The organism is Mesobacillus zeae (genome assembly GCF_003570705.1).
In the GTDB taxonomy this organism is placed as follows: domain Bacteria; phylum Bacillota; class Bacilli; order Bacillales; family Cytobacillaceae; genus Mesobacillus_C; species Mesobacillus_C zeae.
Genome location: NZ_QWVT01000015.1, coordinates 1 through 115343, shown reverse-complemented (window position 1 = coordinate 115343; position 115343 = coordinate 1). Strand labels below are relative to the sequence as shown.

Annotated in this window: 122 protein-coding genes, 1 tRNA gene and 6 pseudogenes; 41 read left to right on the top strand and 88 right to left on the bottom strand. The window is 41.6% G+C overall.

The window, feature by feature from the left end; genetic code table 11:
- The first annotated feature begins 983 nt into the window (after positions 1-983).
- From D1970_RS08595 to D1970_RS22265, 3 genes are all read left to right on the top strand, one after another.
- Positions 984-1166: a hypothetical protein gene (locus tag D1970_RS08595; RefSeq protein WP_310648615.1), complete on the top strand. Its 183-nt coding sequence runs from the start codon at positions 984-986 to the stop codon at positions 1164-1166.
- Between the two features lie 22 nt (positions 1167-1188).
- Entirely contained in the window at positions 1189-1440 is a 252-nt protein-coding gene (locus D1970_RS08590) for a transcriptional regulator SplA domain-containing protein (protein WP_119112458.1), read from the top strand.
- A 637-nt stretch (positions 1441-2077) separates the two neighbouring features.
- Positions 2078-2215 carry a hypothetical protein gene (locus tag D1970_RS22265; protein WP_181213232.1) on the top strand — a complete coding sequence of 46 codons (138 nt, stop codon included), beginning with the start codon at positions 2078-2080 and terminating at the stop codon, positions 2213-2215.
- A 77-nt stretch (positions 2216-2292) separates the two neighbouring features.
- Here the strand turns inward: D1970_RS22265 and D1970_RS08580 are convergent, their stop codons facing one another.
- Complete coding sequence (locus tag D1970_RS08580) at positions 2293-3492, bottom strand: MFS transporter (protein ID WP_119112456.1); 1200 nt, start codon at positions 3490-3492, stop codon at positions 2293-2295.
- Between the two features lie 126 nt (positions 3493-3618).
- Complete coding sequence (locus tag D1970_RS08575; RefSeq protein WP_119112455.1) at positions 3619-4467, bottom strand: formate/nitrite transporter family protein; 849 nt, start codon at positions 4465-4467, stop codon at positions 3619-3621.
- A 323-nt stretch (positions 4468-4790) separates the two neighbouring features.
- Between D1970_RS08575 and D1970_RS08570 the strand changes: the two genes are divergently transcribed.
- Positions 4791-5462: a Crp/Fnr family transcriptional regulator gene (locus D1970_RS08570; protein WP_119112744.1), complete on the top strand. Its 672-nt coding sequence runs from the start codon at positions 4791-4793 to the stop codon at positions 5460-5462.
- Position 5463: 1 nt separating this feature from the next.
- Here the strand turns inward: D1970_RS08570 and D1970_RS08565 are convergent, their stop codons facing one another.
- Positions 5464-5838: a hypothetical protein gene (locus tag D1970_RS08565; protein ID WP_119112454.1), complete on the bottom strand. Its 375-nt coding sequence runs from the start codon at positions 5836-5838 to the stop codon at positions 5464-5466.
- A gap of 141 nt (positions 5839-5979) precedes the next feature.
- On the opposite strand from D1970_RS08565, the gene D1970_RS08560 reads away from it, so the two are divergent.
- On the top strand, positions 5980-6579 hold the full coding sequence (locus D1970_RS08560) for an SCO family protein (protein WP_119112453.1): 600 nt from the start codon (positions 5980-5982) through the stop codon (positions 6577-6579).
- Between the two features lie 40 nt (positions 6580-6619).
- Here D1970_RS08560 and D1970_RS22260 read toward each other — a convergent pair whose 3' ends face one another.
- Positions 6620-6763, bottom strand: a complete 144-nt coding sequence (locus tag D1970_RS22260) for a hypothetical protein (RefSeq protein WP_181213231.1) — start codon at positions 6761-6763, stop codon at positions 6620-6622.
- Positions 6764-7091: 328 nt separating this feature from the next.
- On the opposite strand from D1970_RS22260, the gene D1970_RS08555 reads away from it, so the two are divergent.
- On the top strand, positions 7092-8690 hold the full coding sequence (locus D1970_RS08555) for an ABC-F family ATP-binding cassette domain-containing protein (RefSeq protein ID WP_119112452.1): 1599 nt from the start codon (positions 7092-7094) through the stop codon (positions 8688-8690).
- Between the two features lie 53 nt (positions 8691-8743).
- On the opposite strand, the gene D1970_RS08550 is transcribed toward D1970_RS08555, so the two are convergent.
- The gene (locus tag D1970_RS08550; RefSeq protein WP_119112451.1) at positions 8744-8875 is read right to left on the bottom strand and encodes a YuzL family protein; all 132 of its coding nucleotides are present in this window, start codon (positions 8873-8875) and stop codon (positions 8744-8746) included.
- Positions 8876-8983: 108 nt separating this feature from the next.
- Between D1970_RS08550 and D1970_RS08545 the strand changes: the two genes are divergently transcribed.
- Positions 8984-9232: a YkuS family protein gene (locus D1970_RS08545; RefSeq protein WP_119112450.1), complete on the top strand. Its 249-nt coding sequence runs from the start codon at positions 8984-8986 to the stop codon at positions 9230-9232.
- Positions 9233-9429: 197 nt separating this feature from the next.
- Positions 9430-10083, top strand: a complete 654-nt coding sequence (gene modB / locus D1970_RS08540) for a molybdate ABC transporter permease subunit (protein WP_119112449.1) — start codon at positions 9430-9432, stop codon at positions 10081-10083.
- A gap of 40 nt (positions 10084-10123) precedes the next feature.
- Here modB and D1970_RS08535 read toward each other — a convergent pair whose 3' ends face one another.
- Positions 10124-11290, bottom strand: coding sequence for a D-alanyl-D-alanine carboxypeptidase family protein (locus tag D1970_RS08535; protein ID WP_119112448.1), 1167 nt, complete (start codon positions 11288-11290; stop codon positions 10124-10126).
- A gap of 205 nt (positions 11291-11495) precedes the next feature.
- Here D1970_RS08535 and D1970_RS08530 point away from each other — a divergent pair, with 205 nt between their 5' ends.
- From D1970_RS08530 to pflA, 3 genes are all read left to right on the top strand, one after another.
- A complete protein-coding gene (locus D1970_RS08530) occupies positions 11496-11945 on the top strand; it encodes a cupredoxin domain-containing protein (protein ID WP_119112447.1) in 450 nt (149 codons plus the stop codon).
- A gap of 383 nt (positions 11946-12328) precedes the next feature.
- Complete coding sequence (gene pflB, locus D1970_RS08525) at positions 12329-14554, top strand: formate C-acetyltransferase (RefSeq protein WP_119112446.1); 2226 nt, start codon at positions 12329-12331, stop codon at positions 14552-14554.
- Between the two features lie 77 nt (positions 14555-14631).
- Positions 14632-15372, top strand: coding sequence for a pyruvate formate-lyase-activating protein (gene pflA / locus D1970_RS08520; RefSeq protein WP_119112445.1), 741 nt, complete (start codon positions 14632-14634; stop codon positions 15370-15372).
- Between the two features lie 273 nt (positions 15373-15645).
- Here pflA and D1970_RS08510 read toward each other — a convergent pair whose 3' ends face one another.
- Both D1970_RS08510 and D1970_RS08505 read right to left on the bottom strand, forming a co-directional pair.
- Positions 15646-17226: a cation:proton antiporter gene (locus D1970_RS08510; protein WP_119112443.1), complete on the bottom strand. Its 1581-nt coding sequence runs from the start codon at positions 17224-17226 to the stop codon at positions 15646-15648.
- 294 nt (positions 17227-17520) lie between these two features.
- Positions 17521-17910 (bottom strand): hypothetical protein, encoded by a 390-nt coding sequence (locus tag D1970_RS08505; protein ID WP_119112442.1) that lies wholly within the window; start codon positions 17908-17910, stop codon positions 17521-17523.
- Between the two features lie 656 nt (positions 17911-18566).
- On the opposite strand from D1970_RS08505, the gene D1970_RS08500 reads away from it, so the two are divergent.
- Entirely contained in the window at positions 18567-19262 is a 696-nt protein-coding gene (locus tag D1970_RS08500; RefSeq protein WP_119112441.1) for a Type 1 glutamine amidotransferase-like domain-containing protein, read from the top strand.
- Positions 19263-19439: 177 nt separating this feature from the next.
- Here D1970_RS08500 and D1970_RS08495 read toward each other — a convergent pair whose 3' ends face one another.
- Both D1970_RS08495 and D1970_RS08490 read right to left on the bottom strand, forming a co-directional pair.
- A complete protein-coding gene (locus tag D1970_RS08495) occupies positions 19440-20054 on the bottom strand; it encodes a hypothetical protein (RefSeq protein WP_119112440.1) in 615 nt (204 codons plus the stop codon).
- A 102-nt stretch (positions 20055-20156) separates the two neighbouring features.
- Complete coding sequence (locus D1970_RS08490) at positions 20157-20471, bottom strand: hypothetical protein (protein ID WP_119112439.1); 315 nt, start codon at positions 20469-20471, stop codon at positions 20157-20159.
- A gap of 197 nt (positions 20472-20668) precedes the next feature.
- Here D1970_RS08490 and D1970_RS08485 point away from each other — a divergent pair, with 197 nt between their 5' ends.
- From D1970_RS08485 to abc-f, 3 genes are all read left to right on the top strand, one after another.
- Positions 20669-20950, top strand: a complete 282-nt coding sequence (locus D1970_RS08485) for a hypothetical protein (protein WP_142921005.1) — start codon at positions 20669-20671, stop codon at positions 20948-20950.
- A gap of 29 nt (positions 20951-20979) precedes the next feature.
- Entirely contained in the window at positions 20980-21753 is a 774-nt protein-coding gene (gene yidC / locus D1970_RS08480) for a membrane protein insertase YidC (protein ID WP_119112437.1), read from the top strand.
- 378 nt (positions 21754-22131) lie between these two features.
- Entirely contained in the window at positions 22132-23829 is a 1698-nt protein-coding gene (abc-f, locus tag D1970_RS08475; RefSeq protein WP_119112436.1) for a ribosomal protection-like ABC-F family protein, read from the top strand.
- Between the two features lie 91 nt (positions 23830-23920).
- On the opposite strand, the gene D1970_RS08470 is transcribed toward abc-f, so the two are convergent.
- The 8 genes from D1970_RS08470 to D1970_RS08435 all read right to left on the bottom strand — a co-directional run bounded on the left by D1970_RS08470 (position 23921) and on the right by D1970_RS08435 (position 28911).
- Positions 23921-24277, bottom strand: a complete 357-nt coding sequence (locus D1970_RS08470; protein WP_119112435.1) for a fluoride efflux transporter FluC — start codon at positions 24275-24277, stop codon at positions 23921-23923.
- Positions 24274-24654, bottom strand: coding sequence for a fluoride efflux transporter CrcB (gene crcB / locus D1970_RS08465; protein ID WP_119112434.1), 381 nt, complete (start codon positions 24652-24654; stop codon positions 24274-24276). Before crcB ends, D1970_RS08470 begins: the two co-directional genes overlap by 4 nt.
- Positions 24655-24681: 27 nt before the next feature.
- Complete coding sequence (locus D1970_RS08460; RefSeq protein ID WP_119112743.1) at positions 24682-25269, bottom strand: GNAT family N-acetyltransferase; 588 nt, start codon at positions 25267-25269, stop codon at positions 24682-24684.
- An 80-nt stretch (positions 25270-25349) separates the two neighbouring features.
- Positions 25350-25553: a DUF6501 family protein gene (locus D1970_RS08455; protein WP_119112433.1), complete on the bottom strand. Its 204-nt coding sequence runs from the start codon at positions 25551-25553 to the stop codon at positions 25350-25352.
- Positions 25554-25626: 73 nt separating this feature from the next.
- A complete protein-coding gene (locus tag D1970_RS08450) occupies positions 25627-25836 on the bottom strand; it encodes a hypothetical protein (RefSeq protein WP_119112432.1) in 210 nt (69 codons plus the stop codon).
- A 499-nt stretch (positions 25837-26335) separates the two neighbouring features.
- Positions 26336-26506, bottom strand: a complete 171-nt coding sequence (locus D1970_RS22880) for an SOS response-associated peptidase family protein (protein ID WP_246370036.1) — start codon at positions 26504-26506, stop codon at positions 26336-26338.
- Between the two features lie 317 nt (positions 26507-26823).
- Complete coding sequence (locus tag D1970_RS08440; protein WP_119112431.1) at positions 26824-27081, bottom strand: hypothetical protein; 258 nt, start codon at positions 27079-27081, stop codon at positions 26824-26826.
- A 192-nt stretch (positions 27082-27273) separates the two neighbouring features.
- A complete protein-coding gene (locus tag D1970_RS08435; protein WP_119112742.1) occupies positions 27274-28911 on the bottom strand; it encodes an AMP-binding protein in 1638 nt (545 codons plus the stop codon).
- Between the two features lie 370 nt (positions 28912-29281).
- Between D1970_RS08435 and sda the strand changes: the two genes are divergently transcribed.
- The gene (gene sda, locus D1970_RS08430; protein WP_119112430.1) at positions 29282-29416 is read left to right on the top strand and encodes a sporulation histidine kinase inhibitor Sda; all 135 of its coding nucleotides are present in this window, start codon (positions 29282-29284) and stop codon (positions 29414-29416) included.
- 133 nt (positions 29417-29549) lie between these two features.
- On the opposite strand, the gene odhB is transcribed toward sda, so the two are convergent.
- The 4 genes from odhB to mnmH form a co-directional block, all read right to left on the bottom strand.
- Positions 29550-30836, bottom strand: a complete 1287-nt coding sequence (odhB, locus tag D1970_RS08425; RefSeq protein WP_119112429.1) for a 2-oxoglutarate dehydrogenase complex dihydrolipoyllysine-residue succinyltransferase — start codon at positions 30834-30836, stop codon at positions 29550-29552.
- 45 nt (positions 30837-30881) lie between these two features.
- Positions 30882-33707: a 2-oxoglutarate dehydrogenase E1 component gene (locus D1970_RS08420; protein WP_119112428.1), complete on the bottom strand. Its 2826-nt coding sequence runs from the start codon at positions 33705-33707 to the stop codon at positions 30882-30884.
- A gap of 320 nt (positions 33708-34027) precedes the next feature.
- Positions 34028-34264 (bottom strand): hypothetical protein, encoded by a 237-nt coding sequence (locus D1970_RS08415; protein ID WP_119112427.1) that lies wholly within the window; start codon positions 34262-34264, stop codon positions 34028-34030.
- 134 nt (positions 34265-34398) lie between these two features.
- Positions 34399-35463 carry a tRNA 2-selenouridine(34) synthase MnmH gene (mnmH, locus tag D1970_RS08410; RefSeq protein WP_119112426.1) on the bottom strand — a complete coding sequence of 355 codons (1065 nt, stop codon included), beginning with the start codon at positions 35461-35463 and terminating at the stop codon, positions 34399-34401.
- Positions 35464-35708: 245 nt separating this feature from the next.
- Between mnmH and D1970_RS08405 the strand changes: the two genes are divergently transcribed.
- Positions 35709-36371, top strand: coding sequence for a class I SAM-dependent methyltransferase (locus D1970_RS08405; RefSeq protein ID WP_259339593.1), 663 nt, complete (start codon positions 35709-35711; stop codon positions 36369-36371).
- Between the two features lie 51 nt (positions 36372-36422).
- On the opposite strand, the gene D1970_RS08400 is transcribed toward D1970_RS08405, so the two are convergent.
- Positions 36423-37061 carry an MOSC domain-containing protein gene (locus D1970_RS08400; RefSeq protein WP_119112425.1) on the bottom strand — a complete coding sequence of 213 codons (639 nt, stop codon included), beginning with the start codon at positions 37059-37061 and terminating at the stop codon, positions 36423-36425.
- A gap of 137 nt (positions 37062-37198) precedes the next feature.
- Here D1970_RS08400 and D1970_RS08395 point away from each other — a divergent pair, with 137 nt between their 5' ends.
- Positions 37199-38464, top strand: coding sequence for an MFS transporter (locus tag D1970_RS08395; protein ID WP_119112424.1), 1266 nt, complete (start codon positions 37199-37201; stop codon positions 38462-38464).
- A 197-nt stretch (positions 38465-38661) separates the two neighbouring features.
- Here D1970_RS08395 and D1970_RS23380 read toward each other — a convergent pair whose 3' ends face one another.
- The 3 genes from D1970_RS23380 to cuyB all read right to left on the bottom strand — a co-directional run bounded on the left by D1970_RS23380 (position 38662) and on the right by cuyB (position 40879).
- A complete protein-coding gene (locus D1970_RS23380; protein WP_374978547.1) occupies positions 38662-38745 on the bottom strand; it encodes a putative holin-like toxin in 84 nt (27 codons plus the stop codon).
- Positions 38746-38927: 182 nt separating this feature from the next.
- Positions 38928-39803 carry a LysR family transcriptional regulator gene (locus D1970_RS08390; protein WP_119112423.1) on the bottom strand — a complete coding sequence of 292 codons (876 nt, stop codon included), beginning with the start codon at positions 39801-39803 and terminating at the stop codon, positions 38928-38930.
- A 371-nt stretch (positions 39804-40174) separates the two neighbouring features.
- Entirely contained in the window at positions 40175-40879 is a 705-nt protein-coding gene (gene cuyB, locus D1970_RS08385; RefSeq protein ID WP_119112422.1) for a cysteate racemase, read from the bottom strand.
- Between the two features lie 279 nt (positions 40880-41158).
- Between cuyB and D1970_RS08380 the strand changes: the two genes are divergently transcribed.
- Positions 41159-41440, top strand: coding sequence for a CPCC family cysteine-rich protein (locus tag D1970_RS08380; RefSeq protein WP_119112421.1), 282 nt, complete (start codon positions 41159-41161; stop codon positions 41438-41440).
- Positions 41441-41576: 136 nt separating this feature from the next.
- On the opposite strand, the pseudogene D1970_RS08375 reads toward D1970_RS08380, so the two are convergent.
- The 10 genes and pseudogenes from D1970_RS08375 to D1970_RS08335 all read right to left on the bottom strand — a co-directional run bounded on the left by D1970_RS08375 (position 41577) and on the right by D1970_RS08335 (position 50923).
- Positions 41577-41971 (bottom strand): annotated as a pseudogene (locus tag D1970_RS08375) (DsrE/DsrF/DrsH-like family protein).
- A 96-nt stretch (positions 41972-42067) separates the two neighbouring features.
- Positions 42068-42175 carry a cytochrome bd oxidase small subunit CydS family protein gene (gene cydS, locus D1970_RS23375; protein ID WP_374978546.1) on the bottom strand — a complete coding sequence of 36 codons (108 nt, stop codon included), beginning with the start codon at positions 42173-42175 and terminating at the stop codon, positions 42068-42070.
- A gap of 15 nt (positions 42176-42190) precedes the next feature.
- Positions 42191-43201 carry a cytochrome d ubiquinol oxidase subunit II gene (locus D1970_RS08370; protein WP_119112420.1) on the bottom strand — a complete coding sequence of 337 codons (1011 nt, stop codon included), beginning with the start codon at positions 43199-43201 and terminating at the stop codon, positions 42191-42193.
- Between the two features lie 17 nt (positions 43202-43218).
- Positions 43219-44547 carry a cytochrome ubiquinol oxidase subunit I gene (locus tag D1970_RS08365; protein WP_119112419.1) on the bottom strand — a complete coding sequence of 443 codons (1329 nt, stop codon included), beginning with the start codon at positions 44545-44547 and terminating at the stop codon, positions 43219-43221.
- 320 nt (positions 44548-44867) lie between these two features.
- Entirely contained in the window at positions 44868-45509 is a 642-nt protein-coding gene (locus tag D1970_RS08360) for a response regulator (protein ID WP_119112418.1), read from the bottom strand.
- Positions 45510-46550: a sensor histidine kinase gene (locus D1970_RS08355; protein WP_119112417.1), complete on the bottom strand. Its 1041-nt coding sequence runs from the start codon at positions 46548-46550 to the stop codon at positions 45510-45512.
- A gap of 180 nt (positions 46551-46730) precedes the next feature.
- Positions 46731-48140, bottom strand: coding sequence for an MBL fold metallo-hydrolase (locus D1970_RS08350; RefSeq protein ID WP_119112416.1), 1410 nt, complete (start codon positions 48138-48140; stop codon positions 46731-46733).
- Between the two features lie 18 nt (positions 48141-48158).
- The gene (locus tag D1970_RS08345; RefSeq protein WP_119112415.1) at positions 48159-48731 is read right to left on the bottom strand and encodes a helical membrane plugin domain-containing protein; all 573 of its coding nucleotides are present in this window, start codon (positions 48729-48731) and stop codon (positions 48159-48161) included.
- Positions 48732-48762: 31 nt separating this feature from the next.
- A complete protein-coding gene (locus tag D1970_RS08340; RefSeq protein WP_119112414.1) occupies positions 48763-49956 on the bottom strand; it encodes an NAD(P)/FAD-dependent oxidoreductase in 1194 nt (397 codons plus the stop codon).
- A gap of 190 nt (positions 49957-50146) precedes the next feature.
- Positions 50147-50923, bottom strand: a complete 777-nt coding sequence (locus D1970_RS08335; protein WP_119112413.1) for a sulfite exporter TauE/SafE family protein — start codon at positions 50921-50923, stop codon at positions 50147-50149.
- 755 nt (positions 50924-51678) lie between these two features.
- Between D1970_RS08335 and D1970_RS08325 the strand changes: the two are divergent.
- A pseudogene (locus tag D1970_RS08325) lies at positions 51679-52496 on the top strand (NADP-dependent oxidoreductase); the annotation flags it as partial.
- Positions 52497-52581: 85 nt separating this feature from the next.
- Here the strand turns inward: D1970_RS08325 and D1970_RS08320 are convergent.
- From D1970_RS08320 to D1970_RS08305, 4 genes and pseudogenes are all read right to left on the bottom strand, one after another.
- Complete coding sequence (locus D1970_RS08320) at positions 52582-53091, bottom strand: GNAT family N-acetyltransferase (protein ID WP_119112740.1); 510 nt, start codon at positions 53089-53091, stop codon at positions 52582-52584.
- A 71-nt stretch (positions 53092-53162) separates the two neighbouring features.
- Complete coding sequence (locus D1970_RS08315) at positions 53163-53771, bottom strand: class I SAM-dependent methyltransferase (protein ID WP_119112412.1); 609 nt, start codon at positions 53769-53771, stop codon at positions 53163-53165.
- A 215-nt stretch (positions 53772-53986) separates the two neighbouring features.
- Positions 53987-54492: pseudogene (locus tag D1970_RS08310) on the bottom strand (MBL fold metallo-hydrolase); the annotation flags it as partial.
- A 4-nt stretch (positions 54493-54496) separates the two neighbouring features.
- Positions 54497-54664, bottom strand: a pseudogene (locus tag D1970_RS08305) (SDR family NAD(P)-dependent oxidoreductase); the annotation flags it as partial.
- Positions 54665-55384: 720 nt separating this feature from the next.
- On the opposite strand from D1970_RS08305, the gene D1970_RS08300 reads away from it, so the two are divergent.
- The gene (locus tag D1970_RS08300) at positions 55385-57010 is read left to right on the top strand and encodes an alkaline phosphatase D family protein (RefSeq protein WP_119112411.1); all 1626 of its coding nucleotides are present in this window, start codon (positions 55385-55387) and stop codon (positions 57008-57010) included.
- 145 nt (positions 57011-57155) lie between these two features.
- Positions 57156-57284 (top strand): hypothetical protein, encoded by a 129-nt coding sequence (locus D1970_RS22875; RefSeq protein ID WP_259339592.1) that lies wholly within the window; start codon positions 57156-57158, stop codon positions 57282-57284.
- Between the two features lie 145 nt (positions 57285-57429).
- On the opposite strand, the gene D1970_RS08295 is transcribed toward D1970_RS22875, so the two are convergent.
- Both D1970_RS08295 and D1970_RS08290 read right to left on the bottom strand, forming a co-directional pair.
- Complete coding sequence (locus D1970_RS08295) at positions 57430-57732, bottom strand: DUF3892 domain-containing protein (protein WP_119112410.1); 303 nt, start codon at positions 57730-57732, stop codon at positions 57430-57432.
- A 314-nt stretch (positions 57733-58046) separates the two neighbouring features.
- The gene (locus tag D1970_RS08290; RefSeq protein ID WP_119112409.1) at positions 58047-58940 is read right to left on the bottom strand and encodes a superoxide dismutase; all 894 of its coding nucleotides are present in this window, start codon (positions 58938-58940) and stop codon (positions 58047-58049) included.
- Positions 58941-59118: 178 nt separating this feature from the next.
- Between D1970_RS08290 and D1970_RS08285 the strand changes: the two genes are divergently transcribed.
- From D1970_RS08285 to D1970_RS08270, 4 genes are all read left to right on the top strand, one after another.
- Entirely contained in the window at positions 59119-60168 is a 1050-nt protein-coding gene (locus D1970_RS08285; protein WP_119112408.1) for a M42 family metallopeptidase, read from the top strand.
- 483 nt (positions 60169-60651) lie between these two features.
- Entirely contained in the window at positions 60652-60849 is a 198-nt protein-coding gene (locus tag D1970_RS22870) for a GNAT family N-acetyltransferase (protein ID WP_246370033.1), read from the top strand.
- 215 nt (positions 60850-61064) lie between these two features.
- On the top strand, positions 61065-61547 hold the full coding sequence (locus D1970_RS08275; protein WP_119112407.1) for a hypothetical protein: 483 nt from the start codon (positions 61065-61067) through the stop codon (positions 61545-61547).
- A 606-nt stretch (positions 61548-62153) separates the two neighbouring features.
- Positions 62154-62741: a kinase gene (locus D1970_RS08270; RefSeq protein WP_119112738.1), complete on the top strand. Its 588-nt coding sequence runs from the start codon at positions 62154-62156 to the stop codon at positions 62739-62741.
- A gap of 36 nt (positions 62742-62777) precedes the next feature.
- On the opposite strand, the gene D1970_RS08265 is transcribed toward D1970_RS08270, so the two are convergent.
- The 11 genes and pseudogenes from D1970_RS08265 to D1970_RS08220 form a co-directional block, all read right to left on the bottom strand.
- The gene (locus D1970_RS08265) at positions 62778-63350 is read right to left on the bottom strand and encodes a GrpB family protein (protein ID WP_119112406.1); all 573 of its coding nucleotides are present in this window, start codon (positions 63348-63350) and stop codon (positions 62778-62780) included.
- Between the two features lie 569 nt (positions 63351-63919).
- Positions 63920-64210 (bottom strand): hypothetical protein, encoded by a 291-nt coding sequence (locus D1970_RS08260; RefSeq protein ID WP_142921004.1) that lies wholly within the window; start codon positions 64208-64210, stop codon positions 63920-63922.
- 130 nt (positions 64211-64340) lie between these two features.
- Positions 64341-64793: a GNAT family N-acetyltransferase gene (locus tag D1970_RS08255; protein ID WP_119112737.1), complete on the bottom strand. Its 453-nt coding sequence runs from the start codon at positions 64791-64793 to the stop codon at positions 64341-64343.
- A gap of 33 nt (positions 64794-64826) precedes the next feature.
- Positions 64827-65555: pseudogene (locus D1970_RS08250) on the bottom strand (MBL fold metallo-hydrolase); the annotation flags it as partial.
- Between the two features lie 107 nt (positions 65556-65662).
- The gene (locus D1970_RS08245; RefSeq protein ID WP_119112404.1) at positions 65663-66070 is read right to left on the bottom strand and encodes a DinB family protein; all 408 of its coding nucleotides are present in this window, start codon (positions 66068-66070) and stop codon (positions 65663-65665) included.
- Between the two features lie 120 nt (positions 66071-66190).
- A complete protein-coding gene (locus tag D1970_RS08240) occupies positions 66191-67240 on the bottom strand; it encodes a beta-carotene 15,15'-monooxygenase (RefSeq protein WP_119112403.1) in 1050 nt (349 codons plus the stop codon).
- Positions 67241-67935: 695 nt separating this feature from the next.
- Positions 67936-69402, bottom strand: a complete 1467-nt coding sequence (locus tag D1970_RS08235) for an APC family permease (protein WP_119112402.1) — start codon at positions 69400-69402, stop codon at positions 67936-67938.
- A 205-nt stretch (positions 69403-69607) separates the two neighbouring features.
- Positions 69608-70957: an aminotransferase family protein gene (locus D1970_RS08230; protein WP_119112401.1), complete on the bottom strand. Its 1350-nt coding sequence runs from the start codon at positions 70955-70957 to the stop codon at positions 69608-69610.
- 249 nt (positions 70958-71206) lie between these two features.
- Positions 71207-71335: pseudogene (locus tag D1970_RS22865) on the bottom strand (DUF2188 domain-containing protein); the annotation flags it as partial.
- Positions 71335-71487: a hypothetical protein gene (locus tag D1970_RS22860; protein WP_246370031.1), complete on the bottom strand. Its 153-nt coding sequence runs from the start codon at positions 71485-71487 to the stop codon at positions 71335-71337. The pseudogene D1970_RS22865 and the gene D1970_RS22860, both read right to left, overlap by 1 nt.
- A gap of 104 nt (positions 71488-71591) precedes the next feature.
- Positions 71592-72710: a glucose-1-phosphate adenylyltransferase gene (locus D1970_RS08220; RefSeq protein ID WP_119112400.1), complete on the bottom strand. Its 1119-nt coding sequence runs from the start codon at positions 72708-72710 to the stop codon at positions 71592-71594.
- A gap of 365 nt (positions 72711-73075) precedes the next feature.
- On the opposite strand from D1970_RS08220, the gene D1970_RS08215 reads away from it, so the two are divergent.
- Positions 73076-73159, top strand: a tRNA-Leu gene (locus tag D1970_RS08215).
- Positions 73160-73229: 70 nt separating this feature from the next.
- Here D1970_RS08215 and D1970_RS08210 read toward each other — a convergent pair.
- A complete protein-coding gene (locus tag D1970_RS08210) occupies positions 73230-73436 on the bottom strand; it encodes a cold-shock protein (protein ID WP_119112399.1) in 207 nt (68 codons plus the stop codon).
- Between the two features lie 352 nt (positions 73437-73788).
- Between D1970_RS08210 and D1970_RS08205 the strand changes: the two genes are divergently transcribed.
- On the top strand, positions 73789-74412 hold the full coding sequence (locus tag D1970_RS08205; protein WP_119112398.1) for a LysE family transporter: 624 nt from the start codon (positions 73789-73791) through the stop codon (positions 74410-74412).
- A 696-nt stretch (positions 74413-75108) separates the two neighbouring features.
- Here D1970_RS08205 and D1970_RS08200 read toward each other — a convergent pair.
- From D1970_RS08200 to D1970_RS08185, 4 genes are all read right to left on the bottom strand, one after another.
- Complete coding sequence (locus D1970_RS08200) at positions 75109-76455, bottom strand: amino acid permease (RefSeq protein WP_119112397.1); 1347 nt, start codon at positions 76453-76455, stop codon at positions 75109-75111.
- Between the two features lie 106 nt (positions 76456-76561).
- Positions 76562-77137 (bottom strand): DMSO/selenate family reductase complex B subunit, encoded by a 576-nt coding sequence (locus tag D1970_RS08195; protein WP_119112396.1) that lies wholly within the window; start codon positions 77135-77137, stop codon positions 76562-76564.
- A gap of 23 nt (positions 77138-77160) precedes the next feature.
- A complete protein-coding gene (locus D1970_RS08190) occupies positions 77161-79545 on the bottom strand; it encodes a DMSO/selenate family reductase complex A subunit (RefSeq protein ID WP_119112395.1) in 2385 nt (794 codons plus the stop codon).
- Positions 79538-80179 (bottom strand): TorD/DmsD family molecular chaperone, encoded by a 642-nt coding sequence (locus tag D1970_RS08185; protein WP_119112394.1) that lies wholly within the window; start codon positions 80177-80179, stop codon positions 79538-79540. Before D1970_RS08185 ends, D1970_RS08190 begins: the two co-directional genes overlap by 8 nt.
- A 264-nt stretch (positions 80180-80443) precedes the next feature.
- Between D1970_RS08185 and D1970_RS08180 the strand changes: the two genes are divergently transcribed.
- Together D1970_RS08180 and D1970_RS08175 are read left to right on the top strand one after the other, a co-directional pair.
- Positions 80444-80743 carry a DUF6509 family protein gene (locus tag D1970_RS08180; RefSeq protein ID WP_119112393.1) on the top strand — a complete coding sequence of 100 codons (300 nt, stop codon included), beginning with the start codon at positions 80444-80446 and terminating at the stop codon, positions 80741-80743.
- Positions 80744-80902: 159 nt separating this feature from the next.
- Positions 80903-81631, top strand: a complete 729-nt coding sequence (locus D1970_RS08175) for an MOSC domain-containing protein (protein ID WP_119112392.1) — start codon at positions 80903-80905, stop codon at positions 81629-81631.
- 116 nt (positions 81632-81747) lie between these two features.
- Here D1970_RS08175 and D1970_RS08170 read toward each other — a convergent pair whose 3' ends face one another.
- Together D1970_RS08170 and ku are read right to left on the bottom strand one after the other, a co-directional pair.
- Entirely contained in the window at positions 81748-82245 is a 498-nt protein-coding gene (locus D1970_RS08170) for a metallophosphoesterase family protein (protein ID WP_119112391.1), read from the bottom strand.
- A gap of 103 nt (positions 82246-82348) precedes the next feature.
- On the bottom strand, positions 82349-83182 hold the full coding sequence (gene ku, locus D1970_RS08165) for a non-homologous end joining protein Ku (protein ID WP_119112390.1): 834 nt from the start codon (positions 83180-83182) through the stop codon (positions 82349-82351).
- Between the two features lie 126 nt (positions 83183-83308).
- Here ku and D1970_RS08160 point away from each other — a divergent pair, with 126 nt between their 5' ends.
- Positions 83309-85141: a DNA ligase D gene (locus D1970_RS08160; protein WP_119112389.1), complete on the top strand. Its 1833-nt coding sequence runs from the start codon at positions 83309-83311 to the stop codon at positions 85139-85141.
- A 95-nt stretch (positions 85142-85236) separates the two neighbouring features.
- Here D1970_RS08160 and D1970_RS22855 read toward each other — a convergent pair whose 3' ends face one another.
- From D1970_RS22855 to D1970_RS08120, 7 genes are all read right to left on the bottom strand, one after another.
- On the bottom strand, positions 85237-85494 hold the full coding sequence (locus D1970_RS22855) for a helix-hairpin-helix domain-containing protein (RefSeq protein ID WP_246370060.1): 258 nt from the start codon (positions 85492-85494) through the stop codon (positions 85237-85239).
- A gap of 393 nt (positions 85495-85887) precedes the next feature.
- Positions 85888-86859, bottom strand: coding sequence for a diaminopimelate epimerase (gene dapF / locus D1970_RS08150; RefSeq protein ID WP_119112388.1), 972 nt, complete (start codon positions 86857-86859; stop codon positions 85888-85890).
- A gap of 375 nt (positions 86860-87234) precedes the next feature.
- Entirely contained in the window at positions 87235-87810 is a 576-nt protein-coding gene (locus tag D1970_RS08140; RefSeq protein ID WP_119112386.1) for a peroxiredoxin family protein, read from the bottom strand.
- 95 nt (positions 87811-87905) lie between these two features.
- The gene (locus D1970_RS08135; RefSeq protein ID WP_119112385.1) at positions 87906-88685 is read right to left on the bottom strand and encodes a hypothetical protein; all 780 of its coding nucleotides are present in this window, start codon (positions 88683-88685) and stop codon (positions 87906-87908) included.
- 116 nt (positions 88686-88801) lie between these two features.
- Positions 88802-90184 carry a S8 family serine peptidase gene (locus tag D1970_RS08130; protein WP_119112384.1) on the bottom strand — a complete coding sequence of 461 codons (1383 nt, stop codon included), beginning with the start codon at positions 90182-90184 and terminating at the stop codon, positions 88802-88804.
- Positions 90185-90478: 294 nt separating this feature from the next.
- Positions 90479-91324 carry a patatin-like phospholipase family protein gene (locus D1970_RS08125; protein ID WP_119112736.1) on the bottom strand — a complete coding sequence of 282 codons (846 nt, stop codon included), beginning with the start codon at positions 91322-91324 and terminating at the stop codon, positions 90479-90481.
- 143 nt (positions 91325-91467) lie between these two features.
- Positions 91468-91788 carry a DUF4870 domain-containing protein gene (locus D1970_RS08120; RefSeq protein WP_119112383.1) on the bottom strand — a complete coding sequence of 107 codons (321 nt, stop codon included), beginning with the start codon at positions 91786-91788 and terminating at the stop codon, positions 91468-91470.
- 194 nt (positions 91789-91982) lie between these two features.
- On the opposite strand from D1970_RS08120, the gene D1970_RS08115 reads away from it, so the two are divergent.
- From D1970_RS08115 to D1970_RS08105, 3 genes are all read left to right on the top strand, one after another.
- Entirely contained in the window at positions 91983-93107 is a 1125-nt protein-coding gene (locus D1970_RS08115) for an amidohydrolase (RefSeq protein WP_119112382.1), read from the top strand.
- A 284-nt stretch (positions 93108-93391) separates the two neighbouring features.
- The gene (locus tag D1970_RS08110; RefSeq protein ID WP_119112381.1) at positions 93392-93955 is read left to right on the top strand and encodes a GNAT family N-acetyltransferase; all 564 of its coding nucleotides are present in this window, start codon (positions 93392-93394) and stop codon (positions 93953-93955) included.
- 260 nt (positions 93956-94215) lie between these two features.
- Positions 94216-95583, top strand: a complete 1368-nt coding sequence (locus D1970_RS08105) for an MATE family efflux transporter (RefSeq protein ID WP_119112380.1) — start codon at positions 94216-94218, stop codon at positions 95581-95583.
- Positions 95584-95641: 58 nt separating this feature from the next.
- On the opposite strand, the gene D1970_RS08100 is transcribed toward D1970_RS08105, so the two are convergent.
- A complete protein-coding gene (locus D1970_RS08100; RefSeq protein WP_119112379.1) occupies positions 95642-96415 on the bottom strand; it encodes an SDR family oxidoreductase in 774 nt (257 codons plus the stop codon).
- A gap of 168 nt (positions 96416-96583) precedes the next feature.
- Here D1970_RS08100 and D1970_RS08095 point away from each other — a divergent pair, with 168 nt between their 5' ends.
- Genes D1970_RS08095 through D1970_RS08080 form a run of 4 tightly spaced genes read left to right on the top strand, consistent with a single transcriptional unit; the run spans position 96584 to position 98129 of the window.
- Positions 96584-96826 (top strand): spore germination protein, encoded by a 243-nt coding sequence (locus D1970_RS08095; protein ID WP_119112378.1) that lies wholly within the window; start codon positions 96584-96586, stop codon positions 96824-96826.
- 18 nt (positions 96827-96844) lie between these two features.
- On the top strand, positions 96845-97087 hold the full coding sequence (locus tag D1970_RS08090) for a spore germination protein (RefSeq protein ID WP_119112377.1): 243 nt from the start codon (positions 96845-96847) through the stop codon (positions 97085-97087).
- A gap of 33 nt (positions 97088-97120) precedes the next feature.
- Positions 97121-97597: an Hsp20/alpha crystallin family protein gene (locus D1970_RS08085; RefSeq protein WP_119112376.1), complete on the top strand. Its 477-nt coding sequence runs from the start codon at positions 97121-97123 to the stop codon at positions 97595-97597.
- A 49-nt stretch (positions 97598-97646) separates the two neighbouring features.
- Entirely contained in the window at positions 97647-98129 is a 483-nt protein-coding gene (locus D1970_RS08080) for an Hsp20/alpha crystallin family protein (protein WP_119112375.1), read from the top strand.
- Between the two features lie 204 nt (positions 98130-98333).
- On the opposite strand, the gene D1970_RS08075 is transcribed toward D1970_RS08080, so the two are convergent.
- The 6 genes from D1970_RS08075 to yoyC all read right to left on the bottom strand — a co-directional run bounded on the left by D1970_RS08075 (position 98334) and on the right by yoyC (position 102753).
- On the bottom strand, positions 98334-98834 hold the full coding sequence (locus tag D1970_RS08075) for a FixH family protein (RefSeq protein ID WP_119112374.1): 501 nt from the start codon (positions 98832-98834) through the stop codon (positions 98334-98336).
- Between the two features lie 54 nt (positions 98835-98888).
- Positions 98889-100286, bottom strand: coding sequence for a sensor histidine kinase (locus D1970_RS08070; RefSeq protein ID WP_119112373.1), 1398 nt, complete (start codon positions 100284-100286; stop codon positions 98889-98891).
- Positions 100283-100963, bottom strand: a complete 681-nt coding sequence (locus D1970_RS08065) for a response regulator transcription factor (RefSeq protein WP_119112372.1) — start codon at positions 100961-100963, stop codon at positions 100283-100285. Before D1970_RS08065 ends, D1970_RS08070 begins: the two co-directional genes overlap by 4 nt.
- Before the next feature lie 2 nt (positions 100964-100965).
- Entirely contained in the window at positions 100966-101937 is a 972-nt protein-coding gene (locus D1970_RS08060; protein ID WP_119112371.1) for a YncE family protein, read from the bottom strand.
- Positions 101938-102083: 146 nt separating this feature from the next.
- A complete protein-coding gene (locus D1970_RS08055) occupies positions 102084-102374 on the bottom strand; it encodes a hypothetical protein (RefSeq protein WP_119112370.1) in 291 nt (96 codons plus the stop codon).
- 103 nt (positions 102375-102477) lie between these two features.
- Positions 102478-102753 carry a protein YoyC gene (yoyC, locus tag D1970_RS08050; protein ID WP_119112369.1) on the bottom strand — a complete coding sequence of 92 codons (276 nt, stop codon included), beginning with the start codon at positions 102751-102753 and terminating at the stop codon, positions 102478-102480.
- 100 nt (positions 102754-102853) lie between these two features.
- Between yoyC and D1970_RS08045 the strand changes: the two genes are divergently transcribed.
- The gene (locus D1970_RS08045) at positions 102854-103096 is read left to right on the top strand and encodes a DNA alkylation repair protein (protein ID WP_119112368.1); all 243 of its coding nucleotides are present in this window, start codon (positions 102854-102856) and stop codon (positions 103094-103096) included.
- A 62-nt stretch (positions 103097-103158) separates the two neighbouring features.
- Here D1970_RS08045 and D1970_RS08040 read toward each other — a convergent pair whose 3' ends face one another.
- The 10 genes from D1970_RS08040 to D1970_RS22255 form a co-directional block, all read right to left on the bottom strand.
- A complete protein-coding gene (locus D1970_RS08040) occupies positions 103159-104052 on the bottom strand; it encodes a hypothetical protein (RefSeq protein ID WP_181213229.1) in 894 nt (297 codons plus the stop codon).
- A gap of 337 nt (positions 104053-104389) precedes the next feature.
- Entirely contained in the window at positions 104390-104569 is a 180-nt protein-coding gene (locus D1970_RS08035) for a DUF2188 domain-containing protein (protein WP_119112367.1), read from the bottom strand.
- A gap of 46 nt (positions 104570-104615) precedes the next feature.
- Positions 104616-105548 (bottom strand): CobW family GTP-binding protein, encoded by a 933-nt coding sequence (locus D1970_RS08030; protein WP_119112366.1) that lies wholly within the window; start codon positions 105546-105548, stop codon positions 104616-104618.
- Between the two features lie 81 nt (positions 105549-105629).
- Positions 105630-107132 (bottom strand): lmo1851 family serine protease, encoded by a 1503-nt coding sequence (locus tag D1970_RS08025; RefSeq protein WP_119112365.1) that lies wholly within the window; start codon positions 107130-107132, stop codon positions 105630-105632.
- 176 nt (positions 107133-107308) lie between these two features.
- On the bottom strand, positions 107309-107485 hold the full coding sequence (locus D1970_RS23370) for a heavy-metal-associated domain-containing protein (RefSeq protein ID WP_209796872.1): 177 nt from the start codon (positions 107483-107485) through the stop codon (positions 107309-107311).
- 101 nt (positions 107486-107586) lie between these two features.
- On the bottom strand, positions 107587-108390 hold the full coding sequence (locus D1970_RS08015) for a M15 family metallopeptidase (protein WP_119112364.1): 804 nt from the start codon (positions 108388-108390) through the stop codon (positions 107587-107589).
- A gap of 474 nt (positions 108391-108864) precedes the next feature.
- Positions 108865-109569, bottom strand: coding sequence for a purine-nucleoside phosphorylase (gene deoD / locus D1970_RS08010; protein ID WP_119112363.1), 705 nt, complete (start codon positions 109567-109569; stop codon positions 108865-108867).
- 147 nt (positions 109570-109716) lie between these two features.
- Positions 109717-110487 (bottom strand): sporulation protein, encoded by a 771-nt coding sequence (locus tag D1970_RS08005; RefSeq protein WP_119112362.1) that lies wholly within the window; start codon positions 110485-110487, stop codon positions 109717-109719.
- 16 nt (positions 110488-110503) lie between these two features.
- Positions 110504-111301 (bottom strand): serine/threonine protein kinase, encoded by a 798-nt coding sequence (locus D1970_RS08000; RefSeq protein ID WP_119112361.1) that lies wholly within the window; start codon positions 111299-111301, stop codon positions 110504-110506.
- 15 nt (positions 111302-111316) lie between these two features.
- Complete coding sequence (locus tag D1970_RS22255; RefSeq protein ID WP_181213270.1) at positions 111317-111484, bottom strand: hypothetical protein; 168 nt, start codon at positions 111482-111484, stop codon at positions 111317-111319.
- 74 nt (positions 111485-111558) lie between these two features.
- Here D1970_RS22255 and D1970_RS07995 point away from each other — a divergent pair, with 74 nt between their 5' ends.
- Positions 111559-112269 carry a DUF2515 family protein gene (locus D1970_RS07995; RefSeq protein WP_119112360.1) on the top strand — a complete coding sequence of 237 codons (711 nt, stop codon included), beginning with the start codon at positions 111559-111561 and terminating at the stop codon, positions 112267-112269.
- Between the two features lie 478 nt (positions 112270-112747).
- On the opposite strand, the gene D1970_RS07985 is transcribed toward D1970_RS07995, so the two are convergent.
- Positions 112748-112921, bottom strand: coding sequence for a YozD family protein (locus tag D1970_RS07985; RefSeq protein ID WP_119112358.1), 174 nt, complete (start codon positions 112919-112921; stop codon positions 112748-112750).
- A gap of 143 nt (positions 112922-113064) precedes the next feature.
- Here D1970_RS07985 and D1970_RS22245 point away from each other — a divergent pair, with 143 nt between their 5' ends.
- Entirely contained in the window at positions 113065-113235 is a 171-nt protein-coding gene (locus D1970_RS22245) for a hypothetical protein (protein ID WP_181213227.1), read from the top strand.
- On the opposite strand, the gene yodN is transcribed toward D1970_RS22245, so the two are convergent.
- The 3 genes from yodN to D1970_RS22240 all read right to left on the bottom strand — a co-directional run.
- Positions 113232-113927: a germination protein YodN gene (gene yodN, locus D1970_RS07980; RefSeq protein WP_119112357.1), complete on the bottom strand. Its 696-nt coding sequence runs from the start codon at positions 113925-113927 to the stop codon at positions 113232-113234. The two genes, D1970_RS22245 and yodN, sit on opposite strands and share 4 nt — an antisense overlap.
- Positions 113928-114076: 149 nt before the next feature.
- On the bottom strand, positions 114077-114298 hold the full coding sequence (locus D1970_RS07975; RefSeq protein WP_119112356.1) for a YozE family protein: 222 nt from the start codon (positions 114296-114298) through the stop codon (positions 114077-114079).
- Between the two features lie 580 nt (positions 114299-114878).
- On the bottom strand, positions 114879-115343 hold a 465-nt coding region (locus tag D1970_RS22240), incomplete at its 5' end, for a hypothetical protein (RefSeq protein WP_182478594.1).

Genomic DNA, 115343 nt, shown 5'->3' with positions numbered 1-115343 from the left:
TCACACCAACATCTTAGGAGACCCAACCATGGCACCAGCTTTTGGTTACTTGCGCCATCATGCTTAATTCATTAGGAAAAATTAAGCTATTGGCGGATTCAGCCGATGTGTGCTGTTCCGCAGGGAAAGTCTTTTTATTCGCTTATTAACTTTGAATAAAAATCTCCTATTCAAATCTACTTTGCGGTTTAATCACCGCGAGACTCATTAACCTCACTCTTCATCAATGCAAGCAAACATGCTTTCATCTGTAATCTGGTAATCGAACTTCGATACTGCCTAGTTAAGACACATATTGCAATACCGATTTCAATATTAAATAGTTTTGAATTTCCTCTAACATTCTGACCAGCTATGTCCCAACTAATCCGCAAGCAATTGGTTTTTTCATCTGGACGAGAATCATGAACAGATGCTGTTTCAACTGACAAACTCTTAACCTGGACTTCCCTGCATCACCACAATCAAGAACTACGCTTGGCAAGTTCCCGTTGCTCATCCAAGGAGTATCCATGTTTTTTAGGAAAAAAGTTTCTTTCCTGCGTATCTTCCTCATAGGCAGGAGATCCGTTTTTTTCTGGTGAATTTGTCCGCTTTCATTCAAACCCTGCTGCTTAAAAGATGGAAAGAATAGCTAAAATACAGTGTAGATGGAATTTTCTTAATAGCAGTAAGTTCTCGTACTGTTATCAAGACTCTTTCAAAACCACCCCTCCTACAGAATAATTGCTTGATTGCCCCACCATGGAGAGTAAAGGAATTAACGTTTTCTCGTTCACTTTACGGAACGAGCACGTATGGTTGAGCCTCCTAAAATGTCGGTTATTTCTTTGTTTATCCTTTACACCCTTATTATAGCACGATGTAAGTGCTTACAATGGCCCTGTTGTGTCTAAATGGTGACGTTTTCACAAGATTTAAATATTTTTGCTTGGATAAGTTAACGTCAAACAACAAACACTCTCTATAAGGAGTTGATAACTGTGAAAAAAAATGACCGGCTTACTAACGCACCAGAAAATACCGAAATAACCATCCATACTGGTGACACCATGCCCAACAAAAAAAACACACCAGGGGATTCTGTTGCAAAACACAAAGATCTTGAAATGGCAAACCTTATCCTTACGGGCGATGAAATCCGCCAGCAGAATGAAAATCTTTGAACATTAAAGGAGTTTATCTTCTATGGATACAATCAAACCGGACGATTTAGACTGCGGTGATGAAGTGTTCGTGATTTATCACAACCCCCATGTTCCGACAGTTGCAACCGTTAAAGCGGCAGAGGTAGTAACACATCCTAAAAATCCAGATGCCCTTGCATTATTTATAAATGAAACTTTCCATGTCATTGAAGAAGACGACGCATTTTTCGCCAGTGAACAAGCAGCCCAATCTGCTTACGACGAAACTTTGGGAGGCAGTCCGGAAAACTGATGGGCTGTCCTCCCTTTGGGAAAATATTAATTTTCAGGAGTAAGCGGCCAGATAAATGCTTTTTTTCTGGGCACAGTAGTGTAGAATCGGACTTTCTTCAAGATAGTTTTCGGGAATAAAGGCACAAGCTGCTTCTAATAGATTTCCGCATTGGCCCTCTGCAGTCTCCAGATTTTATGATGTATGTCCCCCCGGAACAGCTTATTCCCCCGCTTTGTCGACAGTAGTGTTCCGTCAGCCAGCCTTCAAGCGAATCTTGCTCAGCGGTAAAAACATTTGTTCCCGGTACATACTTTGCCTGAAAGCGCATTTCCGAGTCACCTGTGAAACGGCGGGCACCCTCCAAAATAAATTTATCACCTTTGTATGGCGATAAGTCACCTTTCTTAAATGGCAAGAAAAATAACATCTTCCCATATCTGCGTCATTAGCCACTGCATATTAGGTAAAGGAAAAGGCCTATGATGCTGAACCTTCAATTCGCTATGCATTTTATTTTTCTCCTGTCATAGTACTGCTCCTGCTATTCCCTATTCGGTCTAAGGCAAATCTAATAAGTATCCTAATAAAAGCTGGTTTAAAATCGACGTCTTCGGGAAAATTAAACAAGCTATATTGATGGGAGGACTGATCAGAAATGAAAGTCTTGACAGCTTCTTCAAAACTTGTTTATGGCTACGCATTGGAAAGAGGATTTGTCTATTTGAAAAGGGGAACTCTTTCTCCAAGCAAAATTGTTTCGTCTGGCAGGATCCCATTTAGTGAATTACAATAGGATAGTTTTTTGTTTTGAATAGTATGTAGGTAAATAACAATAGAAAAAACAGCCTGGAACTTCGCAGGCTGTTTTTTCTATTTTGAAGCAATGTGTTGTGCAAGGACTTCTTTTCCTGCTTTTACATCTTCTTTTTCTTTCTTTATTAACCATAAAGTCAATAGAACACCTGCACTTGTCATGACTGCGAAAAACAAGTAGATTGAATATATGCTGTAGACCTCGAAAATCATTCCGCCAACAAATGTGAAAAACCAGTTACCAAGGCCATTTCCGATTGCAGAGTAGATTGTTACTGCTGTTGCGGTAACCGCCACTGGAGTTACCTGTTTCACATACTGGAGCCCTGCAGGAATAAATAAACCGAGGGAAAATCCTTGAACGACAGAAGAAATATAAATAATGGAGAGATCTGGCTGTGTGAAATAAAAGCTCCACCGAAGTAACGACACCAGGCCGCCTATCGCAGCAACTTGCAGAAGACCAATTCGATTAATCAAGAAGCCCGCTGCCCGCATAAAAGGAATCTCTGACAGAACAGCAATTAAGAAGGCAATTCCAATCCCAGTATAGGTTCCTCCCCTATCTTCAAGAAAGAGCCCGAAGTAAAAGTTGTTCGCTAAATTGGGGCCGAACACCAAAAAAGTAACAAACATAAACACAACAAATTGCTTGATCCCCAGAAGCTCTTTCATTCCTCCCAGCATCTTCGTGCTTCCACTGCTGTTTTCCCTCGGGAATCTCAAGGAGATGATAGCTGCAAGGATAAGTGTTATAAAAAAAGCATAGAAAATGGCCTGAGGATTCCACTCAGAAAGCCTGCCCATGACAAACACTGCCAACCCAAACCCTAACGAACCAAAAAGCCGAATGTTTCCGTAATTGATTCTTGCTTTTCCGGAAAATTTGAGCGAAATGCTGTCTGACAATGGGATGATGGCACTTTGAAAAACACCAGTCATGACTGCGACAAAGAGAAGCCAGTAATATTGCCCAAATATAAGATATCCTAGACCGAATATACCCGCCAAAGCAGTTGTAATCGTAAGCACACGATTATGAGCATTTTTAAGATCAGCAACCATGCCCCAAAGAGGCTGGAAAAAGATCGTGATAACAGGCCCAATTGAAAGCAGTGTTCCAATTTGATAGCCATTCAGCTTTTCAACTTCACTTAAATATACACTGAGCAAGGGAGCAAGACTCCCAAACCCGAAAAAGGCAAAAAGGTAAAATCCCTGTAATAAATAGAGTGTTCTCTTATCCTGCTGTTTCATCCGGTGTCCTCCTGAGGTGGTAACATAATAGATTTATATTTTACCACCAATTTGGCAGGAAGAAGAAATATTTCCGGGTAAAAGTACCGGCAAGAGGAATATTTCCATTTTTCTGAACTAAAGACTTTAAATTCCGCTGCGTCTTGACTGTATTTTCTCCGTTCTTGGCGCACCCATAACCATGTTTGACTTCTTGAACTGTTTTACTGGCTGGCCAAGGGACGCAAGATATACATAGACTGTCCCAACGAAGAATCCTCCTCCAATTATATTGCCTGCCGTAACAGGAATGAGATTGTGGACAGCACCATATAATGTGATGGAATCAGGGTGTGCTGTAAGAAGCCCAATTGAGAATAGGACCATATTAGCTACACTATGTTCAAAACCTGAAGCAACAAAAGCAAAAACCAATAGCATTGTGACCGCTATTTTTGCTCCATCGCCTTTGACATGATAAGGAATCCACACTGCAAGGCACACAAGCCAGTTGCAGAGAATGGCCCGGAAAAAGAGCTGAATAGCAGGGGCATGCATCTTAAGTGAAGCTGTATCCATTAAATACTGGGATTTCTCCGGATCACCAAATAATCCCGATAGTGCAATCAGAGAAGCAAAAAACATGGCGCCAATTAAGTTTCCTGAATAGCAGGAAAGCCAGTTTATCAGCAATTCCTTTACTGAAGTAATCCTTTTCAAAGTACTGATTGTAAAAATCATCGTGTTTCCGGTAAATAATTCTCCCCCACCATATATGATTAAGATGAGGGCCATACCAAAAAATATGGAACTCATCAACGAGGTAGCTGGAGAGTGGACATCATAAAATCCCTCCCCAATCCTGAAAGAAACCATCGTACCAAAGCCAACGTAAATTCCTGCCAAGATTGCCCTTACCATGTACTGCGATTTGGATAAATATAAAATATTACTCTTCTTTTCTGCTGTTTCAACAGCAATTTTTATTGAATCCATCTTGTTGTTCCTCTCGTAGCAAATGTGAAGTTTTTCACATGAAATGATATACTGTTATCATAACCTCACACGATCCTCTTGTTAAGCCTGTTAAATTGAACGAAATTCGACAACTTATTAAGCGTTTTCAAGATTTATATAATTGATACCTTACGCCTAAGCTTGCCAACACTATCATGATTCTGGTTTTCTCATATATTTAATTGTTCACATTTTCTCTATTGACCTGTTGTTTACATTTCTTTTTAATGAGGATATAGGTGAAATTGCCTGAATATAGAGGTGGCTTAATTTTGGAGAACCAAGAAAATGCTGGATCACTTATGTATGAACTCGAAGAATTGTTTAAAGTATCCGACAAGATTGTAAGCTTGGAGAAAGGCACCTTTTTGTTCCATGAGGGGCAGCCTGCAAAGGAAATGTATATCCTATTATCCGGCAAAGCCCATGTATTCAAAATGAATGCGGAAGGAAAAGAACTGTACCTTCGCCTTTGCAAGAAAAACGATATTGTCGGTGAACTAACATTATTCACAGTTGACCCCCGCTATTTATTTAATGTGCGGATGATTGAAAGCGGAAAAGTAGCTGCCATTAACATCGAAGCGCTGGAGCGGGTATTGTTTAACAACGGCAGACTTGCTGCAGAGTTTATGAAATGGATGAATGATCACATCCGCAAAACAATCACTAAATTTAGAGATCTTGTTCTGAACGGTAAGAAAGGAGCCCTCTATTCCACATTGATCCGCCTTTCCAACAGCTATGGCGTACAAAACAGCGGTGGAATAATGATTGATGTTGCACTTACCAACCAGGACCTAGCAAACTTTTGCGGAACAGCACGTGAAAGCGTCAGCAGGATGCTGGGAGAGTTGCGGAATGAAGGAATCATCAGCATTTCCCGAAAGAAAATCACCATTCATGATCTTCAGTACCTGCGAACAGAAATTGACTGTGAAAACTGTCCAACTGAATTTTGCAATATTGATTAATTCATTCATTTGTCTCTTTGTAAGGAAGTGTCTTACCATTTACAATCACTGTTATCTCAGGTTCCCTGCTCTGACTGCTTTGCTCAGTTTTTCCTTTTTCCTTTTTTTCAGAAAAAGTGCTCCCGATATGAAGTGTCCCATTCAAATCCTTAATATCAAGTGATTTCAAATGATAATTCAATTCTTTCAGAACGGGCTGGTTCATTGTGATTTGCCCAATGTGAATATGCAATTCCTGACTGGAGAGTTTACTGATTTCTGCTTCCATTGAGGACACCAGTTCGGGCAACCCCTCAAGTTTAGCAAGAGCTTCAGCTATTTCAGACAACTTTGACAGGAATTCATTTGCTGCGGCGTTTTGTTCTTCACGCTCCATGCTGCACCATTCCCCTACCCTTTTTTACAAACTATGAAGTGCTGGGAGCATTTATGTTGCAGTCAAATGTCTCGTTTTTCGGCTGTCATTTAGTAAAAAAAGGATTTAATCTTAAAAATGAATAAAAAGGAGCAACGAAAAATGAAAAAAGTGTACATAATCAGTGCCATTATTGTTTTCATTGGAATCTCAGCAGGGATTTCATTCTTTTTGGCCAGGGATGCCCAAGCAAAAATACCTGACAAAATCGAGCTTGTGAACCAAGATGGTGAATATTTTAAGTTTGGGGATGCCAAGAAGAAACTGAAACTTGTGGAATTTATATATACGCATTGTCCGGACATTTGCCCAACTACCACCCAGAAAATGAACTTGCTTCGGAAGGATTTGGAGAAAGAAGGGGTTTTCGGAAAAGACATTCAATTTATCACTATTACAATTGACCCTTACAGAGATCAGCCTGACGTGCTTAAAAAATACATGCATGATTTTGAAGTAAAAAATGATGGGAATTGGCAGTTCCTCACAGGAAGACCACAGCAGATAAAAGAAGACCAGAAAAAAATCAAGGAAGTGGCCGATACCTTTAAATTCCAATATCGTGATCCTGGAAACGGCTTCTATGTACACAGTTCCTTCACTTACCTAATCGATGAAAATAATCAATTCATGAAAAAGTTCCCAATGGGTGAAGAGTTTGATAAAAATGAAGTGTTCGAAGAAGTCATGGACGAATTATAGAAAACGAAAAGAAGCGGTAAGAGTTCATTCTCTTACCGCTTTATAATGAATGTGAATTCACTGTGGTAGGATGTTTTTCACTTTGTTTCAGGGAGAAAAACTCGGATTTTGGCTTGGTGAAGCTGACTTTAATCCCTGATTCTTTTAGTCGGTTTACAAACTCAACCAGCTGCTTTTTAGCCATCTTAAAAACTCCTTTTACTACCTGTTTGTCTACCATTTTACAACATAAAAATGAAAAATGTGTGAATACAAGCAAAAAAATTGACAATTTCGAAGAAAATTCATTGCTATCCTTTTAAATTCGCGATATTTAAACAAAATGCCTCCTGCTTCGCGTTCCTGTTCCTATTTTTTTACATTTCTAAACAACCATTCTTTTCGATTGCCCTTTTCCGTCCTTCCCTCAAACAGAAACGTAATTTAGGACAAAACGGCATTTTTCTGAAAAGGTCGCGATGTTTTCACAAACATGATATAATTTTATGCATATTTCTTTATGGAGGCTATTCATGATCACAGTAAATAATGTCGGCTTAAGGTATGGCGACCGAAAGCTGTTTGAAGATGTAAATATTAAATTCACACCGGGCAATTGTTATGGCTTAATTGGAGCCAATGGTGCAGGAAAGTCAACTTTTCTCAAAATACTTTCTGGAGAAATTGAACCGCAAAGCGGAAACGTCGCCCTTTCTCCAGGTGAGCGCCTTACAGTCCTTAAACAGAACCACTTTGAATATGAAGAGGTTGAAGTGCTTAAAGTTGTTATTATGGGCCATGCAAGACTATTCAAGATCATGCAGGAAAAAGACGCTATCTACATGAAAGCGGATTTTACCGATGAGGATGGAATGAGAGCAGCCGAACTGGAAGGCGAATTCGCTGAATTGAATGGCTGGGAAGCTGAATCTGAAGCTGCGATCCTATTGAAAGGTCTGGGCATAGGTGAAGATTTGCATGACAAGAAAATGGCTGATATCAGCGGCGGAGAAAAAGTGAAGGTCTTACTTGCCCAAGCGCTGTTTGGCAAACCTGATGTTCTCCTTCTTGACGAGCCTACCAACCACCTGGACCTTAAAGCCATTCAGTGGCTCGAGGAATTCCTGATTAATTTTGAAAACACAGTAATTGTCGTTTCCCATGACCGACACTTCCTGAATAAAGTTTGTACACATATTGCGGACCTGGATTTTGGAAAAATTCAGCTTTACGTTGGAAACTATGACTTCTGGTATGAGTCAAGTCAGCTTGCCACAAAATTGGCACAAGATGCAAACCGGAAGAAAGAAGAGAAAATTAAAGAGCTTCAGGCATTCGTCGCTCGCTTTAGCGCAAATGCATCCAAGTCGAAACAGGCTACATCCCGAAAAAAACTGCTCGAAAAAATATCTCTTGATGATATTAGACCGTCATCCCGTCGCTATCCTTATGTCAATTTCTCCATGGAACGTGAAATAGGCAATGACCTCTTGCGTGTTGAGGGCTTATCAAAAACAATTGATGGCGTAAAAGTCCTGGATAATATCAGTTTTATCATGAACAAAGATGACAAGATTGCCCTAGTTGGGAAAAACGAACTTGCCAAGACAACTTTGTTTAAAATTCTTGCGGGAGAAATGGAACCTGACAGCGGTTCGTTCAAATGGGGCATAACAACTTCCCAGGCCTACTTTCCTAAGGATAACTCCCAATATTTTGAAGGATCCGAAGAGACGCTCGTTGATTGGCTCCGCCAGTTTTCACCAAAGGATGACAGCGAAAGTTTCCTTCGCGGTTTCCTAGGAAGGATGCTTTTCTCCGGTGATGAAGTAACGAAAAAGGCCAGTGTTCTTTCCGGAGGAGAGAAGGTACGGTGCATGCTTTCAAAAATGATGCTTTCCGGCTCCAATGTTCTTCTCCTTGATGAACCAACAAACCATTTGGATTTGGAATCTATCACTGCATTGAACAACGGATTGATTGCGTTTAAGGGAGCGATGATCTTCTCCTCCCATGACCATCAATTCATCCAGACAATCGCAAACAGAATTATCGAATTGACTTCAACCGGGCTTATTGATAAACAAATGAGCTATGATGAATATCTGGAAGTCCAGCAGATGCATGCATAAATAAATTGAATAAGCCAAAAAACAACAAAGCACAAGCTTTGTTGTTTTTTAGTTCAATGCTTTTTGGTTTTCTTCCGAGAAGATGCCTTTTGGCGTCCGGCGGATTCTGATTCAGTCGTTCCTTGGCCCTCGACGTTTGGAGAGCTAAGTCCGGTTGTTGATGGATCATGCTTTCGCTTTGACATGCTAACACCTCCCCGCTTACTTTTTCAATTTTGGCGTGGATTTATTCTAGGCCGGAAAGTATAAAAATGCTTTCAAAGGACAAGTTACAAAAGGAGGAGGTGTTACGGATGCCAAAAGTAGGAGTGGAACAATCCTTATCTAATATTTCTGAGGCGCTTCGACAAAAAGGATTTGATGTGATCGACCTTAGAAAGGAAGCAGATGCGAAAGACTGCGACTGCTGTGTAGTATCGGGACTTGACTCCAATGTCATGGGTATGCACGAGGTCGTGACTGCCGGTTCTGTTATCGAAGCAAATGGACTTTCTGCTGACGAAGTTTGCCAGCAGGTTGAAGAAAAAACAAGTCACCAATAATAATGAGCAGACTGCCTATGAAAGGGCAGTTTTTCTTTTTCCCCCTATTTTTAGGCTTTTTTTACATCCCGCTATATTTACAGCTCTCTTTTCGATATAATATATTCGACTATATCAGCGTGAATTTGCTTTGTAAAAGTAACTAATACTTCTGTGCGGTATTGTTAAATACGTTTTTTGCATTGGATTGATTTTTAATGAAAGATAATTTTTGGTCTCCTGTTATACTTTCCCTTCAAACCGCAAGCGTTGCACTGCCGGTCGTGTTCGTACTAGGAATTATAACTGCGAGAATTATGGCCCGAAGAAATTTCAAAGGAAAAGTGATCATTGAAACAATTTTGCTTCTCCCGCTGGTCCTCCCTCCCACGGTAGTTGGTTTTTTACTTATTATATTTTTTGGAGGGAACAGCATTGTCGGCAAAGGAATTGAAGCATTATCCGGCGCACCTGTTATGTTCACTTGGTCAGCAGCGGTTATTGCCTCTTCAGTCGTAGCTTTCCCGCTCATGTACCAGTCTGCCAAAACAGGGTTTTCATCCGTTGACAAAGGTGCCGAGGAAGCAGCCAAAGTAGACGGTGCTAGCGAACTGAAAACATTTCTTTACATAACACTCCCTCTCTCCGCCAGAGCCTTGGTGGCGGGAGTGGTATTAAGCTTTGCAAGAGCACTCGGTGAGTTCGGAGCGACGCTGATGTTCGCGGGCAATCTCCCGGGAAAAACACAAACAATACCAACGGCTATCTATATTGCTTTTGAATCAGGGAATATGGACACCGCCTGGCTGTGGGTAACAGTAATGATTGCCATTTCCTTTGTCATGCTTTTTGCGGCAAATCTTCTAAAATAAAAAACCATGGAATGTTCCATGGTTTTTTATTTCAGAGAATTTACTTGAGTCTATTCCTGGATTTCCTCAACTTTCTGTTCAGCATCCAAAGATATAGCGTTCCAATCATTACAGCCCCCGCTACACAATTGCCAGCATTGAAGATGCTGCTTTTTTTTGTTTTTTCCTCTGTAATCTGCTTTGCAGCAGTCCCCTTCTTGAGTACCTCTTCCAGTTTGACGGACTGAACGATTTGCCCCTCACGATCCTTAATCTTCAAAATGCCTTTGCCATTAAGCTTTTGTTCCGCTCCCGACAAGGGTTCGGTGATAAAAACAGATTCATCCGCAATAAACATTTGATTTTTTTTCTTAAATGAAGTTCCCGCTTCAATTTTAGATGTTCGAAAATGATGAAATCCATAGTCAAACAAAGTGATGGTATCCTCATAAATCTCTTTTTTTGTTTCTGCTTTAAGCAAAACCGCAGTCATTTTTATTCTTCCATTATCGGCTGCAGTTGCCAGCGTCTGCTTGGACTCATCGATAAAACCCGTTTTCCCTCCGGTTACATATTGATAAGGAATCTCGCCAAGAACCATTTTATGATGGCTTTTTAATACGGTGTTCCATTCTGCCCCCGTCCAGGGAAGTTCCTTTATTCCAAACAACTCTTCGAAAAAGGCGTTCTTTTCTGCATAATTAACAATTTCCCCTAGATCACGGGCGGTTGTATAATGTTCAACACTATACAGGCCGCTAGGATTTGAAAAATGCGTATTTTCCACTCCAACTTTTTCTTTTAGGTATTTGTTTATGTTCACGGAAAACTGCTCGACTGTCCCATCCAGATGCTCTGCAACCGCAATAGCCGCGTCATTCCCTGAGTTCACCATCATGCCTTGGAGGAGCTTTCTTAACTGTATTTTTTCTCCCTTAGCGAGATACACTCGCGTCCCCTCCACATTGGCCGCATTCCCAGATACTATGACAGTATCATCGAGATTACCACTTTCTATTGCGTAAATCGCAGTCGCGATTTTGGTAAGGCTTGCAGGGTTCATTCGTTTATCCGCATTTTTTTGATAAAGGACAGTCCCCGACTGAGAATCCATTAGGATTGCCCCCTCGCTAGCCACTTTAGGCTCGCCCTTTTGTCCGGCTGATGCTGATGCTGCCCCCGCAAAATAAAATAGCAATACGACGTAAATTGCCGCTTTTCTAATCAATGGCTACACTTCCATTTTCAAAATGTATTTTTAAAAATTTTATCAAATGATCATTCTTTTATTCCGCAAGACACAAAATTGTTATAAATATGAAAAAAATAATTTATAACATGCACGAAAAATAATCGACGTCCAAAATTTATAGACAAGTTCACTCCCCTTCCTTGCATATAAATAGTATTAAGATGAAAAAGGAGGAAAAACCATGCATTTCCTTGTAATAAAGAAAAAATTACTTGCAGTAGTTGCTGTCCTCGTCCTTCTCCTTTCCGCTATTACGTGGCTGCTGTCTACACCTGATTCCTCTCCTGCCACAACACAAGATAAAGGAAAGAATATCAGGGACATCCACATGGTCACAGGGGAATTTAAATCAAAGACAGCTGATGGAAAAGAAATTGAAGCTTACCGCTGGGATCCAGGGATAATTTTTCTGGATAAAGAGGAAATGGTTCGCCTAAAAGTTTATGGAGTCAATGGAGAAGAGCATCCTTTTACGATTGAAGGCACCAGCATTAAAGGTATGGTGAAAAAGGGACAGGAAACAGTCGTTCCTTTGCAATTCGAAAAGGAAGGTGTTTACAGACTGATTTGTTTGACCCATCCCAGCAAGGAAAACAGCGGGCCAATGATAGCGTATATTGTTGTTGATTGAACATTTGCAGTGCCAGGAACCTGGCGCTGCCTTTTTTATGTTCAGTTCCCCTCCCTAGTCCATACAATTAAAATCACCATCCCTTATTTTATTCACAGAAATTCCATAACAATTTTTATAAGATGGCAATAGTGTTTGATATACTTTTATTAATCCCATTTTCACCTGTTTTATATAACAGGTATTGTGTTTCTATCATCCATTATAGTACAGTTTATTTTTTCTTCTTTCTTACCTAAAATTACCAAAGTTAAAAACGTTGGTTTTACAGGATTGTTCGATCGTTCACAAATATGTAACACTAAAACTGTTATAGTCATAGTAAGATGTAATTGTAGTAACTGTTGTATATATAATAAATCAATTTTTGAGGTGAATTAATAATGGATCAGTGGAAAGGCTTTAGTGGCGGAACTTGGCAAAAGGAAATTAATGTCCGCGATTTCATCTTAAACAATTTCACACAATATAATGGGAATGACGAATTCCTAGCGGACGCAACAAAAGCAACAAACTCTCTTTGGGACAAAGTCATGGAAATGACAAAAGAGGAAAGAAATAAAGGCGGCGTCCTAGACATGGATACCGAAATTGTTTCAACAATTACTTCCCATGGCCCTGGCTATTTGGACAAGGAGAAAGAAACTGTTGTCGGAGTCCAGACAGATGCTCCGTTCAAGCGTTCCATGCAGCCGTTCGGCGGCATCAGAATGGCCAAAGCAGCCGTGGAAGCATACGGCTATGAACTAGACAAAGAAGTAGAAAAGATTTTTACGGATTTCAGGAAAACACATAACCAAGGTGTCTTTGATGCTTATACAAAAGAAATGATCATGGCGCGGAAAGCAGCTATTATTACAGGACTTCCCGATGCTTACGGACGCGGACGCATCATTGGCGATTACCGCCGGGTAGCGCTTTACGGTGTTGACTTCCTGATGGCAGAAAAGAAAAAAGATCATGAATCAACAAGCAAGATTATGGTGGAAGATACAATCAGACTGCGCGAAGAAATTTCCGAGCAGTTCCGTGCTCTTGGAGAATTGAAAAAGCTTGCCCAAAGCTACGGCTTTGACATTTCCCGTCCAGCAGCAAATGCTCAGGAAGCTTTCCAATGGGTATACTTTGCCTACCTTGCAGCCATTAAAGAACAAAATGGTGCTGCAATGAGTTTAGGAAGGGTTTCTTCTTTCCTTGACATTTATGTTGAACGTGACCTCATGAATGGTCTTTTGACTGAAGAAAAAGCCCAGGAGCTTGTTGACCACTTCGTCATGAAGCTACGCCTTGTCAAATTCGCAAGAACACCTGACTACAACGAACTATTCAGCGGAGACCCTACATGGGTGACTGAATCAATCGGTGGAATGGCTTTGGACGGACGTTCACTCGTTACAAAGAACTCTTTCCGCTTCCTGCACACTCTTGACAACCTTGGTCCTGCACCAGAACCAAACTTGACTGTACTCTGGTCAAAAGACCTACCTGAAAACTTCAAGAAATATTGCGCGAAAATGTCTATCAAGACAAGCTCCATCCAGTATGAGAATGACGATGTCATGCGTCCTGAATGGGGAGATGACTACGGAATTGCCTGCTGTGTATCAGCGATGGAAATCGGCAAACAAATGCAATTCTTCGGTGCACGCGCTAACCTTGCAAAAGCACTGCTTTATGCAATCAATGGTGGTGTCGACGAAAAGCTGAAAATCCAGGTAGCTCCTCAATACACCCCTATTACTTCTGAATATCTTGACTATGACGAAGTGATGGCTAAGTTTGACAACATTATGGAATGGCTTGCAGGTTTGTATATCAACACTCTTAACATCATTCACTTTATGCACGATAAATACAGCTATGAGCGGATTGAAATGGCGCTTCATGATACAGAGATTCTCCGCACAATGGCTACTGGCATTGCCGGCCTAAGTGTTGTGGCAGATAGCCTCAGCGCCATCAAATATGCTAAAGTTAAGGTTATCCGTGATGAAGATGGCGTTGCCGTCGACTTTGAAACAGAAGGCGACTTCCCGAAATACGGAAATAATGATGACCGCGTCGACAGCATTGCTGTTGAAATCGTGAAGACATTCATGAAGAAGCTTCGCAAGCATCCGACTTACCGTGGATCTCAACATACAATGTCTATCCTTACTATCACTTCAAACGTGGTATACGGAAAGAAAACTGGGAACACTCCAGACGGACGCCGTGCAGGTGAACCATTTGCACCGGGAGCCAACCCTATGCATGGACGTGATACAAAAGGAACATTGGCTTCCCTTTCATCAGTTGCCAAGCTTCCTTATGCATATGCGCTTGACGGAATTTCCAACACCTTCTCGATCGTACCAAAGGCACTTGGAAAAGATGATGACAGCCGTATCAATAATCTTGTTTCGATCCTTGATGGGTACTCAGTCAAAGCTGGCCACCATCTGAACGTGAACGTGTTCAACCGAGAGACATTGCTGCATGCGATGGAGCATCCAGAAGAGTACCCGCAGCTTACTATCCGCGTTTCCGGATATGCTGTAAACTTCGTCAAACTGTCTCGTGAACAACAGCTAGATGTTATTAACCGGACTTTCCACGAAACTATGTAAGAAATAAATCATTAAAATTAAACAGGGCATCCCTCTCGCTAGGCTGCCCTGTTTCTTCTTTGGAGGGAGCAAACATCATGATTGGAAACATACATTCTATCGAAACCTTTGGCACTGTTGATGGACCCGGAATCCGCTACGTGGTCTTTACACAAGGCTGCCTTCTTCGCTGCCAGTTTTGCCATAACGCAGATACTTGGGAAATCGGTGCAGGAAAACAGATGTCCGTTTCTGAGATTATTGATGATTTGAAAACCTACCTCCCTTTTATTGAATCTTCAGGCGGTGGCATTACCGTCAGCGGCGGTGAACCACTGCTCCAGATTCCGTTTTTAACGGAGCTGTTCAAGGAATGTAAAAAGCTTGGGATCCATACAACCATCGATTCTTCAGGCGGATGCTATTCATCCAATGCCCATTTCCAGGAACAACTGCAGGAGCTTTTGAAATATACTGATTTGGTATTGCTCGATTTAAAGCATATTAACCGAAAAAAACATATGAAGCTCACCGGAATGCCAAATGACCATATACTTGAATTCGCGCGTTTCCTTTCCAGCGAGAGAGTCCCTGTTTGGGTCCGCCATGTCCTTGTCCCTGGGATAACCGATGATCTTGATGATCTTTCAGGACTAGGCCAATTCATTGGAACACTGAAAAATGTCAAAAAGGTTGAAGTCCTCCCCTACCACAAGCTAGGAGTTTATAAGTGGGAAGCTTTGGGACTTGAATATCCTCTCAAAGATGTTGAACCGCCAAATGAGGAAACAGTCGAACTGGCATTGGGAATGCTTACAGCTCACGTTAACTACCTATAAAAAAAAGTGCCGAGTCTTAGCAAGTTTTGCTAGGGAAACGGCACTCTTTTTTGTTTTAGCCACGTTTTCGGATAGCTGTGTAAATTTAATTTGCTTGTTTCGGTGATTTTTTTCCAATTTAGACGTTCCATTTTCCAGTTTAGCCATTTCCTCAGTCCTACTAATCTGTTTCACCTAACGATAACCTATATACGGCATCACCTTATCAAAACCTAGCAGTCCCTATAGGAAGGCTGCAGCGGGAAGCTTATTCATTTGCTGTTTTCATTATTATTAATGCGTATCCCCTTTTTGTTTCACGAGTCCTGAAACAATTTCTTCTCTTTCATTCTCAGCTGTCCTTGCTGAAATAATCTCATCCCTTTCAAGCTTTTCAATCGCTTCATTTTCTGCATAGAGAACATGTTTTCTGAGCGTGTCCAGCTGCCGATTCTTTATCGAAGGTTCCCTCGAGAACAGTTCCTCAATTTTCTCCTTTGTATCCTTTATTTTATAATTATATTCGGCAAGTATTTCCCTCGTCGCTGGTTCTGACGCGTACAGCCTTGACTTCATTCTATTGATTTCTTCAATCGCTGTTTCATACCTGTTAAGCTTTGCAATTAATCCCTCATACTCTATATCCTCTTCTCCCCTGCTGGTAATTCCCAGTAAGCGGATGAATGGTTTAATTGTAAGACCTTGAACAACCAGGGAAAACAAGACAACGCTGAAAGCGAGGACGAGCACTTCTTCCCTTGCTGGAAAGTCCCTTGGAAGGCTCATAACTAAAGCAATGGATAAAGAACCTTTTAATCCGCCCCAGTTAAGGATGTGCAGCCACATCGGCGGAAAATTCCTGATAAATGCCATACTGATATAGACTGCAGCACTTCTGGCTGCCAAAACAATGACAATGGCTGCAAAAATCATTCCCCATTTATCATGGATATCAATTCTTGTTATTTCAAGGCCCACCATCAGGAATACAATCGAATTGGCAAGGTGGGCTGCTACATCCCAAAAATTATGGATATTGAGCTTTGTTGTCGGGCTCATCCCTATTCGAGCCCCGTAGTTTCCAAAGATAATAGCAGCAACGACTACCGCAATGACCCCTGATGCATGAAAATGCTCGGCCGCCAAAAAGGATCCATAAAACAAGATCATGCTGAAAATAATTTCGAGTGGGTAATCGTCATAGAGTCTTGTCAATTGTGAAAAAGCATATCCCAACACTCCCCCTGCTATCAGGCCGAGTGAAATCACCCTTACAAAGTCCCACAGGCCCATCCCTAAGCCCTCGAAACCAGCATCTATATACTTGATAAGCGAATATGCTGATATGTTGAAGAGGACGACTGCAAGCCCGTCATTGAACAAGCTTTCTCCTTCAATGACAATCGCAAGCTTCTTCCTGACACCCAGTGTTTTAAAAATGGATAATACACTGACTGGGTCAGTCGCACTCATCAGGGACCCAAATACAAATGCTGCTGCAAGCGGAAGATCGAGAAAATGGCGGGAAGCAAAACCTGTGACCAGAAAAGAAATAAGTGTCCCTCCAAACGCAAGTACGAGGATAGGCTTTTTATTCTCTTTTAAATGGCTGTATGGAAGTTTTAATGATGCCTCGCCCAGTAAAGCTGGCAAGAAAAGAGTAATGATGACGAAGTTGAAAATTTCCCCCTCTGTTATGAATTTTTTTACGGGTTCCAATATTGGGATATTCATCAATCCGATTAAAGCACCGACAATTACAAGCGCGATCGGATAAGGCTGTTTTAGTTTTTTCGCTATCGCGGTTACTCCTGCAGCCAACATAATCAATATAAGCACCAATTGAAAAGTATTGTGCAAATCTATTTCCTGCACAGGTATCACGCTCCGGTCTTGTTAATTATTTTACTGTTATTCCCTAAGCTTCTTCTTTTTAACTCATAGCCTGACCCTTTTTGCGCAATACAAGAGACTTTCTTTTCCAATGTACTATGTTAAATAACTCAGTTGATATTTGAAAATAAATAAAAAGACCATCAATAGACAGTCTTTTTCTCCAACTAACGCTCTCCGTTACTGCATTTATGATTCATTTTTTTATCCAGTTCTTCATATCATTATGAAGATAAGTGCTCGGTAGATCTGAATTTGTCTCTCCCTTTAGTATAATCAGTTTTTCATATACTTTATTCTTTTCCAGCCATCAGGTACACTTAGCCAAAATGCAGGTGTTAGACATTTACTATAACCTCTTGCTTTAGATAGATCATTTACATAATCCTTTATTTCATCATTTATTGTTTTAATATTACTTGGAAAATTATCGTTGTAGTTTAATTCTTGAAACTTCTCAGCAGGTATCTCAAACATTTCAAACTCATATCCCATCTCACTATACCAGCCATTATAGAAATCACTTTCTGGTCCTCCCATTCCGTGAGGGCAGCCAAATTGCTTTTCATTTCTATCTGAACAATGACACCACCAAGTCACACTTTCAATAGCTACGTTCATCTTGGTAAGATTTTCCATTATATTTATTGGGAGTAATGATATCAATGTAACCACTACCCACTGGTTCTGTCTTATACTTCTCCATTAACATTCAATTTCACTCTGTTTCCTTCCCGATTTCCTTGTAAATATTCCAAGTATTTCATTTTTGACATCATCCCTTGTTCTATTCATCTGAGTCGAAGTTTAAAGAAAAAAAACCTTTGGCAAAATTCATATCGTTATCTCCTATTATTATGTTACCAAATTACTGAATTGATTTTTATCTTCAAACTTTAATAAACGTGATATTTTAGTTCTAATCTTTTGTTTCTATTTTCTTTTAATGGGATCATTAGTTGAACTTATCATTAACTAAATGGTGTAGAATGGAATTTATTAACGTTCTTCTTAATTATATCAGTACGAAAACAAATGGATTTCCAACAATTTTCAGGTATCGTGGATATCGATGAGACCTTTTAGAGAATGTTTTGTCCTTTGAAGATAATAATTTTAATTTTAAATAAAGTTCACTCCTCTAGGAAATTTCAAAATTTTATTTACCCGATAGTTACGAGAGAGTATGAAGAGTCCACAATTTCTCATAATAAAAGCAACGTTAAAATAATCTATTAATAAGTTAGCTTTTAGCTACTTAAGGGAATTTAGTTTAAAACAAATCGACTATATTATACTTAATTCCGAAAGGATGTAGGATGATGAGACAAATAATTGCACTAGGAGGAGGAGGATTCTCTATGGAGCCTGAGAATCCTCTACTAGATAGGTATATACTTAGTCAGTCTGATAAGACAAATCCTAAAGTTTGTTTAATTCCTACTGCAAGTGGAGACTCAGATAGTTACATAACTAGATATTATCACTTCTTTAAAGAACAGAATTGTCAACCCTCCCACTTATCATTATTTAAACCACCAACCAGAGATTTAGAGAGTTTTTTATTAGAGAAAGATATTATTTATGTTGGTGGCGGAAATACCAAAAACTTATTAGCCTTATGGAAAGAATGGGGCCTAGATCTTGTTTTGAGAAAGGCTTGGGAACAAGGAATAATACTAGCTGGGATAAGTGCAGGTTCCATTTGTTGGTTCGAAGAAGGGATTACTGATTCATATGGTGATGGACTAGAACCATTAAATTGTTTGGGTTTTTTAAAGGGCAGTAATTGCCCCCATTACGATGGAGAGACAGACAGGAGACCCTCCTATCATAAATTGATAGCTTTAAACAAAATAAAACCTGGAATAGCTACTGATGATGGAGTTGCTATTCATTACATAGAGAAAGATGCATGTAAAATTGTAAGTTCTAGACCTAGTGCTAAGGCATATAAAGTTTATTTTGATAAGCAAGTTAAAGAGGTAGAACTTGAAACTGAATTTTTGGGTTCTTAATAAATAAGGATGACGTTGGTCTCGATGGATTAACGTCATTTTATTTCATCATTTTGATAGCTGAATTAATTGAACTATAGAAGTAAAATAGTACGCATTATATGAAGAAGAATGCTTGATACTTTTTTCTAAACGCTGTTTTCGTAATGTTTGTTGTTTTTGGCAAGGGAAAAACTTTTATCTAAACAATCTTAGTTGTTTTGACAGTTCTTCCCCTTTTTCTTGGATTCCAAGGCACTTATGTAAACGAATTGGTAGAATACACGTTATTCTTCCTGAGTCTACAAGAGTAAATTCTTCTTGGTTGGTATAGCCTGAGATTTCTTCCCCTATCATAGCTAATTCAAAGGGGGAATGGTTATAAATGGTTTCAGCTATTCTTATAAGTATCTCATCAACTTTAGCTAACCAGGTGTTGAGTTCTTTTGTTAACGGATATTTATAAGGATAGAACTGTTCCAGTGTAGCTTGTGGTATTGATATATCTAACCAATCTGATTCACCCTCGATTTTTATGACAGAAATCAAACACGGCAAGGTATTTCCATCAGACAGAATTAAGGTCCCATAAAATGGATTTACTCTTTCATCATCAATGTTTATAGGTAATGTAATTGAATTCAATTGGAAGTCTTGTCGTTCTTTCCAAAGCCCATTGAAGAATTTGAAATTTTGTAATGCAATAAGTGCTTGATTCAATCTCTTATTATCTCCAACTGGGTGAAACTCGATTGAAAGTTCATAGAAACCGCCAAACCAATGTTCGGGGTTAGTAAATTCACTAAAATTCAATATTTCTACCTCCATTTTTAGTAGTTCTTTAAAAATAGACTAAGCTTTCCAATAAAAAGAAGCCAGGAAAGGATTCCTTGGCCGGCAATTCTTCTTCAAAGCTTAAGCCATATCAATAGACTGGCGGTATTCAGGCTCACAGTTAATGCAAATCGGTGTTTCATAATCTTCCGTATTGACATCTGCCTCATTGTACTCTATCCCGCAAAGCGAACATGTCACCATATCATCTTCGGTAACGGCAGCTTCGGAGATGGAATCATTTACCTTTAATTCTCCAACCCAAATCCCGGTAATATGTCCCATCTCAGTATCCGCATACTCCAGGGCAGCCTCATATGTTTCCCATACTCCCTGGTCCCACAGCATCTCATCCGCTCCGCCGGAGTTAATCATCAATCCATATACTTTACTCATGTCAGGTCCCCTTTCTTAAAGCAAGATAATCTTGCTTATGTTTAGCCCTTTTTCGCCAATTCGAAACTAGCGCGGAACTTTTCCCTGCCTCATCCGTATAACAATGAATGTGATTGCTTCTTAACCGGGATTGAATTATACTCTTATCATTGGTCTTTTGAAACCAATGCTTGATGGCTCACTATGAGGTGACTTTATTGTTGGAATTTTATATTCAAAACTATGATTTTACTACTGTCTATACTTTATATATTACGTTTCTGTTAAGCGTATCGCTGAGCGTGTTCTGGCTCGTTGGAATTGAGCTTCCATTTATTCAGTCTTACCTGAAAAAATTAAGCTTCCAGCTGTCGCCTTCAGACTTCGCTTTCAAGTGTAATTCTGATTTAAATCTTGATATTCATCTCGTATTATTGAGGCGCGTACGTATGAAAATAAGTACGGAAGATGACGCAGCACATTTTTCTCCAGCTACCTAAAAAACGATCACAACACCAGGAGGAGAAAAATGAAAAAGAAACTTTATTTAGCCATGATGCTACCGGCATTCATGTTTTTATTAACGGGATGCCAATCCAATGGAAGCGACCCTTCGTTTTTCCAGCGGACTTTCGTGGAACCATTTACAAAGCTTATCCATTTCTTTGCCGAGGTTTTCGGCGGCAGCTATGGAATTTCCATTATCGTCATCACGCTTCTGATCCGCCTAATCCTAATGCCTTTAATGCTCCGCCAATACAAGGCACAGCAGAAGATGAAAGGAAAAATGGAGCTTTTCAAGCCGGAAATGGACAATATACAGAAAAAGCTGAAGCAGACAAAAGATCCAAAAGAACAGCAAAAGCTTCAGCAGGAAATGATGGCTCTTTACCAGAAGCATGGAGTGAATCCTCTGCAAATGGGATGTCTTCCTATTTTGGTCCAAATGCCAATACTCATGGGCCTCTACTATGCCATCCGAGGTTCAAAAGATATTGCTGCACATTCTTTCCTTTGGTTCAACCTGGGACAGCCTGATATCCTGATTACCATAGCAGCAGGGATTATCTATTATTTGCAATTCAAGGTGACACAAGCCAATTTGCCTGAACAGCAAAGGAAGCAAATGCGGTTTTTCGGCCTGTTATCACCGCTAATGATTTTGATGGTATCCTTCAATGCACCTGCAGCCCTCCCACTCTATTGGACGGTAGGCGGTTCATTCCTGATCTTACAAACCTTGATATCGAGAAGAATTTATAATGAGAAGCAGGAAAATGTCGAAGAAAAAGCAAAAAAATGATGCAAAGACCCGAAGGTAGCTTCGGGTTTTTTTGTCATGTGTGCCTATTGACTTATATAGTATATTGGATATATCCTTAAAGAACATAAACCGAAGGGAATGGTAAAGGGACAATGAAAAACTAATCCTGTATTCCGACGATTTTTCAATATTTGAAAAACCGAGCGCCTGAAGACAGGATTAGTCTGCCCTTTTGCCATTTTATCGAAAACGGGAAACTTGTGCCCTTCACTTATGAAAGGCTTATTTGCCTCCTTCCCGGAATCTATAGGCATATTCTTTTTGAGCAGACCCTCTTTTAGGCTTTCGCCAGGGGGTTTTTTTCATGGACAAATAACACTTCTTTTATTTTTTAAATTTTATAAAGAGGTGGTATATATGTTATTGATAAAAATAAATGAAATCAAAAAAACTTATGGAAACCGGGTTGTACTTGATCATGTCAGTTTTGACATTCAACGCGAGAGCCGAATTGGAATAGTTGGACACAATGGGTCTGGAAAAACGACTCTTGCCAACATTTTAGCCGGAATCCTTCGTGCTGATAAAGGCACCATTGACTCGCCGAGTACAGACATAAAGATAGGGTATTTAAGACAGAGTATGAGAGATAATGATCCTTGCTTGCCTGATGAAGAATCAATGTTCGAAGGAGAAGTTTTTGAGCATACAGGCAGGCTTGGTATCGGAAAGCTCGATATATGGGATGACAGCCGTCTGTCATCTCTAAGCGGCGGAGAGAAAATGAAAGTGGCCTTGGCGAATATATGGTCCTCCAGCCCAGATCTACTTATTCTCGATGAGCCGACTAACCATCTTGACGAAAAAGGAATCCACTGGCTTGTCAGCGAGCTGAACAAATATTCCGGCGCTGTTCTCATCATTTCTCATGATAGGTATTTCCTTGACCAGTCCGTTTCAAGTATTGTCGAAATTGAGGATGGCAAATCCGTAGTATGGACAGGAAATTACACACGATATCATGAAGAAAAAGCGAAAGTGCTGGAGGCAGCGAGGCAGGAATACGAAATCCAACAGCGACACAAAAAGAAAATAGAAGATCAGATGGCCAACCTCCGCAGCTGGTCGGAAAAGGCTCATAGAGATTCGACAAAGCAAGGCGGATTTAAGGAATTTTATCGTGTAAAAGCAAAAAAGCTCGATAACCAAGTGAAATCAAAACGAAAACGGCTAGAACGGGAACTTAAACAAAACACCATGCAGAAGCCTAAAGAGCAGCAAGAAATCCGTTTTCAATTTAAGGAAAGAACGCGCCATGGAAAAAGGATCCTTGAAGTAAATAACCTTGGGAAGAAATTTGGGAAAAGGATATTGTTCTCTGATAGCTCATTTTATATCACGCACGGGGAAAAGGTGGGAATTGTTGGTGATAACGGCAGCGGGAAAACGACCCTGCTGAATATTCTTCTTGGAAAGGACCAAGTTTTTAGCGGGGAAATCTGGTTGAGTGAGACATTGAAGGTTGGATATCTAAGCCAGGATGCAGATGATTTCGATGGCCAGAAGAGTGCGCTAGAACACACAGGTTTAACTGACAGGCAAAAACTTACTGATGCAAGAACCGCCTTCGCCAGTTTAGGCCTTGACGATGCGAAAATCACATGCCCGGTAGGCCAGCTTAGCCTTGGCGAACGGACACGGGTAAAGCTCCTGTGCATGATGCTGGCGAACGCAGATATATTGATTCTAGATGAGCCGACGAACCATCTTGATCTCTCCAGCCGGGAAGAACTTGAAAAAGCATTATCTTCATTCCCCGGTACAATTCTTGCTGTTTCCCATGACCTTTACTTCCTGAATAGGATAAGTGAAAAGCTTCTTGTTATCGAGAACTGCAACATTAAGCGAGTAGAAAGAGGATTTAAGGATTACAGAGGGAAACAGGAACCAGCTCCTGGAAAGAAGGAAGAAGATCTGCTCCTGCTCCAAAACGAGATCTCAGCACTGCTGGGCAAAATCAGCCTAGCCGACAAAAACAGCAAGGAGTATATTGAAATGGATAAATCCCTGGCACAATTGATGGAGCAGCAAAAACGCATCCAAAGGAATAACTGATAACAAGTAAATCTTCAAAATTATGCCTTTATAAAAAACCTTCCGCTCTTGCCGTTTGCGGAAGGTTTTTTGGTAGCTTAGAATGCTTATGCTACTTCATTATGATGGTCCCAAGCCAATACCCAAAAAATACAGCGGAAAGTCCGCCGGCATATGTAACCGCTAAATAGATCATTCCTATTTTATGCTCCCTGGAACTAAAGAGCCTTAATAGATCCACATTGAGCGTCGAAAAAGTGGTAAAGGCACCCATAAATCCAGTGCCCGCTAGAAGATACAGCGGCCCTCCGATCTTCGTGCCCGCAAGGAGTCCAAGGAGCAACGAACCAAAAAGGTTTACCGTCAAAGTCCCAACTGGAAACCGCGGCCCTCCCAGTTTGTTTTGAATCCAATACCGGCAGACTGCTCCCACACACCCGCCAAGGGAGACTAAGAGTACTGTTTTCAATACTTTCCTTCCTCCTCCTGGCGCATCTTTTTCTTACCAGCGTGATATCCCAAATAGGCTGCTGTCAGCCCTCCCACTCCGCTTATCATCATATAAGAGGCAGAAGCCATTAGCCTCCACTCCTCCAACAGCCTTAAGGAATCGAGACTGAAAGTAGAAAAGGTAGTGAATGAACCGAGAATTCCAGTACCGATGGAAACAGTAAGTACCTCTGGCAATGCTTTTCTTTCTACCACTCTCGCTGTAAACCAACCGAGAATCAGGGAGCCTGATAGATTGACGGCCAATGTCGAAAATGGTCCAGCAACTAAAAGCCCCGCACCATACCTCAGCAGGCTTCCAATGATGCCTCCTACACCAATGCCAATATAATTCATTCTTCAACCAATCCTTTACTGTTTACACTATTTTTTTATCTTAAGCCTACTGTTGAGCCTTTCTTTGACCTGCGGCCATTCGTCAGGAAGGATGCTGAAATATACCGTATTTCTCGCAAACCCATCCGCCAGTATTTTATCTTTCCGAAGGACTCCCTCTTTAACTCCGCCAATCCGTTCAATTGCCCTCTGAGACCGAATGTTTCTTTCGTCCGTCTTTAAACATACCCGATTCATCTTCAACTTTTCGAAAACATGCTCCAGGAGCAGCAGTTTGCACTCAGTATTTACCCTTGTCCTCCAGAACGCTGGATTATACCATGTCCAGCCAATTTCAAGGCTGCGATTTTGAGTCGAGATATCCAGATATCTTGTGCTGCCAATGATTCTACCCGTTGAGCGTTCCACCACTACAAATGGAAACTGGAGCCCTTTTTCCTTTTCTGCCAACGCCTGTTCCACTGCAGATTCCATCTCACTATAACTGCTGATTTTAGTCGCCATATGAGTCCAAATTTGGTCAGGTTTTGCAGCTTCCCACAAGCCAGCAATATGATTTTTTTCCATGGCCACAAGCTGAACAGTCTCCCCATTCAATACATTTTCAATCTTCATTTTATCCCCCATCCCAACAAAGGTTTTATTTATTAATAACCGAAAAAGCCGCCAGGAAATAATCCCGGCAGCTTTCACGTTTAGACAACCTCAAAATAATCTTTGTAGTATCCTCCGACTTTACCAGTGTTATCGATGATAAAAAAGAACTCATCTGTTTCATTTTTAACTTCGTAAACATTTCCGGCAGTCAGCACACGGTTAACGATATATTTATTCGCATCTGTGTGTACACATTTAACCTCTTTGATCGTTTTTCTATCATGCCAATCGAGGTGAATCATCCATTGTCACTCCTTCATACAAGATCATCTTTAAGTATAAAGAAGAAACCTATGGTTGCGCAACTGCCATTCTTCAGCTCGCGCTGGCGTTTCCTGCAGGATTTGTTTCGCGAACACCAAGAATATCCCCTTGTTCGAATGTAAACATTTCACCAGTCACCATATTTTTTAAAGTTACATAACAAACATCGCATATTTGGTCTATCCTGATAAATTGCAGGAATGGAAAACGTTTATTATCATATATAATTTCGTAAACTTCATTGTCAGTAAATCTGTTCATTATAACTCCCTCTTTCCCAGCTGTTTTCCCTAGGTGTCGGCTGTGTTTATATACCACAGTTCAGGCTGGGATTAAACATAAATTTGCAAAAGGGGAATCATTTTTTACGTGGCTATGACATGCAGCGCATTCCGTATATTCCCAATAACAATTATACTTCTTCCATATTGTTAAACCATTGAATAATTATGAACAATTTTTGTATTTTTTTACCTTAAAGACTATTTATTGGAGCGATTAATGCAGCTTCATCATTGTTTACGCTATTAATTTCAGAAGAAACCTCAAAAGCTTACATTGCTTCGCTGTCAAATTGTGTAAGCAGTGATTTTAATGTATCTGCATCATGCAGCTTTATATTGAGTCATTTTCCCCAAGCTTTTTAAGGAAGGATGACCAGCATCCGGTAATGTACCACTTCAGCAAGGGAATTTGGAGTAGTGGTCAAAATTGTGCAGGAGAAAATTTCTACATTATAATTGCTGCTCCACTGTTTCCACTATCCAGCAAATTCAAACGGTTTTCTGCTATTTAGCACAAACCTGTAAGGGGGCTTTTTCTCTCCATCTTTCTTCCATTCATAAAAGCCATCCGCAGGGATTAGGCAGCGGCGCTGTTTGAATGCCATGTTTTGAACTGCCTTTTTCAGCAGCTGTTTCAGATCTTGCATACATCATCCTGTACCCAATATTCTTATCTTTTGGCCCAAAAAGGAATGAGCCCCCACCGGAACAGCCTGCCGATCCTTCCCTTGCCGCATATGGAGAGGGTATCCTGTCCTAGTGCGATATTGTATTTTGGAGGAAGCGTTCCTTCATATTTAAACTCAAATTGATTCCTTTAAGCCTCCATCGGCTCAAACATTGAAAACCTTCCGCACGCATTCCTTCCCCATTTTCATCCTCTTTATTCCATTTATTAACTCTTCTTAACCGAAAAACGCGAGGGGAGCCAATAAAAAAAATCCGGCAAAAATCCGGATTTCTCTTAAAGCTTGGTTGATTTAGTTTTTTTCTTCAGTGCAGCCCGGAAATAAATATTTACAGCAACCAAAACTGGGATTATTGCCGCGACTGTAAAGCCAAGTGCATAGCCAGCAACGCTTTCCTTGGGGACATTCTCATTGATTGGTACACCAAGAAAAGAAATTGACGCCGGGTTCCCAAGTGTAAACCAGAGCTCTGCTCCCTTGCTTAAAAACAGCAAACTGATGCCGCAAAGAATAAAGACAAGAACCCACTTCATCCTGGCACACCTCCATACAATCAAAAAGCATCATTATTTTATTCGCACTATAGGTATATACTTTTCATTATATGGATATCTGCCAAGTATTAAATGGTTGTAACAAAATATTCACATATATTTGTGAACATTTTGTTACACTTTATCATCTTATTAAAGGGTATTATAAGCTAAATTGTACTAATTATCCGATTATATATTTAGTTCATTTACAAGTGCCATCGCTTCCTCACGCAGCCTGAACTTTTGTATTTTTCCTGAAGCCGTCATTGGATAGCTGTCAATAAAGCTGATATAACGGGGTATTTTATGCCTAGAAATCTTCCCCTTGCAGTATTCCCTGATTTCATTTTCATCTGCTTCTACGCCTTCCTTAAGAATCACCCAGGCCATGACTTCTTCCCCGTACACCTGATCAGGGACTCCCACAACCTGAACATCAAGTACTTTAGGATGTGTATACAAAAATTCCTCGATTTCCCGTGGATAGATGTTTTCTCCTCCACGAATAATCATATCCTTAAGCCTTCCGGTGATTCGACAATATCCACTATGATCCATTATGGCCAAGTCTCCCGTATGAAGCCAGCCTTCCCCGTCAATCGCCTCGCTGGTCGCCTCAGGATTTTTATAATAGCCGCTCATGACATGGTATCCTCGTGTACATAATTCACCCTGTGTTCCGTACGGCACTTCATCTGATGTACCTGGGGTCACAATTTTCACTTCAACCTCCGGAAGAGCCTTGCCGACTGTCTGCACCCTGAGTTCTACTGGATCATCCGTCCTTGTCTGGGTAATAACAGGGGATGCCTCAGTCTGTCCATAAGCAATGGTGATTTCAGCCGCGCCCATTCTTTCAATGACCGCTTTCATAACCTCAATTGGACAGTTGGAACCTGCCATAATTCCAGTTCTTAACGATGACAAATTATACTGTGAAAACTCGACGTCGTTCAGCTCTGCTATAAACATTGTTGGAACTCCATGCAGCCCTGTGCACTTTTCTTTTTGGACTGTTCGGAGAACTTCTTTTGGGGAGAATTCCTGTACAGGAACCATTGTTGCCCCAACGGTAACGCATGCAAGTGTTCCAAGGACGCACCCAAAACAATGGAAAAACGGTACTGGAATACAAAGCCGGTCAGCTTTTTCAAGTTTCATGCATGATGCAATATTATAGGCATTGTTCACGATATTCCGATGTGTAAGCATGACACCTTTTGGGAAGCCTGTGGTTCCGGAGGTATACTGCATATTGATTACATCATTCTCCTCCAGCGAATTCATCCTAACGTCAAGAGCCTCGTCGTTCACGTCCAGCCCCATTTCAATGATATCTTTCCAGCCGTATGCTCCTGGGTAAGAACGCTCCCCAAGCACGATGACATTTTTTAAATGGGGAAGTTTCGGGCAGTTTAACTCTCCTGGCAGTGATTCCTTAAGCTCTGGAACAATTTCATACAGAATATCTATGTAGGAAGAATCTCTGTATCTGTCACTTAAAATTAGCGTACTCGAATCTGACTGTTTCAAAAGATATTCGAGCTCAGCTGAGCGATAATTCGTGTTGACGGTTACCAGTACTGCCCCCATCTTACCTGTGGCAAATTGAGAGACCAGCCATTCTGGTGTATTGGTTGACCAGATTGCAACATGATCCCCTTTATCTACCCCAAGCCTCATAAATCCTTTTGCCGCTTCCCGGCATTGCTCATTAAACTCCCGATAGGTCAGCCTTAAATCCCGATCAGAATAAATAACTGCTTCATGGCCGGGATGCAGCCTTGCTTTTTCTTCTAGCAGTTTTCCGACTGTCGTGTTTAACAAACCAGACATCCATTTTTTCCTCCCTTTTCCTCGACAATTATTGGAAACGCTTTAATAACACTATAACACCGTTGTTCGAATATTCAATATTTTAAAGTGATATTCCTTCTAATAAATATAAAAAACCGCTAAGGCTTACCACTTTATCCTAGTACACTCATTTTGGAAGCTAATGATGAATTGTAATCAAGCAAGTGACAAACCCGACTTTTTTCGCAGTATTTCTATTTTGTTTTAACTAGAAATATGTCGAAAGTACTTTTTTTAAATAAATAAAGCTTAGGGGTTTTCAAATGCTTCATAATCCTTTACAATGAGTTTATAGTTAAAAATTGAATATTCAATCCATTCTTACCGAGGAGGAATGCAAATGAAGATCATGAGCAACGAACAATTGGTGGCTTCGTATCGAGATGCATTGAAGACGGAACAGGATAAGGATTGGGCTAAGGTTTTAAAAGACGAAATTTCCCGCCGGGGACTCCGGCCATTTAAAAATCGCTAAGGTATAGTTTACAAAATCGCCAGGAGGCTTTCCTGGCGATTTTTTTACAATCCTTTTAGTTTTCAATAATATGATTATGTTAACTATAGTGCAAGAAAAAATCTTCCGCATTTTATGCGGAAGATTTTTTCAATCAGCTTCCTAACAAAAGGGACTCTGGATCTTCTATTAACTGTTTAACTGTTTTCAGGAAAGTTACAGCCTCTTTGCCGTCAACGATACGGTGGTCATAAGAAAGGGCAATATACATCATCGGCCTGTTTTCCATTCTTTCTGCATCAATTGCAACCGGGCGAGTCTGGATAGTGTGCATACCAAGAATCCCAACCTGAGGTCCATTCAGAATTGGAGTCGACATCAGGGAACCGAATACCCCGCCGTTTGTAATCGTGAAAGTACCTCCCTGTAGGTCGCCAAGCGTAAGCTTATTGATCCTTGCTTTTTCTGCTAGTTCAGCAAGGCTTCCCTCCAGCTCAGCAAAGTTTTTCCTGTCGGCATCACGGATGACCGGAACAACAAGGCCATCATTTGTAGAAACGGCCACACCAATATCATAATATTTTTTAAGGAGAAGCTCATTCCCCTGAATCTCGGCATTTAAATATGGTGATTTCTTCAATGCTGCAACCACCGCTTTTGTAAAGAAAGACATGAATCCTAGACGGACATCATTTTCTTTTTGGAACCGGTCTTTCCACTTCTTCCTAAGATTCATTACATTGGTCATGTCCACTTCATTAAAAGTAGTTAACATAGCCGCAGTTTGCTGTACTTCTACAAGCCTGTTGGCAATGGTCTGCCTACGGCGCGACATTTTGATCCGCTCTACAGGTTTGCTGCCATCTGCAGCCGGAACCGCAGCGGGCTTGGCAGGCTCAGTTTTCGCCTGTTTTGGTGCTGGGTCAAACGCAGCGACATCTTGCTTGCGAACACGGCCAAGTGGGTCTACTGCAGGTACCTCGCTCAGGCTGATTCCTTTTTCTCTTGCAAGCTTCCGTGCTGCAGGTGAAGCAATCACGCGTTCCTCTGACTTTTCAGAAGCTGACGGCCCTGCTTCCGCTGGCACACCAGAAGCCTCTTCACGCTGGCTTTCTTTCTGAGAATTATTTGTAACAGTCACAGGAGCTTTACCTTCAGGTTCATCCACAGATTCTGCTTCCCTGCCTGTATCTATTTGTGCTGTTCCTTGTTCACCAATAACAGCGATTGTTTCGCCAACTCGGACGGTGTCCCCCTCTTCGGCTTTCAGTTCGGCAATTACCCCTTCATAATCCGAGATAATTTCCACATTCACCTTATCGGTTTCCAGTTCAACAATATAATCCCCTTTTTTCACAAACTCACCGGGTTGTTTCAGCCACTGGGCTATCGTTCCTTCACTAATGGATTCCGCTAATTCGGGGACCTTTACTTCTGCCACCTAAAATCCTCTCCTTATCTTCTTGTCTCTATTATATTGATTTAATTATTTGGTCAGTGCTTCCTCAATGATTCTTGCCTGCTCCATTTTATGGATAACCGGGTCGCCTTCAGCAGGACTTGAACGCCTGCGCCGGCCAATATAGCGGACCTGCAGACCGTTCCCTGCCGCTTCATTGATCCTTGGCTCAACAAAGGTCCAGGCACCCATATTTTTCGGTTCTTCCTGTACCCAGACAATCTCTTTCAAGTTTTCAAAGTTCGCCAGTTTTTCACGCAGTTCTTCTAGCGGGAATGGATAAATTTCTTCAATCCTTAACACTTCAATGAAGTCTTGCTTTTCCGCATCTGCTTTCTCGGAAAGATCAACTGCAACCTTGCCTGTGCACATTACGACTCTCTCAACCTTTGAAGGCTCTGTATTGAGCTTAGGCTCCCTGATAATTGCCTGGAAAGATCCTTTGCTGAATTCTTCCGGATTTGAAGCGACCAGCGGATGCCTCAGTAGACTTTTAGGCGTCATAAGTACTAGCGGCCTGACAGTCTCCTGATTTAGGATAGCAGCCTGGCGACGTAAAATATGGAAATATTGTGCGGCGGTTGTCAGGTTTGCAACCGTCCAGTTGTTTTCTGCAGCAAGGCTTAAAAAACGTTCAAACCTCGCACTTGAATGCTCCGGCCCCTGGCCTTCATAACTATGCGGCAGAAGCATGACAAGGCCTGACTTCTGGCCCCATTTAGCACGCCCTGCGGCGATGAACTGATCAAATATAACCTGTGCAGCGTTTGCAAAATCCCCATATTGAGCTTCCCAAAGAACAAGAGTTTCAGGCGAAAAGACATTGTATCCATATTCAAAGCCCAGTACAGCTGCTTCTGATAGCGGGCTGTTGTGTACATCAAATGATGCTTTTGCATCAGGCAATGTATGAAGTGGGGAAAACTGCCTTCCCGTCTCGCTGTCATGAAGCACAATGTTCCTCTGGGCAAAGGTGCCGCGTTCCGAATCCTGTCCTGAAAGCCTGACTGGTGTTCCATCTGCAAGAATGGTAGCATAAGCCATCGTCTCCGCAAGGCCCCAGTCCACTTTTCCGTTCTCATCAAAAGCGCCCTGTCTTCTCTTCAGGATTTTATCCAGCTTGCCAAATACTTTAAAATCGGCCGGCCATATCAATAGATCTTCATTGATTTTCTTAAGCCTGTCGATTTTTACTGAAGTATCAATTTGCGGCAGCCCGTTCTCGATTATTTCTGGAGGATTTGTTTCTTCCATTTCGTGCGTGCTTTCTGCCGGAACTTTCTCGTAGGCAGCCGACAGTTTATCTGCCACAGCTTTATCTATTTCTTCCTTCTTGGCAGTATCCATAATACCTTCTTTAAGAAGGTATTCCGCATACAAAGTACACGTTGTAGGATGCTGGCGGATGAGCTTGTACATCTGCGGATTTGTTGTCATCGGTTCATCCATTTCGTTATGACCGTATCGGCGGTAGCCAATCAAGTCGATAAGGAAATCCTTCCCGAATACAGTTCTATATTCTGCAGCAAGCCTGGCTGCAGCAACAACGGCTTCAGGGTCGTCTGCGTTGACATGCAGGATTGGAATTTCGTACCCTTTTGCAAGGTCACTGGCATAACGGGTGGACCTTGAGTCAGAAGACTCTGTGGTGAACCCAATCGTATTATTTGCAATGACATGTATGGTACCGCCAGTGTTATAGCCGGAAAGTCTGCTTAGATTCAGTGTTTCGGCAACAATTCCCTGGCCCGGGAAAGCTGCATCGCCATGAATTAAAATCGCAAGCGCTTTTGCAGGAGTCTGTTCCGGATAACCAGGCGCCTCCCTGTCATCCTGGGCTGCACGAGTGAAACCTTCAACAACTGCACCTGCAAATTCCAGATGGCTTGGGTTATTGGCAAGTGTCACCCTGACCCGTTTAGTGTTATCCGACTTAATTTGCCGATCAAGGCCAAGATGGTACTTTACATCCCCGGTCCAGCCGTAATTGATGCCGATCGACCCTTCAGACGGCACCAGCTCTTTATTAGGTGCATGCTGGAATTCAGCAAAAATCATTTCATATGGTTTACCCAGCACATGTGCAAGAACGTTCAAGCGGCCGCGGTGAGCCATCCCGATGTTCACTGTTTCAACGCCATCATGGACGGATTCTGCGATAACCTCATCTAGAAGCGGAACCATTGTTTCAAGTCCCTCAATTGAAAACCGTTTTTGCCCGACAAATGTTCGGTGGAGGTATCTTTCGAACTCCTCCGTTTCAGTAAGGCGCTTTAGCAATGAAGTTTTTTTCCTGACATGAAGTGGAGTGGAAACGCTTCCGTTTTCAATCTTCCTTCGCAACCAGTTCTTTTCTTCAATGTCATGTACATGGTGGAATTGGAATGAAATTGTGTTTGTGTAAACTTTCTTTAAATGTTCCATAGCGTCCGCCCCATTTTTGACGGAGTCAGGAGCATTGGGCGAGATGAGCTTTGCAGGAATTTGTGCTAAATCCCCAGCTGTAAGCCCCCACTCTTTTTCATCCATACGTGGATCACTGTAAGACATATTCTTCAAGGGAAACACGTCAGCAGACAGGTGCCCATATGCCCTTATGTGTTCAGCCATCATGAGAGCTGCTGCTACTTTGTCAGGACTGTAGCCTTGAGCTCCAGTTGACTGAGTTGAAGCAACACTTATAGTGGACTGTGGTATTTCCGGGATAAACCCCTGATCAAAATAGCCCCTGATTTCAGGATCAATAGATTCTGGATCTTCCTGGTACTTCTCATACATCTCGACTACATAACCAAGATTGGGCCCGAATAAATCAGGCCAGGCTGCCTCTTGGCCGCCAGCAGGTTTTTTCATAAAAAAACTCGCCTACCATTTCATATTTTTGTTGGTTGTACATCCCCATCATTTGTCAAAGAAGGTAAATAGAATAATGTTAAAATTCTGGGGAAAAACGTTTTCATAGCCATTTTAACATTGCTAATCTATATGTACAAAGGTTTTGACTCTGTAGATAGTGAAAACCGCAAAATTACTAAACCATTAAATAACTTTATTGTAAAAAAATTTTTTTATTCAAAACAAAAACCCCCAACGATAAATTGAGGGTTTACTTTCCATCTATCAACACCGACACTTCCGTTATGTTCCATATACACATGCTCAGCGGCTCATTACTATAGGTGGATAAGGTTGTAATATAGGTTTTTAGGGGTCTGCGGTTCATTTCTCTTCTCATTCAATGCTTCTTCAATCAGTTCGCTTGTTTCGACCATAAACTCCATATGCCCGCAGCTGATGCATTTTTGGAATCGGGATCCAGCAACAAATAGATCGATTCCGTCATTCGTGATAAATCCCAGGTTTTCTTCATGTACAGAAAAGCGGTGGTAGCAATTTTTAGATTCACGCATGTTCAGGACCTCCCGCAGTATGTGACTCTGACTATATTATATAAGAAATATTCCGAATTTTCATGTGACAAATTATAGAATTTTTCAATATCAAACTATGCAAAAAAGGACGGGAAACTATTCCCCGTCCTCTTTCACATTGCTTTGCCTGCCCTAACCGCTTTGGGCAAATGTTCCTCAATCAACGAAGCTGCCCCGCTGTCATGGTCTCCGTCTATCTCGATGAACTTTGCTTCATATTCACCTAAAGCATGGGTGTATCTTGGATCATAATAGTGTATAAGAAGAATCCTGATCACTTCCGGATAATTTTCACCCAATACCGCTTGTTCGAGTTCTTCCGCAAGCGGTACATTTTTCAAGCGTTTTTCAATTTTCCTGATCTTGTCAAGCACCTCTTCACGAAACCAGCCTTGTCCCTGGTATGGGATCACATATTCTGCCATGATGCGCTCCACTCTTTTCTCAATGGATGAATGGACAAATAAATGGATGGCATCCTTCTTGCGGTCAAGCATGCTGTCAGGCTGGACAGCCCGTCCAATCCTTTTGCTCTCGGCTTCCATGATAAAGTATGGTGCGCCTTTCATTTCATTAAGCCGCTTGAACAAAAGTGCATCAAAGGTTTTTTGGTTATAGCCGTCACCTGTTCCAATCATGCCAAATAGCGAGCCCCGGTGGTTCGCCATTTGTTCCAAATCGAGAACAGGATATCCTTTAGCCTGCAGTTCGTGAAGTATGTCTGTCTTGCCAGTCCCTGTCATGCCGTGGATAATAACAGCTTTCTTGGGAAGAAGCATCGGAATCTCTTCGAGGATATATTCCCTGAATGCCCTGTAGCCCCCGCTGAGGCGAATGGACTCACACCCCGAGTATTCCAGAAAGGTGGCAACCGCTTTACTCCTCATGCCTCCGCGCCAGCAGTGGACAACGGGCGTAGCACCTGTTTCAGCCAGGTTCCTAAACTGGCCCAGAATGTCAGGGAGCTTAGGAGATACCACCTCCATCGCCCTCCATCTTGCAGCCATTTCGCCAGACTTTTTATAAAGAATACCGATTTCCCGCCGTTCTTCATCTGAGAATAACGGAATATTCACAGAACCTGGGATTGATGCTTCTTTATGTTCAATAGGAGACCTGACATCTACAGGAATAAATTCGTTTGACCCAATAAGCTCTTCCACGGTAATGTCTTTCATATAAAATCAATCCTCCAAGGGAGTAATACAATAGTATTTCATTTTTTTTACGTCTAAAAACTCTCCTATTTTACACCTATCTCCTCGACAATAGCAAGGAGATAGGTCAAAGATTCAAACAAACGCCTTTTTTGTGAGTCTCCATTCGACAACTTCCTATTCTATTCCGGATTCTCCACAAATATTGTCTTTCTCTGTCTTGTTATGCGCTTTCCCGAGAAATAAAATTGCTGGAAGGTTTTAAAGTGTTTGATACGACAGCAATTAAGGGAATCAGCAATAATATGAATGAGAAGAGGGTGCATAAAATGATCAATGATATCATGGCCAGACAGTTTGAAAAGCCAAAAGGAATATTAGGAAAAATAGCCGGGTGTGTGATGTTCTTTGAGAATCGCAAAATCAACAGATGGACCCTTCAATATGTCCAGCCGTCACCAGGTGAAAGAATTCTCGAGATTGGCTACGGGCCCGGATTCGCTATCAGGGAAATTGCCTCAGCGAATAAGGATATCACTATTCACGGTGTTGACGTTTCGGCAAAAATGAAGGAAGAAGCAGATAAAAAGAATCATGATGGCATCATGAAAGGAATAGTACTGCTTTTCAATGTAGATATCCACGATTTCGCCCCTGGAATAACCTATAATAAAGTTTTTTCAGTAAATAACTATCCTCTTTGGAAAAGACCCCATGAATCCCTTGTGAATATTCGGGAATTGCTTAATAAAGATGGGGAGCTGACAATCACTGTCCAGCCCCGCGAAGAAGGAGCGGATGATGAAACCGCCAGGCGGCTCGGCGTGAAAATAAAAGAAGATTTGCTGATGGCAGGATACAATGATATCAAAGTCAGCTTTAAAAAAGTAAGGCCGGTTCTTACCGTCTGTGTCAGAGGAAGAAAATGAATCCGGCTTCCATTGCCGGATTCTCCGCTCTGTATATGCCTGCTAAAAAGATTAAGAAAGAAGGCGGCCTAACCTTTCCTTCCATGCTTCGGCAAGAGTATCAATCCCAAGAGCGGTTTCTATATCCCTGTAATGCTTTTGTTCGTGAAAAAGGAGCCTGTGGGCCTTTAGGATAGAAATAACCTCCTGCTCCCTCTCCAGCAGAACAAGCCGGTCTCCTTCCCTGATTGTCCCTTCTTCCACCACTCTGAAAAAATAACCAGTAAACCCTGTCTCAACTACTCTTTTTAAAAGGGTATCCACATCATTATGCTTAGATATCGTCGAACACGGAATCCTGCCTTGAGATATTTGCAAGACTGCATTCCCCACTTGGAAAACATCCCCTATAAAAACATTACTTTCCACCATGCCGCCAACTGTAATATTTTCTCCGAATGCAGGCGGGTTCATCTTTTCCCCAGTCATTTGTTCCCACAACGGATAATGGTTATATGAATAAAGGCAAACAGCCCGGTCTGCCCCGCCATGAAATTCTGGATTCCCGACTCCATCACCTATGAACCCTGCTCTTGTGAGCAATGCTTCCTTGACTCCTGATTTTCCAATTGCCGACTTTTCCTCTTTCCCTTTCCAAATATGTTTCTTTGGCTGACCAATGCTTAATTGTATGATTTCTCCTTCTTTCATTTCTCCACCTCGTCGTTTTTATCTTATTTTAGCTTGTTCAGCTAATACGTCCAACAATTTTACCAAAAAAAAACATCATTGTAATAGTCGGTTAAGGCCAACAATATAAACAGAATGAAAAAAAGGCGGGTTTAGAAATGAACTATGTTGAAAAACTGTTCACCAAGCCAGGGGAGAAATCATCTCAAAAACAATCCGGAAAATCTGCCGGCAAGCAAAAAGCAGCCATTCTAGCAATTGCATCTATTCCTCTTGTCATGACCCTTGGAAATTCAATGCTGATTCCAGTCCTTCCGGTTATGGAAAAAGAAATGAATATATCTGCTTTTCAGTCGAGTCTCATCATTACGGTCTATTCGGTTATTGCCATTTTCCTGATTCCGATTGCAGGTTATCTTTCAGACCATATTGGAAGAAAAAAAGTCATTATCCCAAGCCTCATCCTTGTTGGAATAGGCGGAGCCATTTGCGGTTGGGCCTCCCTTATGGGGGCGGAAGGATACTGGATCCTCCTCGGGGGCAGGGCATTGCAGGGGGCCGGTGCAGCAGGCTGCTTCCCAATTGTCCTCCCGCTTGTTGGCGATATGTTCGAGAGTGAGAATGATGTCAGCAGCGCACTTGGAGAAATAGAAACATCTAACACACTCGGTAAAGTGTTGAGCCCTGTTCTTGGATCATTTTTGGCAGGGTTCATTTGGTATATACCTTTTTTTGCCATTCCTGTCCTTTGCAGCATTTCCATTTTGCTCATGGCGTTTTTTGTAAAAAGTCCGAAAAAGAAAAAAGAAGCATTGCCTTTCAAGGACTTTTTAAAGAAAGTTAAACTAACTTTCACCGAAAATGGAAGTATGCTTTACGCGATTTTCTTTATTGGGGTCATCTTGATGTTTGTCCTGTTCGGTGTTCTCTTTTATCTTTCGGATGTACTTGAGTTGGAGTATGGAATCAAATACATGAAAAAAGGCTTGATTTTGGCCCTGCCGCTTGGTGTTTTGTGCTTTTCTTCATTCCTGACCGGGAAGCTGATCAAGAAAAATAAAGTGCTAATGAAATGGATTGCATTCGGGGGTGCTCTCCTCCTTGGTATATCAACCGCCATTCTCGGTTTTTCAAAAGACCTATGGTTTATTATTACGATGTTCCTGATAAGCGGCATTGGCATTGGTGCCAGTCTGCCGCCACTTGATGCTCTCATCACAGAAAGCATTGAGAAAGAAGAGCGCGGTACAATAACCTCTATCTACAGTTCAATGCGGTTTATCGGCGTGGCTGCGGGCCCGCCAGTCATTGCATTGATGATGAAAAACTCAGAAAAAATGATGTTTTTCTTATTAACCGGGTTAAGCCTGGCTGCGGCAGCTGCAACATTCGTGGCTATCAAACCGGAAAAAAGCAAGAGTTAAAAAACACAGGAAACGATTTCCTTTTATGATGACAAAGCCGTGACAGTACTAAAGAAATATGGTATCCTAAAAGTGTAAATATGACGATAAAGAAACCACAGGTGTTTGCCCACCTGCGGTTCCTGCAATAACCGTTCCCCACGAGGATCGGCCATCAGATAACTGGACCTCTCCCTCAATTTGTGGTCAAGGGAGGTCTATTTTTTTTGATTAAATGACAGAACAGCAATGATCAGGCTCCCAAACGAGAACATGGCCATCAGTGCTTCAAAAACTGTCAAAAGGCATCACCCCCTTTCCCGGGGGATAGCCGACCACCCTTGAGTTCCGGCTATTGCTTCTTAATTATAGCATGAACCAGCCTAAAATAGGAACGCGTGTTCTCATTTTTAAAAATTAAGCCTAAAATCCTAGTAAAAAAAATAAAATTTCCTAAACTTTTTCAAAAAGCATTAGTAATGAATTATTTTTGATCGAACATTTTACTCTCAAGAAAATCCATAAAAATAGATTTAGGTTTTCCTTTTAAATATATAACGTCGATACTTATATTTCTGTTTGCATGCGGTATCATTTCAACCCGAAATAGTTCATTGTTGTCCAGCTCTTTTTTGACACAATGTTCAGGCAAAAAACTAATCCCCAAACCCTCTAACACTAAATTTTTGGCTGTTTCCATGTTATCCACTTCTAAATATATATTCGGGTCCACGTCATTACTGAGAAATAGCCGATGAATCATAAGCCAGTCCAATGATCCGTAATCAAAAAAGATAAGCGGAAGCTTACCAACCTCTTCCACTGTAACTTCTTTTTCTTTTAAATAAGCATGCTTTCGGGAGACAATAAGGCTGATCGGATCATTATAAAGGCGGATTGATTCTACCTGAGGATGCGTTTCTGTCCGTACGATGCCGAAGTCGACTTCCTTGTTAATGACCTTTTGTAAAATGTCTTTGGAATGTCCCGTGATAATTTTTATCCGAACATCCTTGAACTGTGATTTAAAGGTAGGCAGAATGCCCGGGAGAACGTTGTTCGAAATGGACGTGGCACTCCCAATCACTAGTTCGTACGGGATGATGACTTGCTGCAATCCATACTTAGCTTCCTGGTACGATTGAAGGATTTTTTTTGCATGTGGAAAGAAGTATTCCCCTCTATCTGTTAAAGAAATCTTATTCCCGCATCTATTAAAAAGCTTGATATCAATTTCTCGTTCGAGGGATTGAATGCGCGCTGTTACAGAAGGCTGAGTTAAATAAAGAGCTTCTGCTGCTTTATTGAAACTACCCAGTTGGCATACATAAATGAAGGCTTCAATATTTTCGATATTCATGTTTAACTGCTCCTTATTTCAGATCACCTATACCACTTCCTTTTTTATTATACAGGTAAAAATAAAAAGGGGGTAACCCCCTCAGATTAGTCGAGAATCCCAACTACTAAAATTCAAATGGGTTAGTAGACAGCATTTTGTCGACTTTCAACAGTATATACGCATTCTTATGGGGATTTTTTACTTCAAATGTAGATAGAACTGGCTTTGCCGTAGATAGAACGACCATTACCAACATTATCTTTAAAAAAGCAAAGAAAATCGCCTTTTACCAGCTAAACCAGCTAGGCAAAGACGATCTCTACTAACTCATCTATAAAGGTCCCTTTCCCCAATCCGAGGGGATACCCCCTAAATGTTTTATTTTGAAGCTAAACCAATTGCAGTTCGCTAGTTGTTGTTGCTGCTGTTTTGATTACCGCTTCTGCTAAAATTTCTGTAGGGTCAATGACGCAAAGATGCGGAGATGATGCAAGCACTAGTGGAATTTCTGTGCACCCCGCAATAACCGCCTCGGCACCCTCCGTTAATAATTTATCGGCAGCAGTTAAAAGAAGGGAAGCACCTGTTGCTAGATCGCCCCTCTTGATCGAATATATTCCTTCCATCACTGTTTTCTGGATTTCCTCTTCTGGTTCAAGGACTTCGATGCCGCAGCTTTGACAATAACGCTGATACAGCTTAGTTTTAATCGTCCCATTGGTAGCTAGCAAACCCACTTTTTTAAAGCCGTGTTCCTGTAAAAAATCAGCGGTCTCTAAAGGCATATGTAAGATGGGAATTCGAACAGCATTTTGAACAGTATCATAGAAAAAATGGGCAGTATTACACGCAATGACGAGAAAGTCAGCACCAGCGTTTTGGAGGCGCAATGCGGATTGCACCATATATGGTGCAGGATCTTCTCCTTTTCCCATGATTGCCGATGTTCGATCGGGTATTTGAGTGTCGTTGTCTGCAATGATGTGGATATGGTCCTGGTCATTTTTTGCGGCCGTATGGGAGATTATTTTGGTCATTAAATCGACTGTTGCCAAAGGACCCATTCCTCCAATAATTCCAACTACTTTTTTCATTTTCTTCACCGCCAATAATGATTTTATAACTCTACTGTCATAAAACTTTTTGTTACGGAAAATGTATGAAAGTGCCTGTCTTTATTATAAATTCTTCTAACTGCGGTAAATGATAGAAAGAATCTATAGACTTATAGAAACAATAAATACATTCTTTGACACTTAACTTTAAATGAGAAGAATAAAAAGAGTCACAACTGGCTGAACCGGGGTCCGATACGCGGTGAAAATAGTAAATCACTCTAGTTGTAAAATAGCCTGCTAATTGAGGTGAGAAATATGAAATATACTTGTCCTTGTTGTGGTTATAAAACTTTAGATGAAAAACCACCAGGAACATATGAAGTTTGCAGTATTTGTTTTTGGGAAGATGATGGATTTCAATATAGTGACCCTGATTATGATGGCGGTGCAAACAGCCCTTCATTAAGACATGCACAAAACAACTTTCTTGAATTTGGAGCTTGTGAGGAAAGATGTAATGAGTTTGATAGGAAACCAAAGGAGAAAGATGTAAAAGACCTTAATTGGAAACCATTAGAAAACGCTGTTCATGAGTGAAATCAACAGCGTTTTCTAATGTGATTATTGTTGTGAATGACTACTTAAATAGTAAGGAGAAACAAACTGCTTTTTATCTTATTTGCACTTCAAACGGAACTCGTTTAGCTGGCTTCGCCACTTTTTATTATTCTCATCAAAACGTCAATGTTACGTCTGCATCCTTCGCGAAGTCTAAAAATGTTACTGCTCCGCCAACTTCAATTCCATCAACAAAATCTTCTGTTTGCAGACCCATAACATCCATCGTCATTTGACAGCCGATGAATGAAACGCCCATCTCTACTGCCATGTCGACTAACTCTGGAATGGAAGGAACACTGGCTTTAGCAAAACCTTCTGCAAAATGCTCTTTCCCTTCCGGTGCGGGCAGCTGCCTATACGCTTCCTTATGGATAAGGTTCAGCCCTTCAAATGTAAAGAAAATAGATATCTCTTGGTCGGTTGCAGCAGATGCTGTGGCAATATTAAAAACTTTATACGCATCGAATAATCACCGTTACTTGCTATAATTGCTACTTTTTTATTCATTCTTCTTCCCCATAAATTTTTTCACTTATATACCCATATAGGTATATAGTTTGATTGGGGAGAAAAAAGTCAACAAATGAAGCTTGGCATGTACGATTACTCCAATTTTTCAAAAAAACTGCTTTTTGTACCCCAAACAAAAACTGCGATAATGGATGCCAGTACAACAAGCTGTGGAGCGTACATAATAAGAAAATCCTGCATTTTATTAACCTCCTGTTATTTTCCTTGAATATAATTTTTATCAAAAACAAAAAGTTTTAATACGAGCAAAAAAGATGGCACTAACAATAAGAGTCCCAGTATAAAGACGATGACCAGACTTTTTGCCATCGTTTCATTTGTAAAGCCAGCCTGTACGGTTAAATAAGGATATAAAAGATATGGATAATGTGAAGTTCCATATGCGAAAAAGGCTAAAGCGTATTGCAAAACAACACTTAAAAATGCTGCTCCATAATGTTTCTTTCTATAAAAGAAGAAAACAGCTATGAAGAAAAAGAGGATCGATAAGATCAACATCCAAGAATATTGGATCATATTCTCAAAGTGTTCCGGGTTGTGTGTTTTCATACTCAATACCACAACCAATGCTGATAAAACAGAAGGTAAACTCCAGGCTAATGTATACTTGCGCAATAACGCTCCCGCTTTATAATCATTTGCCTTAGAGCTATACCAGGTCAGGAAGCTTGCTGAGATAAACAAAACACTTACAATTGCCAATAGGACGACACTCCATGCAAAAGGGCTTGTCAGCAACTCGAGCAAATGCAGTTTCACGTGCTTTCCTTTTACTGATATGAAGCCCCCTTCAGAGATAATCAAAACCGTACTTAAGGACGCTGGAATAAACACTCCGGTCATTCCATATAAAAAAGTAAGTATACGATTATTTTTCATCCCATACGTTCCAAAGGCGTAATAGGAGCCGCGAATAGCCAACAATATGATTGAAATGCTTCCAGGAATCAAAAGGGCAGTGCCGTAATAAAAGGCGGTCTTTGGAAAAAACCCAACGATTCCTACGAAGAAAAAGACCAAAAATACATTTGTAATTTCCCAAACAGGTGACAGATAGCGTTGAATAATGGTATGGATCATATCCTTACGGCCCGATATGTCACTATACATGCTAAAAAACCCTGCACCAAAATCAATTGAGGCTACTATGACATAGCCAAACAAAAAAATCCATAATACTGTAATTCCAAGCAATTCAAGGGACATAACCTAACCTCCTGTTCCTATAAACCCAACTCTTTTAATTCCGCTTCGGCAGTGTTTGTTTTGAACATTTTACGAAGGATAATGATGCTTCCGGCCCCTAATGCGGCATACAAAAAACCAAATGCAGCCAATAAAATATCAACATGGGCGGATGTTGTTGCACCTTCGATTGTCTTCATATAACCTCTAAGTATCCATGGCTGTCTGCCTACTTCTGCGAAAATCCAGCCAATCTCAATCGCAATTAATGCCAGCCCTCCTGAAATAACTGATAATCTTAAGAACCACTTATTATAGGCAAATTTCTGTTTCCATTGGATGAGTGCAGCATATAAAAAAGCCAAGCCGGCTAAGAATATGCCAATTGTCACCATGAGATCAAACAGGTAATGTACATACAAAGGTGGACGCTCGTCTTCTGGATATTCATTTAAGCCAATTACTTCTGCAGAAGGTTTGGCCCCAACTAAAATACTTAGCGCGTATGGTATTTTAAGGGCGTTTTTTACCTCCTGCTCTTCATTCAGCACCCCGAATAATACAAGTGGAGCCTTATCATCCGTTTCAAAATGCCATTCAGCCGCAGCAAGCTTCTCTGGTTGATATTTCCCTAAGTATTTACCGGATAAATCTCCAACTAATGCAGTGGTAACCGAAAATATCAATGCTGCTATCATGGTTAAATGAAATGCTTTTTTATGGTATACATGCTTGCTTCCTTTTAATAAATGGAACGCAGCAATAGATGCCAGGACAAATGCCGATGTCATATAAGCAGATGAAAGTACATGAGCAACCTTTGTAGGTGTTGCAGGGTTAAACATGGCAACTAAGGGTTGAATATTCGTTATCACACCATTCTTTAATTCAAACCCCTGCGGTGCGTTCATAAAAGCATTAACGATGGTAATAAACACAGCTGACATCGATGAGCCGATTATGACTGGTATCAATAAACCGAAATGATAGTAAGGGTTTTTAAAACGATTCCACGTATATAAATAGATTCCAAGGAAAATAGCCTCAAAAAAGAACGCGAACGTTTCCATAAATAGCGGCAAGGCAATTACTTGTCCTGCCAATTCCATAAAGTTCGGCCACAATAAACTCAGTTGAAGCCCAATAGCCGTCCCCGTTACGACCCCAACAGCAACCGTAATAACAAACCCTCTTGACCAACGTCTCGCTAACAATAGAAAATGCGGATCCTTTTTCCTCAACCCTATCCAATGAGCTAAAGCAATCATCAAGGGCACCCCGACCCCTATTGTCGCAAAAATGATATGAAATGCTAACGTTAATTCAGTTAAATATCGGCTATACATAGCCATATTATTTTCAAACATCATCATCCCCTCTTTCATATGTATTCAACAAGCCAAAGGTTCTATATTAAAAAAACTTCCTGATAAAGGATAACAGCATAATCCCTGCGACTATGAACGAAACAATAGCTAATCTTTTTTCTCGTGTTTCCCTCATAAACACCATCCTTTTGTTGTTAACTTATTATTAGTATAGATGTTGTCGAAAAATTAACACATAGGTAACTCCCCCTATAGCACAGGAATATTGTGAACACTTTTCGAACTATTGTTTATAAAAAGAGAAAAGAGGTGTATCAAAAGGGTTTTTGCTCCACTTTTGTTACGCCTCTTAATCCTGGTTATACCAGCTCTAAATAATTATTGCTTAGGCCATATTGTATTAGTTCCGATTTGTTCTTGAGATTTAGCTTCTGCATAATATTTGCTTTGTGATTTTCTACAGTTTTTACACTAATAAGCAATTTTACTGCAATTTGCATATTGGTGTAACCCAGAATAGTCAACCTCACTACTTCTTGCTCTCTGATCGTTAGAATGCAGGACTTGTCTTTTCCTTTTCTCTTGAACATCTTTTCTATTTGTTCTTGCGGCAGCCCTACGCTATAATACTTTTTTCCGTTATAAACACTTTTTATCGCCTGGTACAATTCTCCGCCTTGGCTGTTTTTCAATAAATAGCCATGCGCATTAATATCGATCGCTTTTTGAATATAAACCATTTCATTATGCATCGTTAACAAAATGACTTTTACAGAACCATTTTGTTTCATAATTTCTTGAGTGGCCGTAAACCCGTCCAGGCCACTTGGAATCGATATATCCATTAAAATGATATCTGGATTTGTCCTTTCAGCACATAGGATGGCTTCTTCACCATCACCTGCTTCTCCGACAATTTCAATATCGCTATAGCTTTGTAACAAGAGGAGAAGACCTTTCCGAATTAAAACATGATCATCTACAATCATCACTTTTATCATTTAGAGTCTGTCCTTCTTCCGTTTTGGAATAGTTATTCTAATTTTGGTTCCTTGATTCGGCTTAGAATCGATGAAGAATTTGCCTCCTATTTGATCTATGCGTTCAGCCATATGCTTTAATCCTAATCCTTCATTTTTTAAATTAGCTTTATTAAAACCGACCCCGTTATCTGCTATCCTGAGAGATAATTGATCTTCGGATTCGGTGAGAAGGATTGTAACTTTGCTTGCTTGAGCATATTTCAGAACATTATGAAGTGCTTCCTGAATAACACGGTATAAATTGATTTCGACATGCGGGTCACATCTAACCTCCATGTTTGTTTCGAATTGAATCGATATTTTCGGATTGTTTTTTTCAAGGGAAGAAACTAAACTATTGATTGTCGCAACCAGGCCCAGTTGATCCAAACTTTGCGGCCTTAAATAATAAGAATAGGATTTCACATCGTCCATTACCTTTTCCAGCTCTTTTCTTACTTCTTCAATATAGCTATCCAAAACTCCATCATCTTTAATATAAGATTCAATGGCTTGAAGTGCGACCGATATCGTAAATAAAGATTGACCAACACCATCATGAAGTTCTTGCGCCAATCGTTTATGTTCAGACTCCTTTGCTTCGATTAACTGCCTGATAATTAGCTTTGATAAACGGGCTTCTTCCTCTTTTTTTTGAATTGTTTTATCCCTGAGAACTAACAAGTATTCTTTTTGATTGTTGCTTGTTTCTGGATAGATTAAAGCTGTGCTCATCTCTACATCAATATTTTTCCCCTTATATGTCGGCATCTTGGAATTAAAGTAAGGAATTTCATCATTTTCAAGCAAATAGCAAGCTTGTTTATCTGTACGAAGATTTCTTTGTCGGCAAAAGGAACAGAATGGCACCCGATCGCCTTTAACCCAACCTGTTAACCGCTCAGCAGAAGGATTAACCTTCAGGATTTCCCTGTCGGTATTCATGATGATGATCCCGTCTTGAATATACTTAAATATTTGTTGCAGATATTTAGTATCAAGATGAGTGACTTCAGTCATAATATCTTCCCTCTCTCATTTTCCTACTTCTCACTTTTATTTTACTATAATAAATATTTAAAGAAACTTTTGAAGACTGCAAAGTGGCAGCCCGCCTATCCTTAGTCATATAGAAAAATAAGCCGGTTCCCAAAAAGGGAACCGGCCTTCTTATTAAAAATCTTGTTATATTCGTTATGCTTATTGATTTACTTCGTTAATCCATAGGGAGTAACCGCCTGCCATATTAACACAGTTTTTGATCCCTTTAGCTTGAAGAACACTCATAGCAATCGCTGATCGAACACCACTTTGACAGTGCACTAAAATTCGTTTTTCTTTACTTACTTCCTCAAGCCGTTTAAGAAGTGTCCCAACCATGATATGTTGAGCGTTATCTAAATGGCCTCCATTCCACTCGGCCTGATTACGGACATCCAAAATGGTCACTTCATCAGCTTCTATCAGCTTTGCAGCTTCTTTTGGCATAACACATATATATGTTTCTAAAGATTCTGCGGAAACACCATCAAAAATATCGTTTACGTCACCATATCCAAGAACTAGATCAATACCAACTGACCGTAAGGCGATCTTCATTTCTTCCAATACTTCTTCTTCAACCAGAAGGTATAATGGTTTACTATAATCTACAAGCCATCCCGCCCAGTTTGTGAACGAATTAGTAAATGGTATATTGATAGTTCCTTCAATATGTCCATTTGCATAGTCATCGGCAGCCCGAGTATCCAGAACTTGATTTCCTTCCGCAATAAGTTTTAGAATCTCTTCAAATGTTGAAACTTTTTTCAAGACTGGCAAGTTTTTAATTAAATCAATGCCTACCTTATTAACATGCTTCATAACAGCAAAGTAATAAGGAGGTTCCGGCTGGCCTTCTAGCAATGCATCAATGAACGCTTGTTCTTCATTAAATTTCATAGCCCAGTTGAACTTCTTTTCATAACCAACTGTTGATGAAGGAACAGCACCAAGAGATTTACCGCATGCACTTCCGGCTCCATGTGCAGGCCAGATTTGTAAATAGTCCGGCATTGTTTTAAATCGTTCAACTGATTGGTACATCGCTTTTGCGCCCGACTCAGAAGTACCTATAATACCCGCTGCTTTTTCCAGTAAGTCTGGTCTGCCAATATCTCCGACAAAAACAAAGTCTCCTGTAAAGATTCCCATTGGCATGTCAGCATTGCCGCCGCGGTCCGTCAACATGAAGGAAATGCTTTCTGGAGTATGGCCAGGCGTATGCATGGTTTCGAACAGAAGGTTGCCAATCTTGAATGTATCCCCATCTTTTAATAATTGATGGCTGACATTTTCGAGGTTTTGATATTTCCAGTTTTCATCGCCTTCATCCGAGATGTACATTTTTGTCTCAAAGCGATCAGCCAATTCACGCGAACCTGATACAAAGTCTGCATGGATATGTGTTTCCAGAGCCCCAACAATCTTTAGCTTTTCTGATTCAGCCAATTCAATATATGGTTTAATGTTCCGCATAGGATCCACTACTACTGCTTCTCCTGTTGCTTGACAACCAACTAAATAAGATGCATGGGCTAGCTTTTCATCATAAAAATAACGTAGTAACATAATTTTTCCCCTTTCAAATTATCTCGCTTTTTTTTCTGATAATAAATCTAGTGTTGCTTGCACATAACATAATCCTCTTTGGACAGTCGGATCCTTCAGCCACTTCACCATCGAAATGAACTTCACATTTTGCGGACTGCAATTAGCCCGTTCCTTCACTTCTATAAGAAGATTTAAAGCTTGATCCCCTTCTTTTACAATTGGATCCGCATACTCCTTAAGATTAGAAAATAAGTAATCCGTCGACTTTTTATCCCCTATGATGCTTGAGACAAAGTCCGTTATATTTTCTAATTGCTCGACCATTTTTACGATCTTTGGAAGCTTTTCCAACAGAGTAATAAGCGACATAACCGTTTCAGCATTTATATTGAAAGTAGAAGCAGTTTCTTCATACTTTTCAATCATTTGATTGTCCTGTAACACAGCTTTTCCAAAAAGCAACACGTCTTCAACCGATTGCATTTTTTTTTGGAAGTCCGGTAACATGCGCAATAGTTCTACAAGAGATTGCATTACGTCAGGATTCTCTAGTTCAGATATAAGCCCTTGCGGGACAGCATTGGCCGACTGAGTTTCATATTTTATCATGTGAGGCTGCACTCCTCTCTATCATACTTTTTTACATCGTACCTTTTAACATCCCGTTCCAGTACATGATGGGAAGCATATCTTTCTTCATCATATACATGCTGCGTCTTTCAACGGCTTGATTGAATGGCATAGTTTCCTGCGGATCTTTGTTATAATCAAACTCCGCCAATATAAGCTTGTTGTATCCTGTTACGATTGGACATGAAGAGTAACCGTCATAGCTTTCTTTCATCGGTATTGACCGCATTAAAGAAATAATATTATTCGCAACAACAGGGGCTTGTTTGCGAATGGCCGCTCCTGTTTTGGAAGTCGGCAGGTTCGCATTATCTCCAAGTCCAAACACATTTTTATACCGATTATGCTGCAGTGTATACTGGTGTACGTCCACCCAGCCAGTTTCATCCGCTAATGGGCTGTTTTTAATGAAAGATGGCGCCTGCATGAGCGGTGTAACATGGATCATACTATACGCAACTTCTTCTTTCTCTTGTGTATCCAGGTCTTCGAAAATGGCAATCTTCTCATCTGGTTTGATTTCGATCAGGTTTTTTCGGAAATTAGCCTGGATATTCTTTCTCACTACTACTTTTTCAAGTGCTTCACGGTATTTTTGCACGTCAAAAATAGCTGGATTAGCTGACTGAAATACCACATTTGTACTATTTCTTACGCCCGCCCTCGTAAAATAATCTTCTGCCAAATACATAATTTTTTGTGGCGCACCGCCGCATTTAACAGGTGATGCCGGATGGGTAAAGAGTGCTGTTCCGCCTTTAAACGACCGGATTGTTTCCCATGTATAATCAACATGTTGATAAGAATAGTTACTGCATACCTGCTTTGTTCCAAGGGATTCTTTTAATCCTTTAATTCCGCCCCAGTTAATTTCAATTCCACTGGCTACTACGAGATAGTCGTAGCCGATCGTCTGTCCATCGTTTGTTACGACATACTTTGACTCTGGGGAAAATTCAGCTACAGCAGTCTGTAACCATACAGCTCCCTTTGGAATCACACTTTCCATTGTCCGTTCAGAGTCTTCTTTTTTTGATGCTCCCCCTCCTACCAGTGTCCATAATGGCTGATAGTAATGTTTATCTGCCGGGTCAATGATTGCAATTTTTTCTGCCAATGAGTTTGATTGACGTAAAAGCCTTGCTGCTACCGAAATTCCGGCAGTCCCGCCTCCGACAATGACTACCTTGTATGAAGCATTCATTTAAAGATCCTCCCCTTTAAACTTTGTTCGTATATGAAATTAATTAACCTTTACACCTTCATAATAGTTGAAACCGCATTCATAAAATATAGGGGTACTCCCCTAATTATTCTGAAAGGTACGAGATTGTTCTTTCAAAACGAAAAAAAGCCAACTCAAGCGAGTCAGCCTTTATCTTTCAAACATATAGCTACAGTATATCCAGCCAAATTTTGATTGCTGTAGCTAAAATGAGAATGGAAAGAATCCATTGCAATACTTTCGTATTCATTTTTTGTCCTGCTTTTGCCCCTAATGGAGCAGCAATGATACTGGCGACAATCATAACTAGGGCAGGTACAAGCAGTACTTGTCCTGTAGCAACTTTACCGATTGTCGAACCAATTGAAGATATAAAGGTAATCGCCAATGAAGTAGCGATTGTCATCCTTGTTGGGATTTTCAACACAACGAGGAGAATGGGAACCAAAATAAAGGCTCCAGCTGCTCCAACAACCCCTGATGCACATCCTACCGCAAATGCTAATAGAGCTGCTAATGGTTTATTAAAGAGAATTTCATGCACAGCTTTATCTTCATTGTTCTTCTTAGGTATGAACATCATAATTACAGCGATCGTGGCAAGAACCGCATAGACGACGTTTATTGCACTTTCATCCATAAAAGTAGAACCATATCCGCCCAGCAAACCTCCTAAAAGGATGCCGCTTCCCATGTAAATGATCAGGTCTTTATTCAGCAAGCCACTTTTACGATAAGCCCATACCCCTCCGATTGTAGCGAAAAACACCTGGACAGCGCTGATCCCGGACACTTCATGGGCGTTAAAAGCGGCAAAACCCAGCAATGGCGGTATATACAATAACATTGGGTATTTAATAATCGATCCCCCAATACCAACCATACCTGAAATATACGAACCAACAAACCCGATCAGAAAAATCACGACAATAAAATTTACATCCATTTCCCCATCTCCCTATTTCTAAAAACCGCAATAAAATTTCCCCTATACTTCTAGTATAAATATTAGTTTTCTAAGGACACATAGGTAGATCCCCCTATTATCCAATGGAATACTAAAATAATAGATGAACTTTCCCTTTAGGAATGGGCATCAAATACCCCCTAGGGGAATTATCCACGATCCTGCCGGAATCTGTGACAAGCGTTGATTTTGGCAAGTTCCAGACAGCTAGGATGATTTCATTAAAAAGGAGGCTCAGCTAAGTGCTGCGCCTCTCGATTTGGTTTTAATCAATCTAAAGCTGTTTCATCGCTTCTTTCAAATCAGTCACTGGCTTCTGGCAAACAAAGTTTTCAAAGATAGGCTGTCAGTCCTTCCCTCCAATGCTTTGTAGCCCCTGCACTCAATATTTTCCCAATCCTCATGCTCCACTGCTGAAACAACCACTAGTTCTGGGACATGGCTTGAATGCCAACAACGTGTCTTTGTCTTTTCCTTCACCTATGATAACAACTTCGCGTGTCGAAAATTCTTTCTGCAGCAATGTCTGGAGCAAGTAAAACCCCCAAATGTTAATATATAAAGCTTGTTAAATATGTACCAAATGGTGATTACCATGCCATGCATAAAATGCAATACCTTGGTCAATTCACATTTTACTCCATCAGGATACTGATATGTTCGCTGTAATTGTGTAGCTGTTAGATTTTCAAGTAAACACGTCCAGCGTTCATGTAGACTTTCTAATAGCTGTATTGAATAAAGTGATTACAAGCGGAGTTATTGGACAATTAGTCGAATCACAAATCAAACTTTTTCGAAAAAGGTGACTATGTTATTGGATCACTTGGGTGGCAGAAATACTCTGTTGCAAAAGAAAGCGAAGTCCGAAAAATCGATCAAAATCTTGCACCAGTTTCTACGTATTTAAGCGTATTGGGTATGACAGGTTTAACCGCATATTTTGGTCTGTTGGACATTGGTAAACCTAAAGAAGGCGGAACAATTGTCGTATCAGGTGCCGCAGGGGCTGTTTGCTCAATTGTGGGTCAAATAGCGAAAATTAAAGGCTGCCGTGTTGTCGATATTGCCGGGTCAGATGAAAAAGTTAAATTCCTGATCGATGAGTTAGGGTTTGACGAGGCCATTAATTACAACACTCAGAATGTAGGAGCTGCCCTTCAAGAGGCATGCCCTAACGAAATAGATGTCTATTTTGAAAATGTAGGTGGAACAATTGGCGATGCCGTTTTTCCTTTACTGAATAATTTCGCAAGGATCCCTGTTTGCGGAGCGATCTCTTCCTATAATCATGCTTCTGAAGATGTAGGTCTGCGTGTTCAATCGTATTTAATTAAGACAAGTTCCTTAATGCAAGGATTTACAGTGGGCAACTATTTATCCCGTTTTGGTGAAGGGGTTGAAGCGTTAGCTGGATAAGCTAACGGAAGGCGAGCTTAAGTACGTAGAAACAATTACAGAAGGCTTTGACCATACGATTGATGCATTTCTGGATCTTTTCAAGGGCGCCAACATCGGAAAAGTACTTGTGAAAACAGCGGACGCTGAATAACAATCAGTAATAAGCACATAAAAAAACAAAAAACCGTTTTGGAGTTTTTCCGTCCAAAGCGGTTTTTTATGTGGAGAATGAAATATCATACGAGGTAATATGCCATTAAGATATCATCCCCATAAGACCCATCTTCATATTTAATTTGTTTTCGTTGTCTTCCCTCTTCTAAAAAACCTAGCCGCTTATATACTTTTATAGCTCGTTCATTGACAGAAAGCACCCCTAAGCAAATCTTTTCCAAACCTCGCTGCTGTTTAGCCCAGTTAATTAGGAATTCAATCATCACAGTCCCGATTCCTTGATTACAATAGGCCTCCCTGATCCCCATACTCATTGAGCCAGCATGATTTAAGCGGTCAAGTTTATATCGGTTAAATCTCAAAAAGCCGACTACCTTACGATCAACTTCACAAACTATATAAAGATTTTCTTCATCTAAACCTTTACGGATTTTCTCTCTTTCGTTGTTTACGCTATCTGATAATTCATTAGGTGAAGATATAAAGAAATGAGTCGTGGTTTCCGATAAAATAATACTTTTCATAATATCAACAATTGATTCTGCGTCATGTTCATTTACTAAGCGTATCATCCTTCCCCGCCCCTTAGTTGAATATTTCGTCAAACTGATTTGCTTGTGCGTCTCCCTTTTTCCAGATGGGTTCATCCAACCTTCTCTTTCCGCAAAATAACCTGCACCACATGGCAGAGGCCGGTATGAAGGTTCCCCTCTTCCCTTTCCTCTTCACCGTAATAAAAGTGCAGTACTTTATAACCTTTTGCCCAGTCCAATAGATCAACCGGATTATACAGCATATCTACATCTTTTGGCCCCCCAGTTCCGTACCGCAGCTGGTCTTCAGAGTATACTTCCAACATGAGAATTCCCCCGGGTTTGACAGTCGAAACCATTTTGTCCAGTACCGTTTTTTGATCTTTCTTTTCAAAATGTCCAAACACCATAATGGCGGCGTCAAATTTTTCGGATGGAACTTGATTATGAATGAGATCCTTTTGTTCCGTTTCCACATTTACACCGAAACGTTTTGCGAGCGCTTTTGTTTTCTTCAATCCGTTTAATGCGTAATCCCAGGCTGTTACATCATGACCCTGTCTGGCTAGGAATACGGCATTCCTACCTTCTCCTTCAGCAAACGCCACTATCTTTTTATTTTCCTGTAATCGATATTGCTGCGTTTGTATAAAAACATTCGGCTCTTCTCCATAAACATATTGTACGGCACCAAATCGCTCGTTCCATTGATTTCCCATCTTATCGCTCCTTACCCATCATACTTTTTTACATTATAACCAATACTTTTTTCAAAGTATCATATAAGAACTTGAGAGAAGTCTGTCACTTACTTTTATTCTAAAAGTGTAATGATAATGACGCACCCAAAATCAAAATAGATAAAAAGATTTTTATAAAAATCACACCCAGAAAAAACGATTCTCCCAATGGAAAAATTCGCTCAAAGAATTCACTATTTTTTTCGAATAAAAGTTCCTACCAATGCAGCAATATACCTTTTTGCTGATTTCTGGACTGATTGACTCGCATTTTCTTTGACCACACGATGAAAGGCATTATAAATCCGGTCAGATTTTTAATCCACTCACTCTGCCTGCTATATCTTCAACCTTTGCTGCGGGCAATGGAATCAGATTGGGATAACTGTACATGAAGCTCACCCAATTGCGGTCTGACCTGGATGATATCCCCTGTTAATAAAACCCCATCTGTCGCAGTTTCATTGTCCCAAAGCAAAACTGTGCCCCCGCTGAAGTGGCCTCCCAGCCTGTATAGGGTGAGTCCATCGTTTAGTTCGAGGTATTCTCCTGACCAAAATACAATCCTGTCACTTGGCCTGGTTACCCATTCCTTGTCATCGTCATGAATATAAATGGGCGCATTATACGCTTCTGCCCATTCTACCTGTGTTGAGTAATAATGCGGATAGGATAAAGCAATCGCGTCTATCCCGCCCAATGCAGTATCCTTTTGCTCGTAGCTCTTTGGTTGTTTCTCCAAGGGCATCCTCGTTTAAATCGATAAACGCGACCTTCGCACCTTCCTCGGCAAAGAACTGGACGATTCCTTTTCCAATGCCCCGGCTTCCGCCAGTTACAAAGGCGGTTATTCCTTCAAATCTACCTGCCATTTTCATTCATCCCCGTCTCTTAAGACGCGATTTCAATCCAGTCTTTAAACAAAGTGTCCTATTTTCATCAATTCCGTTTCGAATCTGCGAATAGTTTTCTGCACCATCTTTTGTTCTTCAGTTTAACGCAAATGCGTACTTTCACTCCCCCACCTTAAATTTTCATGCTAAACATCAATGTCTATGAAAAATATATGAAGAATATCAGATTACACACCTACCGGTCGGTATGTAACTATTATCTTAGTTAGAAATTTCAGAAAAACAAAGTGATTTCCTTTCTATTTTATCTCTACTTAAAAAAAAGGAAAGATTCTTTAGCTGACAATTGGTCCTTTCCTTGTAAATAAGAGATTAACATTGAATTTATACTAGTTTAATAAACATCGATTATGATTAGATCGTAGACTTCAAGTTGTTCGAACTTATTTACTCTGGTTTCAAAATCGCAGAGAAGCTTTTTGGGGCTATGACTTCAAGTTCGAACAATGCCCAATCTGTTATACAGACTCTTCTTTCATAAATAGCAAAAGGCTTCCGGATCACTTCCGGAAGCTTTTTTTAACAGCGCAGCAATTTATCTCTTCAAGCAACTGTAGGACCTAAGAATATTTTTTACCCTTTTTAAATTTTTAATATTTTACAATCTTTCACAGTAAATTCATATTTTGTCTATATTTCTTCTCTAAAATTGTAACCAATAACAGGGGAGGGATCATAATGAAAGATTCTCATCGAAGCAACGAGAAATTTGATAGAAGAAACTTTTTAAAAAAATCAGGCAAAGGCATGGGGATGGCTCTGGGAGTTTCGATTGCTGCTGCATTGCCGTTTAAAACAGCTTCTGCTGCTCCTGGAAATTCAAATTCTTTGCCTTATCCTTTTACACTAGGAATTGCTTCTGGTGATCCTTTGCATGATGGTGTCGTATTATGGACAAGACTTGCACCCGATCCGCTTAATGGCGGGGGCATGAATCCACATCCATTCCCCGTTCAATGGGAAATCTCGGAAGATCCTGATTTTAAAAAAGTCATACAAAGAGGAATAGAGGTTTCAAAACCACAGCTAGGTCACTCTGTTCATGTTGAAGTGAGCAGCTTAAAGCCCGCTACATGGTATTTTTACCGTTTTAAGGCAGGTCCTCATACTAGTCCGTCAGGCCGGACAAAAACTTCTCCGGCCAGGCACAGCCACGTGGACAACGTGACCTTTGCGTTCGCATCCTGTCAAAATTGGCCAACAGGTTATTACACAGCCTATCAGCATATGGCCAAGGATGATTTGGATCTGGTGATCCATTTAGGGGATTACATTTATGAAGGCAGGCATAATTCCACTGGTGTCAGGCCAATTGACAAAGACTTCCCTGAAATTTATACAATCGACGACTATCGAAACCGCTATGCTTTATACAAGTTAGATAGCGATCTTCAAGCCGCCCATGCCCATTTTCCATGGATGGTTGTAATGGATGACCATGAGGTGGACAATAACTGGGCTGGTGATATTCCCCAGGATCCTGACAAGCAATCCAAAGAAGAGTTTTTAAAACGGCGGGCCATCGCTTTCCAGGCTTATTATGAACATATGCCGCTCCGCCGCTCATCGTTTCCGAATGGAAGCAACATGCAGCTTTACCGCCGTCTTTCATATGGCAACTTAGTGGATTTCAATTTGTTGGACACGCGGCAGTACAGGGATGACCAGGCCAATGGTGACGGCTGGGACAGCCCAACCCCCGAGTCCATGGACCCTTCCCGCACCCTTCTAGGGGAGCAGCAGGAGCGCTGGCTATTAGACGGGCTGGCAGCCTCCCAGGCAAAATGGAAGGTTCTCGCTCAGCAAGTGTTCTTCGCCCGACGGGACTATGGGTTTGGCCCAATTAAGGAGAACTACAGCATGGATGCCTGGGATGGCTATCCAGGAGCAAGGCAACGTATTCTCGATTTTCTCTCCGAAAAAAACATCAGCAATACAATTGTCTTGACTGGGGATGTCCACACCAGCTGGGCAAATGAGGTTAAAGTAAATTTTGTTGACACTAATTCAAAAAGTGTAGCTGTGGAGTTTGTTGGAACATCAATCACTTCTGGCGGTGATGGTTCTGATATTAACAGCAATACAGCACAAATACTACAGGAAAACCCACATATTAAATTTTTCAGCAACCAGCGTGGTTATGTACGCTGCAGCCTGACGCAGCAGAAATGGCAAACGGATTTTCTGGTCGTTCCTTACGTCACAAGGCCTGGAGCACCGGTCTCCATAAGAAAATCCTTCATTGTCGATGATGGAAAATCAAGTTTGCAGCAAGTAAATGCAGAAGTGCCAGCTCCAGTGTAAGGCGGTTCAATAGATTTAAGGTTTCCGAATGTTAAAGGGCTTCGTAAAATATGAAATTTATTTAAAGATATTAAGCGAGTTCAAACGGAATGCAAATCATTGTTAAATATGGTAGAAAAATCTCCACAAATGGCTTTTAACATTTATGGCTGCTTTCATGTTAACTGGAATTGCCACTGGCTGCAGTAATGACGCGAATAACGAGGAAGAAACCGAAAAGAATCAAAACCTAGAAGAAGGCACTGAAGAAGGTATCAAAGAAGGACGGTACTGAGGATGATAGCGCTGAGAAAGGCACCGAGGAAGACAATACTGAGGATGATGGCGCTACGGATACTGAAGAAGACACTCAATAGTAGATGGAGGCTGGACCTAGCATTGGTTCAGCCTCTATTTTTAATTTCCTTCAGCATAGTTTATTAAAATAACGGCAATTGATCCAAATTATTTTCTTTTATACCATCGGGTTCACTCCGGATTATATCTCTTCCATATTTATGAAATACGTCAACGTGTGCTAGCTTCCCTGCTTTTGCATCGTCCAAAGCAGCCAGGTAATCCAGTTCCCTTCCGCTATCTGTTTTGAATGCAATAATGTCCCCATCATCATTTTTACGAACCGCAACGATTTTTTCTTTACCAGGATCAGTTTCTCCCATGCTTTTAAAACTGGCTTGCTCCTTATATTCCTTATAAACTTGGTCAAAATCTTTCGAATCCATATTGGTTCATCACCTCCCGAACATACGTTTAGTGTGTACTTAAAAAATTGATTTATGTGATTGAAAAGGTAGATGATTAACCATAGTTCACGACCTTTAGCAGGATATCTACCAGCTCTGGTGTTTTATCGACCATCTGTCAGTAAATATAACGTGCTGCTAAGCGTACCTATCCTCTTTCCTATTAGCGCTTCTTCGAAGGGTTTTATTCTATCCGGTGTCATAGCAATAGGGAGTCTAGGAATAAAAGTGATTTCTCTCCACAAAAACACAAAAATTTCTCTCACAAAATTATGGTGTCCTCTTAAGATAAATTAATATGGCTGCCACATGATTGTTTTGGCTTCCTTAAAGCGTTTTCCAACATCCCTCCAGTTGACTACTTTCCACCATTGTTCAACATATTTAGCCCGTTCATTTTTATATTGAAGGTAATATGCATGCTCCCAAACATCAAGAACTAGTAAAGGTATGACGTCCCATTGTGTTAAATTTTGATGTTTTTCGGCTGTTAATATTTCTAAACGATGAGACCTTGGTGCCCAAACGAGAATAGCCCAGCCTACTGCTTCTACATTTTTCGCTGCTTCGGAAAAGTGCTTCTTGAATTTCTCAAAGCTTCCGAAAGCAGTCTTGATTGCTTGACTCAATTGTCCTGACGGCTCCCCTCCGCCATCCGGGCTCATATTGCTCCAAAATATAGTGTGTAAATAATGGCCGGAACCGTGAAAAGCTGCTTCTCTTTCCCAATGTTTAATCAAGCCAAAATCTCCGTTTTCCCTGGCCTTTTGCATTTCCTTTTCTGCTTTGTTCAGTCCATCTACATACGTTTGATGATGTTTTAAATGGTGCAGTCTCATGATTTCCTCAGAGATGACCGGTTCTAAAGCATCATACCGGTAAGGAAGTGACGGCAAACGGTGCCCTCCAACCGGAACAGGCTGGACCCTCTCATCTTCATGGCGCCCATCCCGGGACAGGATGCTTGTTAGTTCGTCATGTAAAGCCGCTGCTTTATTGTACAGTTCAGTATCGCTCATATTATTATCCGCTTCCGCTTCCTTTTTAAGTAAAAATAGCCTGTCACACCAGTGCTTTTGGACAGTATCATCAAAAAGGTCCTTAGGTTGGCCGAGAGCTGATTCCCAAGTAAAGCTAATTTCCTCACACCATTCAGCTAAAGATTCCCTGTACGAGTTTTCTTTCATTTTTTCTCCCTCCCAGATTTAACATCTTTAACAAAATATGAGGTGCTCAGGGAATAGGTTACTGAAATCACCCTTACCGCGAACAAGGAAGAAAAATCATTTCATTGAAAAATCTGTCTACAGGGAGTAAAAAGATTATAATAAGAATTATGATATTTATTTTGAAAGGGGATTTACTTTGGCCTACATAAACAAGGAAGAAACTTTAAATTTACTTAAACAATTGGTCAGCATTCCTAGTCCTTCAGGAAACACGAATGAAGTCATTACTTTTGTAGAGGACTTTTTAAAGGAACTGCATGTTGAAACAACGAGGAACCGTAAAGGAGGATTAATCGCGACTCTTCCTGGCAAAGATGAGCAGAACCATAGGATGCTTACTGCCCATGTTGATACTCTTGGAGCGATTGTAAAAGAAATCAAGCCAACCGGGCGCCTTAAGCTTGATTTAATCGGTGGCTTTAAATACAACTCCATTGAGGGCGAGTATTGTGAAATTGAAACATCAACAGGCAAAAAATTCACTGGCACCATTTTAATGCACCAAACCTCTGTCCATGTATATAAGGATGCAGGGAAAGCGGAACGGAGCCAGGATAATATGGAAGTCCGCCTTGATGAAAAAGTACATAACGCTGATGATGTAAAATCTCTTGGCATTGAAGTTGGAGATTTTGTCTCTTTTGATCCGCGTGTTCAAATTACAGCATCAGGTTTTATTAAATCTCGGCATCTTGATGATAAAGCAAGTGTCGCCATCCTGCTTCAGCTCATTAAGCAAGTGAAGGCAGAAAATATTGTACTTCCATACACCACCCATTTTCTCATTTCGAACAATGAGGAAATCGGTTACGGCGGAAACTCAAACATTACTCCTGAAACGGTTGAGTACCTGGCAGTTGATATGGGAGCAATGGGTGATGGGCAATCGACGGATGAATACACCGTTTCGATCTGCGCGAAAGATGCAAGCGGTCCGTATCATTATGAATTAAGAAAAAGACTTGTCAAGTTAGCCGTTGACAATGATATCAGCTATAAGCTGGACATCTACCCTTTTTATGGATCCGATGCTTCAGCCGCAATCAGGGCAGGGCATGATATCATTCATGGCTTAATTGGACCGGGCATCGATTCATCCCATGCATTTGAAAGAACGCATATAGATTCCATTGAAAACACGGCAAAACTCCTTTATCACTACCTGCAGTCAGAAATGATTTTATAAGAACAACTTAAGATTTATTTACAGAATAATACTGCAAAAAGGTGATCATCTCCGGTAGAGTGATCACCTTTTTTGTATATATCTTGGTCTTTTTTTATACTACGAAACAACCTTTGCTGCAGTATCACTGAAAAGGCCGACCGCATTCCCGCCCAACATTTTGTCAATCTGCAGCTCAGTCACCCCATTATGTCTAAGCTCCGGCAGGATATGATTGAAAATATGTCCTGGGTTCCAATTCTCCAACCGCGGAGATGATTACTATAACTATTTGATATTTATAATCAAGCTTAAATCCTTATTAAAAGAGCAAGAGCAAGGAATTTCGTATTTCTATTTAATTAAGGATAAACAGGGTACAATTCTTGGAAGAATCAACCTAGTAGATTGTGATTACTCCGAAACTCTATGTCATGTCGGCTATAGAATTGGACAGAGGTACATACAGGAAAAGGCATTGCAAATAAAGCGCTAAATTTGCATATGGAGATTGTTACGAAGGAAGGAATAAAACAAATTCATGCAAAAACTACAATTACAAACATAGCCTCTCAAAAGGTTTTAGAGAAAAACGAATTCAAACATACAGCATCCAGCGATGTTGAGTTCGAAATGAATGGGAAGAAATTAAAATTTGTTCATTATATTTGGATTAGCCATTTCAATTACAGAGGTGAATAATTATCAATATTTTCCTCAAAGAAGATAGCGACTGATCCATAATCTTCAAACCTTTTTCAAGTCAATAATTTTCGGGGCCCTAATATCCTCCTTATCTTTATTCATAGGTACCCCCTTCAAATCCCTAAACCGTTCAATGCTCCATTATAAAAGACCAGTGGCATATGTATCATCGCCTACATATAATGACCAGGAATAATACAGGTGGTGATGAGATGTATTACAATCAAATGTTCCAACCTTCCGCTCCTAACCCATACCTTCTGACTACCCCTTATGCAGTACCGCATGTAGGGCCATATGAACAATTTGAAACGTATCCAGGCGCAAATGACTTTTCTTACGAGATGGATTCTTTCAGGACTGCTGTAGATGTAAACCGCGTTATGAGAATCCTTAACCAGCAGCATCGAAACCTTTACCGGGAAATCGAACGGGGCGGAATGGAACGAAAGCTTTCCGAGTATCTTTTCAGATCGATGGTTACTTATGTTGATGAAAACTTTAACAGGTTCACTGGAAATATTGAACAAAAAATCGCTCAGGCAAGCAGGCAGTTAAGCAGAAGGCACCCTTGGATCTTTGATATCATGAGAATTTATAATGTATCGCCTGCTTCTCAAAACCGCATTGTCGATGGCGTTTTAAGAGTCGCATTCCGAAATCTTCGACCAGTCGCCATGCCAAGATATTATTAACGTTTGCAATCCCTGTAGAAAACAGCTCCATTCTAACAGCCCATCTCCCAGTTATTAGCCGGGGATGGGCTGCTTTGGATTTAAACAATAAAATTTGCTTCTCCATACATAATGAACATATTACCTAAATGATAATGTTAAAAGGTTTTGGGGAATATATGTCGTATTTACATTATAATATCATTTGAAGGGATTGTTAGAATGAGACAGGTCATCGTAATGGATGGCTCGGTTTTTCCATGTACCAGACAACCTATGATAGACTAATATATATATGTCAAACGAAGAAAGACTTTGCAAAAGTGTGTTCTACCCCCACCGCCAGCCGCGACCAGGGTCATTATGTTTAGGGATTTTATAAGGCCTTAAATACTCTGCATTGCCTCCCCGATTTGTCACTGTTCAAGCCAACATTTGAGGATTAGAGGATATAGCGGTGATATACGGAGCTGCTTTAATTTTATCAATGAGTCTTTATTTAAAACCGTCAGTTCCCTGCCAACCGCAAAGGGGTTATTACATAAGCAATGAAGATTCCAGGAATAAAGAATTTGAACCTGAAAACAAAATATTGGGTGGGGAATAAGAATGCAAACAACGGTGAAAATGAATGTACAATTAATCTTAAAAGAGATTACCAGCTTTAGAAAAGGAAACCGTTTTATATTAGGATTAGACGGATTAAGCCGCTCCGGAAAAACAACAATTGCTGAAGAACTCAGCAAACATTTAGAAGAAAAGAATATTCCATTCTATGTTTTCCATATGGATGACCATATTGTTGAGCGGAAAAAGCGCTATCATACCGGGCGAGAAGAATGGTTTGAATATTATTATTTACAATGGGATATTCCTTGGTTAAGCACACATTTTTTTGAAAAGCTGAGGTTTTCAAATAAGTTTGAACTTCCTTTTTATTGTAACTCTTGTGATACAGTCTCATACAGGACCCTTTCCATCCCGGATGGCGCGGTGGTTGTAATCGAAGGTGTCTTTCTTCAAAGAGAAGCATGGTTAAATTACTTCGATAGTCTGGTTTTTATAGAGTGCTCACGAGAAACTAGGTTTCTTCGTGAAAGTACAGATACTCAAGTGAATATAAATAAGTTCAAAGAAAGATATTGGAAGGCGGAAGATTACTATTTGGAAACGGAATGTCCTAAGAAAAAGGCTAACTTGGTCTTGCAAGGATAGCTGGTGATGTTTTGAATCGAAGATCCTTTCAAAGAACTAAAATGAATAACTTTTTTTCGTCCCAGATTCTCTTTGGTTAGAGGGCTCTACTAAGGGTCCGTTCATTAGGGCCTTATCAATAATGGCCCTAACAAAGGGACCTTTTTCTTCAGTATACCTGGCTCTGTCAAACTGGAATTTAGCGGCAAGTTCTTTTTTAAAAGTACTGTATTCCTCTACTGATTCTGGGTGCAACCTTAAGAAGTCACGAAAAAACAATTTTTCTTTCCATTCATTGCTATCAATCTCACAAATATGTAAGTGACAAGTCCCCCGCCCCCATAGCCCTTTTCTGAAAAATTTTCTTTCTTTAAACTCGGCTTTAGGTATGTATTGATAACCGATTTTGTCCAAAGGTTGAATTAATGCTTCGAAGTCTTTTAACTTCTTGATACCTGCCATAATGTCAATGATGGGTTTGGCAGCCAACCCTTTTATTGAAGTGCTGCCTATGTGTGCAATTGCCATAATTTCTTTCCCTGTCACTTCAAGGATCCTATTCTTCTCTTCCTCATATTTTCGAGGCCAGTCAGGGTTATAATCTATTAGTATAACTTCAGGTTTTGTCACATTCTTCTCCCCCCTTGGGCTCTCATCATTTATGGCGGTTTGACCAAATAGCTTGATTCGGAAAGTATCCCCTTTTAAATAGCAATACCGAATGGCATAGCAATTTCAAAGGGGCATTTTTTTAACAAAATTAGAAATCTTAGTACTTCTAAGTTTTTATGGACAAACAAAATCTCCTTGAATTGGATCATGCCCGTCATTAAATTTGATACGTATGGACTTGATGAACACATTTCTCAGGAAAAGTGTACTGGTTATTTTGGTGCTTTGTTCGTTTTTTGCATTAATTTGGTCAATAAAAGAAGGAAAGGGGCAAGATTAATTTGAAAACAAAACCGATTATAACGTCAATCTTAGCTATCTTTAGTATCCCTATTTTCTTGCCCATCTTTCATAATGATTAAATCATATGCATATCTTTGATCTTCATAAACATAAAGATAGTTTAATAAACTGATTTGTTCCACCCCAAAAACAAACCATTTTTCTTTTATTGGCATAATATAGGAATTACGTGTATAGTTTCGGTCACTTTCGGGATGAGTAACAAAAGGGGCAAGACTTAACCCTTAAATAATGTTATTTACATCAAAAGAAACGCTGATTACTTTTTTTCTTTCGTTGTCCATCCATAGATATTGCTTTAAATGCTTATTTAAATTGGTGCTCATTTCCAGATTATATGCTTCTACATCTTCATTAAAAGACCTGCCATACTCTATGAATTGGTCAACTGTGACCAACTGTTTGAATTCCTCTGATGTTTGGTAATATATAATGTCAAACGCTTCATTAATAAAACTACTTCCGAAATTTTCAGGAGTAACCTTTATTTTCTGCTCATTCCCTATTTTTATCACCTTCCAATCACTTATATAAAATTGGTTATTAACATTAGCCAATAGATAATGAATATCAGCCAAATATTATTCTGGACGAATAACTTATCCGCAACTACCTTCACGTTAACATGGAAAACTAATACAAAATCTATAAATCCTGGGACAAACGGATCATATCTACAACCTGCATGCCATTTTCAAAGATTTCTTCTGTGTAATGTCTGATAAAGAAATCCTTGTCGACACCGGTAATCCTAAATCCACATTTTTGATAGAGAGCTAGCTGTGCTACACTTGAGTTTCCAGTACCGACTTCGATTGTTTTGAATCCAAGGAGCTGTGCTTGTCTAACGGCGTGATTCACGAGCTGTTTCCCGATCCCCTTGCCTTGATGGTCTACAGCAACTGCAACATTTACCAATTCAATTGTATCAGGCCTTGTAGGTAGCAAAACATACACACCTACGACGTTTTCACCGGAATACGCTGCAAAACACTTACCCCTTTTGATATATTCCTCAACAAGCTGTTGGGAGGGGTCTGCTAATAGTAGTAAATCCAATGGAGCTTGTTTATGATTATCTAACTGTCGTATTTGCATGGCTTTCTCCTTTACCGAACTACTTTTGGATCTATATGAATGAACAAGTTCAATCAGCGCTTCCTTAACATTACCTTGAAACAATCCGCCATGATAGCAAATGAGGTTTTTAATGTCATAATCTAGCAGGAGCTGAACAGAGCTGAGAGCTGCCTCCATATCAAATGTGAATTGCGGATTCGCAATTTCAAGTTTCCCCGTTTCGATAACGACAGCGTCGCCCGCAATCAGTGTTTTACTAGCAGGTAAATACAAGGATATATGGCCTGGCATATGGCCTGGAGTATGCAGGATCTTGATTCCTCCGCACCACGGCAGTTCCTCGTTATCACTTACTGTCCGATCTACTTTAGCTGGCTCGATACTCTTCAAGAAGTGGATAAATTGCCGGGCATTCTCCTTTTCTTCACCGGGTAGCTCATCTAGTGTTGACTCAGCCTGTTGAAGACGCAACGATTTTTCAACACCTTCAATATATGGGGCTTCAAACTCATAAGAAATGATTTCAATCTGTGGATATTCTCTCTTCAACGCAGCAAGAGAGCCTATATGGTCCATATCATGGTGGGTTATAATTATTTTTGTGATGGAGTCTAAATTGACACCTTTGCTGAATGCTGCATCTTTAAGAAAAGTCACAAAGTCCGGATATCCGCAATCAACAAGGATAGTTTCGTTCTCATCCTGGAGAATGACCGGTGTGATCACTTGTTTTTGTCCATTATAATCAAAACTTATTTCGAGCAGATGACAGTTGTTCATAAGTAATATCCTCATTCAACGTTTCTATATATTTTTTATCATACCACTATCATTTAGCGGAAAAAGGGCAAATTTTTCACTCCAAGCATTCGCGCATACAAGAAAAGCTAGCCTTTATTGTGAATCTCGTGATCATACATAGCGGCAAGATAGTTATTTTTCGTTCCTTTAAGCTTCGGGTGTGATGCCGTGTTTTCAGCTTCCAGCTCAGTATCGGCAATTATTTCAAATGCAGCCTTTGTCTTTTCGGTAAAGTTCTTTACTGATTTGCGCAAGTCTTCCATTGTCTCACATTTCGGTATATCTGGTGGCGAGAACACTTCAGTTTTTACCATTGAAACAAAAACATCATTCCAACCGGCCATATGCAAAGCAAGTTCACCAAGGGACATTGCACCGTCCCAAGGCTTAAAATCAATATGCTCATCATCTACAATTGTATTCAGCAATGCCTCCAATACTTTCCGGTGCTCCAGCCATTCCGTCATTAACTTCTCTGCTTGGGTCCCATTCATTCCTCCTCTTAAAATTCATTTTGGTATTCAAACAAACTTTCTCTTAATATATCAACCCATCTTCTTATATCCCTTTAATCTTTAAAAAGTTCACCTTGTATAAAGGAACAACTGTATAGACTACTCCTCTGAAATGGCGCATTTTCGAATTCCTTCCAAAACTGCGTGTTTCAATTCAGCCGATTGGTCTGACCGAAGGGCTATTTTTGAATACTCTCTTTCTATCCCCATAAAAAGAATAGCCTTCACTGGCTTTTTCATATGCAAAATCATATCCGGATATACTTGTTCAAAATCCTGAGCTACAAAAACCAGCGTATCTTTTGATAGCTTTTGCTGTAGTGATTCTGGATTATCTTCAAGCTTCTCGATATACGCAAAATTTATTTCGGCTCGTTTCTGAAGCCCGAAGGAAAGATACATTGATTGATCACTTATATGAATGGGGTTTAACCGAAGTGACTGGATGTCTGCCAGGAGGAAAAAAACAGAATAGACATTAAACACTAGTAAAATGATTGATACAATCATTGCTTTTTCATGCAGCCACCAATGGATTCCTAACGTTTCAATGATAATCGCGTGAATCAGCATGATTTGAAAAGCAATGTAGCTCGATTTTTTATAAAGTGTTATTCCGTTAGGCGTGTTCTTTTTCCAGCTGAAAAATGCGTAATAAAACATTAAGGATTCTGAACATAGTAAATTGACGATTGCTTTGTTCTTAACATAATGATCTACAGCCTGAGGAAATGAAAACACGACTGGAAGAGCGCTGTAGCTAACCTCTTTTAGTATCTTTGGAATATTGCGGAAAAATGTCAAGATGAGGAAAATCTCTAAAAGCACTAAAGCCATCTCTACGGCAATTCCGGCAGATGTAGCGGCCGTAAAAGGCTGCACATAATCAACTGGAATTAGCAATCTTGCTGCAACGCAGCCGCCCGCCGAAAGACAAATTGCCAACTTTACGGAGAACTTTCTTTTATACATCATGAACAAAACTGGCAAAACGAGTATCAAATCGAACAACGAGCCTAGCACAACTGCGTTCGGCTCGGTTAACACGACACTCTTGCCAAATGCCGTATGATATAACGCCAAATTACTCAGTAGAACAAGCCCAAACATAAGAAGCCAAATGTTTTTTCCTTTTTGTATGATTTCCACAGCCTCGTCTCCTTTATAGGGGATTGGTCCGCTCATATGTTTCCACTGATTTTCCAGAACTGCTTTATTTACTGCGTAGATCCTTATTGCTTGTGAATCTTCCTCTGACTTTCTTGATTCGAAAAACTTTTCGGCCAGCTGATCTGTTACCTTTAGCTTTTTCTTCTGACAGAAATTGTAAGTCAGTTATGGTTAACTGCCCTGCAGGTGACTAGGGAGCGGCATTTTTCAAATTCTCCTTGAAAATCTTGCAGGTAACCTTATATCACCCAATAAATTCATTTTAACACATTTTAAGGAAAAAATACGGAATATAATGGAATATTCAAAAACCAAATACAGTGATATTTGGGCTGATGGAATTAGTGTTACCCAATGAGTACCGGAGTACAGTGGGTTGTGAGAACTGAATCAAGTTTATCCTCCAATAAGTGTGCACTTGGCAGCCGAATCGCAAGGTAGGCTATAGACAGACACTCCTGCATGTGTTCAGGCCTGCACGACAGGTGCACTCCAAACTGTCGACTTCAGTTAATTTACAGATCCAGATGCAGTTCTTAGCCTGCCATCTTTTCCAGACCCGCGCATAATATGCCCTTCTATTTTTTTTATCCAGTGAAACCAAGAAAGAGGTATTTTATAAAATAGAAATCAAAAAAACAGCGCCAAGGATTCCCTCCTGGCGCTGTTTTCTATTATGCGTCTTTTTTGATGACTTCCGGTGCTGGTTCTTGCTCTTCCTCTTCTTCTTCATATTTTACAACCCTGGCGTACTCTTCCTCCATATGTGCGTCGGAGAACTTTTTATCGAATTTACTCATAGACATTTTGTAAAGTACTCCGCCAAGAAGGGCCCATGAGCCAATGATGATCCATTCATACGGCCATACGAGGGCTGATGGCATCCCCGGCATGTAAAGAGAGGATATCCCAAATGCCAGGATGACGGCAATCCAGCCAAAGGTTGTGCCTCCTGGAAGGCGGAAAGGCCGGACCATGTTGGGTTCCTTCTTACGCAGGACGATGAACGAAATTGCCACCATTGTCCAGGAAACAACCAGTCCAAGCCCCCCAGAGTTGACGAGCCAGACTAATGCCGGACGCCCCATAAGTGGTGCGACTGTTGAAAAAACACCAATCAGAAGGATTGCTTTATGCGGCGTGTTGTACTTTGGATGCAAGTCACCCAAAGCTTTTGGCAGCATCCCGGCTTTGGCAAGCGCATAGATAGCCCTGCTTCCACCTACATAAAAACCAATCCAGCTTGTCAAAATACCGCCAATTCCGCCAAGAATCAGGACGTTGGCCATCAGTTGGCTTCCGCCAAAAGCTTTTGCCATTGCATCCGCGGTAACAAGAGTGGATGTCGCAATTTCTTCCGGCGTAAGGACACGGGATACGCCAAAGATAACAGCCACGTACCAGACAACCGCGAAAACCACTGAAACAATTAGAAGCTGGCCAATCCTCTTCTGTGGAAGGTTGATTTCTTCAGAGGCCTGCGGGATGACATCAAAACCGACAAACATGAAGGGTGTCATGATCAGCACGGTCAGGAGTCCGGAAACACCTTTATCAAAAAAGGGCTTCATATTTTCCGTATTGCCGGAGATTGAACTCCCGGTAATCAACAGGATTCCAGCCACAAGGATCATAAGCGTAAAAATGAACGTGATAACAGTCGTGAATTTGATTCCCCTGTAATTGATCAAGGTGATGAGAATTGAACCAAGAATACCAACACCAGCCCATGTCGCCGTGACATCCCAGCCGGCGATTGTGTAGAGGTACCCTTTGCTGTAATTTGGTATCAAATACTCAAATACTGTCGGAAGAGCAACTGCTTCAAAAGCCACAACAGAAACGTAACCAAGAATGATAGCCCATGTAGTCACGAATGAAGCACCTCGCCCCATCGCCTTATAGCTGTATACATGTTCCCCTCCTGCCAAAGGCATTGCCGAAGCTAGTTCAGCATAAGTAAGACCGACAAATGTAACAAGGGTCCCGCCAATGATGAAAGCCAGAATGGCTCCAAGTGATCCTGCACCATTAATCCACATTCCCGCAGTAACAACCCAGCCCCAGCCAATCATTGCACCAAAGGCAAGTGAAAGCACATCCCTATTTCCTAAAATCTTCAAAAATTGTTGATCGTTCATAATACCCCTCCATCAATGTTTGATCGTACGCTTTACCAATCTCCCTTTGCTATAACAATTTTTGTATCTTCTATGCTGCTTGGTGACGCTATGTATACTGAAAATTCAGTGTTTTAAAAACACACTTACCCCTTTTTTCACTTACATATCCTTTATTTTTACTTCCAGCCCATTAGCCTTTCAACTTATGGGCTGGCAGCCTTAGTCAGCTTTTTTCACTTGCAGTTTCTTTTAAAACCGATTCCTGCACCGCTTTCAATGATGCTTTTAAAATCGCTACCATTTCTTTAATCTCATTTTCATTAATGACCAACGGCGGCGCAAATACCACAGTGTCCATCCCTTCAAAGCCGACAGTCCTTACGATTAAACCTCTCTTTGCTGCTTCTGCGCTTACCTTTGGAGCAACGAGTTCAGAAAACCTCTTCTTCTCAGTAGGATGCACCACTTCAACGGCCCCGATCAATCCGAGCGCGCGGACTTCCCCGACAATTTCAATTTCCTGCTCAATCTCCTTCAATCCTTCAAACAGTTTTTCCCCCATCAAACGGGAGTTTTCTACAAGATTTTCCCTTTCCATGATCTCAAGGTTCTTTAGACCGACTGCACAAGCTGTCGGATGACCGCTGTACGTATATCCGTGCAGCAGCACTCCTTGTGAAAGATCAATTAGCTCCCGGTGGATTGTATCCGTAACAATTACCGCTCCCAACGGAATATAGCCGCTTGTAATTCCTTTTGCCACAAGCATGACATCAGGAACCACTCTGTAATGCTCACAGGCAAACATTTTTCCTGTCCTTCCAAAACCCGTGATGACTTCATCGGCAATAAACAAAATATTATGCTTGCTGCAGATTTCCCTAACTTCCCTAAAATAGCCGTCCGGCGCCATATTGACGCCGCCCGCTCCCTGTATCGGCTCCGCGATAAATGCAGCAATTGTTTCAGCGCCTTCGCTGTCAATGCACTCCAATAGTGCCGCTGAAGAAGAAGGTTCCACGTGAAGAAAATCCGGGGCATGAGATGTCGTCATTTCCTGAAACGGAGAAATTCCAGTCGCACTTGTAGCCCCAATATTCACACCGTGGTACCCTTTTTTCCTCGAAATGATCTTTTTTTTCTCAGGCCGCCCTTTTAACTTCCAGTAATATCGCACAAGCTTATAAGCTGTATCATTAGATTCCGATCCACCTGAAGTAAAAAATACTGCATCCAGGTTGCCCGGAGCAATTTCGGCAAGTTTTGCAGCAAGCCGGATAGCTGGCTCGTTGCTCATTGAGGAAAAAGAATTTGTAAAAGCAAGGTTCTCCATTTGCTCCCGGGCCGCCTCGGCTAGTTCTTTCCTCCCATAGCCGATATTGACATTCCATAGGGAAGACATCCCTTCCAGTACCCTTTTTCCAGTAATATCAGTCAGATAAACGCCTTCCCCCTTTGTAAAAATAAACGGGGCTCCCTGTTCATGCTGCTGCTTCAGTGAGGAAGTCGGATGGATAAAATGTTTTTTGTCCAATTCAATCAATTGTTCTCTTAGTTCTTCTGCCTTTACCACAAAAAACCACTCCTTATCTTTAGAAGACGATCAAGATGTTTTATCACTTTGCATCAATGAAGGAATTATCAATGCTAAATTAAATCCATTTTACACAATATTCTGTACTTTACAAGTGTTTTTTGGCAGAAGAATCGTTTTATGGGAAATTCTTCACACCCCTTATAGTATTAAGAACAAATTCAATCGTCGGATAAAATCACCTTTTAAAATAAAAAAGGCCGGGACGATTTTTCGCCCGGAATCCTTTTACGATTCTTCCTGAAAGTTAATTTGGTCTTCAATCTTTCCATCTTCATCATGGGTAATGGCTATTGTTCCTGCTTCCCCTTCCATCCTTTTAGCTTCCTTTACTGCTTCAGACCTAGAGCCTGTTGTTAACTGGGGATCTTCTTCTCCTTCTTTCTTGACCGCCCATCCTTCCTCAACATGGGGAACTGCATCGAACCTGGCATCATCCGTGCCGGCGCGGTCTTTAAATATTGGTCGCGTTCTTCGTTGTTTCCGTTGCTTTGCCTGCGCTCTTCCATTTTAGAATGCCTCCTTTATCCCGCTGGATGTACTTAATTCACTTGAAAAAGTACCCATTGGGACAGGATTAGAAACATTCAATGCCTTTTTAGGAACTTCTAACCTATATGCTCATCATGTATTTCCCATCATGGATATATATCACATCGTTCTCCATCATATTCCCGGAGCCCCCTCCAATGATTGCATTTTCAATAATCATATTTTTTCCGACTACTGTATTGGGGAGGACGACTGAATTACGGACCACTGCCCCCTTTCCAATTGAAGCGCCGTAGGAAATGACGGAGTTAAAGACTTTACCGAAGATTTCGCAACCCTCGCTAACAACGCTTTGTTTGACTGTTGCATCACTGTCAAGATAGGTCGGCGCCTGAGCATGGTCCGCGGTATAAATTGGCCAATTCTTATTTTGCAGAATTGGATTCGTTTCAGCAGACAATAAATCCATATTCGCCTCCCAGAGACTTTCTAAAGTTCCAACGTCTTTCCAGTAACCCTCGAACTCATAAGCGTGAAGATGATAGTCCTCACGAAGCATGTAAGGAAGGATATCCTTGCCAAAGTCATTGAAAGCAAGCGGATCCTTGTCTAGCTCTTCGAATATGTATTTCAATGTACCCCAGTTAAAGATGTAAATCCCCATTGAGGCAAGGTTGGATAGAGGCCGTTCCGGCTTTTCCACAAACTCATGAATCCTGTTGTTCTCTGGGTCAATATTCATGATCCCAAATCTGTTAGCCTCGTTCCAGGGAACCGGGATTGCCGAAATCGTGGCGTCCGCTCCGCTTTTTTTATGATCCTCAAGCATTTTGCTGTAGTTCATTTTATAAATATGGTCACCTGAAAGGACCAAAACAAATTCAGGATCCTGGGATTGAATGTATTGGCGGTTTTGGGCAATTGCATGGGCAGTCCCTTCATACCAGCGCTCGCTCACACTGCACTGGAAGGGAGGGAGGAATGTGACGCCTGCACCCCTACGGTCAAGATCCCAATTTTTCCCGTCATTGATGTAGTTTTGCAAGGTGTGTGGCTGATATTGTGTTAAAATTCCGATTGTATTGATACCTGAGTTGCAGCAATTGCTCAAGGGAAAATCGATGATCCTGTATTTTCCTCCAAAAGGAACTGCCGGTTTTGCCATAGTTTCAGTGAGTCTCTTAAGCCTGGAGCCTCTCCCCCCAGCTAAAATCATTGCAACAACTTCTCTTTTCGCCATAACGCTCCCCTTCCCCAACTGTTACACCAGTTTTCCTAAATTTATCTAAATTGGTCCTTATTTCTATTTCTAACAAATCAACCCGAATGGTTGAAAGATAAAAATTTAGACTCCATACTCCCCCTTTTGACAAAAAACCAGAAAGCCTTCCACATGAATTGGAAAAACACCCTTGAAAGCATTCGCTTTTTGTCACAACGACACAGAAAAACAGGACCTAAGCAGCATGCCAACAGCAATGAAGCAACATCCAGATTCAAATCTAAAGGTACTCCGGACATAAATTCTGAACGTTCATTGAGGTCATTTTATGCTTTACAATTTGAACTTATGTGCTATAATTTTATTTGTGACTTAACAAATATGCGGGTGTGGCGGAATCGGCAGACGCGCTAGATTCAGGTTCTAGTGGGAGCAATCCCGTGGAGGTTCAAGTCCTCTCATCCGCATCGCCCAGCGAAAAAAAGACACAGGCATTTGCCTGTGTCTTTTTTATTTAATACCATATGGAACGCGGAATCATCCAGAAAGATTCTGGCTATGATTATTAACTACTTCCAGCACTCTTGTCTCTTGCTCCATCGGGCTGCTGCAAATAGGACACACAGGAATCTCGCTGCTCTTAAAATTATCCCTAACCCAGCAACTGCAATCCTCCGAAGTACAAACCCACACCTTTGTTTCTGCTGTAACAATTTCTTCAGGCAGCCTTCTTCCAAATGCCATTACCTCACGCTCCAATTCATTAGTGTAAAATCGGCCAATTTAAGGGTTGAAAAAAAATTCATCTAGTATAAAAAGCGGTGTAAAACTTCTTATAATAAATGAATCCTCTTTTTATTGGTATCAGTAAACACTATAACATAAATCAGTATTTTTTCCAAAAAAGACATTCATCCCCCATTTGCCAATTCCTGCACATCCCTTTTAGTATATTTCCGGTTCTCCTATTTATTCCTCCAATTATTAAAATTCAAGAATCAATACAAGCCAGTTTTTTGTCGTACAAGTCACCAGGTTCGAATACATATAAACAGACGAGCAATTGAATGACTAGGGACAAATGGAGGGCCTGCTATTGAGTATTTTCTTTGGCTATATATTTTTAGGGTTATCGCTTGCCGCCCCAATCGGGCCGGTGAATGCGGCACAGATGGACAAAGGTATCAGGAGCGGCTTCCTACATGCATGGCTTCTAGGACTAGGAGCCGTTACAGCCGACATTGTTTATATGCTTGCCGTTTATATGGGAGTGGTCCGTTTTTTGGAAACACCTCTGATCCAGACATTCCTGTGGCTGTTTGGTTCATTTGTCCTTTTGTACACAGGCATTGAAAGCGTTGCTGGTGCCGGGAAAATTGTCATGCGGGACAATAAGGATGAATCAAAAAGCAAATCATTCATTTCCGGTTTTCTTATGTCCATCTCAAATCCATTGACCATTCTTTTTTGGCTAGGTATTTATGGATCTGTTCTGGCTAAGGCTGCCTCTTCTTATGGTACAAGCGAGCTTGTTTTGTACAGTTCAGCCATCATTCTTGGCCTTGTCACCTGGGATATTGTAATGGCAGCCATTTCAAGCAGCTTCCGAAAGCTCCTGACTGTAAGAATTCTCACATGGATTTCAGTTCTGTCAGGTATTTCACTGATTGCTTTTGCCATTTACTTTGGCTATCAAGCAGCAAAAATCCTGCTCAAATAAGGAATGTGCAAGCGCCCGTTCAGCGACGTATGGACTTGAGTCCATTGACTGAGATAAAGGAAAATGAAATGCGGATGCGCCTTGTTAAGGTGCGACAAGCATAAGACGTGCCGGCGAGAAGGTTGCTCTTTAACATTCATGACGGATTGGCTTATGAATCGATCCCCTGGGCGCTGTAGCTGGACAACACGAAGAGCGCAAGCAATTTCAATGTGGACTTACTGGGTGCGCGCGTCCTTTGCGCGCCTTTTTATTTGACAAAATATTTTCAAGCAAAAACCAGCATAGATTTCTCATGCGATGAGTTTTTTTAATAAAACCAGTTGCTCAGAATGGCATTTTGGGATTAAGAAAGCATACTTCCCCCCTTTTTTTGTCGCTATTTTTTTTGATATCAACCAACTTTGAAGACAAATCAACCATCTCACGCGGGATGTCAATCAACTCCATCTGGATATCAACCATCCGACGCAATATATCGACCAAAAGCCTGATCTAATACGCTTTCTTTCGGATATCGGGTTTATAAAAAAAGGTATTTTGTTTTTTCGTTTTAACATCACCTTACTTCACATCCTATGATTCCTCGTATGGAAATGGGCGAAGTCTGCTAGATGCTGGGCACTACAGCCGGATAATCTTCAGCGCTTTTCTGACCTTTTAAAAAAGCTTGTGGCATCGCCAACAAGCTTTTTTTCAGGCTTCCCGTGTATTAAGGCTCTTCTTTCTTTTCCCAATCATATTGATGATCAGCAATACCAATCCAATGATTCCAACAAAGAGCAGGCTGATAAAAAATCCAGGCCGGCTTCCTTTATCAAGGAGCGTGCCGCTGACCGCAAAAGCGATCAAGACAATCCCCGTTATCTGTTTGATTTGCTGGAAACCGCTTAGCTTAATAATTCTTTTATAGGAAAAAAGTACAAAAAGCCAATTGTACAGAAGCATTAAGCCTGCTGCTGTCGTTAAGAATTCGTAAATTTTGTCAGGCATCGCTAGCGCCAATACGATCGAGGCAATTAAGCCTGCTGTTGTCAGTCCCAACGCAAAATGCGGAACCTTTAGCTTTCCTTTATTTGCAAGCGCCTTTGGAGCATCCCCGTCTTTCGCTAGCGTGACGATCATTGTGGTCACGGCAAATAGCGATGCACACATTGTCGAGAAACCCGCGATAATCATGGCTCCGTTAAAAAGATGCGGGACAACCGGCAAATCATACCGTTCAAGCGCCAAGACAAATGGACTTTCTCTTGTGTTAAATTCATCAAAGCGAACCATCGTTACCGCAAGAGAGATGGACAACAAATAAATCGATGTTAATAGAAGAAGCATGACTTTTCCCGCTTTTGGTGCATCTTCTTTGTTTTTAAGCCGTGGTGCCATCATCCCCATAATTTCAATGCCGCCAAAAGCGTAAAATGCAAAAATCAGCCCAGTCCACAGCCCCTTAAATCCTCTGGGGAAAAAGTCGTTGAAAGTGCCAGGTGCTACAAATTCATTCCCTCTCCCGTGTATAATCCCGAATAAGGCGAGCGCCGCAATAATAAGAAACATTAGGATTGCTGCTACTTTTATAACAGCAAATATGTTTTCCATTTTTTCAAACCCCTTTGTCCCTGTCAGGATCACGACAAGACCAAGGACCGCATATCCGGAAGCGAAAACCCATAGCGGGACATCCGGGAACCAGAAGCGAGAAAAGATAGACAGAGCTGTAAGCTGACTCCCCATAATCAATAATTCTGAACTCCAATAAACCCACCCGCTGGTAAAGCCTGCCCAATGCCCATACGCATTTTTCGCATAGGACCGGAAAGAGCCTTTCTGCGGGTCTTTTGCAGACATTCTTGACAACGCATCAAATACTAGATAAGTTCCGGCAGCTGCCATGATAAAAGCGATCAGCACAGCCGGCCCGGCCATCGTGATTGCCAGTCCAGAACCGAGGAAAAATCCAGTGCCAATGATGCAGCCAACTCCAATCATGGACAGCTGCCACCATTTTAGCTTTTTACCTTCTGAAGATGTGCATTGACTGCTCATCAAACTCCCCCCTTTTTAATTTCTAGTGTTTGATGCCTGCTGAGCTTTTATGTAATAAGGAGGGAAATATAAAAGGCACCATATATTATGGCACCTTTTAAGTTTGTTATATTTTAGCGTTCCTATGGGGAGTGATGACAAGATTTGGTTTCGTTACCGGTCTTGGCATTCCTCTTACCTGGCTGGTCTTGCCGAATTTTTTCCTCAGTACATCAATAGGTCCTAACTCAATTGCCCTTTGCGGACAGGTAGAGACACAGACAGGCTCTCCTCCGTTGTCCCGAATATCAAGGCATGTATCGCATTTTGCCATTTTAAAGAGTTTCTTATCAAATTGCGGGGCACCGTATGGGCATGCCTCAACGCAAAACCTGCTGCCGATGCATTTTTCCTGGTCAACGATTACGACTCCATCCTCTTCCCGTTTTGTGATGGATTGTGTAGGACAGCGTGGAAGGCAGGCTGGGGCAGTGCAGTGGTTGCATGAAATCGAAAAATAATATGCTGCTACATTCGTTTCTATGCCGCCGCTTCCTGATCGTGTATATCCCCCGCTTTCAATAGAATACACTCTGCGGAAATTTATGCCGACATCGAGTTCGTTAAGGTCCTTGCAGGCGACAGAACATGCTTTGCAGCCTACGCATCGGCTTTGGTCAATATAAAAACCTAGTTGGGTCATTATGCCGCTCCTTTCCCTGCTTACTATGCTTTTTTCACTTCGGCCAGGTTGGTTTGCTGCGGATTTGCTTTTGCAAGCGGAGTCGGCCGCTGGGCAGTCAATACATTGAGCGAACCTCGCTGGTCAATGCCCTTTTTGTTTGGTGTGAACCAGGCGCCTTGAGGAATCCCTATTACTCCGGGAATTATCCGTGTGGTTACTTTTGCATCAATAAAGAGTTTTCCCCTGTCATTGAATACTTTGACTCTATCTCCATCCTTGATTCCTCTCTCCTCAGCATCGTTTGGGTTGATCCACATTTCCTGCTTTGCTGCTTCTTCAAGCCATGGGTTATTATCATGGGTCGAGTGGCATCTCCGTTTATAGTGCCAGCCGATCAGCTGTAGCGGATACTTTTCTTTCAACGGGTCTTCTGGGCCCTCCCATGCTGGCACGTATTTTGCGATAGCAGGTATTTCATCGTGTTTGTTCATATCCCATAGTGCCTTGGAAAACAATTCGATTTTCCCGGAAGGCGTTTCAAACTTCTGATTGCCTTCAACCTGTTCCTTGAACCCTACAAGAGGCTCGTCAAAAGTAAAATGATGAATGCCATTCTTGCTGAACTCCTCAAAGGACGGAAAATCAGGATGCAATTCTTTTTGCGTCCTGTCAATGCTGACCTTCACCCAGTCAAGCATGGATTTTCCTTCGCTAAATTCTTCTTTCAGGCCAAACTTTCCAGCGATATTCGCAAAAACATCATATTCATTGCGGCATTCATATAAAGGATCGATGGCCTTCCCGCCAAAAACGACATAATCGCCAAAGCACCATGGAACTCCAATATCCCACCTTTCAAAGAAGGTCGTGCCCGGCAGAAGGATATCGGCATATTTAGCACTAGGGGTCATGAACAGATCGCTCACGACAATAAACTCCACTTTTTTTTCGTCCTGGAGAAGCTTTGTGGTTTTATTGATATCCGAGTGCTGGTTTACTAGCATGTTGCCTGCAATGTTGAAAATCAGCTTGATGTTTGACTTTAACTTTTTCGTTCCCTCCAGACCATCTTCTGCCGTCAACTCGGTCCCTCTTTCAACTGCATCGCTCCATAAAAAGCAAGGGATTGATGCTTTAACCGGATTTTCAAACTCGATCGGATAAACAATGTCAGATCTGGACCAGTAGCCGGTTCCGGCAGCCCAGCCTCCCAGTTTCCCGACATTCCCGGTTATGCTTGCCAGTTGGGCGCCGCCCCTTACAATTTGCTCTCCATAGGCATGCCTTTGCGGCCCCCAACCCTGGATAAGCGCCGCTGGTTTGGCAGTTGCGTAATCCCTGGCAATCTCGCGAATTTTGGCAGCAGGAACGCCGCATATTTTTTCAGCCCACTCAGGCGTTTTAGGTATTCCATCTTTCTTCCCTGTCAAATAGCTTTTTAAAGATTCGCCTTCAGGTACCCCATCAGGCATTGAAGCTTCATCAAATCCAACACAATACTTTTGAATAAATTCATGGTCATACAGCTCTTCAGTTACCATGACATATGCCATTGCATCCATCATTGCATTATCGGTTGTCGGAAGGATTGGTATCCATTCGTCCGCAAAGCCAATCGAAGTATCCGTATAGCGGGGGTCGATTACAATGACTTTGGCTCCGTTTTTCTTAGCCTCTCGCAGATAGTACATATATGGAGTTGAATTTATCATTTCAGAAGGATTTTGTCCCCAAAGGATGATATATTTCGTATGCAAAATAGAGTCAAAGCTGCTTCCCGAGTTGTTAGTACCGTATGTATACGGTGTAGCTACATTTGCTGCCCCTGAACTGTAATCATTTCTGTAATTAAGATAACCGCCAGTCATAGCCAGCAGCTTCCGTGCCATGTTCCTCCCGCTGAATAAGCCCCAGGACTGTCCGGAAGCATAATTTACATATCGTGATTCTGGCCCGTATTGGTCTCCAATTCGTTTCATTTCGCCGGCGATCGTGTCTATTGCCTCTTCCCAGCTGATTCGTTCGAATTTCCCCTCGCCACGCTTTCCGACACGTTTCATAGGATACTTCAGCCTGTCGGGATGATAAAGCATCTTCCGATATCCTCTTCCCCTTATACATGCCCGCATTTGTGGAGTCAGGATATCATCATCATTTGTGTCTGTCCCTATCCTTGTGACAACACCATCCACGACATGTGCTTTTATGACACATCGTCCTCCGCAATTATTGATGCTGCAAGTGGACACTATATTTTCCGGCAAGTCTTTTTTGTGATTACCAGCAGCAGGCTTAGACTCACTCTTTTCAAGCAGCTTCTTTGTCCCGAATCCGCCAAGGACGAGTGGAACGCCAATAGCTCCGGACCATTTTAAAAACGTACGCCTCTGCATTTTATTTTTAAGCAGGTTGGTATCTTCAGACATGCTCTAACCTCTCCTTCATATCTTTCAGAGTGTCTGTTTCAAAGCGGATAAAATCTTTTAGCATGAGTGCTGCCCCTTTATAAAGAAGGCTTGCGGTACTGGCACAAAGTTTTTCCGTAAACAGCGGGACCCACCTGTATAAGTGTTCTTCAAAGAATGTAAGCTGCTCCGGAAAAGTTTCAGGACCCTTCTCGATTAGCCATGCCATGAATTCGAGCTCGACAGCAATGTGGTCCTCCGGCTCTGAATTTTTCCTGGCGTACTCGAGCCCTGCCAGACTATACTTTTCTCTGACTCTGTACATTGTTTCCCCAAACAAAATTTGTTCTTTAGTTGTGTAAAATGATTCCCATGGAGGAGCCGGAAGGGATTCGGGGCCGATAAAAAGCCGCTTGAATTCGTTTTGTTCCGCTTGCAGCTGTGCCTCGCCAGCTTTGTTAAAAAAATTAGCCAGCATTTTTCCGCCCTCGTTGAGCTCCTCTATTTCCTCGGTGTATCCGTAATCCTTTAAAGATATAAAAACTTGTTCCGTCAGCGGTTCCGAAAACAAACAATGCAAAAAAACATAAAGATTTAGCCTCGCCACCTGCATGTCCTGAAACCTTTTTACCGAATCTCCCTTTAACTTAATCATGGATCCACCTCAGCTCTTGTTGTGAAATTAATCACAAAATAAATTGTTCGCTAACTTGGTGAAAGGAATAATCTAACAATTTGATTTTACCTTTATCTTCAAGGAGAAAATATGCAGGATAATGAACGTTCACACTAATTTCACAAAGCATTGAAGACTTTGTTCAAACTTTGCCAGATTCCTAAAAAAATGCCCATGGTTGATTGTTTTGCCATGATAGGTTATATAATAAAGAGAAGAAAAATTTAAAGGATGATGTACAATATGGAAATTACCGGACATACGGCGGAAATTCTCGAAGATCCGTTCGGCCTCCTGCAGGGAGAACGATTTGAATTCTTTTTAGATATTGAAGTAGACGAAGAGGATGAATTGTATACAGATAACGGCCTCATGCTGAAGGTCATTTTCTCGCTTGAAACTGGAGAAGGCAAAGTGCGGCAATACTATTTTATTGAACGCTCAAGCGAAAAAGTGCTCGACTTTGCACTTGAAGATGATGAAGAAAAGCAAGTGCAAGAATACTGCCAGGCTCAACTGCCACAAGAGGATATGAAAGAATAATGTATGATGAAAAATCGCACGGGCTTAGCCTGTGCGATTTTTCTATACTATCCCGCGATGTTCGGTTAGAGGAATTAACTTACCTATTGTCGAATTCAAATAAGGTAGATTGTTGGTTCACAAGATTGCATTTAAAGGAAATGCTAAGGAGTGGTTAAAATGTTAATCGGTCATATTGAGGAAATTGTCCGCCATCCTGTTAAGTCCTTTCTTGGAGAAAAGGTTGCCAAAACAAGGGTGATGGAATATGGGTTGTACGGGGACAGAAGCCATGCTTTTTTGGATGAAACGAGATCTGGGAAGTTTTTAACGATTACACAGTTTCCGGAAATGGTTCGCTATAAGGCCAGATTTACTGCAGACGAACGACTGGATGAACTTCCACCTGTCGAAATCACGACACCGGACGGAAAAATTGTTGATTGGGGAGATTGGGAACTGATCAAAGAAATAGAAACCAAGTCGAAGAAAAAAGTTTCTTCTATACAATATGCTCCTGGACATGTTCCATTAGGAGCAATCGAAGAAGAGCATATCCTGTTGGTTACAGAACCTTCCCTAAACAAGCTAAAAGAAATATGGGGGGAATCTGAACTCGATTACCAAAGGTTCCGGCCAAATCTACTACTGTCATTAATTGATGGTGCGCCTTTCATCGAAGAACAGTGGTTTGGAAAAAGGCTTAAGATAGGAAAAGACGTAGAAATCGAGTTAAAAAGACATTGTGAAAGATGTATGATTATTACAGTGGATCCTAAAAGCGGGGAAAAAAATCCCACTTTGCTAAAAACCGTTTCTAAAGAAAGAAACAATCATTTTGGCGTTTATGCTTCCGTAATTCAAACAGGGCAGATTCAAACAGGCGATGAAGTTTTCCTCCTGGATTGAAATGCAAGCGTAGTAAACAGTAAAACGCATGTTGGATAAGGTTCACCCGGAAAGGTTCTAACAGACCTTTCCGGATTTCCTCACTATTACTTTGAAAAAATCCCATCTTTCTTCCCTCAATTTTTTTCGGTAAAGTAAATGTGTTCTGCTTCCAATGTCTCACCAATGGTCAATATTCCGAACGAATACTCCTTTTGCCTCCTTTTGTCGGTGGGAGACCCGGGATTAAACAGCAAGGTGCCATTGGTTTCTTTCAAAACAGGTATATGCGAATGTCCATAAATGAGACAGTCCAATTGATCGCCGAAAAAAGCATCGAGAGCCCTTTTCTCCGTTGATTTGCCTTTACCGTGACCATGAACCACCCCTACCGTAAAGCCTTCAATCTGAACAATTTCTTTTTGCTTAAGAACTTTGCCTAGTTCGGGAGAATCTACGTTCCCGGTTACTCCGACAACAGGAGCGTATTTGCCTATTTCGTTATATACCTCCAATGTCTGCCAGTCACCGGCATGGATAATGAGCGATACTCGTTCCAACTCAGATGATAATTTAGCCGGAAGCTGACTGGCGCGTTTTGGTATATGTGTATCCGAAATGACCGCAATCCTCATAGGTCCACCCCCCTTCACTTTTATATTCCCCTATTTTTGTAATCAAACCAGAACACTGACACATAATACGAAGAATCCACGGCACTTCCGCGGATTCTTCGTGTTATGCTTCTTTCTTCGGCTTGACTGCTGATGTGCGCTTTCGCTTTGCTGGCTCTTTTTTAGGCTTTGTGCGGTCAATGGATGCCTGAAGGGCAGCCATGAGGTCGGTTACATTCGAAACAGGCTCTCGCTCGGCTGCAGTAACCGTTTCTTTTCCTGTCCGCTTTGATTCAATCAATTCCATCAGTGCCGCACGATAATCATCCTTGTATTTTTCCGGGTCAAACTCTGCAGTAAGCTGGTCTATCAGCATAATAGCGGTATCTAGTTCCTTTTTCGTAACCTTATCTTCCGACGGCACATTGGGAACATCCGCGGCCTTTCTCACTTCATCGGGAAAATGGATCGTTTCCATAACGAGGGTGTTTTCATACACCCGGATGACAGCAAGCTGCTCTTTCGCTCTGATGACTATTTTAGCGATACCTACTTTATGGGACTCTTCCAGCGCTTTTCTCAGCAGCGAATAAGCCTTGCCTCCTCCTTCATTCGGGGACATATAATAGCCGCGGTTAAAATAAATCGGATCAATTTGCTCCATTTTTACAAAATCAATAATCTCAACAGCTTTTTCCTCGTTTTCTTTCCTTAGGTTTTCGAGCTCCTCCTCATCGAGCACAACGAACTTTCCTTTTGTGTACTCATATGCTTTAACAATCTCTTCTGTTTTGATTTCCCTATCGCACACCGGGCATACCTTTTCGTATTTCAATGGTGTATGGCAGTCCTTATGAAGGGTTCGCAGCTTGATATCCTTATCCTCAGTGGCAGCATGCAGCTTGACCGGAATGTTGACAAGCCCGAAGCTGATGCTCCCTTTCCACATTGTATGCATAGTCACGTCTCCCTTTTTCTCATTAGCTTACGGAGACAGGCGGTGAACATTCGTAAAAACATTTGCCAATGTATCAATGCGGGGCATGATAGGAAAAATAACAAAAAGCAAAAAGGATGAATCGGAATGAAACCAATGCTCCCCACCCTGACATTTGAGAAGCCGCTGGGAGATGAGTGGCGATATGAAACAAAATTTGATGGCTTCAGAGCCTTCCTCGAATACGGAAGCGAAATCTCCCTGACAAGCCGCAACGGCAAACCATTCACTGAAATATTCCCGGAAATCATACAGTTTCTCCGAGCGCACCACACTACTTTCAAACCATTTCTTCCGCTTATACTGGATTGTGAGCTTGTTCTCCTTGAAAATGAATACAAAGCGGATTTTTCCGGTTTGCAAGTAAGGGGGCGAATGCGATCGGCAGTGAAAATTAAGGAGAAAGCCAACGCCAACCCCTGCAGGCTTATTGCTTTTGACCTGCTTGCCCTTAAGGGAAAAGATTGCAGCAAGATGCCTTATGACACACGGCGTGCTAAGCTGAAAAACCTTTTTGAAAGCCTGGGACTTCCTCCCTCACCGGACCCAAACCATCCGGCACTTCTGCAGCCAGTCCAATCCAGCATCCATTTCAATGAAGTATGGGAAGAAGTTGTTTCACATGATGGAGAAGGAATCGTTGCGAAGAAAAGCAGTAGCCTTTGGGAAGAAGGTAAACGGACGGATGGATGGCTAAAGTATAAAAATTGGAAATACGTTCCCTGCTTTATCACCGCTTATGAAAAAACAAATGGCTATTTCCATGTTTCGGTTTACCGCGACCAGATTGTACATCCGATTGGGCAGGTACTCTTCGGGTTTCAGCCGGCAGAGAAACAGGCACTGTTCGACACAATCAAAAAGAATCCAGCCTCAGAGGATGACCGTTTCCTTTATGCCTTGCCTGGAATATGTCTTGAACTCAAGTATCTTGAAGTATATGAAGGCCAGCTAAGGGAACCCCATTTCCACAAATTCCGTTTCGATTTGAAGCCTGAGGACTGCACCTACAGCCTGTTTGTCCTTCAACAGAAAAACCTCCCTCCGGGCATTGAAGTGACCCATCCGGATAAGCCTTTATGGGAAAACCCTTACATAACCAAACTGGATTACACCTACTTTTTGCGTGAAATTTCGCCGCACATGCTGCCGTTTTTAAAAAACCGGCTTCTCACGGTTATAAGGTATCCGCATGGAACCTCCGGTGAAGCTTTTTATCAAAAAAACAGGCCGGACTATGCGCCCGATTTTATCAGGTCAGAAAAATCAGAAGGGATTGACTATCTCGTTTGCGACGATTTGAAAACATTACTTTGGCTTGGCAACCAGATCGCTATTGAGTTTCACATCCCATTTCAGACAATAGGCAACGAAGAACCGGATGAAATTGTATTTGATCTCGACCCTCCTTCAAGAGAGCATTTCCATCTAGCTGTTAAGGCTGCCCTTTTGATCAAAGAGGTGCTCGACATGCTCGGACTCGAATCCTTTATTAAAACATCGGGAAACAAAGGGCTTCAGATATACATTCCTTTGCCCTCCAGGCAATTTAGCTATGAAGAAACACGACTGTTCACATCATTTATCGCTGATTATTTAGTATCGAAAGATCCAGACAGCTTCACAGTCGAGCGCCTGAAAAAAAATCGAGGCAGCAGGCTTTATGTTGACTACGTGCAGCACGCAGCCGGAAAAACAATTATTTGTCCTTATTCACCAAGAGGCAGTGAGCGGGCAAATGTTGCAGCCCCTCTCTTTTGGGAAGAAGTAAATGAATCGCTATCAAGTGACCATTTTAAGCTGCCTGATATTGTTTCCAGGACCAAAAGCAAGGGCTGTCCTTTCCAAAGCTACTTTGAGGCAAAAAGTAGGCAGGATTTCGGAAGTGTGCTCGGATTTTTAAAAAGAAGGCTTTGTTAAATGATAATGTTGATATTTACGTATAAAGAATAGGCCATCTCTGATGATGGTCTTCTTGTTTAACTAAGATAAAAAAGCTGCATTATGTTACGTGCTTATAAGTGGTTAAAAAATATGGTTAACACACTAATTTTAGCTTCATGAACAAATCCGTGGTCTATCTTTTGGATACCCAAAAAATTTGACGGGTACTTCTTCCTTTCATCTTTAAAATCAAACCATTGCTTATTACTACTCGGGTCATTAGCAAAGCTAATAACACAGCGAATCTGATCCTCTACACAACTGTCTGTCCATACACCCCGTTCTTTCTCTAATAGGTCAAAAAGAACAGCCCCATCCTTTTGTCTCATTTCTTGTAATGAATACAAGTTCAAATGGATTACCAGTTTTTCAGCTCATTCATATCCAATCGATGGAACACTTTGAAATTCTGCTAATACTTTAATTAGCAGAGCTCTGTTTTCTGGAATATCAAATATTTTTACTAATTGAGTGGCACTAAGTGTATGTACCTCTCTTATTTTTACTTTAGCTTCCGTAACTTACTTTTTTCATCAGACGACAGTGGCAGTTTAGGATTCGAACCCATAGAATCCCTCCTTATCCCCAAAAGGTAAAAAATTGTTATGTTCGCCAATAATTTAATATATCCTGCTCCTTTCGTTTAACGAGAAAATCAAGGATACAAAGCAAAAAAATGATGCAGCGTCCATTTTGGCGCTACATCATTGCAATAGATCTAATCAGCTTGAAAGAAAAGCTTGTGCCTTCTCTCGCAGCTTATTGTAGTTTTCTTGTTCATTGAAATTCTGTTTGTCTTTTACCGAAAAAGCAGCGGCAGTGAGATCAGCATCGACCTCCGCTTGATACACGTATGTCGCATTGCCAATTAAGTCCACTGTATAGCTTTCTCCTGACTGATGCACAACACACTGGACCATTCCTCCGGGATTATACACTTCAATACTCTCATCAAATTCGTTACCTGCGGTAAGACATGTAACAAGGCTTGAAGCCGACATCGCCGTCCCGCATGCATTTGTAAAGCCTACACCCCGCTCAAACGTACGGACAAAGATCCTATTTTTCCCGAGTAGCCTGATAAAACTTACATTTACGCCATCAGGGAAGAGCTTGTTCGGTCCATTCACTGCCTCGCTAAGCTTCTTCTGCAGCTCAGAGTCGAGATTCTTCTTGTCAACAATGGCAGCGAGATGCGGGTTGGGAACAGCCAGTGCAGTAAATTCAAGCTCTTCCGACAGCTCCGCAACCTTCCCTTGAATTAAGGTATCCTGCCCAAGCATCATCGGTAAATCTGCAAGTTTAAAGGAAACAGGCGAAATCTCTACACGGTAGGTCGGAATGCCTTCAAGGATATCTTCTTCCTTTTTGACATTCAAATCCGCTTTCATTGTTTCGATTACGGCTTCCTGACTTCCAAGCTTCTCACAAACATACCTGCCAGCGCAGCGTAAGCCGTTACCACACATGGATGCTTCAGAACCATCACTGTTAAAGACACGCATCCTTGCGTCCCCGCGTTTGCTGGGGAGTATATTTAGAATGCCATCCGCCCCAAGTTCATTGCTTCTGTCACAAAGGAGCCTTGCAAGTCTTTCCCTGCTTTCTTCCGTCAATCCGTAATCATGTTCCATTTCGTCTATTAGCAAAAAGTCATTGCCCGAACCATGACATTTGATCAAGTTAATCAACATAATGGCAGCCTCCCAAATCATTCAATATAATAAAAGATGCCACAACTTCCGGAATTGTTCAATATCTATCACAAAATAAAGGGGGTTTTTATCACCATGGACATGCTACACCAATTTAAGTTCTGCATTACTGCCATCAAAAATACTTCTCCTGACATCAACGAAAAAACCGTGTCTATTAACACGGTTTGGAATCATCCCTCCGGGCAAAAAATTTCGGGCCTAGTTAGGGTCCGCTCCAATGATTTCGGAATTTTTCCGGTGGCTGAAGATATTGCCCGCTTTGTTCCTCAGCCGTCATTGAGGAAAGCTCTGTCAGCACAGATTATAAAATACATTCGGCCGCAAAAACGTTTTTTATAAAGATCCCTCTGATTACGGAAGCTTTTTCATTTCTTTTTCCATGAATTCCTTTTTCATTCCTCCGATAGATTTGCTTCTGATTATTCCATCAGAATCGATGAAGTAACTCGTAGGATATGCCATGACTTCATAAAGCGTTGATATTTCTCCTTTTTCATCAAGCGGAATTGTAAACGTTAAACCATACTCCTTGACGAAAGGTTCAATATTCCCCTTATTTTTCTCACTGCTGGTCATATTGACTGCAACGATCTCGTAGCCTTCATTTTTGTGCTCCTTAAACATTTCTTCCATATAAGGCATTTCCGCTCTACATGGAGGACACCAGGTTGCCCAAAAATTCAGAAGAACTTTTTTCCCTTTATAATCACTTAGTCTAACCTCTTGGCCATTTATGTCTGTAAGGGAAAAATCCGGTGCCCTATTTTCTGTTTTCAGTCCCTCTGCCAATGATTTTGGATTTTCAATTTCAGCATACTTCCCCGCCAGCCCTACCTTGTTCACCATTCCCTTATCCTTTAGGAGTGTCTTGTCCACTACAAACAGTACAGCAAGTACCAACCCAATTATGATAATAAACTTTTTCATTAGAATCATCCCTCCAAGAAATACCCTCCCCTGTTATTCTATCTTTTCCTGGTCCGCATCTCCATTAAAAAGTTTCAATCATTGTTCTGCAATAGTCAATTATTGACATAGCTATACTCCACTGCTATGGCAGCTAGCGTCATCAGCCGCTCATGCTCACAGGTGTCCGTATCAAAAGACAGCACCGGCGTGTTCAAGCTGAAACATTTCTGCCATTCTGTCTTCATCCATCCTCTTTGCAGCTGAGAAAAAACAAGTCCCTCATCCTCCACAAACCGCAAATCCGTGAAAAGAGTTGATTGGTGTTTTACTGAAAATAACCTATTATCTCCAAGGAGCAATCCTCTTCTTGCTTTTCCGTCAAAACGGCCAATAAGTTTCCCTTCTCGATTGAAAACATTTGCTTTGGCACCCATCACCGCAACCCTGGCAAGAAACCTGCCGCCGGTATCGAACAGAACGTAGTTTTTCCTGATATGCTTGTCCACCACATAGGGTAAAAACCATCGCCATTTTTTCTCTTCTTCTTCCCTGACCTGTCCTGCGAGCATTCCATCCGGAAAAAATAACAGCATCTTCAGTGCAGGTGCCGGGGCAAATCCAAGCAGGAGATGTTCCTGCTGAAGCAGGGCTGCGGGGGCCTGGCCATTTGCCGAGTCAGCCGGAGAAGACTCCCTTGAACGCCTTGTGTTCAAAAGAAATCCTTGAAAGTGAATGAATGTAAAAAATAAGAAAGGTACGGCCGCAAGAATAAAGGGAGGTTTAGCCGGCATCAGCAAAAAGGAGCCGAGCAGTGCTGCCAGCATAGAGAGAGAGGCAATGCATGCCTGGAGGTAAGAATTTGCGTTTTGAAGATAGTATTGTTGGATGCTCATCTATTATCGTCCTTCTTATCTAGGATTCTACTCTATTATATTGCGATAGGGGCGAAATCATTCTGCCAAATATAAAAATGGAGCCGGACGCTTTCCGCCGGCTCCATTTTTATATTTTATTTTAGAGCGTTGACTGCATTGATCAGCCCGAAACCTGAATCTTGGTCATACCCGTTTTTGAAAACATCTTCCGATGATGTTTGGATGATATGTTTCACCTGGGAAGGAGAAAGATTGTCTTTCCCATGCTTGGCAATAATGACACCTGCAAGGGCGGCTGTCTTCGGCGCAGCCATAGAAGTTCCGATATAATAGGCATATCCGTGACCTGTTACATTTCCAGCTGCGTCCACCTCAGGGACTGTGCTTAGGGACATATATGAATTATCGGCACCTGTTTTGGTTACAGGATCATAGTTTGGTCCCCTATCGCCGCCTGGTGCCATTACATCAATTTTACCAACGCCAAAATTAGAATAGTAGGCAAGATTCTTCAATTTGCCACCGGCTGAAACCCTGATCATTGTTTGGCTGCTCGGGCTGCGGTGTGTTGCACCTTTATCATCTCCAGACAATTTGCCCGGAGAGCTGATGTCAATTCCGTTATTGCCTGCTGAACCAACCACAGTAACTCCTTTTTTGATGGCATATTGGATTGCCCGGTTGAACAGGCGAACATCGGCTACAACATCTTTTGTTGCGAGGTCTGGGTCCTGGAACCAGTCATAACCGCCAAGTGACATGTTGACTACATCGACATTATCGTCAGCAGCTGTCATAAGGGCGTCGGCTATATGCGCGGTCTCTGCTCCGCCAGTCGGGCCAAACACACGGTAGGATGCAACCTTTAATTCAGGCCCTACCCCCATAACCCTGCCTTTACCTGCAATCGATCCGGCAACATGGGTGCCGTGACCTTTCTGGTCAATCGGGTCAGAGTAACCTGGGACGAATGACTTGCCGTAGGCATAGTTTTCTTTAATGTCAGGATGGTTATAGTCAATTCCTGTATCAATAACCCCGACAACAATATCTTTGCCGTCTGTGGATTTCCCGCTGCCGCCAGCGATCTCCCATGATTTCCCTTCATCAGTGACCTGCTTGATGTCCCATTGGTATTTCGCATACAAGTCACCAGCCGAAGCCGAGCTGTCAGATGCGGTGAAGGATTCAGCTGCTGCAGGTGCATCAGGATAGATAATATTCTCAGTTCCCGCTGCCATGACTGAAGATGATTTTCTAATCTCTGTCAGGAAATTAGGGTTGGCTGAGACAACTTCCGCTGTACCTAACTTTTCAAGTGATGATTCTACTTTGCCTCCCGCTGCCTTAATCGCTTGTTCATAGCCTGAAGGAAGCTTTGACTGCTCCTTGAAAACAACTATGTATTTTTTCTCTGCCGCCTGTACCTTCCCTGCCGGAAAGCCGCCGCTAAAAGCCGCTGCTGCCCCAATTGCAACTGCAAGAGTACCGGCAAAGAATTTTCCTTTCATGACCATGCAAAATCCCCCTTTTATCGTTATGTTTTCATTATATTCTAAATATTTAAAAACACAATCTCTATAAATTCCCTGCTTATCGTCAAAATAATGTCCTAAGTCCCTTATATTATCTAACCTGTGCTGCTCCCGCCTACTTACTCCCTACTTTCTTCCCTAATATCGACTACGGTATCGGCAGGTAACGCAGAGTTTTGTCGAAAGAATGAATCCTCGGCACTAAGCAGAAAAGTTTCTGAGAGCACAAAAAGCCGCACTTCTCATTGGAAAGTGCGGCGATCATGACATAAGCTTCTACCATGCTTCCAGTCTAGCTAAAGCCTGGTTTGCATCCTCGTAGCCCTGTATGTACAAGTTTTCGAGTTTTTGAGGGTTGCGTTCCATTCTTCCTACCTGCAAGGGCTGTTTAGGCCGGATAATTAATGCATTTCCTTTTTTCTCTTCTTCTTCCACATAGCGGACAGACTCATTATATTTTCGGTATCGCGTCGCAAGCGCATTTTGAAGTCCGGTATACTTAGGATACTTCCTGCGGACAAGAAACTGCAGTTTTGACGGTTTCTTTAAATAACCTTCGTTCCGGGTCAATACGACCACATTCCGCCCGTTGCCATCAGATTGCGCTTTTTTGATTGGAATCGGATCACTGATTCCACCGTCAAGCAGGATTTTCTCTTTAAAGCGAATTTCCGGCGCAATAAACGGAAGAGAGCTGGATGCTTTCAAGGCAGTCAAAACATCTTCTCCATAGTCATTCCTAGAAAAATACACCGGATCCCCAGTCAGGCAATCCGTAGTTCCCACAATAAATTCCGAATCACTTTTATAAAACTCTTCATAGTTATATGGAATGATCTTATTAGGCACTTCATTAAAAATAAAATCCATCCCAAAAAACTGCCTTGTCCTGATAAAGTTCTGCCACGAAAGGTAGCGCGGATCAGTGACAAGTCCTATATTAACCCTCTTGTTCCTGCCTTTCTGTTTTGACAAATATGACGCAGCATTGCATGCGCCAGCCGATACCCCTATGACATATGGGAATTGTATGCCCTGTTCCAAAAAACACTCCAGCACACCGGCTGTATAGACGCCCCTCATGCCGCCTCCTTCAAGTACAAGTCCCGTATTCGCATTCAATGACACTTCAATTCCTCCTCATATGTCAATATTTTACTTTATCTTAACATATTATCACGGAAAAAGTTTGATTCGTGATTTGCAAACAAAGCACATCCAAATTCACAAAAAAATAACCGGAATATGTATCCGGTTATCTTAATTTACAGAAGCCTGAAAATAAACGGTATCCTGTATTGTTCTCCGCTAAATGCCTTCACCGCCCCGATAACGGTAAAAATAAGGGCAGCTATTCCAAGAATCCAAAACAGGACAAACCCAACCAGGACGATCATCAGTATAAAGCTTATCAACGCATACACACTGTATGAAATAAAAAAGTTGAAATATTCCCTGCCATGGTAATCGATAAAACTCGATTCGTCTTTTTTCATAAGCCATATGATCAGCGGGCCGATAAAAGCTGTAAAAAAGCTGATGATATAAATGCCGGTTGCAAGCATTCTTTCTTCATTGCTTGGCATTTTAATTCCCTCCCTTTTTTATTCCCTGCTTATTTTACGAATTCACGGATAAAAAGATTCATATTTCCAGGAAATAATTGGCCATTTTGCTGTTCTTTCACAAATTTGGACGAATACATTGTATTACCATTACCGGAAATGAGGAGAGGACCGATGAATAGAAACTTTTTAAAAACCGGAGATCCCACCACAACATGAATGGAATATTGCTGAAAAATGCTTTTGTATTTCCTGTTGTGAGTGATTCCATTCAGGACTGCGATGTTCTTGTTTCACAAGGAAAAATAAAATCAGTGGGCAGGAATATCCCCTTATCGGACGGCGTTTCTGTCATCGATTGTTCCGGCGGGTTCCTTTTTCCTGGATTTATTGATGTCCACACACATCTTGGTCTTTACGACGAAGGTACCGGCTGGGCAGGAAATGATGCGAACGAAACGATCGAACCATTAAGTCCGCATGTCCGTGCAATCGATGGAGTATATCCGTTTGATCCTGCTTTTTCTGATGCCTTACAAGCCGGCATAACGACCGTCCATGTTATGCCCGGAAGCGCAAATGTTATTGGCGGTACAACATCAGTAATCAAGACCTCGGGGAAAAATATCGAAAGAATGATCATTAAGGAAACGGCTGGGCTTAAAATAGCTCTTGGAGAAAATCCCAAAAGGATCCATAGCCACGGAAATAAGGACAGTATCACAAGAATGGGCATCATGGGTATGCTGAGAGAAGCCTTTTACCAGGCGAAATATGCCGATGATCCAACACCTCTCAGACTTGCATCAATTGTGAAAGCATTGAAACGTGAAATCCCGGTAAGGGTCCATGCCCACCGTGCTGACGATATCATATCGGCACTTCGGTTTGCAGATGAATTTAATTTGGACCTTCGGATCGAACATTGTACCGAAGGCCACTTGGTTGCCGGGGAACTTGGGAGAAGAAATTTGAAAGTCTCCGTGGGTCCGACACTTACAAGGCGGTCAAAGGTTGAATTAAAGAATAAGAGCTGGACGACCTACCAAAAGCTTTGCGCAGCTGGAGCTGAAGTATCCATCACGACAGACCACCCATACATTCCAGTCCAGTATTTAAATGTGTGTGCGGCGATTTCTGTGCGCGAAGGCATGCCGGAACAAAAGGCTTTAGAAGGCATCACCATCCTGGCTGCCAGAAACCTTGGAGTTGACGAGCGCCTAGGGAGTATTGAACCAGGAAAAGACGCTGACCTAGTGCTTTGGAACGGGCATCCTTTTCAATATACCTCCAAACCAATCTGGACGATGATCAATGGAGAAACGGTCTTTATCGTCTGAAATAAAATGTAGAAATTTGGCGTAAATCAATGGAAAAATTTTGGCGAAAACCTATTTTCTTTTTGCTTAATTTTTAGTATGATTTCTATGAAAAATCCTTTAAGAAAAAACTTCATATCGGAAAAGTAATGAGGGAAGGCAAATGGTGCGCCACCAGTATCCTGGTTCTAGTGGGTTCGATTCCCACCCCGAAATTTTTTAGCTATTTCACAAAAAATTTCGAGGGTGGGACGTGTCTGTTTTTCACCAAAAAACCGGACTGCCCTGCAGTTGGAGGGATACTGATGCTCAAAAAACGTGATGTTAATGATAGCCACGCTTTGTATGAGCTGTTAAAGCACCCTGATGTCTTTCCTTTTGTTCGCCATAAGGCTTATTCTCATGACGAATATGTCTTTATCACAAAGCAGGCGATGGAAGCGGAAGACCGTGGGGAAATCATTTCAAGGACGATAACGGATGACTGGGGAGCCCCAATCGGTACGATCAACCTGTACGATATTCAGGACCATGCAGGGTTCCTTGGTACCTGGATTGGAAAACCCTATCATGGCAAGGGCTATAATGCGCCGGCAAAAGACGCTTTTTTCCAGGAGCTATTCTACGAGAATGGCATTGAAACAATCTACATGAGGATCCGGAAAGAAAATATGAGGTCGATCAAAGCAGCCGAAAAGCTGCCATATACAGTCAAAGCCAACGACACGAGGGCCAGTCTTTACAGCCAGATTAACGCGGAAAGTGAAGTTTACGATTTATATGAAATTTCGCGTGACCAATATACATTGTATCTCCGCCGCGGTATGGACCAGACCGATGATGGATCCACACAGCTTCTTGAAGCTTAATAGTATGGAAAAATACAAGTGTTTCTTATAGCTGCGGAGCTTATACTGTCAAAGAACCAGTAAACAACATCGAAAAAAAACCGGCAGCCTTCCTTATGAAGCTGCCGGTTTTTCGGTTCGGGATTTTATTTTATTAATCACAATATAGTTTACATAATAAAATTATTGTAATTACACCCCGATTCCTTAATGAAATACGTTAAATTGAGTATTATGCTATAATCAATCCGGAGAAGAAAAGAAGAAAATGAGGGCAAATAATGAATGAAACCTTAACAAAAAAAGATAAATTAAAGCAGCTAATAGTAATTCTTATTCCGATTTTGGTCACTCAGCTATCGATGTATTCTATGAACTTCTTTGATACGATGATGTCTGGCCATTACAGTGCGGAAGACCTTGCCGGCGTTGCCATAGGCTCTTCACTTTGGGTCCCTGTCTTTACAGGACTAAGCGGCATCCTTCTTTCTATTACGCCCATTGTAGCCCATCTTGTTGGCGGCTCAAAGAAAGAAGGAGTGGCCTATTCGGTCATTCAGGGCGTCTACCTTGCCTGTATTATGTCAGGCCTAGTTATTGTCGCTGGTTTTTTTGTTATGGAGCCAATTCTCTCAGGGATGGACCTTGATAGCAATGTTGAAAGGGTCGCAAATGATTATCTTATTGCATTGGGTTTGGGCATTGTTCCGCTGTTTATTGTAAATGTGCTGCGCTGTTTCATCGATGCACTGGGAAAAACACGGGTAACCATGCTGATAACCCTTTCTTCCCTGCCGATCAATGTGGTTTTCAACTATATGCTCATCTTTGGCAAATTTGGTTTGCCTGAGCTAGGCGGAGTAGGAGCAGGCTATGCTTCTGCGATAACTTATTGGGTCCTTCTGATCATTTCCGTCGCTATCGTCATCAGGCAGCGGCCATTTGCAGATTATCATATTTTCAGCAGGATTTATGCTGTTTCAATTACGAAGTGGAAAGAAATTCTCAAACTTGGAGTCCCAATCGGATTTTCCATATTCTTTGAGACAAGCATTTTTGCAGCTGTCACTTTATTGATGAGCGGGTTTGATACGGTTACAATCGCTTCTCACCAAGCTGCACTTAACTTTGCCTCTTTCCTTTACATGGTTCCGTTGAGCATTTCTATGGCCCTGACTATTGTAGTAGGATTTGAGGTTGGTGCGGGAAGGTACAGGGATGCCGTCCAATACAGCTGGATTGGCGTTTCAATCGCGGTCGGTATGGCTCTCGTATGTGGCCTTGTCCTTTTCTTTTTCCGCACAGATATTGCAGCTATTTATTCCGGCGATGGAGCTGTTGTTAAGCTGACATCCACATTCTTGATCTACGCCCTGTTTTTCCAGCTTTCGGATGCTATCCAGGCACCAGTTCAGGGTGCGCTAAGAGGATATAAGGATGTCAATGTAACGTTCATTATGGCACTTGTATCCTACTGGGTAATCGGGCTGCCGCTTGGCTACTATCTCGCCAATCATACAGATGCCCTTGCCTTTGGATACTGGATCGGGTTGATTGCCGGACTCGCTATCGGAGCATTAACCCTGTTGTTTCGACTCATTTATATTCAGAAACAAACTTCGTCCCACACTCAGCAAACCTTTCAGTGAATTTAAAAAAGCCAGCCCCGTCACTTGTTCATTTGCGGGCTGGCTTTTTCGATGATCATTAGTTCCTATAAGCTTTTCCTAGGACATCTTTTCCACCTGTGACTGGAATGACTCCCCCAGTAATATAATCGGATTTTTCATCTGCAAGGAATGTCACGACCCTGGCAATGTCCTCACCAGTCCCAGGCCTCCCCACAGGCACAGAAGGATCCCGTTTTCCCAACGCTTCATTTATATCCATCTCTTTCCACTCTGAAACGATGTCACCAGGACAGACCATGTTGGAAGTAATGCCTGAATTGGCTTCTTCAAGTGCAATCGTTCTAGTCAGAGATGCAAGACCTGTCTTCGCTGCAGCGAAAGCAGAACGGTAAATCCAACCGGGAGCCGACTCGACTCGGTCATAGCCGATTGTAATGATTCTTCCCCATTGATGGTCTCTCATCCCCGGAATGACCAGCCTCGATAGATAAAACATGCTGTTCAGGTTCCCATTTATTAAGTAATGCCATTCTTCCGCTGTATAATCAGCCATTTTTTTTCGTTCATGGATGTATGGCCCCGCATTATGAATCAGGATGTCAATCGAAGGAAAAATTTCATTAGCCTTATTTACAATCTCGGTGCAATTTTCATAGTTTGATACATCCCCGCCGATTGCAATACTTTTCGTTCCGAACTTTGCCGTTAGTTCGCCTGCAAGTTCCATTGCCTCTTCCCTGCTTTTCCGGTAGTTGATCACAGTATGAATTCCAGATCTGGCAAGGCTGTATGCAATCTTCTTACCTATTCCGGAGGACCCTCCGGTTATTAACGCAGTTCTATTGGCCACAACCGTTACCCCGCACTTCTATTTAATAGTATTCCTACCTTAATAGTAATGAGAACTTCGCATAGATGCAAATCATAACCGCTGCAATTATACGTTCAATCAAAATTTCATAACCTTTGGGCTCCCGCCTGCATAAGATAATACATCAATCCACGAGGGAGTGAGACGATGCAGACTGTCATTAACATTTACTGCTTGAAAATAAACAATATCTCAAATAACGGATCCCTTAATATTGGTGACGCCCTCCATAATTCTCCTACCGCAAATACAAAGTCACAAGGGCAAAATGCTTCCTATGGTGATTATGCCCCTCCAACAGCAGCTATGGAAAATGTTTTTATCGATCCTGATCTAAATGACCAGGGTGATATTGCCGATCCGTCCCATGTGAACTCCATTCAATTATAAGAAAGCTTGTGAGGAATTATGCCGATTCAAATAAATTTGTTTAATTTTAAGTCCAATGGTATGAATAACAATGCCAATATCGATATCGGACCAACTGTTCATAACAGCCATACATCAAATGCAAAGCTGATTGGCACCAATGCAGCCTTCGGCGACTTTTCTCCTGCTTCCTCCTGCTCGACAAATGTGTTTGGCGATCCGGACATCAGTGATCAGGATCAGATCGCCAATCCTTCAATGCCTATCACAAACCAGCTATAAGATTGCCAAAGTTAGCTAGAAAGGAGGAATTCTATGTTTCCCTGGAATATGCTTCCGTTAAATCCGGATATGAAAAAGATGTTCAACTCTATGAAACCTGGTGATCTGGACAAATATGTAAATGATATGTTTGGAAAAGTATTCACCGAAAATATAGAGGGCATGATGAATCCAAATGACTGGATGAAAACATTACAGCCTCAGCAGCGGGATTCCCAAAATTTTAACCAGCCACTAGGTGCATCTGTTTTCGAAACACATGACCATGTTTATATCCGCCTTCAATTAAAAGATGAAAGCTGGCTGAAGAACATGAAAATTTACCATACAACCAATCAGGCAATTATCGAAAATATTCCGGAAACAGGCGATAAACAAACGATTACCCTGCCTGTCTTAGTCAAGAAAAAAGGAGCCTCCGCCATCCATAAAGATGGAATGCTTGAAATTAAGATTCCCAAGAGTATTGACCTTCAGTTTTCCGAGGTAGATGTGAAGGATAATTTATAACTTAAGGAGTCCCATTCCAAATAGATTTTTTTATCAAGGAGGAAAAGCAATGGAAATGGATAAGCTGAAAAACTGGCTGGATTTAACAAAGCAATACGCTTCTGAAAGTTTTTGGAAAGAAATATTTAATCAACAGGCCGTTCAGCACCAAGGCTCCCAACCAACAGGCGGGTTGAAGATGCAGGATCTGTTCCCGCGTTGTGACCTTTTCGAATTCCAGGACTGTCTGTACGTCGAGGCGGAACTCCCGGGAGCCGTACGAGAGAATATCAATATTATCCTGCAGGGGCAGAATTTGATTATCAAGGGTACTTACCCGACATTAAAGCCAACACTCCAATACTACTTGAAAGAAAGACCTGACAGAAGTTTTGAGAAGACGATTACGCTGCCCTTCAAAGTTAACAGGCACCGCATCCAAACAAGCTTGGAAGGCGGGGTTCTATCCATCGTTCTTCCCGTCATACCTGAGGATGAAGCCGTGCCAATTACCATTGACCTAAACGCTGAGAATCATCCCCAACCCCTGTAACCAGAAAGGTGGGGCACCTTGGCGCTGCAGCTGGACAATGAAAAGCAAAAGCGTCCGTTAAGCGAGGGTCCAGGGACACGAACTGGACAGTTAGAAGAAAAACTATATCGTTCTTAACATAAAAAAGCCCCTGCAGGATGCGGGGGCAAGATTGACCAATAACAGGCCTGAGCAGCAATGTTAGCTGCTTCTGGCGCGATTTTTTTAATGACTAGTGCTGTCGTGTTTTTCTTCATTTTTTTTCTTTGCGTCATCCAATTCGTTCATATCAGCATTGCTGTCATGGTGATCTTCCTCAGGTTTGCTGGATTTCCCGACAACAAACTCTTTTTTCGGCATGTTGTGCATGTCTCTTGCAGTTACATGGGAAATAATATAGTAGGTTCCTTCTTCCATGAACGTCTTATTCAAGCGGTATTTCCCTTTCTCGCTATGCTTCACTTGGAACTTTTCATGCTTATCATTATTCGCACGCCATACTTCAAACTTAACATCATCCGCATCTGTTACTTCTTCATCTCCGTACGTGATCGTTGCCTCAAATGTCACTTCTTCACCAGGCATTGCCTTTTCAGGATTGACAGTCAGCACAACATCTAGAAATTGTGGTTTCTCTTCTACTTTGTTTTTTGTTTTGTCTCCGCCGCAGCCTCCAGCAAGGAGAAGCGTCAGTGATGCTAAAATAAGCAGACATACCCTCTTCATTGTTTCTCCCCCTTTAGATGATCCAAACTAATAGCTAAGGTAAAAACGCCTTGTTTAGAGCACTGGAAATAGCACTTTCACTTTTGTGCCTTTCCCCATCACGCTTTCTATCTCAAGTCTTCCACCGTGAAGCCTCACTAGTTTTTCAGTGATTGACAATCCGAGGCCTGTTCCCCCGTCAGACCTGGATCTAGCCTTATTAACCCGGTAAAACCTTCTGGTAATGCTGCTCAAATCTTCAGGAGGTATACCAATCCCTGTATCTGTAAGTTCAAGCAGACAACCATAAGGATGTTTTGAAAGTGAGAGCCTAATCACTCCACCATTATCAGTGTATCGAATTGCGTTATCCATAATATTTTGGAGAATCTGTTCGATTCTGGCTTCGTCACCGTTCATAATAATATCAGGATCAAGCGAAGTCTGGAAAGTTATTTGTTTCTCTTCCATGGTTGGTACATATTTTTGTGAAAAATCTTCGATTAACTGCGCCAGCGGAAATAGGTGCTTCTCCAAGCGATATTGTCCTGCGTCTATCCTTGACAGGTCAAGCAAATCTGCAACGAGCTGTACCATCCTTGAGGCTTCCCTGTTAATCAGCTTTAAATACTTATCCTGCTCGGACGCCTTTTTTATAAATCCGGATGCAAGCGCCTCGCTATAACCTTTTATATAGCTAATCGGCGTCCTTAATTCATGAGAAACATCCGCCAAGAAATCCCTTTTCCGTTCATCCTCTTCCTCTATCGATCTTGACATATGGTTAAAAGCAGAGGCAAGCTGTCCTACTTCATCATTTGACTGGATTTCAACCCTGGTGGAGTAATCTCCCTGCGATACGTTTTCCGCAGCTCTCTTCATGTCAATCAATGGTTTTGTCAGCCTTCCAGTCATTTTGAACCCTAGATAGACGGCAATAATAATGAATGCAGCCCCGCCCATAAGCCATAGAAGAGAAAAATCATGTGTCAGTTCAGAAATTCTTGCAAGCGGAACATAGAGGTAAATAATGCCTTCAAGCCTGTCACCGTCAAGGAGAGGAACTAGGACTGCCACGATTTTACGGTCAAACCTCTCTTCGTATCCTTTTTTCGTAACAGCCTCTCCGGCCAGCAGCTTATCCCTTTCTTCCGGACCAACCAAAGTCTCGTAGTTTATATCGAAAGGCAGGCAGGCACTTAGCTCCCGCGGGCTATTCACTACAAAGACTTCGGACTCAGATTTCCCGTTATACCATTCAATATCCTTTTTCAGCTTATCTGAAAGTGGCCCCCCTTTATAGTCAAGGGCAAGACGGTTCCCTTCTTCCAAGAGAGACTTTTCTTCCTGGTCTACATACAGCTTTTCGTAAAAAAGATAAGAAAGTAGGAAAGAATAAAGAATCGTGATCAGAATGGAGGCTGTAATCGTCAGCCACAGTTTTTTAAACAAGCTGCCGGGCACAAATTTCATGCCCCAAGCACCTCAAACTTATAGCCAACACCCCAGATTGTTTGTATGTAATCGCCTGTACCCAGCTTCATTCTTAAAGTTTTAATATGTGTGTCAACAGTCCTCAGGCTGCCATGGTAATCCATCCCCCAGACATGCTCCAGCAGCTGTTCGCGGCTTAACGCCTGCGATTGGTGGTCGACAAGAAAATTAAGCAACTCAAACTCCTTAAGTGTAAGGGGGATGACTTCGCCTTCCACAATCACCCTTCTCGCTTTCTTTTCGATAGTGATTTTCCCGATTTTATTTATTTCCTCTTCTGTTTTAACCGGCAAGGCCCTTCTAAGCACCGCCATGATTCTTGCAACCAATTCGCCAGGACTGAATGGTTTAACAATATAGTCATCGCCGCCCATTTGTAGCCCCTTCACTTTATCCCACTCCTCGCCTTTTGCCGAGAGAAAGATGATCGGTACCTGGGAGAAAGATCTCACTTTTTCACAAACCTTGTAGCCATCTTCATATGGCATCATAATGTCAAGGATGATCAAATCAATATTTTTTTCCCCGAGCAGCTTGTATGCTTCTGCACCGCTTCCAGCCTGATAACAGCCGAATCCGGAGTTCTCGAGGTACATTTGAATAAGATGCCGCATGTCCTCCTCATCATCGATGATCAATACATTGATGGGACTCATGTTTACTTCCCTCCTTTTACTATTTGGAATGGTCCTTTTCCAACTTTAATCCTTGCTTCAATCTTTAAGTTTTCAGGGTCGACCAAGTAGATATCATCACTGTCATAGCCTGCCACGGCCAAGATGTTTCCGACTGTCTCCACTTCAAATGGATTGGCCCCAATCCTTAATGAACCATGCTCTGCACCGTTGGTATCGAGCTTGTACAGTGTACTTGAACCATGGCTGAGGACAAAAAGACCGCTTCCATTTTTCGTGAAATTAACAGGCATTTCTGGTGCATGGATTTGTTTTTTTAATTTACCGGTCTCGATATCGTAAACATGAATGCTCTGTTCAATATTCGACCCTTTACCATGCCCGCCAACCCAAACTTCATTATTCTTCTCATTCAGCACAGCTCCTGCCGCCGAAGCATGAATAGGAAACGAGCGAATATTTTTTCGTTCTTCAGGATTGATTATATTGAGTTTTTCATCATGGAAACTGACTGCAAACAGCCGATCGCCTTTTCCGGATTCCAGCAGTGTCAATGGCGCAGCATTAAGGTGCAGCTGCCCGGTCTGCTTGCCTTTTGTACTGTAAAAGTCAATCGTATTTCCTTCATCGTTTGAAAAAACAATTTCTTTCCCGTCTGATAGAAGGAGGCCGTTGACTACCCCTTTGCCGATTTTCCAGCTTCCGGTCTTTTCACCTTTCTTCATGGAGTATAAATCTGCTTCTTTCAGCGTTTTCCCGTAAAGAAGCAAGGTATCTCCATCAGGGAGGATGATCCCCCCATTATAAGGTTTTTCTACATCCCATTCAGCGATATTCTTTCTTTTGGAAATATCAATAAAAGATACTGACATATCCTTAATATTCATAGTCGCAATAACGGATGGGCTGTAAGCCACCGGAGCCAAGCCGTCTGATGAACAGCCTCCCGCAAGCACCGAGAATACAAAGACAACGAGTGTTATTAAAGGCTTCATCAATCTACTCCTTTTTATCCCTTATACCACTTCATATTATACAACTAAAATATGAAAACTGTAGTATTTTGCGCGTCCTTTTCGGCTAAAATCGTTGTACGCAAAAGCAGCTGCCCAAAAGGCAGCCGCAACAAATCATTATGTATTTATTTAACCACTGGATGTAAAGCAGGATTTACAAAGAGATCCTTTAAATCATCACAAATCAGCTCAAGTTCCCATGGACAATCAGATTCAACGACAAACAGGTTATTCTCGATGTGAATATGAAAGACAGTATCCTCCAGTCCGCCAATAAAATCAATACTATTCACGCCTACGACTCTTTCCCTGTCTCCTTCGCTGGTCCAGCACCCTGTTACAAGCTTAGAAAATACAGCATCAAGGGAAGTATCATCCCTCTTAAGCTCTAATACGCAGCGGCTGCTTTCTGACATCCTTTTTCCTCCTGTCTTATTTTGTAAACAATAGGACTATTTCTATTGTACAAATTACGGCAGGCTAAGACAATATTTTTCTTAATGCTTTATAGCAATCCATTCATTGCGAAATGATTTCTTCTGCCAACTCTGTATGCAGCTGAATCAAGGATACTTTGTCATGGTTGTCAATCGCCGAACGTGCAATCCGCTTTGTCGCTAAATAATATTTCTCATAGCAGGACTTCCTAAGCCTTGGATGGGTATTTTCATCGCGCAGTTCACGAAGAATTGCTTCTTTCAATGTTTCTTCCTCGTTATCATTGGTAAGCAAAGCCCGATTGCTCCATACTTTCCTGTATTCGGTAAGCAGTTGGGCGTAATCGTAATCGTTCATAAACATACCTCCTGTATCAATCTGCACTATGTATTTTGTCATAAAAAAGGGGGGATTTGCAAAAACTAATTGATAATATATCAAAGAGGAGGGCAAATAAATGAACGTTCCCTACAGATGTCCTAATTGCCGCACAAACAGGAGCAGATTCAACTTAATCCGCCAAGTTCCCCAAGCTGTCAAGCTTGATCCCGGGACAGGCGCTATTATGGAGGAATATACAGCCGACCAGCCCAGCCCTTTCCAAATTCCATACAAAGGACCCGAACTTAAAATCCAATGTGGTGTATGTGGATTAATAGAGGATGAATTGACGTTTGCAAAGTTCGGAGAGCAAGCTTAAAATTCATTTGACCGAACAAATATAAGTTTAGCCGCAAGCCATAATATCAAGTAAGGCTGGAACTAAAAATGTCCAGCCTTACTTTTTTTGGGGGAAGGCAGTGCAAGTTTCTCAAAAAAGTCATCCGTATCTATTTTCCATGGAGCAAAGGGCGTAAAACGGACAAGCTGAATTTCCCCATTGAATTTAATAAACCTCCCGTCCCCCAAGATAAAAACTGATTCTGCAGGGACTGACAGAGAAAGCTCCCCTTCCATATCCTCAAAAGGCAAAACGCTCATCCTGTTCAGAGCCACATTATCAATTGAAGCCATTCTGCTTTGCAAATCTGTCTCCTTCAGTGATAGAAGTGATACAATTTTGAGGTCTTTTTGTTTCATCCCAGCGAAAAAACTGTCTACAAGTTCATAAGGATTGGCATTCTCCAGATATTCATCAACCTTTCCGGCAGCTTTCAAAACCATTAATTTATGCGAAAGGTCCATCGAACCGGTACGATGTGTTGTGCTTCCGTAAAAATGGATGCAGAAATGACCAGGAAACTTGTTTTTCAAGGCACCAGCCCCATGCGGCATACCATGCATGGAAGCGGCAATCCGCCGATCCTTTCCAATAACAATGATCGCCCTTCGTTTCCAGCTCCACTTCCCGTTGTAAATTTCTTTCATTACTTTTGTTTCGTCGGCATTCAGCGGCTGAACATCCGCATGACGACTTCCCGCCCGCCTCTGTACCTTGAATTTCTTTCCCGTTTCCACATCTTCAACAGTAAAAATACTGTACTTTGGGAGAATACCGTTCACTTTTTCCCATTTCAGCATCACTGGATCAGGCTGTTTTGCAGAAGCCCCATCAGGGTTATCGATTAATAACAGTGCAAAAAAGATCATAAAGGCATAAAAATTTTTCATCATTCCACCGCTTTCTTTCATGTCTGCCGAAGAAAGTTTCCCCAATATGGCTGCTTCCTATTCGTATGGCTAACATGACACCCCAAAAGAACAACCGCATGCACATCTTTAGCAATGTACACTGCATGCCGAGGAAGTATAGCCACCGATATGCTCGGGTTCAGGCTGCATTCGAATGTACTTGGGGCAGAATTTTCATTCCCCCTCAAATGCAAAAGAAAGTCACCGTATTCTTAAAAAGGTTCGAAAAACTATCCAGGAACAAAAAGAGATCGCCTTTTACCCAGCTAAAATCAGCCAAGTAATGACGACCTTTTCCTAATCTCTTTTTTCATCTTCAAAAAATTTCTTTTTCAACAATCTGCTAAGGATGAGCACGATTTTAATGGCTTTCATGGTTCTTTGTATATTCTTTAGCTTTGTCTATGGCAATCGCTATGGACTTTCCCTCTTGGTAGTGTTCATCTTCAAGGAGCGCGTTTGCAATTTCAATTGCTTTTTCCCGTGTCGCATCATCCAGGTTCTTCATGGCTGGAGGATAATCGTTTTTTGTCCAAGGCATATCCGTATTGTCCCCGCTTTCACTATAAGTTTAATGGACAATACCCTTAATCTTGCTCTGGCAAACGGCCCTCCAGTTGCTCCAGCTTCTGGAGGATCTCTTTCCAGTCAATTTCATGGCCAATAAAAACAAGATTCAGCGGAAGATTCATACATTCTCTCATATACAGTGTAGTTCCATATGAATACTGAAACAAGTCAGGATAATCAGCATGGCTGAAGTGAATATAGCCTTTTATCCGGAACATTCCGTCGGGGAGCCCGCGCAAAAAGTCTTCAAACCCAGATTGACTGACTCTTGCACTAAACCGGTAAACGAACGTACTGAGACCAAGCCCAGCATGGACATGGGCTGCCTCTGCCCCTTCTTTGGCTGACACAGACAAGTTCCTTATTTTTTTTGCAGGAATACGTGAAAAGCTTGTAAGGATACATGGTGCAGCTGCATTAAGCGATTGTATTTCCATGCATAATTTTCCTTGCTCAAAGTCTGACAGCATATCTGTTTTATTCACAACTATCAAATCCGCGAACCTTACTTGTTCAAGGAGGAGCTGCTGGATTTGTGGCGGCATCGCGGCACGTTCCTTCCAGAGGGTACCATCAACCGTCGTAACAATTCCCTTCATTTCGATAAGATCAGCAAATAATGGGGATAACACAGCATCTAGCACTTCAACTGGATGTGCAGCGCCCGTTGTTTCTATGTAAATGGCATCAGGTTGATATAATTTCAGGATTTCCTGCAGCTGGGATTCGAGCTTGTCCTGCAAAGTGCAGCAAATACAGCCGCCTAGCAGCTCCTTTAACGGTACTGTGTCATCAATTTCATCGGAATCAATGGAAATCTCTCCTAATTCATTCATCAGTACAGCAACCTTGCGCCCTTCTTCATGCTCGGTCGTTAACAGCTCTTTCAAAAGTGTTGTTTTCCCTGTTCCGAGAAAACCTGCAAGAATGTATATTTCTGCTTTTGGCATGCTTATCTCCTCCAGTTATTACGGGTGTCTTTATCCATATTAGCGCAGGAAAAGCTCCCCAGTCACCCGGAGAGCTTTTTGTTATTGTTTCATTTCCTTCTTAAGGATTTCCTGTGCTTGTTTAATTTGCGGGTCTTCTTTTTCTATTTTGTCTTTTAGGGCTGTCATAAGCTCTATTGTTGAATTGCCTGACAATATTCCCGTCTGTTCAAGACTCTTGTCCTGTTGGAAGCGGATTACGGCTTGCTTTGTATTTTCATCAAAAAAGCCGTCATCTCTGCCTGGGTCATAACCAAGAACGCTTAGCATTTTTTGTGCTGCCTTTACCTGTTCAGACGCAGAGGAAACCTTTAATTCCGCATCCGGATTAATAAACGGCAATGAAGCGTACTCTGGAAGCGCCACTTCGTAGTTAGGCTTGATTCCCTTTTTGTGGATCCAATTTCCTTTAGGAGTCAGCCATTTTTCCGTTGTAAACTTTAAATTCGAACCATCCTTAAAGCCTTCTGCTCTCTGTACTGTTCCCTTGCCAAAAGATTTCTCCCCGACAAGCGGAACTCCGGCTGATTCACTAACTGCCCCTGCCAGTATTTCAGATGCGCTTGCGCTGCCTTTGTCGATAACGACAACAAGCGGCATTTCAGGATTTCCTTTTCCTTTTGAAGCGAATTCCTGGACATTTCCATTCCTGTCCTCCACTTTAAACAATACCTTGCCGCTTGGAACAAACATACTCGAAATATCGATGGCCTGGTCCAGAAGCCCTCCTGGGTTCTGACGCAAATCGAGCACTAGCCCTTTCATGCCCTTTTTCTCGAGATCTGCGAGCACTCCAGTCAGTTCCTTTGCAGTATGTTCGGAAAAGTTGGTGATTTGTACCTTTGCAATATCATCCTCAAGCATTTCCCCATATACTGTTTCAATTGGAATGGTATCCCTCACGATTGAAACATCCATTGGCTGCTCAGTACCGGGACGAAGGATGGATAACTTGACCTTTGTTCCCTTTTCCCCTCTGATAAGGGCCACTGCTTCGGAAGAACTCATTCCCTGAAGCGGCTTTCCGTCAACGGTCAGTACTTTATCTTCTGGCTTAAGCCCTGCTTTCTGGGCAGGTGATCCTTTGATCGGTGTTACTATGACAATATGTCCGTCTTTTTCCTGTATCTCAGCCCCGATTCCCTCGAAGGAAGAGGAAATGTTCTGATGGAAGTTTTTTGCGTCGTCCTGGCTCATATAATCGGAATATGGGTCTTCAAGCGAATCCACCATTCCATTTATAGCTCCATTAATTAGTTTCTTCTCATCCACTTTTGTGTAGTAATCAGCCCTTAGAGTATCGTAAGCTTCATACAGCTTTTGAAATTCTTCCCGTTCCCTGATCACTTTCACTGCCGGCTGCTCATCGTTTCCAAAAGCAAGTGCAAAGGTGGTAATCCCTGCTGTAAGGAATGCGATAAGAAAAAGGAGCATTGTGAAGTGGAATTTCTTTATGCGGATAAAGCCCTGTTTTGGAGTCTCCGACTCAAGTTTAGCCGGTTCTGCTTTTTCCGGATTTTCGCTGTTGACTTTTTCCTGGTCCATCGATTCACCACTTTCAAAAACAAATGCTTGTATTAAAATCCTTAATGAATAGAATAACATTTTTGATTCAAAAAGGACAGGGAAATTAATACAGATTGCTTTTCCCTAAAAAAAGAAGACAGCTCTTTATTTACTGGCTGCCTCCTATCTGTTAAACAACATGATATCCTTCATCTTCAACCGCGCTGACGAACTGGTTTACAGATGCCTTTTGCGGATCGAACTCTACTGTTGCGGTACCGTCCTGCTGTGAGATCCGTTACCGCGGCAACCCCTTCGACTTCCATCAGTGAACTCTCCACTGTCGTTTCACAGTGAGCACAGGTCATTCCTGCAATATTGATAGTATTCATCGTTTTACATCACTCCTATTCAGCAATACCAGATATACTGGTTCATACCCTTTCCAATTAAAAATAAGCACCTGGCTTAAAGAAGCCAGGTGCAGGATGAATTATATCTTCCGGACAGTTTTGAAGTATTCTTCAAGTGTCCATTTATTCTTATAGATTTCAGTTGCAGCTTTTTTACCAACATACCTAAAGTGCCAAGGCTCGTACTGGTAGCCCGTAATCTCTTCTTTCCCTTTTGGATAGCGGAGAATAAAACCAAAGTTATGTGCATGATCGGCCAGCCAGTGACCTTCCTTCACACTCCCAAATTCCTCGGACAGTGCAAAACCTATGCTTTGTCCTGAAATATCCATGGCAAGGCCAGTTTGATGTTCGCTATTACCGGGATAGGCAACTGCTTCTGCTGCTTTCTCTTCACCGACTCGCTGAACTTCGGCATCAAATACTTCTGTCTGCCGCACATGAGAACGGTAGCCCGAAACGGCAAATAGTTCAACGCCTTGCTGCTTGGCTTCATTGAACATCTTTTCCATTGCCTCAGCGGCTTCTTCTCTAAGCAGGGCTTTTTCGAGCTGTTGGTCCCCGAAGGAGAAAGCAACATTCGCCCTGACAAGGTCATCAGGCACATAGCTTGAAGGCAGTGCATAATCCTTGTTTACGAGAGCAAGATGGTTGAATGGATTCTGGATGACCTTTCGGCCGTCAACTGTGTCGATGTCATTAAAGTAAGCAGCTTCAAGTGAAGGGGAACTTGTCCCAGATGAATCTTTATCTGCCTGTTTATTGCCATCATTATCGTGGTTCTCTGTCTCTTTTTTGGTGAAAGGGAGTTTCCCTGTATCCAGTGATGAACAGCCTCCTGATAGGAACGCGGCTATCACCAGCAATAACATTGCTTTTTTCATTATACCCACCTGTCTGACTGATTTCTGTTGAAAAACAATATATCTATTCTATCATGTTTATGCAAATAAACAAAACAAGCTTATTACGGACAATGAAATGTGGAAGCGCCCGTTTAGCAACGTATGGACTGGAGCCACCCAAATCTAGCTGTGGCTCCTAGCCTTTAAATGACTGAGATAAAGGAAACACGATGAGCGGAGCGAATCGATGTTGACATATAACGCTAAAGGCGTTCACGTCCTGTACGCAACGCCTTACTCGCACATCCTGTGCTTCGTTGTTGGGAGGTGGGCGAAGTCCACTAGACGCTGGGCGCTGTAGCAGGACAATGAAATGTGGAAGCGCCCGTTTAGCAAAGCCTGCTAGCCGCATAGTGTTTGCCAACAAAACTGGACCGTGATCAAAGTATAAGCTTAAATGTTTTCTGATCTTCCTAAAAAACAGCTCTTTCCAATTGGAAAGAGCTGATTATTCTACTCCATTGCAACCGCTTCAAGGGCCACTTCAATCATTTCATTAAAGGTTGTCTGGCGCTCTTCAGAAGTCGTTTCTTCGCCTGTCAGTATTTGGTCGCTTACAGTCAGAATAGAAAGGGCCTTGCGGTCAAATTTGGCTGCAAGTGTATACAGGGCTGCTGTTTCCATTTCAATTCCCAGTATGTTGTATTTCGCCCATTTTTCTAAATCACTGTTGTCGTTATAGAATTGGTCCGCCGTGAGAACGTTACCAGCCTTTAGGTTTAAGCCTTTCTCACGTCCTGCATTATACGCTTTAAGTAGCAAATCAAAATCGGCTGTCGGAGCATAGTCAACTCCTCCGAATGTAAGGCGGTTCATTTGTGAATCAGTTGATGCAGACATCGCCAAGATTACGTCCCTTACTTTTACATCCTTCTGGATTGCACCGCAGGTTCCAACCCTTACTAATGTTTGGACATTGTAACTTGACATCAATTCATTGATATATATGGAAATGGAAGGAACGCCCATGCCCGTTCCCTGTACAGAGATCCTTTTTCCTTTGTATGTTCCAGTATAGCCAAACATGTTCCTCACTTCGTTATATAGTTTGGCATTCTCCAGGAATGTCTCTGCAATATATTTTGCTCTTAGCGGGTCCCCTGGCAGCAGCACTGTATCGGCGATTTCATGTTCTTTTGCATTAATATGTACGCTCAAAATAGTATCCTCCTTAGTAGAAACAGTCATTCGTTAGTACTATAACACAAATGGGTACCACAAGAAAATCTTCCGGCATAAATATCATTTATTTGTCATACAAAAAAAGCAAACGGCGAATTCACTTCACCGCTTGCTTTTTGTATGTCAGCTGTAGCGCTCAATCGCTGCCTTAAGCTTTTGCAGCATGGAAGGGATATCTGCCGAGGTTACAGTCATTCGCACATTTGTTTCATCTGTCTCAAGCGCTTCAGCCAAAAAGCCTCCTAATCCTCTGGCCCGCCTGTCAACCTGAAGGTAAAGCTCCATTTCGTTTTCGGACAACGGAAAGAACACAACTTCCAGTTCGTCAAGCTTCCCTCGAAAAGGCCCTGAAACTGGAATGAATTCGAATTCCTGTATGAATGGGAGCCTGCGGCGAAGACGGTAAGAGGCTTCCTCGCATTCGGCATCCCGAAGCCGGAAACCAAGGTCTTCCGCGGCGCCGAAAACCGCCTCCATCAACCTGTTGGGCAGCACTTTAATAAAGTCTTTGTCGGATGGGTCAACAGCATTTTTTATGTCCAGCCCTGTCGATACCCAAATCTTTGTTCTTCCGATAGATAATGGCATATCGCCCGGCAGCTGAAATGAAAATGGTATTTCCTTCGATTCGGATGGACCTATGTCAAAAGTTTCGGTAACACGAAAGCGGTCAATAAGTGCTGTTGCCGTATATTTTTTATCATCAGCTTCTTTTATATAGGTCGTATGGAGCGACAGATAAATTTCGTCCACTCTCTGTTCGGCCTTTCCGCCGTTAATTGTAATGATCCCTTTAACTTCTTCGCCTGGAAAGTAATTATCCCTTTCAAGCCTTGTGTCCACCTGCGCGGATCCAATTCCGATACTTGCGAATACTTTATTGAAGATTGACATATTTCTCCTCCTTAAATTACCTGGCGATTTTCAAAAAATCCTTTTGTACTTCATGCCAAATACTATATGGCTCATCGAGCTGAAGAAGCCTTCTGATGATCTTTTTAGCAAATGGGGTAATTTTCAGCTCTTCCTCCCAGCTTTTTTCCATCGGGTGGTTATCGGTCACTTCATACCCGGAATAAAGCAAAAACAGGAGAAAGTGACCAAGACCATAAAAGTCGCTGCGAAAAGATACCTCCTTGAAAGGACTCCTAGTTCCTGGGCAGAGTGGCTTCACTGTTTCCGAAAGCTCTTTCGCAAGCCCAAAGTCAATGATTTTAATTTTATCCCCTTCGATCATAATATTCGGAATCCGTATATCTCGGTGAACAACATTACATGCATGTATAAAACCAATTATTTCAATCAGCTCTAATGCGATACTAAATGATTCACGTTCCCCAAATACCTTTCCTTCTGAAAAAATCAATTGCTCGAAGGTTTTTCCATTTATGTATTCCATCGTAAAATATGGAATCCCAGTATACGTGCCGCGATTATACAATTGCGGCAGAGCAGGATGCTGCAGTTGTTCCAGGAAGTCAGATTCCCTAAGGAATTGATCTCTGCCCTTTTTTGATAAGCGCTTATGAAGGCGCAGGGCTTTCAATACTGCAACGCGCTTTTCTTTCCTATCATAGACAAGATAGCTTCGACCATAACTGCCGCTTCCCAGGTACTCCTCGACCTGATACCTTCCATCGATGAGATCCCCTTTTTTGTACTTTTGCTCCACCATATTCACCAGTGTATGAATCAATGACTTAAGCATAGTTCCCCTTTATGTTCAGCTGCTGAAAAAACTGCTGCGGCTGGAAAAAAAGCTGCGACTTTTACGTCTTCGCTTGTAATAATCGTGCCCATATCCACCATGTTTGCGATTTCTTGCATCGGAGCTGTAACGTTTTTTGTTCATCGAACCCTTCATAAGGGATTTAATCATTTTTTTAATCACCTTTTGGCCCTCCTAAACGTTTTATACTCATATATACGGTTTTAGTCATTCCAGGTTTCACCCGGAGGTGCCAAATGAAAAATATTTTTTCCATGAAGAAGATTTTTAGCTTTTTGAAGCCCATTATCCCCGTAAAGGAAAGGAAAGTGCTAAAAAGGATAGAATACACCATACTTCATACTAAATTAGAAGAGCATGTAATAGTAAACTTGCAAAGTGCTCAAGAGCACGAAAAATTGTTGGACAAAATTTTCACTGAAACGAAAAAGCATAATGCAAATAACGTGACACGGACAAACGCCTATCTATCTATATTAAGCCGACGTCCAGAACTTCACTGCGCTTTCCTGGCACATACGGTTTCAAAGAACGGCGGCTACTATATGACTGACTTGAAGAGCAGTTACATGGATGCCATTCTGCCTCATGGCGAAAAAGAAACCTACTTTTTATTTTTAGAGGAATGCAATGCGGCTATTTTCCAGGATGCTTATCCTCAGCTGCTTCTTTATGACGAAAGTACAAAGCAGTGCAAGCCATTATACTTTCTTCTGAGTCATTTCCATGTTTCCCGCTTTATGGTGCCAGTGTGGAATCTTTTTCACCAAGAGGGCAATTCAACGATGCTGACAACTGCTTTAATCATCAACGAACAGAAAATGCTTGAAAAACGTGTTTTGCTAAACAGAAAGAAAAGCAGACTGCCATTCTCTGATATTCTGTTCCAGCTTCAGGAGAAGCTAGGGTTTACTAGTATTTACTTTACGTTGGCTGGAGGGCGTTAAAGAACTAACCAGCCTTAAAGGGCATGTTGTTGATAATTTTGAAAAGGCCAGCTGCAGAATCGAAACAGGAAAGAAACTATACCGGATTCTTTTTTATGAACAAGATCTTTTTGAAGCGGTCCATTCTTATGCCCTTTAACATAGAACATAGTGGGTCCCGACAAGATTTTTGGCCATGGCTGTTTAGCTCTTTCAAAGATACTAGTCATGCTATGCTGTTCAGCCCAAAGCTAATCTTCGCATGGAAAGACCAGACTAAGCAAACATTCGGAAAAGCGGATTGGTTCAGATTTAGGGATACATCCATTCTTGACTTGTTGAGAACACTCCCTGAGGTTACTGAGAGCGACTTAACCATCCACGCATTCCGCTCTTTCGACAATCGCCCTGCTCGCAGGGCCAGTGACAAAAATAATTGAATAAATCCTTTGTTTTTATATGCAGCGCAAGAAGAGGCAGACCAGGCGGCCCGCCTCTTTTACTCTTCTTCTGCATCTTCATCAATAATGCATTTCTTGATAAGATACTCAAAAGTGATATCCGCCATCTCCTCAATTTCTTCCTCTGTGGGAACGTATCCCCTGTTCATAAGCTCTTGAAAGAAAAAATCCGCAATTTCTTCCGTATCGATAAATACTTCAATTTCTTTCAAAGAATCGCCCCCTTTGTACAGAATGTATGAACTGACGTCTTTTTTCATGTCTTCGTTCTTAGGTGAAAAATTTCGAACAGCGGACCAGTCTATTTTCAAAAGGTACAGCATAGATTGTCTGTATAACTTTTAGGGGGAACAGGATGAAGACAATTAAACTAGCAGCTGAAGCTTTTGTTCATGATGTAAATGATGAAGAGAGCATTATACTCGGCCTTTTCGAAAAAATCACAACCGGTTTGTTTACAATCGTCCTGTTCGGGGGCTTGCCGTTTTTCTTTTGGATTTTGATTCAGTTTTTCAATAAATATTAAAGGGCGTTTTCGCTATCCTCGCCCAAAATGCTCGAAAGCTTGAGGACAATATGATCCATCACATCTGCGTATTCATCATCGCCAAACCACTGATATAAAATACTGTAATCATTATAAATATCTAGAAGACTGTCAATTAAGTAATTTTTCTGGTTCATTTTCATTAATTGTTCCTTCTCCGCTTTTCGCAGGACAGGCTTTTTAACTTTCTCGGGTGAGGGAAGAGCTCTCTGGCCGGATTTAGATGCTAACCCCATTTTCTTGATGGCTGTTTCTGCATTTTCCGCGTCTGCTACCAGGGTGAGCTCTTCCTCACCAGCTTCAAGCCATTCTCCATCTTTTATCCGGGATAATTCATAAATGACATCTTCCCATGCATCCTCTTTGTATCGCCAAATTTCGGTTCTGAATCCAACGATTTTAAACAAGTCTGGCCCATACCCTTTTACCTGTACAAGGTCTCCGAAAAAAAACCTGTATTCTATATCTATATGTTCCTTCTCTGCCAGCTTACCTTCATATTCAGACAGCAGTTCAAGGCTTGATTCGAGGTAAAGCCCGTCGCTCCTGTTAATTTCATATACATACAGTCCATCCAGCCATTTAACATTAGTTACTTTGCCTACAGTACCATAGATTGTGATCACGACTGTATCACCGATTTTATATTTCGGTTCCTTCCTTTTATCCATTTCCTCCATCCTCTCAATGATGAGCCGTGAATTTATTTACCCACAGTATATGCGCACCCATTGAAAATCGACACGGTATGGACCTGAATTGAGAATCACCCTATCCTTCAAATTTCCTGCCATTGAAAATAAGAAAAGGATAGGTTTCCCTATCCTTCTGACTGTAAATATATTTCCCAAGCTTCGTCGAACACCGTCATACTTTCAAGATACTGTCCGTTAAACTCCAGATACGAACTGAGTTCATGATAATCAGACGACGTCTTTGGAAAACTGTGATCCTCATAAGCATTGTTCGCAAAATTGCTAATGGAGTCCTTCGGGCTCGGATGCCTATATTTCATTAAATAGTGATAAAAGCTTCTGGACATAATGGACGCCCCTTAAAAATGTTGATGGCTATACTATACCCAATAATGAAAGTACAGTCCATTATTTCTTATTGCTGAAGACTAACTTCCACTACAGGGAAGCAGTTCTGTCATTGACATGAGTCAAGGAAATCATCGCCATTGATATCGGCCAAACAGGCTTTTACCCTCTTGAAGCGTTATCGGGTTCATTCAAAAGGGTCATTTGATCTTATAACTCTTGATTGGAGTTGCGTCTGATGAGACGCTTTTTCTTATTTTTAATCCAGAACTGGTCCTTGAAGGTGAGCGAGTTGAGCCTTTTTAATAAAACCGGCTGCTAAAATGGTATTTTTCAGTTCAGAAGGAGAGTCTCCTGTTTTCTGGCTGGCTGATTTTCCAATATATCAACCATCTTCTGAGCTATATCAATCAACTTGGCGCGGATATCGACCATCCTCTGAGCTATATCAATCAACTTGGAGCGGATATCAACCATCTTCTGAGCTATATCAATCAACTCGGGGCGGATATCAAACCATCCTCAGAGCTATATCAATCAACTCGGGACGGATATCGACCATCCTCTGAGCTATATCAATCAACTTGGAGCGGATATCGACCATCCTCTGAGCATATCAATCAACTTGGAGCGGATATCGACCATCCTCTGAGCTAAATCAATCAACTTGGAGCGGATATCGACCATCCTCTGAGCTATATCAATCAACTCGGGGCGGATATCAGCCATCCTCTGAGCTATATCAATCAACTTGGAGCGGATATCAACCATCCTCTGAGCTATATCAATCAACTTGGAGCGGATATCAACCATCCTCTGAGCTAAATCAATCAACTTGGAGCGGATATCGACCATCCTCTGAGCTATATCAATCAACTTGGAGCGGATATCGACCATCCTCTGAGCTAAATCAATCAACTTGGAGCGGATATCAACCATCTGTTGTGAGATATCAACCAACCCCACAAGCCGCCCGCTTTCAAACTGAAACAACAAAAAAAGAACAGCCGCAATGTGCTGTTCTTTCGCTTCGCCTGGCAGCGT

Coding starts and splice junctions, on each gene's coding strand:
- D1970_RS08110 (WP_119112381.1), top strand. CDS start 93,392: ATGCTCAAAAAACGTGATGTTAATGATAGCCACGCTTTGTATGAGCTG.
- D1970_RS08380 (WP_119112421.1), top strand. CDS start 41,159: ATGAAATATACTTGTCCTTGTTGTGGTTATAAAACTTTAGATGAAAAA.
- D1970_RS08060 (WP_119112371.1), bottom strand. CDS start 101,937: ATGAAGCCTTTAATAACACTCGTTGTCTTTGTATTCTCGGTGCTTGCG.
- D1970_RS22245 (WP_181213227.1), top strand. CDS start 113,065: ATGAAGACAATTAAACTAGCAGCTGAAGCTTTTGTTCATGATGTAAAT.
- D1970_RS08555 (WP_119112452.1), top strand. CDS start 7,092: ATGATCACAGTAAATAATGTCGGCTTAAGGTATGGCGACCGAAAGCTG.
- D1970_RS08090 (WP_119112377.1), top strand. CDS start 96,845: ATGCCGATTCAAATAAATTTGTTTAATTTTAAGTCCAATGGTATGAAT.
- D1970_RS08255 (WP_119112737.1), bottom strand. CDS start 64,793: ATGCAAATACGACAGTTAGATAATCATAAACAAGCTCCATTGGATTTA.
- D1970_RS08580 (WP_119112456.1), bottom strand. CDS start 3,492: ATGAAACAGCAGGATAAGAGAACACTCTATTTATTACAGGGATTTTAC.
- D1970_RS08235 (WP_119112402.1), bottom strand. CDS start 69,402: ATGAACGATCAACAATTTTTGAAGATTTTAGGAAATAGGGATGTGCTT.
- pflB (WP_119112446.1), top strand. CDS start 12,329: ATGGATCAGTGGAAAGGCTTTAGTGGCGGAACTTGGCAAAAGGAAATT.
- D1970_RS08030 (WP_119112366.1), bottom strand. CDS start 105,548: ATGCCAAAAGCAGAAATATACATTCTTGCAGGTTTTCTCGGAACAGGG.
- D1970_RS08105 (WP_119112380.1), top strand. CDS start 94,216: ATGAATGAAACCTTAACAAAAAAAGATAAATTAAAGCAGCTAATAGTA.
- yoyC (WP_119112369.1), bottom strand. CDS start 102,753: ATGAACGATTACGATTACGCCCAACTGCTTACCGAATACAGGAAAGTA.
- D1970_RS08290 (WP_119112409.1), bottom strand. CDS start 58,940: ATGAAAGAAAACTCGTACAGGGAATCTTTAGCTGAATGGTGTGAGGAA.
- D1970_RS08200 (WP_119112397.1), bottom strand. CDS start 76,455: ATGAGCAGTCAATGCACATCTTCAGAAGGTAAAAAGCTAAAATGGTGG.
- D1970_RS08570 (WP_119112744.1), top strand. CDS start 4,791: ATGTATGAACTCGAAGAATTGTTTAAAGTATCCGACAAGATTGTAAGC.
- D1970_RS08565 (WP_119112454.1), bottom strand. CDS start 5,838: ATGGAGCGTGAAGAACAAAACGCCGCAGCAAATGAATTCCTGTCAAAG.
- D1970_RS08245 (WP_119112404.1), bottom strand. CDS start 66,070: ATGAATGGGACCCAAGCAGAGAAGTTAATGACGGAATGGCTGGAGCAC.
- D1970_RS07975 (WP_119112356.1), bottom strand. CDS start 114,298: ATGTCCAGAAGCTTTTATCACTATTTAATGAAATATAGGCATCCGAGC.
- cydS (WP_374978546.1), bottom strand. CDS start 42,175: ATGCAGGATTTTCTTATTATGTACGCTCCACAGCTTGTTGTACTGGCA.
- D1970_RS08390 (WP_119112423.1), bottom strand. CDS start 39,803: ATGAATATCGAAAATATTGAAGCCTTCATTTATGTATGCCAACTGGGT.
- D1970_RS22870 (WP_246370033.1), top strand. CDS start 60,652: ATGGAGATTGTTACGAAGGAAGGAATAAAACAAATTCATGCAAAAACT.
- D1970_RS08345 (WP_119112415.1), bottom strand. CDS start 48,731: ATGATAAAATATGAAACTCAGTCGGCCAATGCTGTCCCGCAAGGGCTT.
- D1970_RS22875 (WP_259339592.1), top strand. CDS start 57,156: ATGGCTGCTTTCATGTTAACTGGAATTGCCACTGGCTGCAGTAATGAC.
- D1970_RS08360 (WP_119112418.1), bottom strand. CDS start 45,509: ATGATAAAAGTGATGATTGTAGATGATCATGTTTTAATTCGGAAAGGT.
- crcB (WP_119112434.1), bottom strand. CDS start 24,654: ATGAATTATATTGGCATTGGTGTAGGAGGCATCATTGGAAGCCTGCTG.
- D1970_RS08315 (WP_119112412.1), bottom strand. CDS start 53,771: ATGGGAAATCAATGGAACGAGCGATTTGGTGCCGTACAATATGTTTAT.
- D1970_RS08095 (WP_119112378.1), top strand. CDS start 96,584: ATGCAGACTGTCATTAACATTTACTGCTTGAAAATAAACAATATCTCA.
- D1970_RS07995 (WP_119112360.1), top strand. CDS start 111,559: ATGAAAAATATTTTTTCCATGAAGAAGATTTTTAGCTTTTTGAAGCCC.
- D1970_RS22265 (WP_181213232.1), top strand. CDS start 2,078: ATGAAAGTCTTGACAGCTTCTTCAAAACTTGTTTATGGCTACGCATTG.
- D1970_RS08545 (WP_119112450.1), top strand. CDS start 8,984: ATGCCAAAAGTAGGAGTGGAACAATCCTTATCTAATATTTCTGAGGCG.
- abc-f (WP_119112436.1), top strand. CDS start 22,132: ATGTTATTGATAAAAATAAATGAAATCAAAAAAACTTATGGAAACCGG.
- D1970_RS08015 (WP_119112364.1), bottom strand. CDS start 108,390: ATGAAAAAAGCAATGTTATTGCTGGTGATAGCCGCGTTCCTATCAGGA.
- D1970_RS08075 (WP_119112374.1), bottom strand. CDS start 98,834: ATGAAGAGGGTATGTCTGCTTATTTTAGCATCACTGACGCTTCTCCTT.
- D1970_RS08575 (WP_119112455.1), bottom strand. CDS start 4,467: ATGGATTCAATAAAAATTGCTGTTGAAACAGCAGAAAAGAAGAGTAAT.
- D1970_RS08590 (WP_119112458.1), top strand. CDS start 1,189: ATGGATACAATCAAACCGGACGATTTAGACTGCGGTGATGAAGTGTTC.
- D1970_RS22880 (WP_246370036.1), bottom strand. CDS start 26,506: ATGCAAGATCTGAAACAGCTGCTGAAAAAGGCAGTTCAAAACATGGCA.
- D1970_RS08115 (WP_119112382.1), top strand. CDS start 91,983: ATGAATGGAATATTGCTGAAAAATGCTTTTGTATTTCCTGTTGTGAGT.
- modB (WP_119112449.1), top strand. CDS start 9,430: ATGAAAGATAATTTTTGGTCTCCTGTTATACTTTCCCTTCAAACCGCA.
- D1970_RS08185 (WP_119112394.1), bottom strand. CDS start 80,179: ATGATTAAGTTAAAGGGAGATTCGGTAAAAAGGTTTCAGGACATGCAG.
- D1970_RS08035 (WP_119112367.1), bottom strand. CDS start 104,569: ATGCCTTGGACAAAAAACGATTATCCTCCAGCCATGAAGAACCTGGAT.
- pflA (WP_119112445.1), top strand. CDS start 14,632: ATGATTGGAAACATACATTCTATCGAAACCTTTGGCACTGTTGATGGA.
- D1970_RS23370 (WP_209796872.1), bottom strand. CDS start 107,485: ATGAATACTATCAATATTGCAGGAATGACCTGTGCTCACTGTGAAACG.
- D1970_RS08130 (WP_119112384.1), bottom strand. CDS start 90,184: ATGGTCATGAAAGGAAAATTCTTTGCCGGTACTCTTGCAGTTGCAATT.
- D1970_RS08195 (WP_119112396.1), bottom strand. CDS start 77,137: ATGACCCAACTAGGTTTTTATATTGACCAAAGCCGATGCGTAGGCTGC.
- D1970_RS08500 (WP_119112441.1), top strand. CDS start 18,567: ATGAGACAAATAATTGCACTAGGAGGAGGAGGATTCTCTATGGAGCCT.
- D1970_RS22855 (WP_246370060.1), bottom strand. CDS start 85,494: ATGAGACAAAAGGATGGGGCTGTTCTTTTTGACCTATTAGAGAAAGAA.
- D1970_RS08550 (WP_119112451.1), bottom strand. CDS start 8,875: ATGTCAAAGCGAAAGCATGATCCATCAACAACCGGACTTAGCTCTCCA.
- D1970_RS08460 (WP_119112743.1), bottom strand. CDS start 25,269: ATGAAGATTGAAAATGTATTGAATGGGGAGACTGTTCAGCTTGTGGCC.
- D1970_RS08440 (WP_119112431.1), bottom strand. CDS start 27,081: ATGAAGTGGGTTCTTGTCTTTATTCTTTGCGGCATCAGTTTGCTGTTT.
- cuyB (WP_119112422.1), bottom strand. CDS start 40,879: ATGAAAAAAGTAGTTGGAATTATTGGAGGAATGGGTCCTTTGGCAACA.
- D1970_RS08490 (WP_119112439.1), bottom strand. CDS start 20,471: ATGAGTAAAGTATATGGATTGATGATTAACTCCGGCGGAGCGGATGAG.
- D1970_RS08365 (WP_119112419.1), bottom strand. CDS start 44,547: ATGTTTGAAAATAATATGGCTATGTATAGCCGATATTTAACTGAATTA.
- D1970_RS08005 (WP_119112362.1), bottom strand. CDS start 110,487: ATGTCAATCTTCAATAAAGTATTCGCAAGTATCGGAATTGGATCCGCG.
- D1970_RS08180 (WP_119112393.1), top strand. CDS start 80,444: ATGGAAATTACCGGACATACGGCGGAAATTCTCGAAGATCCGTTCGGC.
- D1970_RS08395 (WP_119112424.1), top strand. CDS start 37,199: ATGAACTATGTTGAAAAACTGTTCACCAAGCCAGGGGAGAAATCATCT.
- D1970_RS08045 (WP_119112368.1), top strand. CDS start 102,854: ATGAACGTTCCCTACAGATGTCCTAATTGCCGCACAAACAGGAGCAGA.
- D1970_RS08335 (WP_119112413.1), bottom strand. CDS start 50,923: ATGGATGTAAATTTTATTGTCGTGATTTTTCTGATCGGGTTTGTTGGT.
- D1970_RS08355 (WP_119112417.1), bottom strand. CDS start 46,550: ATGACTGAAGTCACTCATCTTGATACTAAATATCTGCAACAAATATTT.
- yidC (WP_119112437.1), top strand. CDS start 20,980: ATGAAAAAGAAACTTTATTTAGCCATGATGCTACCGGCATTCATGTTT.
- D1970_RS08160 (WP_119112389.1), top strand. CDS start 83,309: ATGAAACCAATGCTCCCCACCCTGACATTTGAGAAGCCGCTGGGAGAT.
- D1970_RS08210 (WP_119112399.1), bottom strand. CDS start 73,436: ATGGCATTTGGAAGAAGGCTGCCTGAAGAAATTGTTACAGCAGAAACA.
- D1970_RS08275 (WP_119112407.1), top strand. CDS start 61,065: ATGTATTACAATCAAATGTTCCAACCTTCCGCTCCTAACCCATACCTT.
- dapF (WP_119112388.1), bottom strand. CDS start 86,859: ATGTTGATTAACTTGATCAAATGTCATGGTTCGGGCAATGACTTTTTG.
- D1970_RS08190 (WP_119112395.1), bottom strand. CDS start 79,545: ATGTCTGAAGATACCAACCTGCTTAAAAATAAAATGCAGAGGCGTACG.
- D1970_RS08140 (WP_119112386.1), bottom strand. CDS start 87,810: ATGAAAAAGTTTATTATCATAATTGGGTTGGTACTTGCTGTACTGTTT.
- D1970_RS08295 (WP_119112410.1), bottom strand. CDS start 57,732: ATGGATTCGAAAGATTTTGACCAAGTTTATAAGGAATATAAGGAGCAA.
- D1970_RS08415 (WP_119112427.1), bottom strand. CDS start 34,264: ATGCGTGAATCTAAAAATTGCTACCACCGCTTTTCTGTACATGAAGAA.
- D1970_RS08340 (WP_119112414.1), bottom strand. CDS start 49,956: ATGAATGCTTCATACAAGGTAGTCATTGTCGGAGGCGGGACTGCCGGA.
- D1970_RS08085 (WP_119112376.1), top strand. CDS start 97,121: ATGTTTCCCTGGAATATGCTTCCGTTAAATCCGGATATGAAAAAGATG.
- D1970_RS08350 (WP_119112416.1), bottom strand. CDS start 48,140: ATGTTACTACGTTATTTTTATGATGAAAAGCTAGCCCATGCATCTTAT.
- D1970_RS08080 (WP_119112375.1), top strand. CDS start 97,647: ATGGAAATGGATAAGCTGAAAAACTGGCTGGATTTAACAAAGCAATAC.
- D1970_RS08420 (WP_119112428.1), bottom strand. CDS start 33,707: ATGAAAAAACCTGCTGGCGGCCAAGAGGCAGCCTGGCCTGATTTATTC.
- D1970_RS08220 (WP_119112400.1), bottom strand. CDS start 72,710: ATGGCGAAAAGAGAAGTTGTTGCAATGATTTTAGCTGGGGGGAGAGGC.
- D1970_RS08070 (WP_119112373.1), bottom strand. CDS start 100,286: ATGAAATTTGTGCCCGGCAGCTTGTTTAAAAAACTGTGGCTGACGATT.
- D1970_RS08055 (WP_119112370.1), bottom strand. CDS start 102,374: ATGTCAGAAAGCAGCCGCTGCGTATTAGAGCTTAAGAGGGATGATACT.
- D1970_RS08300 (WP_119112411.1), top strand. CDS start 55,385: ATGAAAGATTCTCATCGAAGCAACGAGAAATTTGATAGAAGAAACTTT.
- ku (WP_119112390.1), bottom strand. CDS start 83,182: ATGCATACAATGTGGAAAGGGAGCATCAGCTTCGGGCTTGTCAACATT.
- D1970_RS08025 (WP_119112365.1), bottom strand. CDS start 107,132: ATGGACCAGGAAAAAGTCAACAGCGAAAATCCGGAAAAAGCAGAACCG.
- D1970_RS22860 (WP_246370031.1), bottom strand. CDS start 71,487: ATGGAAGAGCGCAGGCAAAGCAACGGAAACAACGAAGAACGCGACCAA.
- D1970_RS08455 (WP_119112433.1), bottom strand. CDS start 25,553: ATGATTCACCTCGATTGGCATGATAGAAAAACGATCAAAGAGGTTAAA.
- D1970_RS08400 (WP_119112425.1), bottom strand. CDS start 37,061: ATGAAAGAAGGAGAAATCATACAATTAAGCATTGGTCAGCCAAAGAAA.
- sda (WP_119112430.1), top strand. CDS start 29,282: ATGAAGATCATGAGCAACGAACAATTGGTGGCTTCGTATCGAGATGCA.
- D1970_RS08370 (WP_119112420.1), bottom strand. CDS start 43,201: ATGTCCCTTGAATTGCTTGGAATTACAGTATTATGGATTTTTTTGTTT.
- D1970_RS08320 (WP_119112740.1), bottom strand. CDS start 53,091: ATGATACGCTTAGTAAATGAACATGACGCAGAATCAATTGTTGATATT.
- D1970_RS08175 (WP_119112392.1), top strand. CDS start 80,903: ATGTTAATCGGTCATATTGAGGAAATTGTCCGCCATCCTGTTAAGTCC.
- D1970_RS08000 (WP_119112361.1), bottom strand. CDS start 111,301: ATGCTTAAGTCATTGATTCATACACTGGTGAATATGGTGGAGCAAAAG.
- D1970_RS08065 (WP_119112372.1), bottom strand. CDS start 100,963: ATGAGTCCCATCAATGTATTGATCATCGATGATGAGGAGGACATGCGG.
- mnmH (WP_119112426.1), bottom strand. CDS start 35,463: ATGAAAGACATTACCGTGGAAGAGCTTATTGGGTCAAACGAATTTATT.
- D1970_RS08170 (WP_119112391.1), bottom strand. CDS start 82,245: ATGAGGATTGCGGTCATTTCGGATACACATATACCAAAACGCGCCAGT.
- D1970_RS08270 (WP_119112738.1), top strand. CDS start 62,154: ATGAATGTACAATTAATCTTAAAAGAGATTACCAGCTTTAGAAAAGGA.
- D1970_RS08560 (WP_119112453.1), top strand. CDS start 5,980: ATGAAAAAAGTGTACATAATCAGTGCCATTATTGTTTTCATTGGAATC.
- D1970_RS22260 (WP_181213231.1), bottom strand. CDS start 6,763: ATGGCTAAAAAGCAGCTGGTTGAGTTTGTAAACCGACTAAAAGAATCA.
- D1970_RS08120 (WP_119112383.1), bottom strand. CDS start 91,788: ATGCCAAGCAATGAAGAAAGAATGCTTGCAACCGGCATTTATATCATC.
- yodN (WP_119112357.1), bottom strand. CDS start 113,927: ATGGATAAAAGGAAGGAACCGAAATATAAAATCGGTGATACAGTCGTG.
- D1970_RS08135 (WP_119112385.1), bottom strand. CDS start 88,685: ATGAGCATCCAACAATACTATCTTCAAAACGCAAATTCTTACCTCCAG.
- D1970_RS08530 (WP_119112447.1), top strand. CDS start 11,496: ATGCATTTCCTTGTAATAAAGAAAAAATTACTTGCAGTAGTTGCTGTC.
- D1970_RS08450 (WP_119112432.1), bottom strand. CDS start 25,836: ATGAACAGATTTACTGACAATGAAGTTTACGAAATTATATATGATAAT.